Genomic DNA, 115,343 nt, shown 5'->3' on the forward strand with positions numbered 1-115,343 from the left:
ATACACGGTCGGGGACCACTTCGACCCGGGCTGGGCCGCCGACATCGTCGCGATGGTCTGGGATGGCATCGCACAGGACCCGGACGGCGACCGGCCGTGAACACCCACCGGCGGCCAGTCCTGCGGGACCCCTGGTTCAGCCGGACCTACCTCGGCCCCGTCGCCACCGTCCACAACGGGTCGGCCTCGTCGACCTCGTGGTGTCCGCCACCGAGTTGATGCTGCCCAAACCGATCACCGAGGGCCGGGCCGACGAGTGGCGGCGCATGATCGACACCAACCTCATGCGGACGCTGAACGGTCGACGCGGTCAGCAAAGACCTGATCGCCGCGGCGGAGGACGGCCGCACCGCCGACCACGCGGAGCGGGTGGCCGCAATCTTCGATGCCATGCAGCCGCCGTAGCCGTCCGAGTTCGCCGACGCCAGCAGGCCGCGCCAGGTCAACCTGCGCCAGGTGATCCCTGTCCGGACCCGCCGGGCGACGCACCGGCACCACCATCCCCCCTTACAGGCACCCCGGCCTGGATCACAAGATCGCGGCTTTGGTGAGCAGCTCTTCCCACCCGGCTTCGCCTTGGACGACCAGGTCATCCCGCCCCGTGCCGTACTCGGCGTAGCGGGCGGCGGCACGCTTCCCGAGCCGCAGGTAGCAGACGGCCCCAGTAGAGACGCCTGTCGGCAGCAGCTCCAGCCCGGCGATCCCCAGCATCGCGGCCCGCTTGTGCCCTCCGATGATCGACCCGGATTGAAACAGCACGGTGTACGACGTCTTCCCTGCTGAACAGGACAGGAGCGGTACCGGCCATGACTGGAAAGGGCTCGTTTATCACGGCATGTCACGCGTTTCGGCCGAGCGTGGGCCGGGGCCGTGCTGGAGCATCGGACAGTTCGACCGTTCCGCGGAGCATGGCATCCCAGATGCGCACCAGCGCCTGGCAACGCCTAGGTGCTGCGTTCCTCAAAGATGGTAAATAAACCGGCGTCGCAGTCGTCTGGGTTTTGGTGCCGGACGTCTGAGCTTGCCCCCGCAGTCCGGACACCTGATCTGAGGTGGCTATCGGGGACGGTCTGGAGAGCGCTCTGCTGGCATGTCACAAGAGCTTGTCCAGGGTGATCGGCCGTTCCCGGATGCGCTTGCCCGTGGCGTGGAACACCGCGTTGGCGATCGCCGAGCCGACGCCGACGAGAGTGATCTCGCCCAGGCCCTTCGCCCCGAGCGGGTCCGCGACGGTGTCACGTTCACCAGCACCAGGTACTCGGCGAGGCTTGCGTTGGCGAGCCGGCCATCTCGCGGGTCGGTGGTGGTGTTCTCCAGCAGTGCCATGCCGAGGCCGCCGATCCCTTGGCTGTGGGCCATTTGGGGCTCACCACTTCGCCGGCGTCGTAAACCCCAGCAGCCGCCGCACTCGTACGAACAGGGAGTAGCGGTCGTTGGTGTTTCCCGGTTCCCGCCCGTTGGGGTAACAAGGGGACGCGGACGCACGGTAATCGTCGTCGCCTGTTTTTCCGCTGCGTAGTGGACCGTCACGAGCGAGGCGCCGTACGGGGACGCTTGCACCGTCTCCGCAATCACCAGGGCGACCGGCTGTCCGAAGAAGCGCACCTGGTCGTCTTGGAGGACGTGCAGGCGTTCACCCACCGGCGGATCAATCGGGGTTTGGTGCGGCAGGTAGGGCACAGCTTGGGCGTGTTCAGATGCGTGAGCACGCGCACAACACCGGGTGCGCGAGCGCGGGGCCAGTGTCGATTCCGGTAATCCGGCCCTTGCCCACTGGCGCGGTGACCTGGACCGCGTACATCAGGCCACTCAGTGGAAAGTCTGCGGCGTAGTGGACGCCGCCAGTGGCCTTGAGTGGACCGTCCACCCGGGACCGGGCGATACCGACCTCGGTCATCGCCGTCCTCCGCTCGTCTCCAGCTGCCGGGTGATCGTGCGCTTCAGCAGCTCCACTTTGAACGCGTTGAACTCCAGCGCAGCCGCTCCGTCGGCGGCGTGGGCCGCAGCGGACCGCCAGGTCTGCGGAGGTCGACGCAACGAACGGCGGTTGTGTCCACAACCTCCATACAGTTGGTGCGGCTACCCGCCGACCACACACTGGATCTTCTGGACCCGACGCAAGCCGGTTGCTGTTTCAGGCGCGGACCCGACGTTCGACAGCCTCGACATGATCGATCACCGTCCGGGTCACGATGTCGGGCCGTTCGAGCGGGAGCAGGTGCGCGGCACCGGGAACGACCGAACCGGCCGCGTGGGGCAAGGTCGTCACCAATTTCTCCAGCATGGCTGGGGTCGCGCCGCCGTCGTCGGCGCCGGTAATGGCGGTCACCGGCGCTTCGATGGCGCCCAGCCACGGCCAGATCTCCAGGTCTGCGCGGCAAAACAGGTCATAGCATGCCAGGTATGAGCCTCTGTCCTGCCGTCGCAGGAGCGTCGCGAGCTCATCAGCGAGCGGGGCGTCTCGTTCGCGCCACTCGGTACGGAACCACCTCCCGATCATCTCGTCCACACCGTCGTCGTGGTTTCGTTGCGCGGCGGCGAACCGCTGCCGTATCCGCATCCGTTCGGTAGCCGTGCGCAATCCGATGGTGCTGACCACGACCATCGACCGCACCAACCCCGGACAATCCAGCGCCAGCCTGAGCGCCACGAGCCCGCCGAGGGAGAACCCGACCACGTGTGTGCCCGCTGCGAGGTCCACGGCGCCGGCGAGGTCGCGCAGGGACAGTCCCATCGGCGCGGCCGACCGGTCGCCGTGCCCGAGCAGGTCCACCGTTCTCACCTCGAACCGTCGGTTGAGCTCCGGTGCGCATCGTCGCCACATACCGCGGTCGAGGCCGAGGCCATGGATCAAGGCAACCTGGGGCCGGGCTTGTGCCATCAGAACGGGTACTCGCGCGGCCGGTGCTGCACCGAAATCCAGTGCTCGGTGGTGAACTCCCGGATGACGGCCTCGCTGCCGAACCGGCCGAGACCGGAGTTCTTCTCCCCTCCGAACGGCATGTTGGCGAGATCGACCACGGGCATGTCGTTGATGTGGGTCATCCCGGCCTCGACTCGGTGGGCGAAGGCAAGGCCGCGTTCTGGGTCACCGGTGAACACGGCACTGGACAATCCGTACTCCGTGTCGTTGGCGAGCCTCAACGCCTGCTCTTCTCCGTCGACGGCGAGGATCGGAACGACCGGACCGAAGATCTCGTCCACCCCGATGGCCATGTCCGGGGTGACGCCCGTGAACACGTGGGGCGGCAGCAGCTGTCCGGAGACCGGTCCGCCGAGCACCTCGCGCGCGCCCTCGGCGCGTGCCTGGTCGATCAGCTTGACGAGGCGGGCCAATTGGCGAGGCGTGATGATTGGCCCGATCACGGTGTCCTCGTCGTTTGGGTCACCTGTCTTGAGCGCGCTGACACGCTCGACGTACCGCTCGACGAATTCGTCGTGGATCTTGGCGTCGACGATGATGCGGTTGGTGGTGATGCAGAGCTGTCCCTGGTGGATGAACTTCCCCGCGACCGCGGCCGGCACCGCGAGGTCGAGATCCGCGTCGTCGAGCACGACGAAGGGGTTGTTGCCACCGAGCTCGAGCGTGACGGCCTTGAGCATCGGCCCGGTCGCCGCCAGCTCGGCGACCCGTCGCCCGACGGCCGTTGATCCCGTGAAGGACAGGATCCGGGGTACCGGATGGCTCAGGAAGTGATCCCCGATCACCGCCGACGGCCCGGCCACCACGCTGAGCGCTCCGGCGGGCAGGCCGGCTTCCTCGAACACCTTGGCCAGAAGCAGACCACCGGTCACCGGCGTCTCCCCGGCCGGTTTGATCACGACGGTGTTGCCGAGCGCCAAAGCTGGCGCAAGTGCCCGAACGGTCAGGTGCAGTGGAAAGTTCCACGGCGAGATGAGTCCAACAACGCCGACGGGTTTGCGGTAGGCGCGGTGTTCCTTGCCCGGGATGTCACCGGGTATGAGCCGCCCCTCGGCGCGGTAGGGCAGGCCGGCCGCATCGATGAGCATCGCGAGCACGGCGTTGAGCTCCATGTTCGCCTTGAGCCTGGTGCTGCCGGCCTCCCGGATAAGCCAGCCGACCGTCTCCTCCCGCCTCGCGGTGAAGACTTCTACTGCGCGGCGCAACACCGCGGCGCGTTCTCCAGGAAGGGCTGCGGCCCACTTCGGCTGCCGCTCGGCCGCGGACCGGAACGCATCGTCGACGTCGTCCCGCGTGGCCTCGGCGAGCTGAGCCAGCGAGCGTCCTGTGTAGGGATCGGAGACCGTGAGCGTGGACGCGGAACGACCAGGACGCCAGTCGCCGCCGATGAAGAGGTTCTCGAAGTGGTAAGCGGAAGGTGTCATAGTGCTGTCCGTTCTCATCGCAGGATCGTGTGGCCCGCCACCGGGTGCGGGGTGTACGGCGCTTCGAGCGACGACAGCTCGTCGTCGTCGAGTTCGAGTTCGAGTGCGGCAACGGCGTCTTCGAGGTGGCCCACCTTGCTCGCTCCCGCGATGGGAGCGGTGACGGGCGACCGCCGGCTCAGCCAAGCCAGGGCCACCTGGGCCGGTGGCACGTCATGGACTTTCGCGAGCTCGAGGACACGGTCAACGATGGCTTTGTCCCCGGAGACATCGTCGTAGAGGGCACGGCCGAAGTTGTCGGTGTCCGACCGCCGGGTCGCTTCTCCCCAGGGCCGGGTGAGCCTGCCGCGGGCGAGCGGGCTCCACGGCAGTACCCCGATGCTCTGGTCTGCGCAGAACGGCAGCATCTCCCGTTCTTCCTCCCGGTACAGGAGGTTGTAGTGGTTTTGCATAGACACGAATCGAGTCCAGCCGTGCAGTTCGGCCGTGTACTGGGCTTTCGCGAACTGCCAGGTGTACATCGAGCTCGCACCGAGGTAACGCACCTTTCCGGCGCGAACCACGTCGTGCAGCGCTTCCATGGTCTCCTCGATCGGCACCGCGGGGTCCCAGCGGTGGATCTGATACAGGTCGACGTGATCGGTCCCCAAGCGGCGCAGGCTTGCGTCCAGCTCGGCGAAGATCGCTCGCCGGGACAGGCCGCCACCATTGGGTCCCGGTCGCATCCGCCCGTGCACCTTGGTGGCGAGGACGACCTCGTCGAGCACGCCGAAGTCCCGCAGGGCCTGTCCGACGATCTCTTCGCTCGAGCCAGCCGAGTACACGTTGGCGGTGTCGAAGAAGGTGATACCGAGGTCAAGGGCCCGCTGGATGATCACGCGGCTTTCGTCCTCCGGCAGCGTCCACGGATGCCCCCCGCGCCCGGGTTCCCCGAAGCTCATGCAGCCCAGCGCGAGCGCTGAGACTTCCAATCCCGAACTGCCGAGTCGCACGTACCGCATCGCTTCGTCTCCTCCGAGTTGAACACGTTTCCCACACCTCGCCGTCGCTCGGCCCTTGCCAGCGAACTCGGCAGATTTTATATTACATCGCTGTGACGTAATACAAGAGAGGTTCTCATGCCCATCAGCCTCGCCACCGAAGGCCGCGTCGCGCGGCTGCTGCTGGACCGGCCGGAGCGGCTCAACGCGGCGGACGACGAGATGCTCGACGAAATGCTCGTCCATCTGGAAAAACTGACGGTTGCCAACGGTGTTGACGTGCTGGTGCTCACGGGTGCGGGGCGCGCGTTCTCTGCCGGCGGCGACCTGCGTCGGCCCGCGCCATCGGGCACCCGCGCCGAGCAAGTCGCGCGATTGCGTCAGCACGCCCGCTCGGTGGAACTTCTGCGCGGGCTGCCCCAGGTGACCGTCGCGGCGGTGAACGGCGCGTGCGCGGGCCTCGGCGTCGGCTGGGCCGCGGCGTGCTCGCTGCGGGTGTTGGCAACCTCGGCGGTGGTCAACACCGCCTACCTCGCGGCGGGGCTATCGGGCGACTTCGGGGTCGCGTGGTTGCTCACCCGCCTGGTGGGTGCCGGAACGGCGGCCGACTGGCTGCTGCGCCCCCGCAAGATTCCGGCGGCCGAGGCACGAGGGTTCGCGTCGGTGCTCGCTCCCGCCGACGCCTTCGACGACACCGTCGCTGCCGTTGTCGAAGGGATCTGTTCCCTGCGGCCCGAAGCGGTCTCGGGCGCGCTGGTCAACCTGCGGGAGGCCGAGTTCCTCCCGCTGCCGGAATACCTCGACCGCGAGTCCGGCAGGCACGTCGATGTCCGCATGTCCCGGTGAAGCACATGGCCCAAAGGTGTAGCCCATGAGCACGGCTCCCCCGGAAACGCTAGCCACCCGGCCGACGGCCGGCCGGCGATCCGTCCACAAAGTCATGATCGCCGGTGCGCTCGGCACGATGATCGAGTACTACGACTCCAGCGTCTACGGTTTCCTGGCCACCACGATCGCGCAGGTGTTCTTCCCCGCATCGTCGGCCACCGCAGGACTCCTGTACATGCTCGCGGTGTTCGGTGCCACGTTCGTCCTGCGTGTTCGCCTACCTGCTCGTCCTCCTGATGGGCAGCGGCTCTGTGACCGCCGCGGTGGCCGCTCAGATCGTGCTCGGCCAGTTCGAAGCCGCCTACATGGCCGTGATCCTCGCGACAATCGTGGAGGCCTTCCCCGCCCGGGTGCGCGCCAGTGGCGTCGGCTTGGGCGACAACCTCGCGTCGATCCTCGTCGGCGGCAGCGCCCCTACATCGCCACCTGGCTGATCGCGATCGCTGGCGACGCGAAAGCTTCCACCTGGCTGCTGCTCGTCACCGCTGTGCTCTCGCTGATCACGGCCCTCTCTCTTCGTGAAACCGCGGGCAGGCCGCTACGCGTCGCCTGACCCTCCGGAAAGGATCACCATGACCAGCTGCTACCCCAACCCACTGCTCTACCTCAACGGGTCCTGGCACGACGGCGCCGGCCCCGGCTCCGAACCGGTGCTGAACCCCGCCACCGGCGAAGCGATCGGCGTGCTGCGGCACGCCTCCCCCAAACAGCTCGACCAAGCGCTCGACGCGGCTGCCGACGCTGCCCGGGGCTGGCGGAACACCGCCCCGATCGTCCGCGGGCGAATCTTGCGCGACGCGGCCGGCCTCCTGCGCACCAGGCGGGACGAGACCGCGGTAAGCCTGGTGCTGGAACAGGGAAAGCCGCTCGCCGAAGCCTTCGCGGAGATCGACGCGAGTGCCGACATCCTGGAGTGGTACGCCGAGGAGGGACGGCGCGCCTACGGGAGAGTGATCCCTGGCGAAGCCGGGTCACGCCAGCTCGTCGTGCCCCAGCCGGTCGGCCCGGTAGTCGCGTTCACTCCGTGGAACTTTCCGGCGACCTCGACGGTCCGCAAGCTCGGCGGCGCGCTCGCTGCCGGCTGCACGATCGTCGTCAAGCCTTCGGAAGAGACCCCGGCAACCCCCATGGCGCTATTCGCAGCGCTCCACGACGCGGGGCTGCCAGCTGGAGTGGCCAACCTGGTGTTCGGTGTCCCGGCCGACGTGGCCAGCCATCTCCTCGCCGGTCCCGCCGTGCGCAAACTGTCGCTCACCGGGTCCGTTGCGGTGGGGCGGCACCTCTCCGCGCTGGCCGCGAGCCGCGACATCGTCACCACCATGGAGCTCGGCGGCAATGCGCCGGTGGTGGTCTTCGACGACGTGGACGTCCGCGCCGTCGCCGCGGAACTCGCCGCGGCGAAGTTCCGGAACGCGGGGCAGGTGTGCAACGTGCCCAGCCGGTTCTTCGTGCACGAAGCCATCGCAGGCCCCTTCATTCGAGAACTCGCCGATCTGGCCCGTGAGGTGAAGACGGGCGACGGGCTCGCCCCGGGCACGCGGATGGGACCGTTGGCGAACCAGCGCCGGCTGGACGCCGTCACCAAGCTGGTCGATGACGCTGTGACCGGCGGCGCCACCGTAGTCGCGGGCGGCCGGCGTGGTGCCGGGCCTGGCTACTTCTACCAACCCACCGTCCTTTCCGGATTCTCGGACGAGGCACCGGTGTTCGCCGAGGAGGTGTTCGGGCCGGTGATCCCGGTGACGACCTTCCGCGACACCGACGACGTCCTGCGCCGCGCGAACGCCAGCAGCTACGGCCTGGGCGGCTTCGTCTTCACCGCATCGCTCGACCGCGCAACCCGGGGGGCCGACGAGCTGGAGACCGGCATGGTCGGCGTGAACACGACGGTCCTTTCCCGAGCGGAGACCCCATTCGGCGGGATCAAAGCCTCCGGGCACGGCCAGGAAAGCGGTGTCGAAGGTCTGGACGCTTACCTCGTGCGCAAGACCATCCTGCAACATCCGGCGGTGACGGCATGAACACCGTGCTCGTGACCGGCGCGGCAGGCGGGGTGGGCACCGCAGTGGCCATCAGCCTGCACGAGAGGGGACAGCGCGTGGCGCTCCTCGACCGGGACGCCGAAGGAGCCGCCGCTCTGGCGAAGTCATTGGCCCCGTACGGAACGACGGCCCTTCCCATTGCCGCGGATGTCACCGAGCCTGACAGCGTCGACGGCGCGGTGAGGGCTGTCGTCGAGGCGTGGGGACCGCTCGACAGGATCGTCTGCTGCGCGGGCCTCGCCACGGCCGCGAAACCGTTCACCGACACCCCGCTCGCCACCTGGCACCAGGCACTGGACGTGAACCTAATGGGAGCGGTCCACACAGCTCGCGCGGCAATCCCGCAGCTACGCGATGGCGGCGCGATCGTGCTCGTCAGTTCGGTAGCCGGCGTCCGCTCCAGGGCGGGGCTCTCGGCCTACTGCGCGGCGAAAGCCGCAGTGAACTCGCTGACCCAGACCCTGGCCCTCGAGCTCGCCGACCGGCGGATCCGGGTCAACTGCGTCGCACCGGGCTCGCTCGACACCGGCATGTTCGCCCAGTTCGGCCGGCCGGGTGAGTCCACAGCGGACATGGTCGCCCGCTACGCCCCGGGAATCCCCCTAGGGAGGCTGGGCACACCGCAGGAAATCGCCACCGCTGTGCAGTTTCTGCTCGACCACAGCGCTTCATTCCTCACGGGACAGGTGCTGTCGGTGGACGGAGGCCGATCACTGTGACACGAAGTCGAGGTGCGCTCGCCGGGCTGACGGTGCTGGACCTCTCGCGGGTCCTGGCCGGTGGTCTGATGGCCGACGTGAATCTCGGTGATGCCGCGGAAAAGATGCTCGAGCGCGGTGTGACCGACCCCCAGGTCCGGCACTGCGAAATGGTCGTCACAGAAGGCGGGTACCGCATGCTCGGCATCCCTATGAAGCTGGACCGCACCCCGGGATCGGTGCGGACACCACCCGCGCGCCGCGGCACCGACACCACCGACGTGCTGCGCTCCGCCGGGTTCCGGGAGACCGAGATCCAGCGACTCATCCGGGACGGTGTCGTGTATCAGGCCGCCGCCGAACTCGTCAGCTGAGCCTGTGCGCTCCCCAGAGCACGAGATCGACGACCCGCTCATCCCACGTGTCGTCGATCGCCGCCCCCTGCGTGTAGGCACCGTAGAACGCGCCGATCAGGATGTGGCTGACCGTGTCGGCATCGACCGACGCGGGCAGCGCACCCTGCTCCACGGCGCGACGGACGATCCCGGCGACGCGTTCCCGGCGAGGCCCGACGACCTGACGCCGCCAAGCGGCGATCAACTCCGGATGCCGGTCTTCCTCGGCCATCAGCGTGCCAACCATCGCCATCGGCACCACGGTGCCATAGGTACGGCGGACGTCACGCAACTCGGAAAGCAGGTCTGTACGCAGGTCCCCGGTCGGCGCCGGGCGGTCGCGGTGGGTGCGAGCGATGGCCTCCGCGACGACCTCGGCCTTGCCCTCCCACCGCCGGTAGACCGCCGGGCGCGATACCCCCGCCCGCTTCGCGATGCCTTCGATGCTCATCCGCTGGAAACCCTCTTCGGCGAGCAACTCGAGTGCGGCGTCGAGAATCCTGGGATCGGAGTTGTCCCGTGGCCTGCCGGGACCGGGTCGTTCCTCGCCGTTACCGGCCATGCGCACTTCTTCCCCTTCTGCACGTATCGCTCCGAACTTACTAAACCCACGGAGGTGACGGTATGTCCCGCGTCGACCAGCGACGAGTAGCCAGCACGGCCGTGCTCACCATGACCAATCCGGCGAAGAGGAATGCCTTCGACGCGGAGATGCTCGCCCACTTGCGCGAGGGCATCGAGCAGGCCGACCTGGACCCCGGCGTGCGCGCCATCGTCGTCACGGGCGCGGGCGACGCCTTCTGCGCTGGCGGCGATGTCTCCGCCATGGCGCAATCGACCGAACCGCTCAAGCACCACGCCTACCTCACGAAGCAGGTCCACGCGGTGCCCCTAGCCCTGCGCGCATCCGGCACGCCCACGATCGCCATGATCAACGGCGCGGCCGTCGGGGCAGGCCTGGACATCGCGCTCGCGTGCGACTTCCGCTTCACGGCCGATACCGCAGTGCTGCTGGAGGGCTACGTCCACGCGGGACTCGCCGCGGGCGACGGCGGCGCCTGGCTGCTCCCCCGACTCGTCGGCGCCGGGCGGGCACTGGAGCTGCTGCTCACCGGCCGCCGCATCAGCGCTCAGGAAGCCGAAACCATCGGACTGGTCACCCGGGCGGTGCCCGCGAGTGAACTGGAGGAGGTCACGCTGACCTTTGCCGACGAGCTCGCACAGAAGCCGCCGCAGGCCCTCGCCCAGATGAAACACTTGGTTCAGGAGTGCCTGGAAGTCCCGTTCAGCACCGGTCTGCGCCTGTCCGCCAACGCGGTGGCGCTTCTGCAATCCGGGAGTGAACACGCGGCCGCCATCGCCGCGCTGAGGAGGAAGAAATGAAGATCCGCAGCGCGGTGCTGAGGCGGAGCGGGGCCGAGCAGCCCTACGCCGTGAGCTGTCCGCTCGAGGTGACCGAATTGGAACTCGCTCCGCCGGGCTCAAGCGAACTGATGGTGCGAATCCGGGCGGCCGAGGTGTGCCACTCAGACCTTTCCGTGGTCGACGGCAACCGGCCACGGCCGCTGCCCACGGCACTCGGCCACGAGGCCGCCGGCGAAGTGGTCGAGATCGGCCCCGGCGTCACCGACGTGGCGGTCGGCGACCACGTCGTGCTCACGTTCATGCCGAGCTGCGGCTCCTGCGCCCATTGCGAACGGGGACGCCCAGCACTACGCGAACGCGGCGCGGCGGCCAACGGTGCCGGAGACCTGCTGTGCGGCGGGCGACGGCTCCGCGAACCCGACGGCGCCCCGGTTACCCACCACCTCGGTGTGTCGGCCTTCAGCGATCACGCAGTCGTGGACCGCAGCTCGGCCGTCGTCGTGCCGTCTGCCATCCTCTTCCCCACCGCAGCACTCTTCGGCTGTGCGATGGTCACCGGCATGGGCGCTGTCCGCAATGCGGCCGATGTCGACCGCGGCGACGCAGTCTGCGTACTGGGGCTCGGCGGCGGCGGACTGGCCGCGGTGCTGGGCGCGGCGGTCGCCGGGGCCGGCACCATCGTGGTGGTCGACCCAGTGGCGGAGAAACGGAAGCTAGCGCTGGAGCTGGGTGCGACTCACGCCTGCGCACCGGAAGACGCGGAAGACGCGGTCGCCGCGACTTCGGGCGGCGTCCGGTGGGCGTTCGAAGCGGCCGGCGTCATCCCGGCCATGGAACAAGCGTTCGCGCTGCTCGGACGCGGTGGGACAGCAGTCTCAGCGGGACTACCCGCGCCGGGGCTAGCCATGACCTTGCCCGCCCTGCCGTTCGCGGGCGAGGGCAAGGGGTTCCTGGGCTCCTACATGGGATCCTCACAGCCTCAGGAGGACATCCCCACAATGGTGGCGCTGTGGGACCGGGGGCTGCTGCCAGTCGAGAAACTGCTCAGCGCGACGACTGAGCTGGGCCAGGTCAACGAGGCCTTCGATGCCCTGGCGGAAGGAACCGCCGTGCGTAAGGTGATCCTGCCGTGACCGAGTTCACCGTCTACCGCGAGATCGGCACCCGCTGGCATGACAACGATGAGTACGGGCACGTCAACAACGTCGAATATCTGTCCTTTTTCGACACTGCGGTCAACGGTTGGCTCCTGGAAGTCACCGAGACAGATATCCGGAAACTTCGTGCGATCGGTGTCGTCGCCGAAGTGTCGTGCCGATACCTGCGCGAAGTCCACTTCCCCGACCTTCTGGCCGTCGGCATAGGGCTCGAAAGGCTCGGCAGGCGCAGCGTCGTCTACCGGCTGGGGCTCTTCCTGTCGGCCGAGTTGCGTTCGGCTCGCGCGCCTGCGCCCGTGGCGACCGGACGGTTCGCCCACGTCTACGTCGACCGGGACACCCGTCGTCCGGTCGAAGTGCCCGAGAAGATCGTCACCGCCGTGCGATCTCTCACCCCACAAAACGTGAATTCGTCGGCGAACCGATGAGCCCGAAGATCGCTCAGTTTCCGGGGCTGTGCTGACCAGTGGATGTGCCTGGCGGCATCTGCCGCCCAGCTTCGGGGTGAAAGTTGCGACCACGCATCGGCGCTTCATGGAATGGACCGAAGCGGGTCTGTGGCGGCGACTGCACCAAGCTGTTCTCGACGAGCTCGGTAGCCGAGGAATGATCGACTGGTCCCGGGCGATGCTGGACGGAGCATCGCTTCGGGCGAAAAGGGGGACCGGTAACCGGCCCGAACCCGGTCGATCGAGACAAGCCCGGTTCCAAGATCCACGCCTGTCCGACCGCTCAGGCACCCCGCTCGCGGTCGGTATCTCCGCGGCCAACACCCACGACAACGCCGCACTCAAACCGCTCGTGCTGGCCATTCCCGCGATCCGTTCCCGGCGAGGCCCACGCCGGTTCCGGCCCACGAAACTCCACGCGGACAAGACATACGACGTCGCCGAACTCCGCGACTGGCTACGCAACCGAGGAATCGTCCCGCGACTGGCCCGCAAGGGCATCGAGTCCAGCACGAAACTCGGCCGTCACCGCTGGGTCATCGAACGCACCATCGCCTGGCTATCCGGATACCGCCGACTCACCATCCGCTACGAGCGCTACGGCACCCTGTTCCGCGGCTTCCTAACCCTCGCCGCCGCGCTCACTGCTACAAGAAACTCACCAAGTGAGACATCCTCTAATACTGCAACGACAGGTTGTAATCTGATGGGGTCGGCTTCTGGTAGTTGATCTTGGCGTGCTGGTGGACATGGTGTGGGAGTGGTCGGCGGGTTTCGAGGCGTTCTGCGGGCGGTTCGCCGCGCGGTTTCCTCGTGTGGAGTCCCGGCGGCAGATGCGGTTGTATGTGCGGGGTTTGCTCGGCGAGGTCGAGCGAAAGAACGGCTGGACCCTGGCCGAGTCCGCGGGTGATATCGGCCCGGAACGTATGCAGCGGTTGTTGAATTTCTACGCGTGGGACACCGACGGGGTGCGCGACGATGTTCGGGATGCTGTCGTCGAGGCGATCGGGGACGTCGAGCGGGGTGTGCTGATCGTTGACGAGACGGGCTTTCTGAAGAAGGGCGCCACATCGGCCGGTGTGGCGCGGCAGTACTCGGGAACGGCTGGACGGATCGAGAACTCCCAGATCGGAGTGTTTCTCGCCTATACCTCGGATCGAGGTCGGGCGTTGATCGATCGGGAACTGTACTTGCCGGAAGACTGGGCGGCCGACAGCGAGCGACGCCGTGCCGCGGGAATCGGCGATGACGTCACGTTCGCAACCAAACCGGTACTGGCGCGGCGCATGATCGAACGTGCTCTGGATGCCGGGATGCCGTTTGGGTGGGTGACCGGCGATGAAGCCTACGGGCAAGACACCAAGTTCCGGCTGTGGCTGGAATCCCGGGAGATCGCGCACGTCGTCGCCGTACCCAAGAACGCGATGGTGGTGTCCATGCAGCTGGCCAAGGTCCGCGCCAACCGGATCATCGAAGGACTCGACCACAGCGCCTGGCGCCGGTTGAGCTGCGGCGCCGGTGCCCACGGCCAACGGGTCTACGACTGGGCCGCTGTCGACATCCGGCCGCTGCGTGACCCTCGCTGCGGACACTGGTTGCTCGCCCGTCGTTCGACCAGCGACCCCACCGACATCGCCTACTACGTGTGTTTTGGCCCCGCCGACACTGACCTCGCCGAGCTGGTGCGGGTCGCCGGAAGCCGTTGGGCTATCGAAGAATCCGTCCAGACGGCCAAGAACGAAACCGGACTCGACCACTACCAGGTCCGTGGCTACACCGCCTGGTATCGGCATATCACTCTGTCCATGGCCGCCGCCGCGTTCCTGCTCATCCTCCGACAGGACGCGAAAAAGGGGGATCATCTTCCTGCGATCAGCACCTGATTCCGTTGACACTGAACGAAATCCGCCGACTTTTCAACCGCATCACCCGCCCCATCCAGCATGCCCTCGACCACATCCTGCACTGGTCACGATGGCGAAGGACCACTCAAGCACGAGCCCGAGCCAGCCACTACCAACGACGTGAGCATCACAACCTGTCGTTGCAGTACTAAGGAGATGAACGATCTGGCGCGGCGGGACGCCGCAGCCCGCGCATCCTCCTCCGGGACCGATCCGACGATCCCGGAGTCTGCGCGCATCAGACCGAATCCGGCGCTGGGACAGGCCAATCAGCCAGATGCCCATGGCGACGGCGATCAGCACCGTCGTATCGACCGGATCGAAACGCAGCTCCGGTTCCTCGGGCAGCCCGAGCCATTCTCCGACCAGAGCGGGTACCAAGGTCGCCAGCGTGAAACCGGGAACCACTGCCGCGCTCCACGGCGTTCGCTGCCTGACCTCACTCTGCCCGGAGACCGAACTCGGGCGTGTACAGCCGGCGGTCCTCGACACCGTAGGCCCACAAGTCGCCCGAACGTCACCGCGAAGCCCCGCCGAGTTGCGGTGGGCAGGGTGCGACCAGGTCTGCCGAGGCCGTCGGCGAAACGCTCCACCGCCGTGTTCTGTTGACACAACGTTCTGTTGTCCGCACCGGTCGGCGTCAAGTGCCCGCCGACCTCAGTTGGTCCGTCCTGTTCGGACAGTCAGTGGACCTTCATGCGGACAGCCGCCCAGTCGGCACCAACCCGCTGAGCAGTCCCAGCCAAGTCCGGTGGCCGATGCTGTTCGCGGCACGGAGCAGCGGGAAGGGGTCACCGCCATGGCATCCGCTGGACGCCAGGTCACCATGACACGGTGCTCGACGCGGAACGGGTCCACTCGCGCGCCGAGGTACTGCGAGACGTGGTCGGTTGGTCCAGTACCAGGCGGGACGACCGCACGGGTGGCACTGACATGACGAACGAATTCACCGCCACCAACGAAGCCGCACCGCTCGACCCGGACGAGCACATCGCCATAGTGGGGATGGCGGGCCGCTTTCCAGGAGCAGCTGACATCGCCGAGTTCTGGCGGCTCTGCGTGGACGGCGCCGACCGCGTGTCGACCTGGCACGTGCCACCCGATTCCGGCCGAGTCGGCGCCAGCGGCCTACTCGCCGACATCGACCGGTTCGACCCGGCGCCGTTCGACATGACACCCACCGAAGCCACCACCATGGACCCGCAGCACCGGATCTTCCTGGAGCTGTGCTGGCACGCGCTGGAGTCCGCGGCGGTAATTCCAGGGGACGACGAGTTGATCGTGTCGGTGTACGCGTCGGCTGCGCCCAGCACGTATCGGCTGGCGGAGTCCGCCGATCCCGGCGTCGACGAACGCTACCTCCGCATGCTGGCCTCCGGTGCCGACTTTCTCGCCACCAGGGTCAGCCACCTGCTCGACCTGCGCGGTGAAGCCGTCTCGGTGCAGACGGCGTGCTCTTCCTCCCTGGTCGCGGTGCACCTTGCCGCGCAGCAAGTGCGCGCCGGTCTCAGCGACGTGGCCATCGCGGGCGGGATCTCCGTGGACGTCGACCAAGACCTCGGGTACCCGCGCCACGACTGGATGATCACTTCGCCGGACGGTCGCTGCAGGCCGTTCGACACCTCGGCCAACGGCACCGTGCACGGCAACGGCGGCGGCGTGGTGGTGCTACAACGTCTCGGCGACGCGCTCGCCCAGGGACGTCGGGTGCACGCGGTGCTGCGGGCGACCGCGACCAACAACGATGGTCGGACCAAGGCGAGCTTCATGGCGCCGAGCGTGCGTGGCCAGTCCGAGGTCATCGCCAAGGCCCTGGCCGCAGTCCCGGCGGAGTCGATCGGTTACTTCGAGGCGCATGGCACCGGCACGCGCACCGACGACCACATCGAAATCGACGCGGCGCGGCGTGCCTACGCCAGGCACACGCAGGCGACCGGTTTCTGCGCGTTGGGCTCGTTGAAGTCGAATTACGGCCATCTCGGCCGGGCGGCGGGCATCGCTGGACTGATCAAGGCGATCTGCGCGGTACGCGACGGCATCCGCCCGCCGCTGTCGGGCTTCCGCGAACCGAATCCGGACATCGACCTCGTGCGGTCGCCGTTCCGGATTCCGCTCGCCGCCGAGCCGTGGCCGGACTCGCCTCGACGTGCCGCGGTCAGTTCGTTCGGGGTGGGCGGCACCAACGCGCATGCGATCGTCGAGCAGTACGTCCAGGACCCGGCGCGGCCAGCGGACAGCCCGGCGGTGTTGCCGATGTCCGCCGCCGACGCCCCAGCACTGCGGCGCACCGCGGACGCGCTCGCCGAGCGCCTCGACCGCGACTCCGGTTTGGCACTCGCCGAGGTCGCGCACACTCTGGCGGCGGGACGGTACGCGCACTCCGGTGCCCGGTCGGCCGTCGCGGTGCCCTGCCGCGCGCAGGCCGCCGCAGCGTTGCGAGGGATGACAGCGATGGCGCCAGCCGCAGCGGGCGGCCTGGTGTTCGTCTTCCCGGGCCAGACCGGCGGCGACGACGACTTCACCGGCATCTACCGCGCCATTCGGGTGTTCCGGGCAGAAATCGACGCGTGCGCCGCTGCGCTGGACATCGATCCGGCGTTGCTGCTCAGCCGGGCCGTCGACGCCATGCCGCCGTACCAACCGGCACTGGTGGCCGTTGAAATCGCGTGTGCGAAAGTGTTGATCGCCGCCGGCATCCAGGCCCACGCACTGCTCGGCAGCAGCCTCGGCGAGTATGCTGCGGCGCATCTCGCTGGCGTGTTCGAGCGCGAGCCACTCATGTGGTTGCTCGACACCCGGGACAGACTCATGCGCCGCTGCGAACCGGGAGCGCTGCTGTCCGTCGCCGCCGGTGCGGATGCCGTCGCAGACCTGCTCGGCCCGAATCTCGTGTTGGCGGTGAACGCTGCCGAGGACCGCATCGTGCTCTCCGGCCGCCCCGAATCGATGGAGAACGCGCACCGCGAACTCGGCGAACGCGGAATCCGGTCCCGACTCCTGCCCGGCGACATCGCGTTCCACTCACCGCTGGTGGCCACCGCCGCGGCCGAGTACGAGAAGGCGGTGCGATCGGCCCGACCAGCGCCCGCGACGGCCCCGATTGCCTCCACGCTGACCGGAGCCGTGCCGGACGCGGACGCGTGGTCCGACGCGGAGTACTGGTCGCGTCAACTCGCCGAGCCGGTCCGCTTCGCCGATGCGCTGCGGGCCACGACCGCGCGAGGGAACCGGCGGTTCGTCGAGCTGGGCCCCGGCACGGCGCTCGCCGCGCTCATCCTTCGCGGCTCGCAGGGAGAACCGGTGAGCGCGGTCTCGATCGGTGGCCATGCTGACGGTCCCTTCGCCGGGATGGCCACCGCGCTCGGCCGGATCTGGGCCGAGGGCACGCCGGTCGACTGGGACGCGGTCAACTGCACCGGCGATCAGCGCTTCGCCGAGCTGGTCGGATACCCCTTCGCCAACGATCGGTTCTGGGGCCACGTCCCGGAGGCCGGCGGCTCCGGACTGGCCGAGCCGGTCTGATTTCCGGGACCCTGCCCCGGGCTGGGAAGGCCAACTACCGGGCCAGAACAACGCCCCCGACGAAAGGGCCGGGGGCATGTGCTGCTGCTGGTGCGAGACGGCACCGGCCAAGCGCTCCTCGTTGTCAGAGCAGCGCCTGGCCGGGCTGATAGGTGCCGTCGGCGGGCTGCTGGACGATGACGTTCATGCGGTTGAAGGCGTTGATGATGGCGATGGTGGACACCAGTGCGGCCAGCTGGGTCTCGTCGTAATGCTTGGCCGCGTTCGCCCATGCCTCGTCCGTGACACCACCGGCCGCGTCGGCGGTGCGGGTGCCCTGCTCCGCCAGCTCCAGAGCAGCGCGTTCGGCTTCGGTGAAGACCGTGGCCTCTCGCCAGGCCGCGACCAGGTTGAGGCGCACCGCGGTCTCCCCGGCGTGCGCGGCCTCTTTGGTGTGCATGTCGGTGCAGAACCCGCAGCCGTTGATCTGACTGGCGCGGAGCCTCACCAGTTCCTGCGTCGTGGCTGGCAGCGTCGAGGCCGCGACGGTGTTGTGCGCCGAGGTGAGGTACTTCAGGACCTTGGTTGCGACCTGGTTGCCGAAAAGGTTCAAGCGGGCATCCACGGTGAGCTCCTATGCCGTTACTGATGATCGAAGATCCCTGACTGGCTTACACATCTCCGACGAAGTAGCCCGGAAAGATGTGAGCCAGCGGAATGTGATCGAACAGTCCTGGATATTGGCCGACTCGGTCAGAAGCGGTACATGGCTTCGGCGATGTCCTTGAGGAACTTCCGTTCATCGCCGGTCGGGAGCATGATCACGACGCGATCGACACCGGCCGCCTGGTAGTCGTCGAGCCGGTCGAGGCGACCGAGGAAGACGGTGACCTCCATCCGCCCACGACCCGCTGCCGCGGCACGCTCCTGCAGCTCGGAGATCCGCGCCTGGAAGAAGCCCATGTCGTCGTGGTGACCGGGCATCCACCCGTCGCCGAAGGCCAGCACCCGGTCCAGAACGGTGGGGCCGTCGCCCCCGACGAGAACCGGCGGCCGCGGGCTCTGAAGCGGTTTCGGCCAGGAGTAGATGGGGTCGAACTCAACGAACTTGCCGTGGTATTCCGCTTTTTCGTTCGCCCAGATCTGCTGCATCGCCGCCATCCGCTCAGCCATCAGCGTCATCCGGGTGCGGTAATCGGTGCTGTGGTTGCTTATCTCCTCGCGATTCCACGGCGAGCCGACCCCGACCCCGAACAGCAGCCGCCCACGCGACAGCTGGTCGAGGGTGGCGATCTGCTTGGCCAGCCAGATGGGATCCCGTTGCACCACAAGGCAGATCCCGGTGCCGATCCGCAGGGTCGAGGTGACGGCGGCCATCCCGGCCAGCGTCACGAACTGCTCGCGGTTGCGGTAGAAGTCGCGGGGCATATCGCCCCCCGCTTCCTCGAATCCCGCGCTCAGGTCCTTGCGTTCCGCGATGTTGGCGGTCTTCTCGTTCCCGGCGCCGAAGGGGACCCGGCGGGTCACGGGCACGTGGCTGTGGTCTTGCACGAAGATCGACTCGATGCCGAGCCCCTCGGTTTCGCGGGCGAGCTCGAGCGGGTCCAGGCCCTCGTCCGAGTTCATGGAGAACACACCGAACTTCATTCTTCTTCACCTCTACCTCTCCGGCCGGACGTCGAGTCCGGCCGGTTCAGGTCATGTTCTGGATCACGGATGCCGAATGTGGCGGGCGATCGGGACCTGATGGCCGCGTTCGACCACCGCAGGACACGAGGTTCGGCACCGCACGGGTGAGATCCCGCGCCGGGTAGCTGCCTTTCGAACCTGGTCGGATGAAACTCCGGGCAAGTCCCACCCTCCCAGGTCGGAAAGCGTCTACCAGCTATGGCGCTACCTCGCATCGCTTTTCATCGGTAGATCCAGGCTGAACTCGACTGGTCATGCGGTCTTAGTCGCGCACAGGATGGCCTGCACGGGGATGACGTCCGGTGGGATGTCGGCAGCGTCCTTGGTAATCGCCTTCGTGACCTCGAACCCGCACTCTTCCAGCCAACTCTGGTACGTCGACAGCTTCTGCGGCCCGCCCTGACCCATGGTGCAGCCGAGGAAGAAGGCCGGGAAGAAGTCGACGTTGTAGTTGTCGGAGTCCTTGATGTTTTCGGGGTACACCGGCACCAGGATGTTGACCTGCCCACCGACCTCAAGCGACCTGTTGACGCCTTGGAGGATCTTGAACACGTCGCTCTTGTCGAACATGTCCAAGAAGTGCTTGATCAGCACGACGTCGAAGCCCTCGGGGACGCCTTCGAAGACGTCACCGCCGATGAAGGAGCAGTGCTCGGCCACGCCTTGAGCCCGGAAGTTGGCCAGGCATTCCGCTTCCTTTTCGGGCAGGTCGAACGTGGTCACCCGAAGCCCCGGCGACGCCTTCAGCTGGTAGGTGTGAATCGCCCCGAGACCGGTGTTTCCGGCGAGGTCGAGAACCCGTGCGCCGGATGGGATGTCGACGTTGCCGAAGAACCACGGATCCATGCGGGCGGTGACGGTGTCCATCAACGTTGCCCAGGACTCGCGCAGGTCCTGGTGTTCAGCCACCGCACCGTACAGGGTTCCGTCAAATCCGTAGAGCTCTTTCAGGCCGACGACCGTGCCGGTCCGCACGCTGTCGGTGAGGTAGAACAACTGCCGGAGCGCGACGACCTTGATCATGTTCATGTAGGTGACAGCTCGCTGGAGGTCGGCCTCGGCGACGTCCGCGAGCTCATCGAGGGAGTAGCCGCCGGACCCCGCGTCGTAGGCGAGGAAACGCTCCTTGACCAGCAGCTGCAGCAGCTGCTCCACGTGGTCCGGTTTGGCGCCGATGGCGTCACCGAGCTTGGCCGCGGTCATGCCGGGGTTTTCCCGAAGCTTGTCGATGATGCCGAGTTCGAAGGCGGACAGCAGGTTCATGAATAGCCCGGGCCCCACCATGTATTCGCGGAGTCGTGCGAGCGTGGCTTCAGGTGTCATTCGAATATCCCTTTGCGACTGCCGTGGGGTCAGCTGATCATGCGGTTTTCGTCGCGCACAGGACGGCCTGCAGGGGGAACGCGTCCGGCGGTATGTCGGCGGGGTCCTCAACGGTCACCTTGGTCATCTCGAAACCGCACTCTTCCAACCAGCTCTGGTACGTCGACAGCTTCTGCGGACCGCCCTGACCCATGGCGCAGCCGAGGAAGAACACCGGGTAGAAGTCGACCGAACGGGAGTCGAAATCCCTGACGTTGTCCTGGTACACCGGAACCAGGACGTTGACCTGCCCGCCGACGTCCAGGGACTTGTTGACGTTGGCGAGGATCTTGCACGCATCGCTCTTGTCGAACAAGGTCACGAAGTGCTTGATCAGCACGACGTCGAAACCCTTGGGGACCTCCTGGAAAACGTCACCGCCGATGAAGGAGCAGTGCTCCTCCACCCCATGAGCCCGGAAGTTCGCCAGGCATTCCGTTTCCTTTTCGGGCATGTCGAACGTGGTCACCCGAAGCCCCTGCGACGCCTTCAGCTGGTAGGTGTTGATCGCCCCGAGACCGGTGTTTCCGGCGAGGTCGAGAACCCGTGCGCCGGATGGGATGTCGACGTTCTCGAAGAACCACGGATCAACGCGCGCGGTGCCCAAGTCCATGCTCGTAGCCCAGGTCTCACGCAGGTCCTGGTGCTCAGCCACGGCGTCGAACAGGGTTCCCTCGAATCCGTAGAGCTCTTTCAGGCCGACGACCGTGCCGGTCCGCACGCTGTCCGAAAGGTAGAACAACTGCCTGAGCATGGTGACCTTTACCAGGTCCATGAAGGTGAGCACTCGGTCGAGATCGGCCTTCGCAACACCTGCGAGCGCGTCGAGGGAGTAGCCGCCGGACCCTGCGTCGTAGGAGACGAAGCTCTCCTTGACCAGCAGATGCAGAAGCTGCTCCACGGCATCCGGTTTGGCACCGACGGCGTCACCGAGCTCGACCGCGCTCATGCCGGGGTTTTCCCGAAGCTGGTCGATGATGCCGAGTTCGAAAGCGGACATCAGGTTCATGAATCGCGCGGGCCCCACCATATATTCACGAAATCGCGCGAGTGTAGCTTCTGCGGTCATGCACTAGTCCCTTCGGGTTGGTCGTTTCGACTACCGCGGCGCACCAGATGAAGCCGATGCCCACCTCGATGAGGAACACTCGGTCGCCAGTTCCGGTGTGGCCAACATGGCTACCGCGAGGCCAGGTTGAGCGTTGCGGGGAATTCGCCGCTGCTCCATGCGTCGAGCAGCATCGGGCACCGGACTTGGCTGGGACTGTTTGGTGGGTTGGTGCGGGGTTGGTGGTTTGCGGTTGTGCGGTGGGGATGCTGTCGCGGGTTTGTTGGCAGGTGGGTGCCAAGTCGGTGGCAAGTGGGGTGGGTGAGGCTGAGCGTGGCTGGGTTGGCCTGTTGGGGAGTTGGCGGAGTTTCTACAGAAGGCAGATGCTGGTTATGGCTACGTTGTGCAAGCCGTCGGTGAGTGTGCCGGAATATGTTGTGACGATGGACGAGACGTTGGAGTTCGCCAAGCGGTTGCATGCGGGTAAGTCGCAGCTTCCGTTGGCGCTTCGGTTGATTCGCAACACCGGGGTGCGGAAGCGGCATATTGTGCAGCCTATTGAGGAGACTTTGCGCCATCCGGGCTTTGAGGAGCGCAACCGCGTCTACGAGGTGGAGTCGAAGAAGCGGTGTCCCGAGGTGGTGGAACAGGCCCTGGGGAATGCCTGTGTGGTGGCGCGGGATATTGACGCGATTATTTATGTGTCGTGCACCGGTTTTCTGATGCCGTCGCTGACGGCGTGGTTGATCAACAACATGGGGTTTCGGTCGGATGTGGTGCAGATGCCGATCGCCCAGTTGGGTTGCGCGGCTGGGGGTGCGGCGATCAATCGCGCCCATGATTTTTGCACGGCCTACCCCGAGGGCAACGTGTTGATCGTGTCCTGCGAGCTGTGCTCGCTGTGCTACCAACCGGACGACGACGGGGTGGGTTCGCTGCTGTCGGACGGGTTGTTCGGGGACGCGGTGGCGGCTGCGGTGGTGCGGGGCCGCGGTGGCACGGGCATGGTGTTGGAGCGCAACGCCTCGTATCTCATTCCCCACACCGAGGAATGGATCTCCTACGCGGTGCGGGCCACCGGCTTCCACTTCCAGTTGGACCGGCGGGTGCCGGGCACGATGGAACCGCTGGCGCCGGTGCTGCGTGAGCTGGCCACTGAGCACGGCTGGGACATCGCCAACCTCGGCTTCTACATCATCCACGCCGGTGGCCCACGGATCTTGGACGACTTGAGCAAGTTCCTCGGTGTCGACGAGCACGCCTTCCGGCACAGCCGAGCGACCCTGACCGAATACGGAAACATCGCCAGCGCAGTCGTGCTCGAAGCACTCCGCGCACTCTTCGACGAAGACACCACCACGCCCGGCGCCCCCGGCGTCATCGCCGGTTTCGGCCCCGGCATCACCGCCGAAATGGCAGTCGGCAGCTGGACCGTGGACACGACACGCACCACCGACGACAGGACCGCGGCAGGAATCGCTGTGCCGTGAACAAGAGTGTCACGGCGTGGCCGTGAACGAGAACGTCCTACCGACGCGCAAGGAGACCATCGTATGGACGGCGTGGTCGTCCCACCCGGCCAGGGCCGGAAACTGATCACCAAAGCACAGGAAGTCACCTTCAAAGTCACCGGAGCACAAGGTGGTTTCGCCTCCTGCTTCGAAGTCGTCGTGCCCCCCGGTTTCGACGTGGGAGCCCACGTCCACCAACACTCCCAAGAATTCTTCTACGTCCTCGACGGCGAACTCGACCTCTTCGCCTTCGAGCCCACCACGCAAACTCCCCCGCGGTGGCAAGACTGGCAATCCCCCAACGGAGACCGACCGCTGCGCGCGGGCCCCGGCAGCTGCATGTTCGTCCCGCCCGGATGTCCCCACGCCTTCACCAACCCCACCACCACACCCACCCGCATGCTCTTCCAGAGCTACCCACCACCTGACCACGAACACTACTTCGAAGAAATCGTCGAAATCTTCTCAACCGGCAACACCATCGACCCCCACGCCATCCAACAACTCCGCGACCGCTACGACATAAACCAACTCACACCACTGCACCACACACCACCCAATCCCCTGAATTCCCATCGAGAAGTGGAACGTGGAGCGTAGCGGGAGGTGACCACAATGGACACGATTCCCCTGGTTCACGCGAGTTTGGGGGAGCAGGAACTGGCAGCCGTCGCGGAGGTGTTCGCTTCAGGCTGGCCAGCCGGTCAGGGCCCGAGGGGACCGGCGCTGGAGATGGAGCTGGCCGAACGTTATGGGGTTGGTGGCGCGGTCGCGTTGAGCAACTGCGGCGCCGCGCTGCACCTGGCCATGCTCGCGCTCGGCGTCGAGCCAGGCGACGAAGTGATCGTCGCCGACTACACCTTCCCGGCTCCTGCCCACGCGGCGCGCTACGTCGACGCGGTCCCCGTCTTCGCTGACGTGCGTGCCGATACCGGCACCGTGGACCCGCAGGCGGTAGCGGACTTGGTCGGTCCGCGGACCGTGGGTGTGATCGCGGTGGACACGGTCGGTCTGCCCGCCGACTACGCGGAGCTGAAGTCGATCACGGATCGCTACGGACTGTTTCTCGTCGAGGACGCCGCATGCGCGGTTGGCGCGACGTACCAGGGGCGCCAGGCGGGTGCGCTGGCACCGGTAGCCTGCTTGTCCTTCCACGGGCGCAAGGGAATCACCAGCGGTGAGGGCGGGGCTTTGCTCACCGCCGATCCGGCGCTCGCGGTGGATGCGCGGCTGCGGTCGTCCTTCGGTATCGAAGCAATCTTCGGTCAGGCGAAGGTCATCGGCCTGCCGATCCCGGAGTTCACCGAAATCGGCTACAACTTCAAGCTGTCCGACATCGCCGCCGCGATCCTGCAGGTGCAGTTGGGCCGGATCGACGAGCTGCTGGACCGTCGGAACGCGTGCGCGGCGCGCTACCGCGAATTGCTCGCCGACGAAGAACTCATCACGCTGCCGCACGTGCCGCAGGACCGGACCCACGCGTGGCAGTCCTACCAGGTGACGTTGGATCCGAGCGTCGACCGCGCGGGGGTCGCCGCCGACCTCCGTGCTCAGGGCATCGGCTGCGGGCACGGTACGTGGGCGTGCCACCTGCAGCCGGTGTACGAGACCAAGCAGTCGTGCCCGGTCTCGGCGGACCTCTTCCAGCGCACTCTCGCCATCCCCATGCACGCCGAGCTCAGCATGAACCAGGTCGAACGGGTCGCGGAAACCCTGCGCAACACGCTCCGGACCCACGCGCGTCCACAGCGGACCTAGGAAGGGCAGCATGCAAAACAGCCAACCGACGCCGGATCGGATTCTGCGGCTCATCAACGGCTACTGGGCCACCGGCATCCTCGGCGCAGCGGCGAGCCACTCGCTGTTCAATCACCTCGACGCTGGCGCGGACACTGCCGACCAACTGGCCGCCCGAGCCGGGATCTCCGAGCGGGGCGCTCAAACCCTCCTCGATGGCCTCGTCAGTATGGGCTTGGTCGAGCTGCGGGACGGCAGTTACCGCAATACCGCCGAAGCAGCCGCCTTCCTGGTCGAAGGCCAGCCGGCCTGCTTGAGCAACTTCGCCAAGCTCAAGCTGGGCCAGATGGGCGGCTTGGCGGACCTGCCCGAGGTAGTCCGCACCGGGGGGCCGGTGACGGACGCAACGGTGGAGGTGGCCGACAACCCCCATTGGGAGAAGGTGGTCCAGGCCATCGCCGCGCAGTCCGTTCCGGTGGCGACGATCGCCGCCGACCTGCTGCGACTGGCAGAGGCCGGAGAGATCTCGATCCTCGACGTGGGCGGCGGCTCGGGCATCTACTCGGCCAGCTGGCTAGAGCTCAACCCGGCCGCCCGCGCGACTCAGCTCGACTGGGGACCGATCAACGCGATCGCCCGACGGCTGGTGGCCGAGCGAGGCGTGGCTGACCGATTTTCCCGCATCGACGGTGATTTCCACACCGTCGACTTCGGCGTCGGCGCTTACGACATCGCGGTGTACTCCCACATCGCCCACCAGGAGGGGCCGGAGGACAACGTAGCGATCTTCACGAAGCTCCGGGAAGCCCTCAAGCCCGGCGGCACGTTGGTCATCAACGACTACATCGTCGACGACGACCGAAGCGGCCCACCCTTGGCACTGCTCTTCGCCTCGGAGATGTTGCTCAAGAGCAAGCAGGGCGGAACCTGGCGGCGAGCCGATTACCACGCCTGGCTCACCAAGGCCGGTTTCGAAGACATCTCGTTCCACCCGACGCTGACGCCAGCCACCTTGGTCTTCGCCAGGTAGCAAACTCCCCGCACGGATGGGAAATGGCGGCCCCGGCGCACATGCCGGGGCCGCCGCTGCGACAGACCCTAGGCGGCGCGGCCAGCCTTGAGCGCCGCTGCGGTGCCGACGGCGCGTCGGGCCTGGTAACCGGCTGCTTCCAAGGCCACGTCGCTGGGCTCGCCTTCGCCGGTCACGTGGGACGTGCCGTACGGATTGCCCGACTTGAACTGGACGGGGTCGGTGTAGCCGGGAGGCACGATGATGCCGCCCCAGTGGTAGAAGGTGTTCGCCAGCGCCAGCAGGGTGGACTCCTGTCCGCCATGGGCGGTGTTGCTGGCGGTGAAAGCCGAGTACACCTTGTCAGCGAGCTTGCCCGCGAACCACAGGGGGCCGGTGGTGTCGATGAACGCCCTGAGCTGGCTGGTCGGGTTGCCGAAGCGGGTGGGGGTGCCGAACAGCACCGCGTCGGCCCATTCCAGGTCGTCGTGGCTGACCTGGACGACATCGGCGGTCTCCTCGATGTGCTGGCCCCAAGCGGGGTTGGCGCTGATCGCCTCCGGCGGGGCCGTTTCGGCGACCTTGCGCAGTCGCACCTGCGCGCCAGCCTTCGCCGCGCCCTCTGCGGCGGCTTGCGCCAGGGCGTGCACGGTGCCGGTAGCGCTGTAGTAGATGATCGCGACATTCACGGAATCCATGATCAGTTTTCTTCCTTCGCGGTGCCGGAGGGTACGGTCGGACGAGTGGGCCGGGCAGCGCCAGCGCGGCGGTTGCGGCCATGGCGATTCGCATCCCGACCAGGGGCGAAGCGGATCTCCACCAGTACGACGACGCAATCCCCCGCTTTGTGAGGTGACGCGCCGACCTCACAGTTCGCTGCGTTGTCTCGTCGAACTGTGAGGCAGGCGTGACCAAGAGCCCGCGCAGATTGGAAGCGGTTGTGTGCAGTGGTGAGATTGGCGTCAGGCAAGCGGCGAAGCCGCTTCCAGGCACCCTCGCAACTTGCACCGCCGCGGGTTCACGGTGCCCACCCCTCCGGGGTTCTCCCCGCGAGGACAGCCCCGACGCCGCGTATTGGGACATACGTAAGTCGGGGATCCCGGAGTCGAGACGGCCGCTGAGGTTCCGCTACCCGCACCGCCACGCAAGCCGGTTTGCGCACTCTCCAAGGGGGTTGGCGACACCATGAGCACGCGACGCGAGCCAGGCGACGGTCGGCTCGATCCGGGCCTGACCGCGATCATGAGCGAGCGGCGTCACCTGATCAATCTCGCGTACCGGCTCCTCGGCTCCCTGGCCGATGCTGAGGATGTCGTGCAGGAGACCTACGCCCGCTGGTACGCCCTGACCCCGCAGCAGCAGGACGCCATCGACTCCCCCGGCGGCTGGCTGACGACGGTCGCCAGCCGCATCTGCCTCGACCTGCTCGGCTCGGCAAGGGCCCGGCGGGAGAGGTACGTGGGTGAATGGATCCCGGAGCCGCTGCCCGACCGCACGGAGTGGATCACCGGGCGGTCGGGCGGCGTCGACCCGGTCGACCGGGTCACCCTCGACGAGTCGATCAACATGGCTTTCCTCGTCGTGCTCGAATCGATGACCCCGGCCGAGCGCGTGGCGTTCATCCTGCACGATGTCTTTCGCTACTCCTTCGCCGACATCGCCGAGATCGTTGGCCGTACGCCAGCGGCATGTCGCCAGCTCGCCTCGTCGGCCCGCCGCCGCATTCGTGCGCCGCAGGTTCCCGCGACTCCGGCAGTCCAGCGCACCAACCTCGTCCGGGACTTCAAGCAGGCATGGGAGGCCAAGGACATCCACGCCCTCATCGGCCTCCTCGACCCGGAGGTCACGACGATCGCTGACGGCGGCGGCCTCGCCAGCGCCGAGCTCCGCCCCGTCGAAGGCAGCGGGCAGGTCGCGCGCGCCTTCGTCGAAATCGCGGGCAGGACACCGGACCTGACAATCCTGGAGCGCACGGTCAACGGTCAGCCTGGTCTGGTGGCGCAGCAAGCGGGCGTCACCGTGACGGTGCTGGCGTTCGACGTGGCAGGCGACCGGATCAAGCGCATCTGGGCAGTGCGGAACCCCGAGAAGCTCCGGCCTTGGACATGAACCGCCGAACAGTGCCAGTCGAGTCCTGCGGGGTCACACGCCAGCGCGGGCCAGCGTGAACTGCTCGGACGACCGGGCGAACTCGCCGCGCAGGTACACCGCCCAGGTAGTCACACCGCAGACCAGGTAGAACGCGAGGAAGGCGTAGACCGCCACATCCCCGGAGCCGAAGCTCTGGAAGGAAGCGCGGAACGCCAGGTTGATGAACAACCCGCCGAGCGCGCCGACCGCACCGGCGACGCCGATCAGCGCACCTGACAGCCGCCGCGCCTTCAGCACTTCCGGTTGTTCCGGCGCCCCTTCGGCGACGGCCAGCGCCGCCTTGGTGCGGAAGATCGCCGGGATCATCTTGTAAGTGGAGCCGTTGCCGATCCCGGACAGCACGAACAACACGACGAAACCGGCAGTGTAGAGCGAAAGCGACTGCATGCTCGACGCGACGAGAGTCAGCCCGGCGCCAGCGGCCATCAGCAGGAAGGTCACCAGGGTGACCTTCGCCCCGCCGATCGTGTCGGCGAGCTTCCCGCCGAGCGGCCGGGACAGCGAACCGAGCAACGGCCCGAGGAAGGTCACCGCGGCGGCCTGCACCGGGGTGCGGTGGAACTGGTTCTGCAACACCAGGGCGAAGGCGAAGCTGTACCCGATGAACGAGCCGAACGTTCCGATGTAGAGGAACGACATCACCCATGCCTGCCGTTGCATGACCACCTCGCGCATCGCGCCGCGGTCGTTGCGCACGCTGGAGATGTTGTCCATGTACCGCACGGCGCCGAGGCAGGCCAGCACGATCAGCGGGATGTAGACCCACAGCACCAGCTGCGGCGCCGCCGCGCCCGCGGTGCTCAGCATCAGCAACCCGACGAGCTGGATGACCGCGACGCCGAGGTTGCCACCACCGGCGTTGAGCCCGAGTGCCCAGCCCTTGCGACGTTGCGGGTAGAAGGTGTTGATGTTGGTCATGGAGGACGCGAAATTCCCGCCCCCGACGCCGCCGACCGCGGCCACCAGCAAGAAGACCCAGAGCGGGACGCCGGGCCGCATCACGATCGCGGCCAGGATGGTCGGCACCAGCAGCAGTCCAGCGCTGATGATCGTCCAGTCGCGGCCACCGAACCTCGCCACGGCCAGCGTGTAGGGCAGCCGGAGTATCGAACCCACCAGCGTCGGCGTGGATACCAGCAGGAACTTGTCGGCGGCCGAGAACCCGTAGTCCGGGCCCATGAACAGCACCAGGACTGACCACAGCGTCCATACCGAGAACCCGATGTGCTCGGCGAAGATCGAGAACCACAGGTTCCGGTTCGCGATCTTCTTCCCGGTGTGCTCCCAGAAATCCTCGTCCTCGGGTTCCCAGTGGTCGATCCATTTCTTCTTGCCTGGCTCTTCGGTACTCGGGTTCGTGGCCATCTCGAATCCTCTCCGGGTGCTGTCACGCCGTGCTTGCGAGCCAGTCGGCGATCCCTCGAACGGCGTCGGTACATCCGCCGCAGCCGGTGGTGGCTCTGGTCGCGGTGGCCAGTTCGGACACCGTCGTCGCGCCATTGCGGAACGCTTCGATCAGACGGCCCTTGGTCACCGAGTTGCACTGGCAGACCTTGGCCGACGCGGGCTGCTCGGCTGGGCTGCCCGCGGCGCCGCTGGGCATGGTCCTGCCGAGCAGCAGGCTGAGCCGGTCTTCGGGGACCGGGATCCGGCGGTCGTAGAGCTGGGTTATGGTCGCGGCGGCGTCCGGGCAGCCAAGCAGGATCGCCCCGGTGACGCGGTCGTCGCGGATCACCAACTTCGCGTAGCGCCCGCGCTTGGGGTCGCTGAGGCTGAGCACCTCGGCGGTGTCGTCGGTGACCTCGGTGAGCGCCTCGCCGAGGGATGCGAGGTCGATCTCCTTGGTCTTCAACCGGGTCAGCACCGGGGTTCCTCGGTACCGCGCCGCGGCTCTGGTCCCGGTCAGCAGATCGGCGAGGACGTCGGCTTGCTCCCAAGCCGACTGCACCAGGCCGGACACCGTGCCGGGGTGCTGCGCGCAGTCGCCGATGGCGTGCACCCGGCCGTCGCTGGTGCGCAGGGCGTCGTCCACGAGCACGCCGCGGTCGACCTCGAGCCCGGCCGCCGCGGCCAGGGCGGTCCGGGCCCGCACCCCGGCGGTGACGACCACGAGATCGGCCTCCACGTGGCTGTCGTCGGCCAGCTTCAGCCCGTCGCCGGGCAGGTAGCGCGCCGCGGTCGAACCGAGGCGGAACTCGACGCCCAGCTCGCCGAGCGCGCGGGCGAGCACCCGGCCGCCCTCGGGGTCGAGCTGGCGCTCCATCAGGTGCCCGACCTGGTGCACGACGGTGACCAAGTTCCCCCTGCGCGCGAGCCCGTGGGCCGCCTCGAGCCCGAGCAGCCCGCCCCCGATCACCGCCACCGGAGCGCCGATCCGGGCCATGCCGAGGATGCGTTCGCAGTCGTCCAGGCTGCGGAACGCCACCACACCGTCGGCGAGAAGCCCGTCCTCGCCGAGCAGCCCCTCGATCGGTGGCAGGATCGGCTTGCTGCCGGTGGCCAGCACCAGCGAGTCGTAACCGACCGTCGAACCGTCCGCGAGCTTGACCCGGCGCGCCGCCCGGTCGATGCGCGTGGCGGCGACGCCGAGCCGCAGGGTGACGCCGTGCTCCCCGGCCCAGTCCTCGTCGTGCAGTCGGACGTCGTCCGGGCGCATGGTTCCGGCCAGCAGTGCGGAGAGCAGGACGCGGTTGTAGGCGTGGTGCGGTTCTTCGCCGATCACCGTCAGCGCGACCCGCGCACCGTCCGGGTCCCGGCGGCGGATCTCCTCCGCGAGCCGGGCACCCGCCATCCCGTACCCGAGCACCACCACATGCCGGGGAGGCATCACGCACCATCCACTATGGACAGCTTGACCGCGCAGACCTTGAACTCGGGCATCCGGCTGGTCGGGTCCAGTGCCGGGTTGGTGAACAGGTTCGCCCGCTGCGCGCCGGGAAAGTGGAACGGCAGGAAGACCAGATCAATCCCCATCGACGGCACGCACCGCACCCGCGCGACGGTCTCGCCGCGGCGCGACGCGATCCGCGCCCAGTCGCCGTCGGCGAGCCCGGCTCGAGCCGCGGTGTCCGGATGGACCTCCACGAATGCCTCCGGCACGGCCTCGGTCAGCTCATCCACCAGCCGGGTCTGCGCACCTGACTGGTAATGCTGCAGCACGCGTCCGGTGGTTGCTTGCAAGGGAAACTCGGTGTCCGGGGGCTCGGCGGGACCGCTGTGCTCGACCGGCACGAACCGGGCTTTGCCGTCCGGGTGCGCGAAGCGGTCGAGGAACATCCTCGGCGTGCCGGGATGGGTGGCCTCGGGCACCGGCCAGTAGAGCGCTTCACCGGCGCGCAGCCGGTCGTAGCTGATCCCCGAGTAGTCCGCGAGGCCGCCCTTCGACGCGGCGCGCAGCTCGTCGAACACGGTCTCCGCGTCGGTCGGGAAGCGCTCCGCGGGCTGGCCGAGCCGGGTGGCCAGCCCGGCCAGCACATCGAGGTCGGTGCGCACGCCGGGCGGCGGGTCGAGGGCGCGCTTGCGCAGCAGGACCCGGCCTTCCAGGTTGGTCATCGTGCCGTCCTCTTCCGCCCACTGGGTCACCGGTAGCACCACGTCGGCGAGTGCCGAGGTCTCGGACAGCACGAGATCCGCACACCCCAGGAACTCTACTGTGGACAGCCGGTCCGCGATGTGCGCGGAGTGGGGCGCAGAGACCACCGGATTGCTGCCGAACACCAGGAGTGCGCGCGGGCCGTCCGCGGTGCCCAGCGCGTCCAGCAGTTCGTACGCGGACCGGCCGGGACCGGGAATCTCAGCGGGATCGACACCCCAGACCCGAGCCACGTGCTCGCGGGCGGCCGGGTCGTCGATCTTGCGGTAACCGGGGAGCTGGTCGGCTTTCTGGCCGTGCTCGCGGCCGCCCTGGCCGTTGCCCTGCCCGGTCAGGCAGCCGAACCCGGAGCCAGGCTTTCCGGGAAGTCCCAGCGCCAGCGCCAGGTTGATCCACGCGCTGACCGTATCCGCGCCGGTGGCGTGCTGCTCGGCGCCGCGCGCGGTGAGAATGTAGGCGTTGCGGGCGTTCGCCAGCTTCGCGGCCACCGTGCGCTGGTCGGCGGCGGACACGCCGGTCACCCGCTCCGCTCGCTCCGGCCACCACCTGGACGCGATCCGCCACACCGCGGAGAATCCGCGCGTCCGCTCATCCATGTAGGGCTGGTCGACACCGCTCTCGGCGACCAGGGCGTGCAGGATTCCCAGTGCCAGCGCGAGATCCTTGCCTGGGGACGGCGTGAGGTGCAGGTTGGCCTGCTCGGCGGTCGGGGTGCGTCGTGGATCGGCAACGATCAGGCCACCAAGGCTCTTGGCCCGCTCAAGGTGTTTGACCAACGGCGGCATCGTCTCCGCGGGGTTCGCGCCGACCAGCAGCACGACGTCCGCGTCGGCGAGATCGGTGAGCGGGAACGGCAGCCCGCGGTCGAGGCCGAACGCCCGGTTTCCCGCCGCGGCGGCCGAGGACATGCAGAACCGACCGTTGTAGTCCACCTGCGACGTGCCGAGCGCGACCCGCGCGAACTTGCCCAGCAGATAGGACTTCTCGTTGGTCAAGCCACCACCGCCGAACACCGCGACGGCGTCCTTGCCGTGCCTGGCCTGGATTTCGGCGAGCTTGCCCGCGATGAGGCCGAGCGCGGCGTCCCAGCTCGCCGGGCGCAGTTCGCCGTCAAGGCGGATAAGCGGCGTGGTCAGGCGTGCTGGCGAGGTGAGCAGCGAGCCCGAGGTCCAGCCCTTCTGGCACAGGCCACCTGCGTTGGTCGGGAACTGCCGCGGCGCGACCTCCACCTCCGCTCCCTCTCCAGCGGTGAGGCTCATGCCGCATTGCAGTGCGCAATATGGACAGTGGGTGGCCACTGCCGTCCGTGGCTCTGGCTCGGTCAGCGTCACGAGCACCTCCCTGATGTCGGCGTGGACCGACGGTAGGGAGGGCCTGTTACCGCAAGCTCCATCTCCAGTGCCGGTCCCCTCGGACCCTGACCGGGTGGCCAGCGTGGTCACCGCAGGGTTGCGATTTGTCCCGTGAGTGCGGTCTCGGTGATGTGACGCAGCGTTTCCTCGATCGGCCGCACAATATGCCGCTTCGCCAGCCCGGTATTCCGAATCAACCGAAGCGCCAACGGAAGCTGCGATCTACCCGCATGCGACCGCCGCGCGAAATCCAACGTCACAACATATTCCGGCACAGTCACCGACGGCCCGCACAACGTCGCCATAACCACCATCAACGCCACCCCCGCACACACCCCACTCCGCCCCACTTGCCATCCACTTGCCACCCACTTGGCATCCACCCACACCAAAAACCCACCAAGCCAACACCAACCCGCCCAACAGCCCCGACCAAGCCGACCAGCCAACACTGGACGCACAACAGCGGCAAAGGAACACCACCATGCCCGATCCGGATCGGCGTCGAAGCAACCGCTGCGCTGGTCGATTCTGAACCGGCAGAAATCACCTCGCCGCACCTTGAGCATGTCCTCGCGCGCCGCCGAGCCAGCGACGGCACAAATTCCGTCGAACAACGGAGAAGGAGCTTGTCTCGATGAACGGCCTCGCGGTCAACAATTGGATGCGGAAGCGCGGTCTTTATCTCGGCGTCGTGCCGGAAACGGCCGCGGAAAAGAACGGTTCGATGCCGCTCACCCTTGATCACGATCTGGACGTCCTCCCCGAGGCGGGACGGCGCCTGACGGTGGCCGAGCTCGCCGGACACGTGGACGACCTGGCTGGCCGACTGTGGGCGGCTGGGGTTCGGCCCGGAGAACGCATCGCGATCCACAAAGTCGCAAATTTCGATGTGTGGGTGCTCGCTACCGCGGCGGCGCGCATCGGAGCAGTTCCCGCGATGCTGTCGCCCGCCTTGGATCCCACGACCGTCGGTGCCCTGCTCGGTCGGCTGGAGCAGCCACACCTGCTGACCGACGTGCACAAGCTCGACGCACTGGCCGACGTGCCGCTGGCGGACCTCACCAATCAGGTGATCATCGTTGCTGGCAGCAGGCCAGGTGCGGCATCGCTCACCGAGTTCGCCGGGTCTCCGCGGGTTCAGCCGGTGTTCCAGGGGTTGGACGAGCCCGCGATCATCACCCACACGTCCGGCACCACCGGGCTGCCCAAGCTCGTCGTGCACACGCCGCGGACCCAGCGCGCCCGGCTGCGGCCACAACTGTTCCTCCTGTCCTTGATGAGGAAACGGGAGACCGTCGCGATCCACATCCCGTTCGTGCATTCTCGCCTGTACGCGGCGATGGCTTTGTGCCTGTTGACGGGAATGCCGGTGCTGCCCATGAGGGAGTCCGCTCCGGACGAGGTCGCCACGTTCTTCCTGGAGAACCGGCCAGGACTCATCGAGGTCCTGCCCAACTCGTTGATGGAATGGGAGGGGCTCACCGACGATCAGCGAAAGCCGTTCGCGTCGGTAAAGTACTTCAGCAGCACGTTCGACGCGATTCATCCGGGAACGATGAGTCGGCTGCTCAACTCCTCCGAGCGGCGCGCACCGCTGTTCTTCCAGATCTACGGGCAGAGCGAGGTCGGTCCGGCAGTCGGCCGACCTTACTTCCGCAAATCCGCCCACCGAACGGACGGGCGCTGCGTTGGTTACGCACTGCCGGGCAGCGCGAGGGTTCGGGTGGTCAGCCGAGGCGGTAAGCGGCCGTCCAAGAACAATCCGGGCTTCATCGAGGTCCGGTGGCCGGGTATCGCGAAAGCCTATTTCGGCGAGCAGGAGCGCTACGACGCCAACCTGAACGGCGGCTGGTGGCGCACCGGGGACGTCGGTTACTTCACCTGGCGTGGCTGCCTGCACATGCTCGACCGGGAGGTGGACGTCATCCCCGGAGTGACCAGCACCCTTGAGATCGAGGATCTGGTGTTGGGCAGGCTGCGAGAGCTGAGCGAGCTCGCCGTGGTGTCGGGTCCGAATTCCGAGCCGGTCCCGGTGATCTGCACCCACGAGGACAAACCGCTGGACCGAGACCGTTGGCGCGCGGCCGTCGCCGAATTCCCGCAGCTGGCCGACCCGGTCCAGATTCCGTTCGCCGAGCTACCTCGGACCGGCACGCTGAAGGTGCGGCGGACCGAGCTGTCCCGCAAACTCCGCGAGAACCTGGCGGACCCGGCGTAAACCGTGGTCAGCCGAACACAGCGGGTTCGGCGCGGCGCCGACATTCGACCAGTGCGTCCAGCGTCCCCGCGAAACGCCGCCGGGGCAGCAACATCCGGACTGCTACCGCTGCGAACGACTCGGGTATGGCGGCCAGGGTGCCGCCGTCGACTTTGTGAGGCTCGATTCGGTGTTTGGTCGTGTCGCGATAGTCAACCGTGGAGAGCCCGCGATGCGGCTTCTCCACGCTGTCGGTGAGCTCAACGCTGAAGGTGGGCCGCGGATCGAAACGGTGGCTTTGTACACCGACGTGGATGCCACGGCCAAGTTCGTGCGGGAGGCGGATGTTGTCTACTGCCTCGGTCCCGCCTCGGCGCGGCCCTATCTCGATCTGGCCGTGTTGGAGCGGGCCTTGGTCGAGACCGGTGCCGATGCCGCGTGGGTCGGCTGGGGCTTCGTGGCCGAGAACCCGGCGTTCGCCGAGTTGTGCGCGAAGTTGGGTGTGCGGTTCATCGGGCCGGATGCGGCGGCGATGCGCAGGCTGGGCAACAAGATCGGTGCCAAGTTGCTCGCTGAGCAGGTCGGTGTGCCGGTCGCGCCGTGGAGTCGCGGCCCCATGTCGGACCTCGACGCGGCGCTGCGGGCGGCCGAGCGGATTGGCTATCCGTTGATGCTCAAAGCGAGCGCGGGCGGGGGTGGTCGCGGCATCCGGGTTGTCACCAGCGCGGCGGAGCTCGCCGAGGCCCACGCGCGGACGGTCCTGGAGGCCGAACGCGCGTTTGGCAGCGATGAGGTGTTCCTGGAGCGCTTGGTGACCGGTGCCCGGCATGTGGAGGTGCAGGTGATCGCCGACGGCCGGGGCACGGCATGGGCGCTGGGGGTGCGGGATTGCTCGGTGCAGCGGCGCAACCAGAAGATCATCGAGGAGTCGCGCTCGCCGGTGCTGTCGGCGGAGCAGGCCGCGGAGCTGAAGGCGTCGGCGCAGCGGCTGGTGGTAGCCGTTGGTTACTGCGGCGCGGCGACGGTGGAGTTCCTGTACCAGCCCGAGGACGAGCTGTTCGCCTTCCTCGAGGTGAACACCCGGTTGCAGGTCGAGCATCCCGTCACCGAGGTCACTACCGGCATGGACCTGGTCAAGGCCCAGTTGCAGGTCGCCGCCGGTGGCAGTTTGCCGGGTGCGCAGCCCGGCGAGTTCGGCCATGCCGTCGAGGCGCGGCTGAACGCGGAGGATCCGGACCGGGGCTTCGCGCCCGCGCCCGGACGGATCGCGCTGCTCGAATTGCCCGCTGGTCCCGGCATTCGGGTTGACACCGGCGTTGGCGAGGGCGACTGCATCCCCGCGGAGTTCGACTCGATGATCGCCAAGATCATCGCCTACGGCCGCGACCGTGGTGAGGCGTTGGCCCGGCTGCGCCGCGCGATCCGCGAGACCACAGTGCTGATCGAGGGCGGAACCACCAACAAGAGCTTCCTGCTGGATCTGCTGGAGCAGCCGGAGGTGATCGAGGGCAGCGCCGACACCGGCTGGATCGATCGGGTTCGAGCCGATGGTCGCCTGGTCTCCCAAGCCCACAGCGGTATCGCGCTGGCCGCCGCGGCCATCGAGGCGTACCAGGATGCGAAGCTGGTCGAGGTGCAGCGGCTGCTGTCCACTGCACACGGCGGGCGGCCGCAGGTGCGGCACGAGGGCGGCCGTCCCAGCAAGCTCACGCTGCGCGGCGTGAGCTACCGGCTCGCCGTCGCCGAGACCGGTCCGGGCCGCTACCGCGTCGGATTCGGCCTCGGCACCGGTGGGGAGGTGGCCAACGTTGCGGCGGTGCTGGAGCGCTCCGGCGCCCACACCGGGCAGATCCGGCTCAACGGCCGCCGTTTCCGGCTGGTGACCGGCATGCACGGCCCGATCCACCTGGTCGAGGTTGACGGGGTGACCCACCGGATCGGCCGCGACGAGGGCGGGGTCGTGCGGGCGCCCGCCCCGGCTTTGGTGGTGGCGACCCCGTTGGCGGTCGGCGACGAGGTCGAGGCCGACGCCCCGGTGCTGGTGTTGGAGAGCATGAAGATGGAGACCGTCCTGCGGGCGCCGTGGCCAGCGCGGCTGACCGAGTCGCTGGTCTCGGTCGGCAGCCAGGTCGAGACCGGCGCGCCGCTGCTGCGTTTGGAACCGCTGGGCGACGCCGACGAGGTCGAGGAGGTCGCGACGGGCGGTGTCGAGCTGGACCTGCCCGCCGAGCCGGATGCGCGTGGCGCGCAGCACCGCGCCGAACGTGGCCTGGCAGAGCTGCGCGGCACGCTGTTGGGCTTCGACGTCGACCCGCGCGATGACGGCCGCACGCTGGCCGACTACCTCACCGCCCGCGCCGAGCTGCCGCAGCGGCCGCTGGCGGCCGAGGTCGGGCTGCTGGAGGTTTTCGCCGACCTGTGCGAGCTCAGCCGGAACAAGCCGGAGGGTGCGGAGACCAAGGCCGAAACGCGGGTGCACAGCCCGCGCGAGCACTTCCACTCCTATCTGCGGAGCCTCGATGTTGAGCGCGCCGGGTTGTCGGAGACCTTTCGGGGGCGCCTGGTCCGCGCGCTGAGCCACTACGAGGTCGAGGGGCTGGAGCGCACGCCCGCACTGGAGGAGGCGGTCTTCCGGATCTTTCTGGCCCAGCAGCGCGCCGGTTCCGACGTCGCCGTGATCATCGCGCTGTTGCGGCAATGGCTGTCCGAGGCACCGCCGCGCGGTGGCTTGCGCCAGACCGTTGGCCGGGCGCTGGAGCATTTGATCCGCGCCACGCAGCTGCGTTTTCCGGTCGTTGGTGACCTCGCGCGAAGTCTGGTGTTCCGCTGGTTCACCCAGCCGTTGCTGCGCCGGGCTCGCGCCGAGGTCTACACGCGGGTGCGCGGCCACCTGCGCTACCTCGACCGCCATCCGGACGCGGCCGACCGCGACGAGCGGATCGCCGACGTGGTCGCCAGCCCCGAGCCGCTGGTGCGGCTGCTGGGCCAGCGCATCGACCGTTCCGGCGCCGACGCGGGCCCGCTGCTCGAAGTCCTCAGCCGCCGCTACTACCGCGAGCACGCGCTCTCCGGCGTGCGCTGCGCGTCCATCGGGCGGCGACCGGTGGTCACCTGCGGCTACGAGATCGACGGCCAGCCCCAGCGGCTGCTGGCAACCGTCGCCGACTTCGGCGATCTGTCCGCGGCGCTGACGACGGTCGCGCAAGTCGCTGCGGCGCAAGGGGATTCGACCGTGTTGGTCGCCGACATCTACCTCACCTGGGCGGACCAGCCCGCCGACGCCGAGGAGATGGCCGCCGAACTGCATGCGGCGCTGTCGGCCACCGAGCTGCCCCGCGGGCTGCGTCGGGTCACCACGACGGTCGCCGGGCGCAGCGGCGCGGCCATGCACCACCACTTCACGTTCCGGCCGTCCTCGACCGGCCTGACCGAGCACCGGCTGATCCGCGGCCTGCACCCGCTGATCGCACAGCGGCTGCAACTGCAGCGGCTGCAGCACTTCGAGCTCACCCGGCTGCCCTCTGCCGACGAGGACGTCTACCTGTTGCGGTGTGTCGCGCCGACGAATCCCTCCGACGAGCGGCTTGTCGCGATGACGCAGGTGCGCGACCTCACCCCGCTGCGCGATGACGAGGGCCGCATCCTCGCGCTGCCCGCGGCCGAAGGCGCGCTCGACGCGTGCCTGGTCGCCATCCGCAACGTGCAGGCTCAACGTCCGGCGGCCAAGCGGCTCGACACCAACCGGATCGTCATCTACGTTTGGCCGCCCAGCGACCTCACACCGCAGGAACTGCACACCGTCGTCCAGCGGGTGGCACCCACCACCGCTGGCGCCGGGGTCGAGGAGGTTCTGTTCCTCGGCCGCCAACGCGACCGGGACACCGGCGCGCTGGACCCGGTGGCCGTGCGGGCGTCCTACGACGCCGCGACCGGGGTCCGGCTGACCGTCACCGACCCGCCAACCGATCTGATCCACCCGCTGGACGACTACGGCCAGAAGGTGCTGCGGGCGCGACGCCGCGGCGCGGTCTACCCCTACGAGCTCACCGACGTCATCGCCGGATCGGACGGGTCGTTCACCGAGTACGACCTCGACGACGCGGGCGCGCTGGCACCGGTCGACCGGCCGAAGGGACGCAACACGGCCGGAATCGTGGCCGGGGTCGCGACCACACCGACCCAGCGGTATCCGGAGGGCATGACCCGCGTGGTTCTGCTGGGCGACCCGACCAAATCGCTCGGCGCACTGTCCGAACCGGAATGTGCCCGGATCATCGCGGCGCTGGACCTCGCGCAACGGCTGCGGGTGCCGGTGGAGTGGTACGCGCTGTCGGCGGGTGCTCGCATCGCGATGGACTCCGGCACCGAGAACATGGACTGGATCGCAGCCGCCCTGCGCCGCATCGTGCACTTCACCCAGGACGGCGGCGAGATCAACATCGTGGTGGCCGGGATCAACGTCGGCGCCCAGCCGTACTGGAACGCCGAAGCGACGATGCTCATGCACACCAAGGGAATCCTGGTGATGACGCCGGACTCGGCGATGGTGCTCACCGGCAAGCAGTCGCTGGACTTCTCCGGCGGTGTCTCGGCCGAGGACAACTTCGGCATCGGCGGCTACGACCGCGTGATGGGCCCGAACGGCCAGGCGCAGTACTGGGCGCCGGACCTGCAGGCCGCGCACGGCGTGCTCCTGTCGCACTACGACCACAGCTACGTTCTGCCCGGCGAGCACGCACCGCGCCAGGTCGGCACCACCGACCCCGTCGACCGGGACATCTCCGACTACCCGCACACCGTCACCGGCAGCGAGTTCACCACCGTCGGACAGATCTTCTCCCGCGAGTCCAATCCAGACCGCAAGAAACCCTTCGACATCCGCACCGTGCTGCGCGCACTGTCCGATCAGGACCACCCGATCCTGGAACGGTGGGCGGGCATGGCCGAAGCGGACACCGCCGTGGTACAAGACGTGCACCTCGGTGGGCGGCCGGTGAGCCTGCTCGGCATCGAGTCGCAATCAGTGCCGCGGCGCGGGTTCCCGCCCACCGACGGCCCGGACACCCACACCGCGGGCACGCTTTACCCGCGCTCGTCGAAAAAAGTCGCCCGCGCCATCAACGCCGCCAGCGGCAACCGGCCGCTGGTGGTACTGGCGAACCTGTCCGGGTTCGACGGCTCACCGGAGTCGATGCGCAAGCTCCAACTGGAATACGGCGCCGAGATCGGCCGAGCCATCGTCAACTTCCGCGGCCCCATCGTGTTCTGCGTCATCTCGCGCTACCACGGCGGCGCGTTCGTCGTGTTCTCCAAGGCGCTCAACCCGAACATGACGGTGCTCGCCATCGACGGCTCGTACGCCTCCGTGCTCGGCGGTGCGCCCGCCGCAGCGGTGGTTTTCGCCGCCGAGGTCAACGCACGCACCGCCACTGACCCCCGAGTGGAAAAACTGGAAACTCGCATCGCCGCCGCACACTCCGAGCGAGCCGACCTCGCCGCCCAACTGGCTGACGTGCGAGCATCGGTGCGCGCCGAGAAGCTCGGCGAGGTCGCCGCCGAGTTCGACAGCGTGCATTCCATCCAACGAGCCCAGCGAGTTGGCTCCGTCGACGCGATCATCCGACCGGAACAGCTGCGACCCCAGATCATCGGCGCCATCGAGCGCGGTCTGGCCCAGGAATAAAGGGGAATGACCCGCATCGGTGGCCCACCCCTTCCAACGTCGGCTTGTGGACGCGGGCGGGGTGTGGACCCACCGATGTATGCGGGTTTCGCACGGTGCGATCAGGTTGCGCCGTCGCCGTGGCGCCATTGCCCGGCTCGGCGTGCAGCGATCGAGGTGGACTGCGATGTTGCCGAAGTTTGCGATGCGGCTCTGTGCCAGGTGCCGTGTCGACGACTCGGCAAGATCATCGTCGCAGGGCGCCGCCGTCCTCGACTGGCCACCGCAACGGACCAGTCGTGCCGAACTGCGTCGCGGCCGTGGGTCTGTCAAGCACCGGCATAGTCGGGGAAGCTGGGGTTGGATCCATCTCCAGCGCCGGATCCTGATTCAGAATCTTTCGCTCCAGGTGCTGCAACGCGGGCCTGGGGTCGATTCCCAGCTCCTCCGCCAGCCGCATCTTGATGGTCCGCAACACCGCTAGTGCGTCGGCCTGTCGCCCGGCCCGGTACAACCCCAGGCTCAACAGCTCCCAACTGTATTCGCGCAGTGGATGGGCCTGTACGAAAGCCTCCAATTCGGCCACTGCGACCTGATGAGCACGCATGGCCAAAAGCGCCGCGCAGCGCCCCTCAACAACCGATAGCCGCATCTCCTCCAGTCGCGCTACATCCGGCACCACACTGCTTGCATTGGCCACATCCGCATACGCTGGCCCCCGCCACAATGCCAACCCCGCATCGAACTCGGTCAACGCCTGCCGCGGATCACCTCGATCCCACGCCTGCCACCCCGCCGTAGCGCGCTCGCCGAACCGCCGGACATCGACGTCGACGACGCGGCTGTCCAGCAGATAACCGGAGGGGTGAGTGCGCAATACGGTAGGCGGTGTCCGTGGCGCCCGCTCCGGTTCCAACACTCGCCGCAATTTGGCCACCAGCGCCTGCAACGAGGTCATCGCCGACGGCGGCGGCGGGCCGGTCCACAACTCTTCTCGTATCACATCCACCGCCACCGGCTGACCTACCCGACTCACCAACAACGCGAGCAACGCACGCTGCTTGGGCGCTCCTAGATCTGCCTGGTGACCAGCGACGACGGCCTCTAACGGCCCCAACGCCCGGAACTCCACCATGATCCGTGGATCTCCCCGGGGCTCCGCCGGTTGTACATCGGTCCGTCGGGGAGAGTTCGACGGTTTGCGACGTGAGGTCGCACCGACTTCTGCGTCATTCTTGTTCATAGTGCTAGTCCTTCCGACTCCAACAGCAGGAAGATGTAGCGACACGCGATACCGATGCTGGAAGACGCGCGACCACACCGAGGCGGCACGGCCGCTGCGAGTCCCGAATTTGCGCTGTAGTGAAACAGCACATAGCCGAGTCGCTGCTCGCCACCCTGGAAATGCCCGTTCCGGTGCCAGCGGGTTGGAGGGATGTCCCTGGCGTCACCGCCGACAGAGCAGCGGGCAGCACGATGATGTCGGTGAAAATGTGCCCGAAAAGGCACACTCGCGATGCAACATCGACATGCCCTCGCCAGTGGCCGGTGAATAAGCGGTGAAGCTACGGAGGGCCAGCTCCAGTATCGCCTCGCATCGGATGCGGTCGCGCGCAAAAAACTGCGATCCACAGGTTCGACAACGATCGCTCCCCCTCATTTGGCGAGGTCTTGGCGGCGTTGAGCGCGGACGTTGCATCTCCGATCATATGAGGCTGGCTGGGCTGTCGTCACTGACTCGGGTGGATCTTTGCGTCGAATTAGCTCAATTAGTAGCACTGCATTCCCCAAAGTCTCTCCAGAGTTTTCCTCTCGTTTGTCGCACCGCTGCGGCACCAGGTCCGTGCGGACCCGCGTATCGAGCACGTGCTTCGCCGGGGGCCGATCGTGCGGATACCCGCCAGCGCCACAGCAGCCGCTGGCGAGCCGGATACGGCGATAGCCTCCTCCCGGAGGTGGTCCGACACGATGCGCTTCACCGCAGGACTCGTGCTGTGGCCACAGAATCGCTACCACCTCGGCAGCAGACGCCGCGGGCGTGGAGGACACCACGATCCCGGGACACTGATCACGCGACGGCGCCACCACACAGGCTCTTACAGCCCCCGCGATCGGCGCCGGGCGTGCCTCGGCGAGCCCGCGGTAATGCAGGTTTCACTCCGTGGGGTGACGAATGCGACTCGATCTCGCGGCTGGTCGGCGGTGTGTCGACGATGGTGCCGCTGCCACTTGTACCGGGGCCAGTGACTTCAGCGAAGCCGAGAGCACAGATCGGGGGGTTTGCGCTTTGCGGTCGGGCCGGAACCGGTGGCGGCGAACGGGTGTTTCGCAGTCGTGCTCCAGTTGGGGGGATGGAGTCGTCATGGACGATGTTGTTCCGGACCGGCCGGATTTCGGGTCCCAATTCCGGGGCTTCAACCGGACGCAGGTCGTCGAGTACATCGAGCAACTCGAATCGAAACTCCGCTGCATCGAGGCGGAATTGGCGTCCGCTGACGGCGACGAGCGCACCGTTGCCGAGGACGAGAATGGGGATTTCGCCGAGCATCGCGCGGCGGTCATCATCGAACAGGCCGAGGCCCAGGCGGCAGAGCTGATCAGGGATGCGGAACGCGTCGCGGAGCGGATTCGCGCCGATTGCACCGCACTGGCAGGCGAACTGTATTCCCAACGTGGCCAGGTGCATCGCGAACAGGCGAGGAACGCGAGGGAGTTGCACGAACGCGAGCATCGCCTCCGGCGGAACGTGCAACGGGAGTACAAACGGATTACCGCCATCGGTGAGCGGGACGCCGCGGAACTCCTCGAACGGACGCGCCAACGTTGCGTGCAACGGGATGCGGAAAGCGAAGAATTGCGTCGCCGTGTCCTAGACGAGATAGATCAGCGGCACACCGAGACGCAACGGCGGCAGCAGGAGGTCTGCGCGGCCATCGACGTGGTGTTGGCGAATATCGGCCGGTATTCGACCGAGTTGTGCGGACTGATCACACCGGCCGGAGACACTGATGGGGTTGAGGTCCGCGTCGAGACCAACGGCAACAAATCATCGACCGTCTAATGTGAACAGTGCTGGCTGAGAACCGCAACGAGCGGCGGTGCGGCGACATCACCCGTCGGCTACGCCGTTGGCGCCCGGAGCAGCACCGTGCTCGGAACGGGGGTAAACCGACTTGAACGGACCCGCGCCGACCTGCGGAAGTCCTATTTCCGCAGGTCAGCGCGGGATGTTGGTGGGGCGGTTCTTGGGTGGGCTTTTTAGTGGTTTTCGTCGGTTTTTTGCAGAGCTTTTTCTACTAGTTCGACCAGTGCCTTTTTTGCGGCGGTTCGCTCTCTGGCGTCGCCCTGCAGGATTGGTACTTCTTCTTCCAGGTTCAGGGCGTCTCGGAGTTCTTCGCTTCGGTAGCGGGGTGCTTCTTCGAAGTGGTTCACCAGGATCACGAACGGGATTCGGCGCGATTCGAAGAAATCCACCGCCGCGAAGCTCGTCTGCATCCGGCGGGTGTCCACCATGACCACCGCGCCGACCGCGCCCGCCGCCAGCTCGTTCCACATGAACCAGAAGCGCTCCTGGCCCGGCGTGCCGAACAGGTACAGCACCAGCTGGTCGTTGATCGTGATGCGGCCGAAGTCCAGCGCCACCGTCGTCGTGCGCTTGTGCTCCAAGCCCGTGGTGTCGTCCACGCCGACGCCCGCCACGGTCAGCAATTCCTCGGTGTTCAGCGGCGGGATCTCGCTGACCGAGGCCACCAGGGTGGTCTTGCCTGTGCCGAACCCGCCAGCTACCAGGATCTTCGCGGTGTTCGGCGGACGCGGCAACGGATCAGAGCCTACGGACACCTTCGAGCACCGCCTGGAGTAGTTTGCGATCGGGTCGTACCGGCGTGCGGGGCATCGGACCAGCGACGAGCACACCGCGGTCGATCAGGTCGCTGATCAGCACCTTGGCCACCATGATCGGCGTGTCCAGGTAGGCCGCCACCTCCGCGACCGACAGCGGGCGCACGCACAACTGGAGGATCTCCAGGTGTTCCACGGAAAGGCTGCTCCGGTCGGGTCCCTGCCAGGACGTCAGCAGCTGCGTGACCACATCCAGCTCCGGGCGACCCGGCCGGGTACGACCTCGCGTCATCGCGTATGGCCGGACAAGCGGCCCGGACGCCTCGTCCAGCCACAGCTCCTCGTCCTTCGGCGTCATGGGCGGGCCCTCACCCGCCGTGGAACGGTGCTGTCACCTCGGAGCGCGGCGCGGAGCTGAGGTAGTCGCCGACCCGCACGACTAGCAGGTTCATCTCGTAGGCGATCATGCCGATGTCGGCGTCCTCCTCGCCCAACACCGCCAGGCACGCACCCGTCCCCGCGGCGGTGACGAACAGGAAGAGCTCGTCCAGCTCGATGACGGTCTGCCGGACCTGACCACCGCCGAAGTGCCTGCCGGTCTCCCGCGCCAGGCTCTGGAACGCCGAAGCGAGCGCGGCGAGGTGCTCGGAATCCGCCGGGGACAAGCCAGCGGACTTGGCCAGCAGCAGTCCGTCAGCGGAGAGCACGACCCCGTCACGTGCCCCGACGACCCGGCCTACCAGGTCGTCCAACAGCCAGTTCAGCTCACCGTCGCTCATGCCCACACCGCTCCTCGTATTCGCTGCGCCGGGAATCATTCGCCGCCCTCGGCCCACCGCGCTTCGCGCGTCCCGCGTTGGAACGCGGCCATGTTGCCACGCGTGCGTTCCGGCGAATGCCCGGCCTGCCCGGCAATGTCCGAATCCCCGGCCGACGACTCCGCACGCAGCTGCGGAACGAGGTTCTGCTGGCGCTCGCGGCGCGGCAGCACCGGACGCTGATCGGGATCGGTCGACGGGAACTGCGGCGGCTCGGTGGTCGGCACCGGCCGCTGGACGGTCAGGTCGTGCGCCGGAGGTGGTGTCAGGTCGCGTTCGGGCTGTCGCGACCGGGCCAACCGCGGCTCGAACCTCGACTCGTTCGCCACGATGTCGTTCGGCAGCAGGACGAACGCCACCGTGCCGCCCTCGGCGGCATCGCGCAGGTCCACCTCGATGCGGCGGCGGGCCGCCAACCGGGCCACCACGAACAGCCCCAGCCGGGAATCGCCGCGCAGCGTGATGTCCTCGAACTTCGGTGGAGTGGACAGCAGCACGTTGGCGTCGTCCCGGTCGGCCGGGCGCATGCCCAGCCCTTCGTCCTCGATCTGCAGCAGCACCCCGCGTGGCGTGTCGCTGCTGTAGACCTGGACCTGCGAGCGCGGCGAGGAGTACGAGGTGGCGTTGTCCATCAACTCGGCCAGCAGGTGGATCACGTCGCCCACCGCCGCACCGACCAACGAGACGTCCGGCGTCGGATGCACCCGGATCCGGTAGTAGTGCTCGGTTTCGGCCACCGCGGAGCGCACGATGTCCACCAGCCGCACCGGTTTGCGCCACTGCCGACCCGGCTGTTCACCGGCCAGGATGATCAGGTTCTCGGCGTTGCGCCGGGCTCGGGTGGCGAGGTGGTCGAGTTGGAACAGCCCGTCCAGCCGTTCCGGGTGCTCTTCGCTGCGCTCCATCTTGTCGAGCACCTTGAGCTGGCGGTGCACCAGTCCCTGGTTGCGGTGCGCGATGCCGAGGAAGACCTTGTTCGCGCCTTCCTTGGCCTGGTTCTCCTGCACGGCCGCGACGACTGCGGTGTGGTGGGCGGTGTTGAAGGCGTCCGCCACCTGGCCGATCTCGTCGGTGCCGTAATCCAGTGGGGCGAGTTCCGCTTCGACGTCGACCGGCTCGCCGCGCTTGAGGTGGGACATGACCGCGGGCAGCCGCTCGCTGGCCAGTTGCAGCGTGTCGTCGCGCAGCTTCGCCAACCGGTTCACCAGGGTCCGGTCGACCAGCCGCCGCGCATTGCGCGACGCCAGCACGATGCCAGCCAGCACGGCCACCAACGTGGCCAGGCTGCCGAGCAGCACCTGGATGAACTGCGAGTTGCCGTTCTGCATGCCGAGTTCGGCGCCAGCGTTGGCCTGTTCGACCGCGACCGCGACCAGGTCCTCGGAGACCTCGTGGGTGACCTGCCGCCAGTCGGCCTCGTTCACCGCGAAGTTCCCGTTGCGCTGCGGCGGATGCTCGACCAGCGCGTTCTCGAACTCGATCAGCCGCCGCCAGTCGACGCTTGAGGTGAGCTGCCGGTGCAGCTCGACGGCGCGCGGCTGCGCGGCTGGCATGTCGGTGTCCAACTTGGCGTGGTAGGCGCCGACCAGGTACACGAACGCCAAGTGGTCCTCAGTGCTGAACTCGCCGCTGACCAGCGCCGCACTGCCCAACGACGCGGCCCGCGACATCTGGTCGGCGGCCCGGAAGACCTCGGTGGCCACCAGCCCGGCATGGCTGCTCTGCAGGTCCGGCACGACCCGCGCCTGGGTGTCGAACAGGTTGACCCCCGCGTCGAGCAACCGGTTGTAGTAGTCGAAGGTCTCCGGCCGGGATGCCTGGCCGCGGTCGAGCCGGGCGCGCATCTGCGGCAGCTGGGCCAGCAGCGCCTCCAGGTCCCGGACCCGGACCGCGATCGGTTGCGGCGCATCGGCCACCAGGTTCCGCAGGTTGGCCCGCATCTCGCCGACGGCCTTGTCTGTCTGGGTGCGCTGCGAGGTCAGCGCAGCCGGGTCGACATCCGGGCGGCTGAGCCGTTCGACCGCCAGCCGACGTTCGTTCTGCAACGCCACCAGGCTGTTCACCGCCGGGATCGAGGCGTTCTTCACCCCGGTGGCGACCACTCGGGAGTAGTACCCGTCGTACACCGTCAGCGACGAGTATCCGAGCCAGATGGTCAGCAGGATGATGCTGGGAACCACGCCGACACGCGTCAGGCGGGCCCGGATCGTCTTGTACTCGCTACCGGAACTGCTTGTCCGCGCCACAGTGCTCCGCAACTGTCGAGCCAGCCCGCGATCTGCCCTGTTCCCACCGATACGGGTGATCGCGCTTCACACCAGCAGGATTCCGCCGCCGGGTTTCGGCGCGGAACGCGACACCAGCGCGTTCGCGGCGGGACTGCGGCGACCATCGGCGTGGTCGTGTACCCGCGTCCTCGTCACGTGGCCACACCAGTGCCACTGTCATGGGCGCGCTCCCCGAAGCCACCCAGCAGGATGAACGAACCATAGCACAGGGTGATCATGAAGCCACGAGAACTGTTTTTCGTTATCCATCACGCCAAAAACCACGCTGGTCAGCCACCGCGAGCGCTTCGGAGCGTTACCACGTCGCAACTTTCGTTGCGGGCATGCACCACTCGAAACGTCGAAGCCTGTTGCTCGGCAGCGGGCCTGCGGCGCATGGCTGCGGGGCGATTCGCGGGCAGTCAGGCGTCGAAATGCGGCACGGTGCCGAGCAAGAACGTGAGATCCTCGCCCGGCTTCAGTTCGCGGGGATCAGCGCCGCGGGTGAACAGCCGAGCACCGGTGCCGCCACCGAGCTCGGCGTGCTCGCCGCGGACCCGCAGCCAGGAACCTTCTCTGATGCCCAGCACCGGAACATCGTTGTCCTCCAGGAATTCCACGATCCGCTGCTCGCGGGTCTCGCCCATGTGCTTGCTGCCCGGATCGGGGTCCTGGTAGTGCGGGTTGATCTGGAACGGCACCAGCCCGATCGCGGCGAACGACTCGGGTTCCACGATCGGCATGTCATTGCTGGTCCGCAGGCTGGGGCAGGCCATGTTGGTGCCCGCGCTGGCGCCCAAGTACGGGGTGCCACCGAGCACCGCCGCGCGCAGCGCGGTGAGCAGGTCGAGCCGGTGCAGCGCGGACAGCAGGCGAAAGGTGTTCCCACCGCCGATGAACACCGCTTCAGCCGAGCCGACCGCCGCTACCGGGTCGTCGGCGCGGTGGATGCCGTCGACGGTGATGCCGAGCGGTTCGACCGCAGCCTGCACGGTCGCGACGTATCCGTCGTGGTCGCTCTTGGCGAACGGGACGAACAGCAGCCGCTTGCGGTCGGCCAGCAATTCGGCCACCGCGGGCATGGCGTGTTCGAGGAAACCCGTGCCGTGCTTCATCGAACTGGACAGCAGCAGCAGTTCCACGTTGGCGTTCCTTCCCGTTCCGGCGCTCCGCGCCCCAGGCTATCGCCATCACGGCGAAGCGCTCGCCGACGCCGCTATTCGGTCCAGGCGTTGAACACCAGGCTGGTAGCCGCAGCGGGCGCCTCCGGCGATCGGACGGATCGCCCCACCAACCATGAACCAGCAGGACGTCGCCAGGCCAGCAGCATGCGATCGGGTTCGTCCACTGTGGTCACCGCTGGGCCACCTCGGCGGCCAATCGCGCCACCAGGGATCGCGCCAGTACCACCGGGATTCCGGCCGCTCGCACGGCCGCGCTGCGCATGCTCGCCGAATAGCCCATGCAGTCCAGCACCACGATCTCCGCTCCGCGGTCGGCCAGCCGCGCGGCGGCGTCCGCGACGGGCTGGTCCGGTTCGGCGCGGTACGGGGTCGCCGCTTCGACCAGCGGGGTGCCGGTGTGCGGGAGCCACTTCTCCACCGACATCGCCGCCTGGTCGGGTTCGGGGCAGACGACACCGACCCGCAGGCCGCCGGTGATCGCCTGGGCGCCGTGCACCAGCAGTCGTTCCGCGGGCAGCAACGGCCGCTGGCGCGGGAAGTCCGCGAAGGTTCCGGTGCAGACCAGCAGGGTCGCGTCGACGCCGTCGGCTTCGGCGCGGAGCACCGCCTGCCGCAGGTGCGGTTCGAGCCGCGCGTGCGACAGCCGCACCGCGCTGCCGTCCCGCAGGCGGCTGACGAGCAATTCCGCACCGGGTTCCGGCGCCAGATCGGCTATCTCGGACGCGCTCAGCAGGTCCAGCGCGCCGTGCTCGACGACGTCGACCGCACCGAGCAGCGGACGGATTTCGGGGACCATGTCCGTTCTCGGCGCCTGTCCGATCGTGACCACGCCCAACCGCGCTGGCACTGTCAACCTCCCTGGCACGAGCTACGCAGGGAAGGCAACCACAACCGGACGAACAAAACCACGTGCACTGTGCTGCCGAGCATGCCGAGCACTGGTCACGTTGCACAGAACGTCGTGAGCGCCAATGGTCGCTCCAGCGACCAAACCCACTCACGACCCGCACCAGCAAGCCCGAGGTCAGACCGCGTGCACGGTGACCATGCTCGCCAATCCCTTGAAGTCATCGACGTTTCGCGTGAAGAGTGGAAGACCGCGCGAAGACGCGATGGCGGCGATCATCAGATCCATTCTTCGCGGCCGGGGATTGCGGTTCGCGACCAACGCCAACGAGACCAGCGTCCCGTAACGTGCTGATGCCTCGCCATCGAAGGGCAGCGGGTCGAACTCGACGATCGCAGCGCCCAGTTTTTCCATTCGCGCCGCCCTGACCGTCGGATCCTTCGCCATCGCGACGCCTTGATGCAATTCCGCCATCGAGACCGCGGTGATCTCCGACTGCACCGGCAAGGCGGCACGATCAAGCAGTTCGAGATCGATGTAAGCACAGGTGTCCAACACACCCAGTTGAGGGCGATCAGCCACGGCTGCGCTCCCAGGGATCATCGTCGCCAATCCGATCCGCGCCGCCGAAGAACTCATCGGCCTCCTGCCGCATGCGCGCATAGCTGACGCGGGGCAGCTTCCGGTGCCGCTCGATCAGTTCATCAGTGGAAAAACGCCGTCGCGGTCGAAGCGGACGAAGCTCGGCAACCTCCACGCCATTGCGGGTGACGTGATAGGTCTCGCCCGCCTCCACGGCGTCCATCACCGCAGCAGAGTTGTTGCGGAACTCCCGCTGGGAAATGATCCTCATGATCCCATTGTAGCCTTCCGTAGCACATGGGGCTACATTGTGGCACGGATGGCTCGACCAATCCGAAGAACAGCATTTGACCTGCGCAGATGTCCACGACACGCGGCCAGTCGTTCGAACAGGTGTGGCAGGTCCGAGGCTTCCGGACCACCGGGGGCGGTTCGCATCAAGCCAGGGTTCGCGAACTTGATCGGTGCCCTTGGAATCGGCGTGTTCGGGCTATCAGGATGGCAGGCATGACAGGGACCAATGACGTGACGATCATCGGCGGCGGGATCGTGGGCCTGGCGACCGCCCACGCCCTCAGCCAGGAGGATCCGAGTCGCCGGATCACCGTGCTCGACAAGGAACACCACTGGGGGGCGCACCAGACCGGGCACAACTCCGGCGTCATCCACAGTGGACTGTACTATTCGCCGGGCAGTGCCAAGGCGCGGTTCGCCCGCGCCGGTGGCGAGGCGATGTACCGGTTCTGCGCCGAGCACGGCATTCCCGTCCAGCGAACCGGGAAAGTCGTGGTCGCGACCTCCGACGCGCAGCTGCCCAAGCTCGCCGAACTCGCCCGACGCGGCACCGCCAACGGCGTTCGGGTCAGCGAGCTGGACCGGGCCCAGCTGCGGGAACGCGAACCGAACGTCCGCGGCCGCAAGGCATTGCTGGTGCCCGACGCCGGGATCACCGATTTCCCAGCGGTGTGCCGGAAACTCGCCGAGCTGCTCGCCGAGCGCGGTACCGACCTGCGCACCGGCACCGAACTGGTCGGCGTGCGCCGCGATGGCGCGGAGTTGGTGTTGACCACGACCGGCGGCGAGATCCGCACCCGGCGCGCGGTGAACTGCGCGGGTCTGCACAGCGATGCCGTCGCCGAACTGGCCGGGGCCACCCCACCAGCGCGAATCCTGCCGTTCCGCGGCGAGTACTACGAGACCACGTCCTTCCGCCGCGACCTGGTGCATGCCCTGGTGTACCCGGTGCCGGACCCGGCCTTCCCGTTCCTCGGCGTGCACATGACGCGGATGGTCGACGGCAGCCTGCACATCGGTCCGAACGCGGTGCCCGCGCTGGCCCGCGAAGGCTACGACTGGTCGACCTGGTCCAGCGAACACCTGCGCCGCCTGGTGCGCGACCCCGGATTGCGGGTGCTCGCCAAGAAGTACTGGCGCACCGGCGCGGCCGAGATCGCCCGCTCGGCGATCAAACCGCTGTTCGTCCGCGCCGCCCAGCAGCTGCTGCCCGATCTGCGCGGCCGCGACCTGCTGCGAGCCGAAGCCGGGGTGCGCGCCCAGGCCGTCACCCCGGACGGCACGCTGGTCGACGACTTCCTGGTCGTCGAGGACGAGCACTGGGTCCACGTGCTCAACGCCCCCTCCCCGGCGGCTACCGCATCGCTGCTGATCGGCGAGGACATCGCGGACCGAATCAAAGCCCGCGACCGGTGATCCGCAGCGTAAGGGGCTGCTTTATAAGCGGCGTAGCCGCTTGCGGTGTGGGAATCAGCTTGCACCGCCGCGGGTTCTCAGACGTCGCCTCGCGAGGACAGCCCCGACAGCGCAGTGAAACTGCGAATTGGAAGTACATGATGTCGGGGATCCCGGAGTCGAGGCGGCGTCTGAGGTTCCGCCACCCGCACCGCAACGCAGACCGCTGCTGGAACACCCCCTACCGGGGTAGTGGCTGGGTTCGCTCGCTGAGTCCGGTCCAGAGGTCCTCGACGTACTCCTGCAGGGCTTTGCCGAGCAAGTAGGCGCTCGCCGGTGCCACCATGGTGAACGTGTCGTCCGGGGATTCCGGGATCACCGCGACTCGCCCGGACGGCGCGTGGTGCACCTCGATGGCGAACGCTCCGGTGCGCATCGCGCCAGCCGCCTCGCGCAGGCCGACGGTCAGCCGAGCGGTCATCCCGTCCGCTCGCCGCAGCAGGTCGCTCACCGCCTGCGCGTCCTCCGGGGGCACCCGGCGGCGCTTGAGCTCGTAGGCCAGCCAGTCGACCTGCTGGTCCGCACGCTGCTCGGCCTCGGCGCGCGCTTCGGACAGCAGCTCGGTGGGCACCGTGACCTCGCAGCCATCGGCCGGTTCGCGATCCGGGAGGCAGCCCACTAGCGCTGGCCACGGCGCATCGGGGCGCACCCGCTCCGCGGTCACCGACTCGCCCCGCACCAGCATCCGCGCCGCTTGACCGCTGCCGACTGCCACGACGGCCCGCAATTCGGCTTCATCGGTGTCGTTGACCTGCGCGAATCCGAACACCGACGCACGTGCGAGGGTCGTGACCAGATCCGCCCACTGCTCGTCCGGCGGCCCGGCCGCGTCAGCCTGCGGCGCGGTGATCAGGAACGACGTGAGCTCCGCGCCGACCGCTCGATCGCGCAGCAGGCCGTCGAACTCCCGCAGGCTGCATCGCATCGTCGGCTCCGTGGTTCACCAGCATTCCCCGTGGACGTACTTGATCAACAGGATATCCGGTGCACGGCGTTTCAGCGGCCGAAACGGCTGGAAAACCGGGGTGCCCGGCCCGCGAAATCACCCACTTGCCGCTGGGCCGCCCGGACGTCAGCGGTCCGCCACCTGCGTGCGGGTGCGCCGCACGATCCCAGCCAGCGCGCTGCTGACGATCGTGACGATCAACGCGCCCCAGAACGCCGACCAGAACCCGTCGACGTGGAACGGCAGTTGCAGCTGCCCGGCCAGGTAGCTGGTCAGCCAGAACAGCAGGGCGTTGACCACCAAGCCGAACAGTCCGAGGGTGAGCACGTAGAGCAGGCAGCCCAACGTCTTCGCGATCGGCTTGAGCACCACGTTGACGATGCCGAAGATGACCGACACGGCCAGCAGCGTGAGGATCTTCGCCGGGGTGTCCTCGCCTGCCAGGGTGATCCCCGGCAGCGCGGTGGTGATCCACACCGCGACCATGGTGATCAGGATGTGCAGCAGCAGTGCCACGACGCGCCTCCCCGCCGGTTTTCGCCACGAACATCATCGACGCTACCGGCGATCGGGTGCGCGCCGCCTCCGCAGGGGGTGTGATCTCCCGGCCGGGAGGCGGCGGTCAGTTGAACAGGGTGGCCATGAGCTGGAAGGCGTCCCCGCCGTTGGCGCCGTGGGCTTCGGCGAACCGGAAGACCAGACCTTCGCGCAGTCCCCAGGGGCAGATCTCCAGTTCGTCCACGCCGATGGTGCGCAGGATCAGTTCAGCGACGATCGCCCCGGCCAGGATGCGGCGGGCGCGGTTGCGCGACACGCCGGGCAGCGCGGCCCGCTGCGCCTGGTCCAGCTCGGCCAGCCGCGGGATCCAGGGCCGCAGCTTGGCGCGGGAGAGCCGGTCGGGGTGGCGGGCCACCTTCCCCGGCGAACTCTCGGTGAGGACGGCCAACTGCCGCAGCACCTTCGACAGGGCGACCGGATGTCCCAGGTCGACGTCGGCGAAGTTGCCCAGCGAGCGCGGGATGGTGCCGCGGACGGCCGCGAGGAGTTCCGCGACGTGCCGTGGCCGCGGCGGGTCGTCCGGCAGGTACTGCCGGGTCAGCCGGGCCGCACCGAAGGGCAGCGAGACCACGTCGGTGGGCCGCACGCCGGTGCCGGTGGCCACGTCGATGGTGCCGCCTCCGATGTCCACAGTGGTCAGTCGCGGACCGCATCGGCCGTGCCAGCGGCGGGCGGCGTGGTAGGTGACGGCGGCTTCGTCGTGCGGGCTGAGCACGCCGATCCGCACTCCGGCGGCGTCGCTCAACCGCTGCCGCAACGCCGCGCCGTTGGCCGCATCGCGGACCGCCGAAGTGCCGAAGGCGACCAGCGCGTCCGGGCGCTTGTCCGCCACCGCGCGCACGCAGTGCCGCACCGCGCGCACTGCCTGTTCGACACCCAGTTCGGTGACCGAACCGTCCGGCCCGGTGTGTTCGGCGAGCCGGGTCCGGGCCTTCACGCTCCAGTCCGCGCGCGGCATCCGGGACCGGTCGAGATCAACGATCTCCAGGCGCGCAGCGGTCGACCCGATGTCCAGCAAAGCCAATCTCATGCGGCGTCCATCGGCGCACCACGCAGCTCGCGCGGTGTCGCGGCGCAGGAGATGGACGACATATCCCCATTGTCGGGGTCAGCGCGACCGAAAATCCAATCGGACTGACGTTTTCTTGAGATGTGTGTCACGTTCCGCAGGTCAGGTGGCGACTGCCGATGTTGCCGTACTCGGCGGTAACCTCTGGGCAACCTCGGCGGCGTGGCCGACGCTCCGGCATCGCCGCTGCCGCAGACCGGAAGGAACGTCCGATGCGCATCGGGATGCCGCTGAACTACAGCGGAGGCTTCAAGGAGACCGTCGACGACCTGGCCAGCTACGAGAAGGCCGGGCTGGACATCGTGTTCGTGCCGGAGGCTTACTCCTTCGACGCGGTCAGCCAACTGGGCTTCATCGCCGCCCGCACCGAACGCCTGGAGATCGCCTCCGGCATCCTGCAGATCTACACCCGCACACCGACCCTGACCGCGATGACCGCCGCTGGGCTGGACTTCGTCTCCGACGGGCGGTTCACCCTCGGCATCGGCGCCTCCGGTCCGCAGGTCATCGAGGGCTTCCACGGCGTGCCCTACCAGGCGCCGCTGGGTCGCACCCGAGAGATCGTCGAAATCTGCCGCCAGGTCTGGCGCCGCGAGAAGGTCGAGCACTCCGGCAAGCACTACAACATCCCGCTGCCCGCCGAGCAGGGCACCGGGCTGGGCAAGCCGCTGAAGCTCATCAACCACCCGGTGCGCGACCGGATCCCGATCATGATCGCCGCGATCGGACCGAAGAACGTCGAACTGGTCGCCGAGATCGCCGAGTCGTGGCAGCCGATCTTCTACGTGCCGGAGAAGGCGGGCGCGGCGTGGGGCGAGGCGCTGGCGGCGGGCAAGGCCAAGCGCGACGCCGCGCTGCCGCCGCTGGACGTGGTCGCCCAGGCACCGCTGGCCATCGGCGAGGGGCTCGACGACCTGTTGGACTTGGGTCGGCCCGCTGTGGCACTCTACGTCGGCGGCATGGGCGCCAGGGGCAAGAACTTCTACAACAACCTGGCGCGCCGCTACGGCTTCGAAGCCGAGGCGGAGCTGATCCAGGACCTCTACCTCAGCGGCAAGAAGGACGAAGCCGCTGCCGCAGTGCCGCGCGAACTGCTGGAGAAGACCTCGCTCATCGGACCGGAAGGCCACGTCCGGGAGCGGCTGGCGGCGCTGCGGGATTCCGGCGTCACGACGCTCAACGTCACGCCGCTGGCCAGCGACGCGGCCGGTCGCGCCAAGCTCATCGAACAGATCAAGCAACTCGCGACCGACATCTGAGCGCCAGGCGGTGCCCGCGCTCGGGCTCGGTCTGGGCGGAGGAAGTGCCGGGACCGGTTCAGGCTTCGGCGACCGCTTCGCGGGGTCGGGCCGTCGCGGTGCGGGCCGGGCTGGTTTCGCGCAGCAGCAGCGTCGAGGCCAGCGTGCACAGGCCCATCAGCAGCAGGTACGCCGACACCGATGCCGACGTGCCGGTCGCCGCCAGCAGCGCGGTCATGATGAACGGGGTTCCGCCGCTGACCAGGATCGCCGCCAACTGGTAGGCCAGCGACGCACCCGAGTAGCGGACCCGCGGCGCGAACAGTTCGCTGAGGTAGGCCGCCACCGGCCCGTAGGTCAGGCTCGACCCGATGCTGCCCACCGTCGCCGCGATCGCCACCCCGGCTATCGAAGCGGTGTCCACCAGCCAGAAGAACGGGAATGCCCACACCGCCAGCAATCCCGCGCCGACCAGGATCAGCGGACGCCGACCCCAGCGGTCCGACAGCACCCCGGCGAAGTAGATCACGAACACCCCGACCACGGAGGACACCAACGTCACCGCCAGCAGCGACTGGCGCGGCATGCCCAGCTCGCGGGTTCCGTAGTCCAGCAGGCCCGAGATGCTGATGTAGAACACCGAGTTGGTGGCGAACAGCAGGCCCGCGCCCAGCAGCACGGTCCGCTTGCTGCTGCGCAGCACCTGCATCAGCGGCGCCCGGACGACCTGCGCGTCCTGCTCCTCCTTGCGCTGTTGGAGTTCGCGGAACACCGGGGTGTCCTCGATCTTCAGCTGGATGAACAGCACCACCGGCGCCAGGGCCGCGCTGGCCAGGAACGGGATCCGCCAACCCCATGCCTGGAACGCTTCCGGGCTCAGCACCGCGCCAGCCACCAGGAACGCGACGTTGCCGAGGATCACGCCCAGCGGCACGCCCATCTGCCCGAAGGTGCCAGCCATCCCGCGACGGCCGCCGCCAGCGTTCTCGGTCAGCAGCAGGACGATCCCGCCCCACTGACCGCCGACCGCGATGCCCTGCAGGAACCGCAATGTCACCAGCAGGATCGGGGCGAGCACACCGATCGAGCTGGCGCCGGGCAGCACGCCGATCAGGAACGTCGCCGAACCCATCATGATCAGGCAGATCACCACGGCGGGTTTGCGGCCGATCTTGTCGCCGAGGTGACCGAAGACCAGGCCGCCGATCGGCCGGGCGATGAAGCCCGCCCAGAACGTGGCGAACGACAACAGCACGCCGATCAGCGGACTGGCATCGGGGAAGAACAGGTGACCGAAGACCAGGGCCGCGGCCGTGGCGTAGATGAAGAAGTCGTACCACTCGATGGAGCTGGCGATCAGCGCCGCGACCAGCAGTTTCTTCGGGGTTCTTGGGACTTGCGCCGTCTGGTCGCTCACCGTCATCGACAGACTCCCTTGGCTTGGTGACCGGAGAACAAGATCATTCACAGACCGACTGGTTGGTATGACTGTGATGTGCGTCTCTGCCGACGTCAAGACCGAAATCTGATCTAGAGCAAAGCCGTCTCAGTGCCCCCGTTTCGTGATCAACCGGTAACGCAGCGGCGGCATCACTCGGCGTTGAGCACCCGGATGGGCGACCCGTCCAGATAGGCGCGGATGTCCTCGACGGTCTCCGGGTAGAAGCTCCGGTAGGTGCCATCGGTGACGTAACCGAGGTGCGGCGTCAGCACTGTGCGCGGCGTGGTGCGCCAAGGGTCGTCGACGGGCAGCGGCTCGCGGCCGAACACGTCGATCCCGGCCCCGGCGAGCCGTCCCTCGCGAAGTGCCTCCTGCAACGCGGCCTCATCGACGATCGGCCCCCGCGAGGTGTTGATCAGGTACGCGGTCGGCCGCATCAGCGCCAATTCCGCCGCGCCGACCACGCCGCGAGTGCGCTCGCTGAGCACGGTGTGGATCGTCAGCACGTCCGCGGCCCGGAACAGTTCGTCCTTGTCCACTCGACGCACGCCGGCCGCCGCTGCGGCCTCGTCGGTGAGGTTCTGGCTCCACGCGATCACGTCCATGCTGAACGCCTGGCCGACCTTGGCGACCTGCGTGCCCAGCCGCCCGAGCCCGAGCACGCCGAGCGTCCGGCCCGCCACCTCGTGCCCGACGGTGCGCTGCCAGCCGCCCTCCCGGACCGTCCGGTCCTCCTGCGGGATGTGGCGCAGCAGCGCGAGGATCAGGCCCCAGGTCAGCTCGGCGGTCGCCGCCCACGAAGGGCCGCTGCCGTGGCCGGTACCCGAGACGACGATCCCCAGCTCCCGCGCCGCGGCCAGGTCGATCGAGGCGTTGCGCATGCCGGTGGTGACCAGCAGCTTGAGGTTGGGCAGCGCTTGGAGCACCTGCCGGGGGAACGGGGTGCGCTCCCGCATCGCGGCGATCACCTCGAACGGCTCCAGCCGCCGCACCAGCTCCGCCGGATCGGTCAGGTGCTCGTGGAACACCTCGACCTGCGCGGGCAGTGCGTCCCAGTCGGCGTAGTCCCGCGCGACGTCCTGGTAGTCGTCCAGCACCGCGACCCGAACCGTCATGGAATCCTCCTCGCCACACGTGGAAAAACCGCTTCGGATCCTATGTGCCTGATCGCGCCGACCGGGGTGGGCGGGAGAGACTGTCGGGCGTGACTGGATCTCACCTGCTGCACCTGCTGCCGCTGAGCACCTTCCACGCCGACCGAGCCGCCCCCATCCGCGCCGCCAGCCTCGACGGCGAGGGGTTCGTGCACTGCTCGCCGGACGTACGCACCACGCTCGCGGTGGCCAACACCCTGTACCGCGAAGCGGCCGAGCCGATGGTGGCGCTGGAACTGGACCCGGCGAAGCTCTCGGCGCCGGTGCGCTGGGAAGCCGCGAATCCGGCGCCACCGGACGGCGTGCCCGTGGACGTGCTGTTCCCGCACGTCTACGGGCCGCTGGAGCGCGACGCGGTGATCGGCGTCCGGTACGCGCGGCGCGATGCGGCGGGCCGTTTCCTGGCCTTGGAGACGCGCAGCCGCACCGCCGAGGAATTCGATCTGCTCCCCCACCCGGAAGGCGGCTGGTACCGCCGAACCTGGACCAGCCCGGTCGAGGTCGAGCGGCCCGGCGGCACCCGGCCGACCGCGACGGCGATCTACTTCCTGCTCCCGCCCGGTCAGCGTTCCACCTGGCACACGGTGGCTTCCGACGAGCTGTGGCTGTGGCACCGGGGCGGGCCGCTGACCCTCTCGCTGGGCGGCGACGGCCCGCGCCCGGTCGCCGAGCCCGAGCAGTTCGTGCTCGGCGCGGGTGCCGGGCAGGTGCCCCAAGCAGTGATCCCGGCTGGCACCTGGCAGTGCGCGAGCGCGGCGGCGACGGTCGAGACGCTGGTCAGCTGCGTGGTTTCGCCCGGTTTCGACTTCGCCGACTTCCGCGTCCTGTAGGCCGGTCGAACAGGTGCCGGGGTCCGGGGCGGCGCATCGCGCCAGGGCCGCCGACCGATACCGGGCGACGGCTGCGGACCACTTCGGACGGCGTCCGCATCGACCCGTAACCGACCGAGAACACGGCGAGCACCACGGCGACCACCGAGAAGACGGCCGACAGGGCGTTGCGGTGGGTTCGCGTCGGGGCGTTCAAACTGGCGCGCTGGTGTCGGTATTCGGCGACGAACCTGCTGGTTTCGCGAGGTCTGCTGCGGGCCGGTTCGCGGCGCGGCGCGCCGGAACCGAGCATCCTCCGCTCCACCCAGGACATCACGACCAGCATTCCGATGATCGAGCCGATGCCGACTGCGGCCGCCATTGCGAACCCAGCCAGTGAATTGATCACCGGCACCACCCCCCAAGGTGTAGCCGACCACCCACTTCTCAGCGACAGTCGCATCCAGCGGCGAACCAGCACCGCACTACTGCCGGTTCTGCTGTGGCCCTTGGGTTTCACCGTAGGTCGGGGCGGTCCTGGCCGCTGGGCGCGAACCACCCCCCTCGCCCGAACAGGTGAAAAACGATCAGGTTCGTAATGCTCGCGTTCGTGATCGGACGAACCCGCTGTCGACCACGCAAACCGTCCGACTCGGGAGCTACCATCGAGTTCGGGTCCGGCCGATCCCGATGCACCGCGACGTGATCTGGCGCATGTCCGGGCAACCGGCCGCGGTCGGCGCGCGTGTTCTCCCGGCGCGCCGATTTCCACCGGCACCGTCGACGATCGCGATTCAGGGGAGGTAATCGGGTCGTGAGGGGCTACACCGTCCACTTGCTGTTCCACCTGTTGGCGATGGCGGCCGGTGCCGCTTGCGGGGTCGCGGGTGGGCTGTGGTGGTTCGGCGGCGACCCGACCGGCCTGTGGTTGGCGATCGGCGCGCTGGTGGTCGGGATCATCGTGCTGATCCTGGAAAACCTCTACATCTCGGCTAGCCAGCCGCCCCCGTACCCGCCACCGCCAGCGGTTTCCCACCCCCGGATACCGATGCCGCCGCAGCGCCCGCGGGAACGCACCCGACCGGATCTCGAACCCGCGGCACCGCCTCCGGAGACCCTGCTGCAACCGTCGATGGACGTCAGCAAGGCGGTGGACCAGGAGACCAAGACCGCAGCCGCCGAAGCGCTCGACGAGCAGTGGACCAGCAACCCGACGACCAAGCAGAGCTGATCACCAGCCGGAGTTCAGGCCCCGGTCCAGCGTGGTGGGCGCCGCTCGGCGAATGCTCGGGGCCCTTCCCTGGCGTCTTCGGAGACGAGCATCGCCTGGTAGTTCGGCAGGTCTCCGGAGCGCAGCAGGCGGTAGCCGGATTCGACGTCCAGGGCTGCCGTTCGCCGGGTGATCTCCTTGACCGCGGCGATCGCCAACGGGGCCGCCGAGCAGATCCGCTGGGCCAACTCGATCGCCACGTCGAACAGCTCGGCGGCCGGGACGACGCGGTTTACCAGGCCCCACTGCCGCGCTTCGGCTGCCGCCATGCGGCGGCCGGTCAGCAGCAACTCGCTCGCCACCACCGGCGGGAGGCGCTTGGGCAACCGGAGCACGCCGCCGGAGTCCGCGACCATGCCGAGGGTCACCTCGGTGAGCGCGAACTCGGCGTGCTCGGCGGCGACGATCAGGTCCGCGGCCAACGCGAGTTCGAACCCGCCGCCCAGGGCCAGTCCGTTGACCGCGGCGATCACCGGTTTGTCCAGGTCGAAGAACTCGGTCAGCCCGGCGAAGCCGCCCGGCCCGTGGTCGGCGTCGATGGCCTCGCCGCCAGCGGCGGCCTTGAGGTCCCAGCCCGCCGAGAAGAACCGGTCGCCCGCGCCGGTCAGCACCGCGACCCGCAGCGAGTCGTCGCGCCGCAGGCGGTCGAACGCCGCGTGCAGCGCGTGGCTGGTGGCCACGTCGATGGCGTTGGCCTTCGGCCGGTCCAGGGTCACGGTGAGCACCCCGCCGTCGACGTCCAACCGCACCTGATCAGTCATCGCCACTCCTCGCCTGTCGAACCAGCACGTCCACCGCCACCGCGCCCCGCGACAGCGCCAGCAGCGGGTTCACGTCCAATTCCACGAGCCGGTCGTTGTCGCGCGCGTGTTCGACGATCGCGGCGATCGCGTCCACCACGGCGGCCACATCGGCGCCCGGTCCTCGGAACCCGGCCAGCAGCGGCCAGATCCGCAGTTCGCGCAGGGCGTCCCGGATCTGCTCGCGGGTCACCGGGAGCAGCAGGGTGACGGAATCCCGCACCAGTTCCACCAGGACACCGCCAGCGCCGACGGTCAGGGCCAGGCCGAACTGCGGGTCGCGGTGCACGCCCACGATCAGCTCGGCTACCACGCCGTCGATCATGCGCTCGACCAGGAAGGTGTCGGTCAGCGCGGCCATGTCGGCGACCGCGTCCCGCACCTGCTGCTCGCTGGTCAGGCCCAGCCGCACGCCCCCGACTTCGCTCTTGTGCGCCAGATCAGCAGAAACCGCTTTGACCACAACGGGGAAGCCGATCCGCACGGCCGCTGCCGGCGCATCATCGGAGCTGGTCACGACGCCTGGCGGGACGGCGAGACCGGCCGTGGCCAATGCGCGCTTGGCTGCCCACTCGTCGAGTTGGTACCGCTCACCGGTGACCGCGGCCGGGCCCTCCAGCGGGGCTGTCGCGTCGGCTTTCCGCTGCGCGGCACCGATTCCGGCCGCTGCGGCGATGGCCGCGAGGCAGTCCGCGACGCCTTGCATCGGGGCCACGCCCTGGCTCAGCAGCCGCTGCCCGATCGACTCCGGGAGTCCTTCCGGCAGGGAGCTGACCACGCAACCCGGCGTGCCCACCGCTTGGTGCGCGGCCAGGAAGGCGTCCGCCGTCGTCGCCCAGGGACCGTCGGCGCAGCGGTCTTCGCGGGGGAAGTCGACCAGCAGCAGGTGGCAGTCGAAGTCAGCACCGAGCAGTTCCGTGAAGCACGCCGTTTGCGCTGGTAGATCGCCCCAGATGTAGGTGTGGTAGTCGAGCGGGTTCGCCACCGCGACACGCTCGCCGAGCAGCCGCCGCAGCCGCCGCTCGGTGTCTGCCGGGAACGACGGCAGTTCCAGCCCGTGCCGTTCGGCGAGGTCGGCGACCAGTGCCGCCTCGCCGCCGGAACAGCTGGCGGAGGTGATCCGGGTGCCGGTCAGCGCGCCGTGCACGTGGAGGAACTTCAGCGTCTCCACGAACGCCTCCACGTGGTGCACCCGAGCCATGCCCAGCCGCCGGAACAGCGCGTCGCAGAGCACGTCGGAACCGGCCAGCGAGCTGGTGTGGCTGAGGTTGGTCCGCGCGCCGAGCTCCGAGCTGCCCGATTTCAGCACGACGATCGGAATCCCCTTGCGCAGCGCCAACAAGCCGACTCGGGACAGGCCCGCGACGTCGTCGATGCCTTCCAGGTGCAGGCCGATCGCGGTGATTCGGGGATCCGCCAGCATGGCCTCGACGAGGTCCGCGACCCCGGTCACCGCGCCGTTGCCGAGGGTGATCAGCTGGGCCAGCGGCAGCGATCGCCGCTGCATGGTGAGGTTCTGGCCGATGTTGCCGCTCTGGGTGAGCACCGCGACGCCGCGCGCCACCCGGTTTCCGCCGTGCTGGTCCGGCCACAGCGCGGCGCCATCGAGGTAGTTGAGGGTGCCGATGCAGTTCGGGCCGATCAGCGCCATGTCCGCGGCGGCGGCTACCAGCTCTTGTTGCAGAGCTGCGCCGTCGGTGCCGCGTTCGGCGAATCCGGAGGCATGGCACACCACTCCCCCGGCGCCGCGCACCGCGAGATCGGCGACCACGTCGACCGTGGCTTCCCTTGGCACTGCGACGAAAGCCGCGTCCGGCGCGGCGGGCAGTTCCGCCGCGCTTCGGTAGCAGGGCAGGTCTTCGATGCTGGTGCGACGCGGGTGCACCGGCCAGATCGGCCCGGCGAAACCGACCCGGCGGCACTGCCGGATCGCCTCAGCAGCAGCGTCCCCGCCGAACACCGCGATGTGCCGAGGCGCCAGCATCCGGCGCAGATTTTCTTTTCGCGACGGGGAAGCAGGCACCGCGTCAACCCTCGTAGCGCGCACTGGTCACGCACCCAGCGGGCGCAGCAGGGAGCGGGCGATGATGTGGCGCTGGATTTCGCTGGTGCCGTCCCAGATCCGCTCGACCCTGGCGTCCCGCCAGAACCGCTCGACGGGCAGTTCGGCCATCAGGCCCATGCCGCCGAAGATCTGCAGCGCTCGGTCGGTGATCCGGCCAAGCGCCTCGGAGGCGAACAGCTTCGCCATCGCCGCGTCCCGGTCGGTCATGCCGCCGCTGTCCAGCTTCGCCGCCGCCCGCAGCGTGAGCAGCTCTGCCGCGTGCAGCTCGGTGGCCATGTCGGCGAGCTGGAAGCCGACGCCCTGGAACTTTCCGATCGGCTGGCCGAACTGCTGGCGCTCGGCGGCCCACCGGGTGGCCATCTCCAGCACCCGCCGTCCCCGGCCGACGCTGGTCGCCGCCACGCTGAGCCGACTGGCGCCAAGCCACTCGCCCATCAGCTCGAAGCCCCTGCCTTCCTCGCCGAGGCGCTGCGCGACCGGCACCCGGCAGTCGGCGAAGGCGAGTTCGCACTGGTGGTAGCCGCGGTGCGACACGCACGCCGAGCCCCGCCGCACGGTCAATCCGGGGGTGTCGAGGTCCACCAGGAACGCCGTGATCAGGTTCTTCGGTCCGCGCGAGGTCTGCTCGGTGCCGGTGGCGGCGAACAGCACGACGAAGTCGGCGGTGTCGGCGTGGCTGATGAAGTGCTTGGTCCCGTTGAGCACGTAGTCGGCGCCGTCGCGCACCGCGCGGGTGGTCATGGACCGCACGTCCGAGCCGGCGCCCGGCTCGGTCATGGCCAGGCAGTCGTGCCGTTCTCCCCGGATCGCGGGCAGCAGGTAGCGCTCGCGCTGCTCGCCTTCGCACGCCTGCAGGATGTTGCTGGGCCGGGCGACCAGCATCTGCAGCGCGTAGCTGGTGCGGCCGAGTTCGCGTTCGGCCAGCGTGATGCCGGTGGCGTCCAAGCCTCCGCCGCCGAGTTCGGCGGGCATGTTGGCGGCGTAGAGACCGGCTTCGACGGCCTTGTCCCGGATCTGCTCCGCCAGTTCGGTCGGCACCTCGTCGAGGCGCTCCACCTCGTCCTCGTGCGGTTCCAGCTCGGTGGTCACGAACTTGCGCACGGTGTCGACGATCATCCGCTGCTCGTCGGTCAGCTCGAAATCCACGGTGTGCTCCTCCGAGACGGTTTCCAGGCTCGTTGCGGGTAGCGGGACCTCAGCGGCGGATGCCCATGGGGCGGCCGATCACGTCGGGGACCGGCAGGGCCGCGTGCGCCTGGTGGATGGCGGCCAGTCGTCGCCGCAGGTGGGGTGGCAGTTCGCTGGCCCCGCCCCGGCGCGTGTCGACGTGCACCAGCAGTTGTTCGGCGGTGGCCAGCAGGACTTCGGTGTCGCCGTGGTGCATCTCGTGGAAGATGTGCACCCGCTTCGCATCGTGGTCGAGCACCCGCAGGCTCAGCGCCAGCGGTTCGCCCTCGGCGACCTCGCGCCGGTGGTGGATGTGGGTCTCCACTGTGTACAGCGAGTGCCCGTCTTCCCGGTACTGCTCGTCGATGCCGAGGTAGCGGAAGAACGCGTCCGAGTTGTCGCCGAACACCAGCAGGTAGCAGGACTCGCTCAGGTGGCCGTTGTAGTCCACCCACCGCGGGCTGACCGTGGTCCGGTGCAGCCGCAGCGGCGCCGGGATCTGCGCCGCGTCGTCCCACCGACGGTGCCCGCTGCCTTCGTAGGGGGTAACCACTCGCTCCATGTAATCTCACATTGTGCGTCGATGGTTCGTAATATGCGACGCTACGAGAGTGGCCAGCAACCGTCAAGAAGCCCCAGCCGGACGGACTAGGGTGGCGTCATGAGCGTGGAAACGGTCCACAACCAGGACGAATCCCGCGGTCGCGTGCAGTCCTTGGACCGCGCCGTCGCACTGCTCAACGCGGTCTCGGCGAGCGCCCCGGACGGGCTGCCGGTGGCGGACCTCGCGGTCGAATGCGAACTGAACCGGGCCACCGCGTGGCGGCTGCTGGCCACCCTGGAGCACCACGGACTGGTCGAACGGGACCCGGTGACCAACCGCTATTCGATCGGCTTCGCACTCACCCGGATGGCCGCGACGGCGGGGGTGGACGGCTTGGTGCGCCGCGCGCACGACGTCCTGGAACGGCTCAGCCGCGAGACCGGCGAGACCGCGAACCTGGCCGTGGCGCAGCGGCTCGGTTTGACCTATGTGGACGAAGTGGTTCCGCCGGTGGTGCTCAGCGCTCGGTGGCTCGGGCGGCAGGTGCCGATCCACGCGACGTCCGCGGGCAAGGCGTTTCTCGCCTGGCTGCCGGAAGAAGAGGTCGAATCGATGCTCGCCGTCCCGCTGGCGGAGTACACCGCGACGACCCGAACAGACCAGGGCGCGCTGCGCGCCGAGCTGGCCGAAATCCGCGAGCAGGGCTACAGCGTGAGCGTCGGCGAGCTGGAATCCCAGGTCTACGGCGTCGCGGCAGCCGTGCTGGACGCCCGCCGCCGTCCCTTCGCCATCGTCAGCGTCTGGGGCCCCCGAGACCGGGTACCGCAGTCCCGCTTCGCAGAACTCGGCGCGCTCGTCCGCAAAGCCGCCGCGGAAGTCGCCACCGCACTGCCCTGACGCCGAATTCGCCACCAGCCAGCGAATCCTGTCGCCAGCCGTTCGGGTCCGGTTCACGTCGAGGCATCTTCGGACTTGGGCGGGCAAACCTAGGGTCGGGGCATGACCACCACGCAACGGAATCCGATCGATCACCTGGCCGAACTGTTCGACGGCGCGGGCGGCAAGGAGTACCTGGGCGAGCGGGTCACCACGGCCACCCACATGTTGCAGGCCGGTGCCCGCGCCGAGGCGGCGGGCGCCCCGGACCACCTGGTCGCCGCCGCGTTGCTGCACGACATCGGGCACTTCCCCGGCTTGGTCTCCGACACCGATCCGACGGCGGACACCGACGACCACCACGACGACCACGGCGCGGATTGGCTCGCGCGCTGGTTCGAAGAATCGGTCAGCGAGCCGGTGCGGATGCACGTCGCGGCCAAGCGCTACCTCTGCGCGGTCGAGCCGGGCTACTTCGACAAGCTCTCCGAAACGTCGGTGCACACCCTGCGGCTGCAGGGCGGCCCGATGAGCGAGCAGGAAGTGCGCGACTTCGAGGCGTCCCCGCACGCGCGGGCGGCCGTCGAGCTGCGCCGCTGGGACGAGGCGGCGAAGGACCCGCACGCCCCGACCCCGGACTTCGAACACTTCCGGCCGCTGCTGGAGTCGCTGGTCAACGCGTGATCGCCGCGACGCTGCTCACTGGATCGGCAGCAGGACGCCTCGCTCCGATTCCGGGCGCGGGCCGAGGATCCGGCGCTCGGCCTCGGTGATCGGGACGTCGTTGATGCTGGCCTCGCGCCGCCGCATCAGCCCGTCCTCGGTGAACTCCCACAGCTCGTTGCCGTAGCTGCGCCAGTACTGCCCGTCGGCGTCGTGGCACTCGTACTGGAAGCGCACCGCGATGCGGTTGCCGTGGAAGCTCCACAGCTCCTTGCGCAGCGCGTAATCCAGCTCGCGCGACCACTTCTCGCCCAAGAACGCCACGATCGCGTCGCGGCCGGTGACGAACCGGTCGCGATTGCGCCACACGGAGTCCGTTGTGTACGCCAACGCGACCCGCTCGGGATCGCAGGTGTTCCAGGCGTCCTCTGCCGCCTGCACCTTCTGGGCGGCGGTCTGCTCGTCGAACGGCGGGAGTGGCGGACGGGACATGGTTGGACTCCTCACTACGGAGAACGGTCGTTCTCGGCACTGTCCGATAAGGTAGAGAACAAGCGTTCTCCTGACAACCGTGGGAGTTTTCGTGCAGCGCCACGAGGCCGAGTCGAAGCTGCTGGACACCGCTGAAGCCCTGTTCTACGAACGCGGCATCCAGGCCGTCGGCATGGCCGAACTGCGCACCGCCTCCGGGGTGTCGCTCAAACGCCTCTACCAGTGCTTCGCCTCCAAGGATGAACTGGTGGAGGCATATCTGCGCCGCCGCGACGGGCGCTGGCGCGCCAGACTGTCCACATACGTCACGCGGCACAGCAACCGCCCCGACCAGGCCGTGCTGGCGGTCTTCGACTGGCTGCACGACTGGTTCGGCGAGCCCGGCTTCCGCGGCTGCGCCTTCCTCAACTCCTTCGGCGAGCTGGGCAGCAGTTCGCCGGGAGTGGCCCGAGCGGTTCGGGACCACAAGGACGAAGTGCGCCACTACCTGCGGAAACTGGTGGACGACCTGGCTGTCCCGAACCCCGACGAGCTGGCCGAGCAACTGCTGATCCTGGTCGACGGCGCGACCGCCACCGCCGCGGTCAACGGCGACCCCGGTCCGGCCCGCACCGCCCGCGTCGCCGCGGCGGCGTTGATCACGGGTGCCTCACGATGCACTTGTCCGTCTTGCCCCAAGTGATTCAACGCACAATCCTGTCCTCAGATGCGTCGGCGCGGCGCGAGCGGGCCACAACCCGACCTGCTGGGGCACCAGGGTGAGGAGGCCACCCAATGACAATCATGCGTGTCAAGTCCGTCGAACAGTCCATTAGAGATGCCGAGGCCCCGGAATTCCGGCTGCGCCGCGTGTTGCGCGCAGTGGACCTGCTGGGGATCGGCATCGGCGCGATCATCGGTACCGGCATCTTCGTGCTCACCGGGGTGGCCGCGGCCACCGACGCCGGGCCGGGCATCTCCATCTCCTTCGTCATCTCCGGGATCGCCTGCGGCCTGGCAGCGCTGTGCTACGCCGAGTTCGCCTCGGTGGTACCGGTCGCCGGGTCCGCGTACACGTTCTCGTACGCGTCGATGGGCGAGTTCCTGGCCTGGATCATCGGCTGGGACCTGATGCTGGAGTTCATCATCGGCGCCTCGACGGTGTCGGTGGGCTGGTCGCAGTACCTCGTCGAAGCGTTCGACGCCATCGGCATCACGGTGCCCGACGCACTGTCCGCCGCGCCCGGTGCGGGTGGCGTGATGAACCTGCCCGCCGCGGTCATCGCGCTGATCCTGACCGGGGTGCTGGTGGTCGGCATCCGGCTCAGCGCCGCGGTGACCAACGTCATCGTGGCGATCAAGCTGCTCGTGGTGCTGTTCTTCATCATCTTCGGCGCGTTCTTCATCAAAGCCGCCAACTGGAGCCCGTTCATCCCGCCGCACCAGCCCGCCGAGCCGGGGACGGGCGGCTCAGTGCTGAACGAGCCGCTGGTGAACGCCATCTTCGGCAACGTCGGATCGTTCGGGCTCAGCGGCCTGGTGGCCGGTGCCGCGCTGGTGTTCTTCGCCTACATCGGCTTCGACATCGTCGCCAGCGGCGCGGAGGAGACCCGCAAACCGCAGCGCGACATGCCGATCGGCATCCTCGGTTCGCTGGCCATCTGCTCGGTGCTCTACGTGCTGGTGTCGCTGGTGATGACCGGCATCGTCAAGTACGACCAGCTGGACACCGCGGCGCCGATGGCCACCGCGTTCCAGGCGATCGGCGCGCCGTGGGCGGTCGGCCTGGTCTCGCTGGGCGCCATCGCCGGTCTGACCACGGTGATCCTCATCCTGATGCTGGGCCAGGCGCGGGTCGGCTTCGCGATGAGCCGGGACGGCCTGCTGCCGCTGTGGTTCGCCAAGGTGCACCCGAAGTACCGCACGCCGTACCGGATCACGCTGATCACCGGGGTCGTGGTGGCGATCATCGCCTCGCTCACCCCGATCGACGTGCTCGCCGAGATGACCAACATCGGCACCCTGTTCGCCTTCGTGCTGGTGTCCATCGGTGTCCTGGTGCTGCGCCGGACCCGGCCGGACCTGCCGCGGGCCTTCCGGGTGCCGTGGGTGCCGGTGATCCCGATCCTGGCGGCGGTCGCCTGCTTCTACCTGATGCTCAACCTGGAGGGCTGGACCTGGATCCGGTTCGGCATCTGGATGTTGCTCGGCCTGGTCGTCTACTTCGTCTACAGCCAGCGCAACAGCAGGCTGGGCAAGGGCGAAACCATCGAAGAAGCCGCCGAAGAGATCTGACCCGGCTGGCCGAAAACTCCCCGGCACCCACCACGGGCGCCGGGGAGTTTTCACGACGTCTGAGGTTCCGCTACCCGCACCGCCACGCGGAACGGGCCTTCAGTGGACTCTGCCGAGCTGTTCGTCTACGTAGCACCAGGTCCAGGACTCGCCCGGTTCGAAGGAGCGGATCACCGGGTGGGCGGTCTGGTGGAAGTGCGCGGTGGCGTGCCGCTTCGGGCTGGAGTCGCAGCACCCCACGTGCCCGCACTGCGTGCACATCCGCAGGTGCGCCCACACGTGCAGGCCCGCGGCGAGGCAGTCCTCGCAGCCGTCCTCGCTGCTGGGTGTCGGCTCGCGGTCGGCCGCCGCGAGCAGGTGCGCACAGCTACTGGACATCGGACCCTCCTGGTGGCGAGCGCGCTACGTGCGACTCTAACGAGAATGTCATGTCGAACGTAGCCACTGGTCGCGGCCTTCGCAGCGACGCCCAGTACTCGGAGAGCGCACCATGCACGACTTACCCGCACTGATGGCCCTGCTCGCCGGGGCTCTCGCCATCACCGCCATCGCCCGCCGCGTCGGGCTTTCCGAGCCGTTGGCGCTCGTCGTGGTGGGGTTGGCCGTGTCGGCCCTTCCCGGTGTGCCGGACTACGCGATCGATCCGAACGTGGTGCTGCTGCTGATCCTGCCGCCGCTGCTGTACTCCGCGGCGTTGAACAGCTCCACCATCGGCATCCGCGCCAACCTGCGACCGATCGGGTTGCTCGCCTTCGGGCTGGTGCTGTTCAGCACGGTGATCGCCGGGGTCATCGCGTGGTGGCTGGTGCCGGACATGCCGCTGGGTGTGGCGCTGGTGCTCGGTGCGGTGATCGCGCCGCCGGACGCGGTCGCGGCGACCTCGATCGGCCGACGGCTGGGGCTGCCGCGCAAGATCATGACGGTGCTCAGCGGCGAGAGCCTGGTCAACGACGCTGCCGCGCTGACCGCCTTCCGGGTGGCGGTGGCCGCCGTGATCGGCACCGGCTACTCGCTGCTGTCCGGGGTGGGCATGTTCGTGCTGGCGACAGTGGGCGGCGTGGTGATCGGCTACGCGCTCGGCTGGATCGTGCACCGGGTTCGGCGGCTGCTGCGCGACGACATGCTGGAAAGCGCCGTCGGGCTGATCGTGCCGTTCGTGGCCTACCTGGTCGCCGAGGAAGCGCACGCCTCCGGGGTGTTGGCCGTCGTGGTCGCCGGGCTCTACCTGGGACACCGCGCTCCGTCGGGCAGCGCGGCGACGCGGCTGCAGGACCGGGCGGTGTGGAACGCGGCCGACACCCTGCTGGAAGCTGTCGTGTTCGCGTTGATCGGCCTGCAGTTGAGCAGCGTCGCGGAGAGCGTGTCGACCGACTTCGGACCGCTGCTGATCGCCGGAGCCGCGCTGACCGCGGGGCTGGTGCTGGCGCGCGGCGCGTGGGTCTTCCTGGTGATGTACCTGCCGGAACTCCTCCGGCGCCGCAGTCCCAGCTGGGAGCACAAGGTGATCGTGTCGTGGGCGGGGATGCGGGGTGTGGTGTCGCTGGCCGCCGCATCGGCGATCCCGACCGCCACGCTGACCGGCGCGCCGTTCCCGCACCGCGACGAGGTGCTGTTCCTGACGTTCTTCGTGACGCTGGCGACGCTGCTGCTGCACGGCACCACGCTGCCCTGGCTCATCGGCGTCCTGGGTGTCCGGGGCAGCGAGGACTACACCGATGCGCTCGCCGAAGCCGAGGCACAGCACAACGCGGCCCGCGCCGCGCGGGAACGGCTCGACGAGCTCACCGCGGAATCCGAGCCGCCCGGCGATGTCGCGCAGCGGCTACGCCGGTCGGCGGAGCAGCGCAGCAACCGGGCCTGGGAACGGCTCGGCCGGTCGGCGGACGAACTCGGCGAGAGCCCGACCGCGGCCTACCGCCGTCTGCGAGCCGAGATGCTGGCCGCCGAGCGCGCGGTCTTCGTCCAGTTCCGCGACAACCGCCGCATCGACGACGAGGTGCTGCGCCGCGTCATGCACCAACTCGACCTGGAAGAACTCTGGCTCTCCCGCGACTGACCCGCCGCTGCGCACCCCGTTCGGGTGAAGAGTGAGGGGCACCCTTTACCAACTTACTTGGTAAAGGGTGCCCCTCACCTCGTCGTTGTCGTTGCGCACCACCTAGGCTAGGAAGCCGAGTTGGGACGAGAGTTCCTTGGCGGCCACCCGCATCGCGCCGACCACGTCGCGCATCCGCTTGCGCGAGAAGCGGTACGACGGGCCGGAGGCGCTCAGCGCGGCGATCACGTCACCCTCGTGGTTGTGCACCGCGACGGCCGCCGCGTTGAGCCCGAGCTCGAGTTCCTCGTAGCTGGTCGCGTATCCATCGCGGACGATCAGCTCGAAATCCTTGCGCAACTCGCTCGCATTGGTGACAGTGCGAGTCGTGTACCGCTCCAGCGGCCGTACCAACAACTCGTCCTGGTCATCCCGCGGCGCGTGCGCCAGCAGCACCTTGCCGCTGGATGTCGCGTGCAGCGGGGTGCGCTGCCCGACCCAGTTGTGCGCCGTGACGGCCGCGGTGCCGCGAGCCTGGCTGATGTTGATGGCGACGTCGTTGTCGCGGATCGCGATGTTGACCGTTTCGCCGAGGTCCGAGGCCAGCTGCTCGCAGAACGGCCGACCCAGCCGAGGCAGGTCCATCCGCTCGGTCGCCGCCCCGGCGAGCCGCACGATGCCGAAGCCGATCGCGTACTTGCCGCGTTCTCCGAGCTGCTCCACCAGACCTCGTGCTTCCAGCACGCTGACCAGCCGGGAGGCCGTCGACTTGTGTACTCCCAGCTCCCCGGCGATCTCGGTGATGCCGGCTTCTCCGTTGCGCGCCAGCAGTTCCAAGACAGTCACAGCCCGATCAACGGACTGCACCAGAGCGCCAGAACTCCTTCCGCGTGACTCAGCTGCGCTACCCACCGGTCAACCGTATCCGTTCGAGGTGCACATACCGGAACCATCCGTTGTCCCTCTTGACGTTGTCGCAACAAAAGGGTCAGATTTGTTGCACATACTACGCGCTGTTCCTCATTGTGCAACGGAGGTCGGCTTGTTGTCATTTACGGGGGCCGCCGCACCGGCCGTGATCGAAGCATGAACACGGTTGCCGTCGTCGGCTCCTCGGTGGCTGGCTGGCGAGCGGCGCAGGAACTGCGCGAGCAGGGCTTCGACGGGCGGTTGGTGATCATCGGCGCGGAAGCGCACCGGCCCTACGACCGGCCGCCGCTGTCCAAGGAGTTCCTGGCGGGGACGTTGCAGCCGGAGGATCTCACCCTGGCCAGCGAACAGGAAGAAGCCGATCTCGCCGCCGAGTGGCGGTTGGGCACCGCCGCGGTCCGGCTGGACACCCGGCGCGGCGCGGTCGCGCTGGCCGACGGCAGCGAGGTCCGCGCCGACGGCATCGTCCTGGCCACCGGTTCGACTCGGTTGGGCCTGCCGGGCACCGAGGACGCCCCCGGAAGCCATCGGCTGGGGACCATCGACGACGCGCTGGCACTGCGCGCCGAGATCCACGCCGGGGCGCGGGTGGTGGTCGTCGGCGGCGGGCTGATCGGTGCCGAGATCGCCTCCACCTGCCGGTCCCTCGGCGCCGAAGTGACGCTGGTCGACGCCCAGCACCTGCCGTTGGCGCGGACCCTGGGCATCGAGCTGGCACCGCTGTGCGTCGCGCAGCACGAGGACTACGGGGTGCGGGTGCGGTGCGGAACGCCCGCCGCGCGGGTGCTCTCCGACGACCGGGTCACCGGCGTGGAACTCGCGGACGGTCGGGTTGTCCCGGCCGACGCGGTGGTCGTCGAGGTCGGCGCGGAACCTGCCACGCGTTGGCTGCGCGGCTCCGGGTTGAAGCTGCGCGACGGCGTCGTCACCGACTCCGGGTGCGTCACGTCGCTGCCGAATGTGGTGGCAGTTGGCGACATCGCCCGGTACCAGCCGGTGCACCGGTCGCACACGGTGCGCAGCGACCACTGGTCAACCGCGATGAACCAGCCGCCGATCGCAGTGCGCAACCTGCTCGCCGGGCGGACCGTGGCCGCCTACACCGAGGTGCCGCATTTCTGGTCGCGGCAATACGGTTCGACGCTGCAGTTCGCCGGGTACGCGGGGCCGAAGGACCGGATCACCATCGTGGACGGCTCGCTGAAGTCCCGCCGGTTCGTCGCGACGTACCAGCGCGGCGGCCGAACGGTGGCGGTGTTCGCGATGAACAGCCCGAAGCAGTTCGCTGCCCACCGCCGCCGCCTCAGCACCACGCTGTCACCCCCAGCAACCCCGATCCCCTCCCGCTAGCGGGCGGCGCGGATGGATGAGGAGTGAAGGGCACCTTTGACCGACTATGCCGGTCAAAGGTGCCCTTCGGTCGTTCAACGAGTGGGTGGTTCGAACTCGTGCACGGCGTCTAGGAGGAGGTCCGCTAGGTAGTTCGCGAAGGAGTTGCGGACCAGGATTCGGTAGGTGGGTTCTGGGTTCAGTTGCCAGAGGATCGCTTGGGTTCTGCCGAGCATCGTTTGGGCGCAGTGGCCCGGCGTGAAGGCGCTGGGGTGCAGGTCCAGGGAGCAGATCTTCTCCAGGACTTCGCGGGCCATCGGGCCGGACAGGCGCATCGTGGTGCGGTTCGCGGAAACGTCCACTGTGGAACCGAGGGAGTCCGCGAGGGCATTGCGCGCCGATGCGACCAGCTGATCCGCGTGGCCGTCCGGGGCCACCAGCAGCCACTCGTCCGGGCCGAGCCACAGCGCCGCACCGTGCTCGTCGCCGGAGACCAGGTTCGGTTCGTGGTGCGGCAGCGCCAGGTCCAGCGCGTGCTCGATCCTCGCCACCGCCGGGCTGCCCGCGTGCACCCGCAGGTTCACCTGGGTCAAGAACGGCTCCTCGGCCATTCGCACACCACGCGGCCCGTCGGCGCCGTGCGCCGCGAGCTCCGCCGCGCGGCCTGCCAGCGGGCTGCGCCGCAGGGACAGGGTGCCGATCCTGGGACCGGCTGGACTAGCGACCGTCACGGCGGGCTCCTTCCTCGTCGTAGAACACCGGCTTGGTCACCTCGACCGGGATCGACCGGCCGTCGACCGGCACGTGCAGCACCTCGCCGATGCGCTGCTGACCGCCGCGGACCAGGGCCATCGCGAAGGTCCGGTCCAGGATCGCGCTGCGGTAGCTGGAGGTGATGTGCCCGAGCATCGGCACCGGTGGCTCCAGCGGCACGCCGGGCTCCACCAGGTGCGCGCCTTCCGGCAGCAGTTCCGCTGGATCCACCGGCAGCAGCCCGACCAGTTGCTTGCGGTCGCCGCGCGCGGTGTCGGGCCGGGTGAACGAACGCTTGCCGACGAAGTCCTTGCGCTTCGACACCACCCAGTCCATGCCCAGGTCGTGCGGCGTCACGGTCCCGTCGGTGTCCTGCCCGACGATCACGAACCCCTTCTCCGCCCGCAGCACGTGCATGGTCTCGGTGCCGTAGGGCGTGATGCCGAGGTCCTGGCCCGCCTCGTGCACCGCCTCCCACAGCGCCAAGCCGTACCAGGCGGCCACGTTGATCTCGAAGGCCAGCTCGCCGGAGAACGAGATCCGGCAGATCCGGGCCGCGATCCCGTTGCGCAGCACGGTTTCCCGGAACTCCATGAATCCGAATGCCGCGGCCGAGACGTCCAGGTCCGGCGCCAGCCGGGCCACCACCTCGCGGGAGTCCGGCCCGACCACCGCCACCGTGGCCCACTGCTCGGTCACCGAGGTGCAGTGCACCGCAAGGTGCGGCCACTCGGTCTGCAACCACTCCTCCAGCCACTCCAGCACCACCGCGGCATTGCCGGTCGTGGTGCTCATCAGGTAGCGGTCGTCGGCCAGCCGCATCGACACCCCGTCGTCCAAGACCATCCCGTCGGCAGTGCACATCACGCCGTAGCGAGCCTTGCCGACCGGCAGCTTGGCGAAGGCGTTGGTGTAGATCCGGTTCAGGAACTCCGGCGCGTCCGGCCCGACGATCTCGATCTTGCCGAGCGTCGTGGCGTCCTGCATCGCCACCCCGGTGCGCGCCGCCAGGCATTCCCGGCGCACCGCAGCCGCCATGTCCTCGCCGGGGCGCGGGTAGTACCAGGGCCGCTTCCACTGTCCGACGTTCTCGAACTCAGCGCCGTGCGCCACGTGCCAGGAGTGCATCGGGGTGGTGCGCACCGGGTCGTGCAACGGGCCCCGATCACGTCCCGCCAGCAGCGCGAACGACACCGGCGTGTAGGGCGGTCGGAACGTCGTGGTGCCGACGTCGCCCGGCGATTCGGCCAGCAGTGCGTCGGCGATGATGCCGATGGCGTTCACCGCGGCGGTCTTGCCCTGGTCGCTGCCGGTGCCGATGGTGGTGTAACGCTTGACGTGCTCGACCGAGCGCATCCCAGCGCCAACCGCGCGCCAGACGTCGGCGACCGTGGAATCCCTTTGCAAGTCGACGAAATGGTCCGTCCACTGTGCTGGGTCACCAGACTCCGCTGGTACCAGCCACAGCGGACGCGGCTGGGCGAGGGGCCGGTCCCCGGTCACCGGCGGAACCGGTGGCGCGGCGATCCGGAAGCCGCTGGCGGTCGCTGCCTCGGCTCCGGCCGACAGGCCCTGGGCGAGGCAACCGGCGAGGTCGTAGGTACCCCGCGCGGCCCCGATCACCTTGGGCAGCCCGGCTTTCTGCTCCGGCACGAACCCGGCCACCAACTGGTCCCAGCGCAGCGTGCCGCCAGCCTGGCTGAACAGGTGCACGGCGGGGCTCCAACCGCCGCAGACCGCCAGGAGATCGCAACTGACGTCCACCGGTGTCCCGGTGAGCAGTCCGTCGCTGTCGATCGCGGCGACCCGTGCGGCCGAGATCCGCCGGTCCCCGGTCGTGCCGACGACGGCTGAGCCGGTGAACACCCGCGCACCCAGCGAACGAGCCTGCTCGACCAACCGCCTCGGCGGTTCCGGCCGGGTGTCGACGACCGCACGGACCCGCCCGCCCGCAGCGGCCAAGTCGAAGGCCGTCAGGTAGGCGCTGTCGGACGTGGTCACCACGACGGCGTCCTGGCCTGGCAGCACGGCGAACCGCTTGAGGTAGCTGCGCACCGCCGAGGCGAGCATGATGCCCGGTCGATCGTTGTCGGCGAAGACCATCGGGCGCTCGTGCGCGCCGGTGGCCAGCACGACGCGCCGGGCCCGCACGTGCCACAACCGCTGGCGGTTGTGGCGGCGCTCGGCGATATGGACGTAGTTGTGGTCGTAGTGGCCCACCGCAGTGGCGCGGGTGAGCACCCGCACCTCCGGGAGGTCGACGAATTCCCGGACCGCGCGGGAGATCCACTCGTCAGCCGACCGGCCGTCGATGCGCTCGCCGCCGTCCAGCAGCGACCCGCCGAGCTCGCGGCCCTGTTCGACCAGCAGCACCCGCGCGCCGCTGCGCCCGGCCGCCAGCGCTGCGGCGATCCCGGCGGGCCCGGCGCCGACCACGACGACGTCGGCGTGCACGTATTTCTTGTCGAAGACCGTGGGATCAGGGGCGTTGCTGAGCCACCCGATGCCGGACAGGCCCGCCACCTGCAACCCGTTGTGGAGCTCCAGCTGGGTCGCGGGCACCAGCGGCTCCGGGCCGCCGCCCAGCACCTGCACCAGCGCGTTCGGCTCGGTGCAGTCGGCGGTGACGATGCCGCGCGGACGGTCGCGGTAGATCGACGGCCCGACCTCGATCCGGCCATTCGCCAGCAGCGCCGAGGCGAGCGTGTCGCCGGGGTGTCCGGTGAGCTCGATGCCGTCGAAGGTGAACCACAGGGTGCGGGTGCGGTCGATGCGACCACCCGTGCCGAGGCGTCTCATGACTCGACCGCCTCTCCGCAATTTTCAGTGGTGGTTGCGTTCAGCCGAATCTCCCGTTTCGAGGTTTCTCGTGGCTGGTTTGCGTCACGGTCCCCTGAGGTGCGGTTGCGGAGGACTGAGGTTGGCTCAGGAGGTGTCATGGCGCCACCCTTCCGGCTGTTTCCGGGTACATCTCGTTGGTCGCGGTGTCGCGGACGACGTTGAACCAGCGGCGGCAACCCGCAGTGTGCGTCCAGCGCTCGTGGAACAACCCGCGCGGGTTGTCGCGCACGAACAGGTACTCCGACCAAGCGGCGTCGTCGATGTCGGCGGGGTTGTCGGGGTAGTCGACGTGGGCCTGACCGCCGTAGTGGAACTCGGTCTCGTCCCGATCCCCGCACCAGGGGCAATGGATCAACAGCATCGGAGGCTCCGTTCTCCCGCCGAGTTCTTTTTGAAAGCGGCGACAGCCGCTTGCGGTGTGGGACTCACCTCGCACCGCCGCGGGTTCTCAGACGTCTCCTCGGGAGGACAGCCCCAGCGCTGTGTATTGGACATACATGAGTCGGGGATCCCGGACCGAGGGGACGTCTGAGGTTCCGCTACTCGCACCGCTACGCAAGCCATTTTCAGAACAGTCCTTCAGTGGGCCACGGCGGCGGCGCCGTGTTCGTCGATGAGCGCGCCGGTGGTGAACCGGTCGAGTCCGTAGGGCTCGTTGAGCGGATGCGGCCGACCGGTGGCGATGGTGTGCGCGTAGACCCAGCCCACTCCGGGGGTGGCCTTGAAACCGCCGGTTCCCCAGCCGCAGTTGAGGAACAGGTTCTCCACCGGCGTGGGCCCGATGATCGGCGAAGCGTCCGGCGTGACGTCCACGGTGCCCGCCCAGGTCCGGATCACGTGCGCCAACGCGAAGATCGGGAACAGCTCCAGCGCCGCGGCCATCTGGCGTTCGATGACGTGCACCGAGCCGCGCTGGCCGTAGCCGTTGTAGGAGTCGATGCCCGCGCCGAGCACCAGTTCGCCCTTGTGCGCCTGGCTGCAGTAGACGTGCACGTGGTTGGACATGACCACGCAAGGGTGGATCGGTTCGAGCAATTCGGACACCAGGGCCTGCAACGGGTGGCTCTGCAACGGCAGCCGCAGCCCGAGGGTGTCGGTCAGCAGCGTCGTCCGCCCGGCTGCCGCGAGCGCGACCCGGCCCGCGCCGATCGGGCCGCGCGACGTCTGCACCCCGGTCACCCGGTCGCCGTCGGTCTGGAACCCGGTCACCTCGCAGCCCTGGACGAGGTCCACACCCATTTCGTCGGCCTTGCGGGCGAACGCCCACGCCACGTGGTCGTGCTTGGCGATTCCACCCCGGCGCTGCAATGTCGCACCCAGCACGGGATACCGGATGTCCTCGGAGAGGTTGAGGATCGGGCACAGTTCGGCGATCTCGGCGGGCCGCACCCACTCCGCGTCGACCCCGTTGAGCTGGTTGGCGAACACCCGACGCCGGGAGTCGCGGACCTCCTGCTCGGTGTGCGCGAGGTTGAGCACGCCGCGCTGGCTGAACAGGAAGTCGTACTCCAGCTCGGCGGGCAGCTGCTCCCACAGGTCCAGGGCGTGGTTGTACAGCGCCGCACTCTCGTCGAAGAGGTAGTTGGAGCGGATGATCGTGGTGTTGCGGGCCATGTTCCCACCGGCCAACCAACCGCGTTCGAGCACCGCGACGTCGCGGATGCCGTGGTTGCGCGCCAGGTAGTAGGCCGTCGCCAGACCGTGGCCGCCGGAGCCGACGATCACCACGTCGTAGTGCCGTTTCGGCTCGGGGTTGCGCCACAGCCGGGGCGGCGGCTCGGGCAGGACAGAACGTGTTGGAACCACCGCTGCCTCCAGGACGACCAGGGATTGACCAGAAGTAGAAGTTGAACGACAACTGATATATCAGTCTTTCGGGTAGGCTACGAGACGTGTCCGCAGCCGTCAATTCCCGTTCCGGCGACAACCTGTCGCAGGCCGAGCGCGCGTACCTGACGTTGCGCGACCTGATCCTGACCCTGCGGCTGCCGCCCGGTTCGCCGGTGCAGGAAGAGCCGCTGACCACCGAGCTCGGCATCGGGCGCACCCCGTTCCGGGAGGCCGTCAAGCGCTTGGAGGCCGAGTCGCTGGTGGCGATCTACCCGCGGCGCGGCAGCTTCGTCACCGAGGTCAACATCACCGACCACGCGCTGATCGCTGACGTGCGCCGCCGCCTGGAGGGCCACGCCGCGCGCCGGGCCGCCGAGCGGGCCACCGACGCCGAACGGTCCGAACTGGACGAACTGCGGGCGCTGGCCGACGACCTCGGCGGTGAGCAGTCGGTGATCATGGACGTCGACTCGCGGGTGCACCGCACGATCTACCGCTGCACCCACAACCGCTACCTCGAAGGCACCCTCGGCCAGTACTACAACCTGGCGCTGCGGATCTGGCACCTGTTCTTCGACCAGCTGCCGGACGTCTCGGAACACGTTGGCGAGCACGCCGAACTGCTCAAGGCGGTCATCGCCGCCGACGCCGACCGCGCGGACCGCATCGCGGTCGCCCACGTCGACCACTTCGAGCAAGCCATCCGTCAGCTGATCTGATCGCTCGTGAGTGCCCAACCGGGCTCTAGCCCGATTGGGCACTCACGAGCGCATTCCCTTAGCCCGTAACGGGATCCGTCTTGATCCGTTCGGGCAAACCGCCACCCGGACCGGCCGGTCCGCGGCCACGGTGCGTCGCCACCGGACGGCTCTGGTTCCCCGGTTGATCGACTCTCAAATTGACTCGCCCGTGTCCTTGACGAGGCCCTAGGTCAAAGCGCACTGTTGCGTTTAACGCAGGGAGTTGTCGTATACGCAACAGGGCAGCAGTGATGGATCCGAGCGCCGAAGTCCTCCTCATCGGAGCTGGCATCGTGGGGTGCAGCACCGCTTACCACCTCGCGCGCCGTGGAATCACCGACGTCCTCGTCGTCGAGCAGGGGCCGCTGTTCGCCACCGGCGGCTCCAGTTCCCATGCGCCGGGCCTGGTTTTCCAGACCAACCCGTCGGAGACGATGAGCCGCCTCGCCGCCTACACCGTGCAGTGCTACGACGAGTTGGAACTCGACGGCCGCCGCTGCTTCCACCAGGTCGGCGGGATCGAGGTCGCCGCGACGCCGCAGCGCTGGGCGGATCTCCAACGCAAGCTCGGATTGGCCACCGCATGGGGCATCCAGGCCGAGCTGCTGGACCCGCGGCAGGTGCACGACCGCATCCCGCAGATCGATCCGGCGCGCATCCACGGTGGCCTGCACGTGCCCACCGACGGGATCGCCAAGCCGGTCCGAGCAGCCGAAGCGATGGCCCGCGAAGCGAAACGGCTCGGCGTGCGTTTCGCCGGTAACACCGAGGTGATCGGGTTCGACGTGCAAGGTGGACGGATCCGCGCGGTGCGCACCACCGGTGGCGACGTGGCGGTGCGGACCGTGCTGTGCTGCGCGGGGATCTGGGGCCCGAAGATCGGTCGGCTGGCCGGGGTGTCCATCCCGGTGCAGCCGCTGGCGCACCAGTACGCGGTGACCAGCCCGGTGCCCGGCCTGCGACCGGGTGCCGATGAGGTGGACCAGCCGATCCTGCGGCACCAGGACAGCTCCATGTACTTCCGGCAGATCCACGACCGGTACGGCATCGGTTCCTACCAACACCGCGCGATTCCGGTGCACAGCAACGACGTGCATCCCACCGCCGCACCCGGCGCGGGCGCGGAAGCGCCGTCGGAGGGCGGCGGCTGGAAGGGCATGGCGTCGGTGCACCCGTTCACGCCGGAGGACTTCGCCAAGCCCTGGGACGACGCCCGCGAGTTGCTGCCGGTGTTGCGGCACACCGAGATCGCCGAAGGCATGAACGGCCTGTTCCTGTTCACCTCGGACGGCATGCCGGTGCTCGGGCCGTCCAACGAGGTCGAGAACTTCTGGGTCGCCGAGGCGGTGTGGATCACCCACGGCGCCGGGGTCGGCCGCGCGATGGCGCAATGGCTGACCGGCGAAGTGCCCGACATCGACCTGCGACAGGCCGATCTCCGCCGCTTCGAGGACTTCGCGCACAGTCCGTCCTATGTGGCCGAGCGCGGTGCGCAGAGCTTCCGCGAGGTCTACGACATCATCCACCCGCAGCAGCCGCCGGAGCACCCGCGCCCGCTGCGCACCAGCCCGTTCCACGACCGCCAGCGCGACCTGGGCGCGGTGTTCCTGGAGGCGAACGGTTGGGAGCGACCGCACTGGTACGAGAGCAATAAGCCCCTGGTCGACGGCCGGGACATCGTCGAGCCTGGGCACTGGGCAGGGCGCTACTGGTCCCCGATAGTTGGCGCCGAACACCAGGCCACCCGCGAGCGAGTTGCGATGTACGACATGACTTCCCTCCCCCGCGCGGAAGTCACCGGGCGCGGCGCGCTCGACCTGCTGCAACGCCTGACCACCAACCAGCTCGACCGCCCGCCCGGCTACGTCACCTACACGCTGATGCTGGAACCCACCGGCGGCATCCGGGCCGACATCACGGTGGCCCGGCTCGATCGGGACTCCTTCCAGGTCGGCTGCAACGGCCCGCGCGACATCGCCTGGTTGCGTCGGCACGCCGACGAGACCGCGCAGGTCCGCGACATCACCGGCGGCACCTGCTGCATCGGGCTGTGGGGTCCGCGCGCCCGCGACGTGCTCGCGTCGCTGGCCGACCGGGACGTCTCGCACGAAGCCTTCCGGTTCTTCCGGGCCAAGCGGCTGTTCGTCGGCGAGGTTCCGGTGCTCGCGCTGCGGCTGTCCTACGTGGGCGAGCTGGGCTGGGAGCTCTACACCTCCGCGGAGTTCGGCCGACGGCTGTGGGACCTGCTGGCCGCGGCCGGAGCCGAGCACGGCATCTTCCCCGGCGGCCGGGGTGCGTTCAACGGCCTGCGCCTGGAGAAGGGCTACCGCGCCTGGGGTGCGGACATGTGGAGCCCGCACGATCCCGACGAGGCGGGCCTCGCCTTCGCCGTCAAGGTGGACAAGGGCGAGTTCATCGGGCGAGACGCGCTGCTGCGGCGCCGGGAGCGGCCACCGCAGCGGCGGTTGTGCTGTCTGACGATCGACGACGGCACTGTGTTGATGGGATCCGAGCCGGTGTTCGCGGATGAATCCGGTGGTGGGGCAGTCGGTTTCACCACGAGCGCCGGTTACGGCCACAGCGTCGGAGCGAGCCTCGCCTACGCGTGGCTGTCGGCCGACCTGTCCGCTGCAGGCACCCCGGTGCAGGTGTCCTACTTCGACCAGCGACATCCGGCGACGGTCGTCGCTGACCCGGTCTTCGACCCCGAGATGACCCGAATGCGCTGCTGATCGGCGCATTCCCTACCAGATCTGCAAAACGCCCGGCCGTGGCGATCGGCCAGTGGTGTGGGTACCGCCTACCCACATCCCGCTACTCGGACCCATTAGGAGTTAAGCCATGAGCATCAACCCGAACCCCGGTGTCCTGCTCTACCCGCGCATTCGCAAGTCGCCGTTCTTCTACGCCTCGCGGCGGCACGGCGTCGGGCTCTACAGCGTCTACAACCACACCTACCACGCCCGCCACTACGGCGACCCGATCGGCGAGTACTGGGCGTTGCTGGAAGGCGTGACGCTGTGGGACGTCGGCGTCGAGCGGCAGGTGGAGATCACCGGACCCGACGCGTTCGAGTTCGCCAACATGCTCGTGCCCCGAGACCTGACCAAGTGCAAGGTCGGGCAGTGCAAGTACGTGTTCGTCACGGCCGAGGACGGCGGCATCATCAACGACCCGGTGCTGCTGCGGCTCGGCGAGAACCACTTCTGGCTGTCGCTGGCCGACAGCGACGTGCTGCTGTGGGCGAAGGGCTTGGCGCACAACCTCCGGATGAACGTGCAGATCCGCGAACCGGACGTCGGTCCGGTGCAGGTGCAGGGCCCGAAGTCGCGGGACGTGATGGTGGACCTCTTCGGTGAGTCCATCCTGGACGTTCCGTACTACTACGCCGTGGACCGGGAGCTGGACGGCATGCAGGTGGTGGTGTCGCGCACCGGCTACACCGCCGAGCTCGGCTACGAGATCTACCTGCACAACGCCAGCCGGGACGGCGTCAAGCTGTGGGACACCATCTGGGAGGCCGGGCGGCCGCACGACCTGACGGTGATCGGGCCGTGCCACATCCGGCGCATCGAGGCCGGAATCCTCTCGTGGGGTTGCGACATCACCTACGACACCAACCCGTTCGAGGTGGGTTACGGCTTCGAGAAGACCTGGATGGTCGACCTGGACCAGGAGGCCGACTTCATCGGCAAGACCGCGCTGCGCCGGATCAAGAGCGAGGGCATCTCCCGGAAGCTGGTCGGAGTGGAGATCGGCGGCCCGAGCGTGGGTTCGTTCAACGACGGCGCGATGATCGACGTCTTCGACGTGCACGACCCGCACGGGCTGCGCATCGGCGAGGTCACCTCGGCCTGCTACTCGCCGCGGCTGGAGCGCAACATCGGCTACGCGATGGTGCCGATCGCCTACCACGAACTCGGCACCGAACTGGTGGTGCACACCCAGCACGGCCCGCAGGAAGCGGTCGTCGTCGAGAAGCCGTTCCTGGACCCGACCAAGGACATCCCCAAGCGCCTCGTCCGCGCGACGGCGTGAGAGGAGAGGAGTTTCGAATGGCCTGCGTAGCGGTGCGGGTGGCGGAACCTCAGAAGCCTTCTCGGTCCGGGATCCCCGACATCATGTATGCCAATACACCACGTCGAGGCTGTCCTCCCGACACGACGCCTGAGAACCCGCGGCGGTGCGAGCTGAGTCCCACACCGCAAGCCGCTACCGCCGCTTGCAACAGAGCAAGGTAAACGGAGCAACGGGAGGCGGTGAGTACGATGGATGCCAACGTCGAGCAGTTGGAGCAGTCCCTGCTGAATGCTCGGTTCGAGGTACTGCCGCTGCGCGGAGTCGTGGAGCAGGCCGAGCTGCTGCCCGCGGGGACGACCGTGACCGTCACCGCGTCGCCGACCAAGGGCACCGAGGCGACCCTGGACGTCGCCGCCCAGCTGCTGGGCCGGGGTCTGCACGTGGTGCCGCACCTGGCCGCCCGGCTGGTCGCCGACACCGCGCACCTGACCGCGCTGCTGGACCGCGTGGAAGGGATGGGGTTGTCCGAGGTCTTCGTGGTGGCCGGTGATTCGCCCGAGCCGCTCGGCGAATTCCCGGACGCGTTGGCGCTGTTGCGCAAAATGGACGAATTGGGGCGCAAGCCAGCGCGGGTGGGCATCACCGGTTACCCCGAACGCCACGCGTTCATCTCCGACGCCTCGACCATCCGGGCCATGACCGAGAAGTCCCGTTACGCCGATTACATCGTTTCGCAGATCTGCTACGACCCGCACGCGGTAGCGTCTTGGGTGAAGGACGTGCGCACCCGCGGCCTGCTGCTACCGATCTACGTCGGGGTGCCGGGAGTGGTGGATCTGCACAGGTTGCTGCGGATCTCCCTGAAGATCGGGTTGGGCGAATCGATGCGGTTCCTGCGCAAGCAACACGGCGTAGTGTCGAAACTGCTCACCCGTTACACGCCGGAGGAGCTGTTCGACGAGTTGGCCCCCTACCTCGTCGACCCCACCTCCGGCATCGCGGGCTGGCACTTCTTCACCTTCAACGAAATAGCGAAGACGGTGCAATGGCGGCACGACATGGCCGCCAGACTCCGGGAGGTTCCCGCATGAGCATTCCGTCCGACCTGGACATCTCCCGCGCCACCGCGCTCCGGCCGCTGGAAGACATCGCAGCGCAGCTGGGCATCGGTGCGCACCTGCTCGAACCATACGGGCGCAGCGTCGCGAAGATCTCACTGGACGCGCTTGAGGAGCTGTCCGATCGGCCGACGGCCCGCTACATCGTGGTCTCGGCGATCACGCCCACCCCGCTGGGCGAAGGCAAGACCACCACGACGGTGGGGCTCGGCCAGGCGTTGCGCCACCTCGGCAAGCGGTCCGCGGTGGCGATCCGGCAGCCATCGATGGGCCCGACCTTCGGCATCAAAGGCGGTGCCGCGGGCGGTGGGTACAGCCAGGTGGTGCCGATGGAGGCGCTGAACCTGCACCTCACCGGGGACATGCACGCGGTCACCGCGGCGCACAACCTGCTGGCCGCGATGCTGGACAACCACCTGCACAAGGGGAATTCGCTGGACATCGACCCGCACCGGATCACCTGGCGGCGGGTGCTGGACATCAACGACCGGGATCTGCGCAACATCGTCACCGGCCTCGGCGGTCGGCTCGACGGCACACCCCGGCAGACCGGCTTCGACATCACCGCGGCCAGCGAGGTGATGGCGGTGCTGGCGCTTTCCACGTCGCTGCAGGACCTGCGGCAGCGGCTGGGCCGGATCGTGGTCGGCTACACCACCGGCGGCGAACCGGTCAGCGCCGAGCAGCTGCGCGCGGCCGGGGCGATGGCGGTGATCATGCGGGAGGCGATCAAGCCGAACCTGATGCAGACCACCGAGAACACGCCGGTGCTGGTGCACGCCGGACCGTTCGGCAACATCGCGCACGGCAACTCGTCGGTGGTGGCCGACCGGATCGCCAGCCGGTGCGCGGACTACCTGGTCACCGAGGCCGGGTTCGGCGCGGACATGGGCGCCGAACGGTTCTTCAACATCAAGTGCCGCACCTCGGGCCTGCGCCCGGACGCGGCGGTGCTGGTGGCGACGGTGCGCGCGCTGAAGGCGCATTCGGGCCGGTACAAGGTGGTCGCGGGCAAACCGCTACCGGCGGCGATGCTCGCGGAGAACCCGGACGACGTGCTGGCCGGGGCGGCGAACCTGCGCAAGCAGATCGACAACATCCGGTTGCACGGGGTGTCGCCGGTGGTGGCGATCAACGCGTTCCCCACCGACTACCACAGCGAGCACGAGGCGATCCGGCAGGTCGCCGAGGCCGAAGGGGCCCGGGTGGCGGTCAGCAGCCACTTCCTGGAAGGCGGCAAGGGCGCGTTGGAACTGGCCGAAGCGGTGGTGGCGGCGGCCGAGGAGCCCAACGGCTTCCAGTTGCTGTACCCGGATTCGGCGGATCTGCGAACCAAGATCGAAACGATCGCGACGAAGGTCTACGGAGCGGACGGGGTGTCCTACCTCCCGGCGGCGGCCCGCGCGCTGGACGGCTACGAGGCCAACGGCTTCGGCAACCTCCCGGTGTGCATTGCTAAAACCCACCTGTCGCTGAGCTCGGACCCGACCCTGCTAGGCGCCCCCACGGGCTGGACCCTCCCGGTCCGCGAGGTCCGAGCTTCGGTGGGAGCGGGCTTCGTGTACCCGATCTGCGGAGAAATGCGAACCATGCCGGGCCTCGGCTCCCACCCGGCGGCGGAAGACATCGACATCGACGAACACGGCGAGATCATCGGCCTCAGCTGAGTGATCTTTTCGAGGTGAGGGGCACCTGTGACCCAGTTACTTGGTCACAGGTGCCCCTCACTCATCACCTGAACGGGGTTTCTAGCGGGCGGGGGTGCCGGGTCAGCCGCCCAGGTAGGCATTGACGATTTCGTTGTCCTTGGCCAGGTCTGCCGCGGCGCCGTGGAGCTTGAGGGCGCCGGATTCGAGGACGTAGGCCCGGTCCGCGACCGCGAGGGCGGCCAGGGCGTTCTGCTCGACCAGCAGGACCGTGGTGCCCTGCTCCCGGATTCGGGAGATGGTGTCGAAGATGAGCTCCACCAGGACCGGCGCGAGGCCCATCGATGGTTCGTCGAGCAGGAGCAGGCGGGGTCGGGCCATCAGGGCTCGGCCGACCGCGAGCATCTGCTGTTCGCCGCCCGACATCGTGCCCGCCTGCTGCCGGATGCGTTCCCGCAGCCGTGGGAACAGTTCCAGGACGTTGTCCAGGTCCTCGGCGATCGCCGTCTTGTCCTTGCGGGCGAACGCGCCGAGTTCCAGGTTCTCGGCGACCGTCATGAGCGGGAAGATCCGCCTGCCCTCCGGGGAATGCGCGATGCCGCGGCGCACGATGTCGTGCTCCGCCACCCCGTTCAACCGCCTCCCCTGGAAGGTGATCGTGCCACGGCGCGGGCGCAGCAATCCGGAGATCGTGCGCAACGTGGTCGACTTGCCCGCTCCGTTGGAGCCGATGAGCGTCACGATCTCGCCGGTCCGCACGTGCAGCGAAAGTCCTTGCACCGCAGCGATGTTGCCGTAGTGGACGTGCACGTCGTCGAGGTCGAGCAGGGGTTCGGTGACGAGTCCGTTGTTGCTGGTCATGACTCCTGCTCCACGACTTCTGCGGGTTCCTGCGCGGCTTTGCCGAGGTATGCCTCGATGACCCGCGGGTCGGTGCGGATCTCCGCTGGGTCGCCCTCGGCGATCTGCTTGCCGCGGTCGAGCACCGTGACGCGGTCGGAGACCCGCATCACCACGCTCATGTCGTGCTCGATGAGCAGCACCGACAGGTCCTTCTCGTCGCGGACGCGGCGGACGAAGTCGGTGAACCGAGCGGATTCCTGCGGGTTCATCCCGGCGGTCGGCTCGTCCAGCAGCAGGATCGCGGGGTTGAGCGCCAGGGCCCGCGCGACCTCCAGCCGCCGCTGGTCGCCGTAGGAGAGGCTGCGCGCGTATTCCCCAACGGCGTGCGGAATTCCCACGTACTCCAGCAACTCCACCGCGGTCTCGGTGGCCTGCCGCTCCTCCCGGCGCTGCCGGGGCGTCCGCAGGATCGTGCTGATCGGTCCGGAACGCAGGCGCGAGTGCATCGCCACCTTGATGTTCTCCTCGGCGGTCATCAGCCCGAACAGCCGGATGTTCTGGAACGTCCGCGCCATGCCGAGCGCCGCGATCCGGTGCGGCGAGAGCGCCGTGATGTCGCGTTTCCCGAACACGACCCGGCCGCTGGAGACCCGGTAGAGCCCGGTCAGCACGTTGAACAGGGTGGTCTTGCCCGCGCCGTTCGGGCCGATCAGGCTGACGATCGCACCCCGCGGAATGGTGAACGTGACGTCGTCGACGGCCACTAGGCCGCCGAAGCGCACCGTGATGCGCTCGGCCAGCAGCGCCGGAGTGTGCATGGTCATCGCCCTTCACCGGCCCGGTCCAGCCGACGTTCGCCGAGCACCTCGTCCAACTCGGGTGCGGCCTGCTCCAGGTCCGCGCCCTGCGACTCCAGGTCCGTGCGGCTGGGTTCGCGCAGGATGAGCCGGGTGCGCGACTCCGGCAGGATGCCTTCGCGCCGGTAGAGCATCATCAGCACCAGAATTCCGCCGAACAGCAGGAAGTTGTACGACGGGAAGTTGATGTCGGTGCCGAACTGGGCGTTGAAGGCGTTGCCGAACTGCGGCAGTCCGGTCGAGTTCACCCAGGCCAGCAGCAACGCGCTCAACGTCACGCCCCACACGTTGCCCATCCCGCCGAGCACCACCATCGCCAGCAGCGTGATCGAGATCGAGAAGTTGAACCGGTCCGGCAGCACCGCGGACAGGTGGGTGGCGAACGCGACACCGGCCAAACCACCCGCGACCGCGCCGACGGCGTAGGCGGCGAGCTTGGTGCGCATGATCGGCACGCCCATCATGTTCGCCGCCAGTTCGTCCTCCCGGATGGCCAGCCACGCCCGGCCCAGCCGCCCGTCCCGCAGCCGCAGCGACATGAAGATGACCAGCGCCGCGATCAGCGCGAAGATCACGTACTTCCACACCAGGTCGAACGGGCCGAGCCGGACCGGGCCGATGTTGATCGGGTCGACCGGTGCGATGCCCTTGGTGCCGTTGGAGAGGTTGAAGCCGAAGATGTTCTCCCCGTTGGTGAAGACCTGCGGGATGATCTCACCGAAGCCGAGCGTCACCAACGCCAGGTAGTCGCCCTTGAGCCGCAGCGTCGGCGCACCGATGATCACGCCCCACAGCGCGCAGAACGCCCCGCCGATGATGAGCACCGGCCAGAAGCTGAGGTGGATACCGGGCAGCGCCGCCGGGGTGCCGTCCAGGAAGTGCACGTTGACCTGGTGGAAGAAGCCGGACATCAGCCAGCCCGCGGTGTAGCCGCCGAGCGCCCAGAAAGCCACGAATCCCAGGTCCAGCAGCCCGGCGTAGCCGACCACGATGTTCAGGCCCAGCGCGCAGATCACCCACACCAGCGCCTCGTTGACCGAGGTCAGCGGCAGCCAGGTGCGGAAGAACCCCTGTGCGCCGGACGGCAGGTTGGGGATCAGGTAGTAGTACGCGAGGAACACCAGCACGGCCACGACCACGGCGCCGACCGGCCAGCGCAGGTGGGCCGGAACCACCAGGCGTCGCTTGGAGTTCGCCATGGCTACACCTTCTCCGCGGTCGGTCGACCGAGCAGGCCCTCGGGTTTGAACACCATGAGCAGGATGAGGATGGTGAACACCACGCTCTGCGACCACTGCTGGCCCAGTCCGAAGGGCAGGCCGTCGTTGAACGCCTGGATCAGTCCGATGAGGACACCGCCGAGCACGGCGCCGGTGATGTTGCCGATGCCGCCGAGCACCGCGGCGGTGAACGCGATCAGCCCCATCTGATAGCCGAGGTTGTACGCCGTGGTGCCGACGACCTGCTGGTACATCAGCCCGGCGGCCCCGGCCAGCGCCCCGCCCAGCGCGAAGGTGAACGCGATGGTGCGGTTGACGTTGATGCCCATCAGCCGCGCGGCGTCCTTGTCCTGGGCGGTGGCCCGCATCGCCCGGCCCTGCCTGGTGTTGCCGACGATCCAGCGCATCAGCAGCAGCAACGGGACGGTCGCCGCGACGACCACCAGGACGCTGTAGGTGATCCGCACCCCGCCGAGTTCGAAGGCCCCGTCGGGCAGCACATTCGGCCACTGCTTGGGCGTGGAGCCGTTCCACTTCAACCCGATGAACTGCAGGACGAAGCTCATCCCGACGGCGGCCACGAGTTGGGCGAGCTTGGGCGCCATCCGCAGCCGCCGGTACGCGATCAGTTCGATCAGCACGTTGATCGCGGCGCAGAAGGCCATCGCCGCCACCAGCGTGACCAGGAACAGCAGCCAGCCCACCGGGCCGGAGCTGGTCTGGTCGAACACCGTGGTCAGTAGGAACGCGCTGAACAGCGTGCCGAGCATGAACAGGTCGCCGTGCGCGAAGTTGATCAGGTCGATGATGCCGTAGACGAGGGTGTAGCCGAGCGCGATCAGCGCGTACAGCAATCCGATGTTCAGGCCGTCGGCGGCGACGGAGAAGAACTGGGCGGGGGCGTGGATCAGGTTGATCAACAACCAGGCGCCTACCCCGACAAGGATGAGGGTGGCTGCCGACCGCTCCACGACGCGCCGGATGGCCAGCGGCCGGGCGATGGGGCGGCTGATGGCGGTGTCTGCCATGGGTTTCCTAGTGGAGAAGGGACGTGCTGGGCACCGCGGCGGGTGCCCAGCACGGGACGGATCACAGCGGCCAGGGTTTGACGAAGGTCTCCTTGCTGTCCTTGATCTGCATCACCGAGATGTCCCGGACGCTCGCGTCCCCGGTCTGCGGGTCGATCTTGACCTCCTTGCCGACCACGGACTGCTCCGCCGGGATCGTCACACCGGCGAACACCTGGTCCCGCACGCCCTTGCGGGTCCCGTCGGATTTCGCGATGCCCTCCAGGATCACCTGCAACGCCTCGACGCCGTAGAGCGCGTAGCTGGAGGCCGGGTCCGCGCCGTACTTCGCCTTGTAGGCGTCCAGCAGGTTCGCGCCCGCGCCGCCGTTCTGGCGCAGGGTTTCCGCGGTCAGGCCGGAGAACGTCAGGTACGCGCCCTGGGATTCGGCCAGGTTGTTGAACTCCGGGTAACCGCTGAAGCCGTCCGGCACCATGAGCTTCACCGCGTTGTTGTCGCCGAGCACCCGGACCTTGTCCCGGACCAGTTGGCCACCGTTGTTGTCGAAGACCCCGGAGAGGTAGATGCAGTCCGGGTTCAGCGCCTTGATGCTGGTGAACAGGGCGACGTAGTTGGGCTGCTTGAGGTCCCACGGCTCGCTGCCGACGACGGTGACGCCCTGCTTGGGCGCTTCCTCGGCGAAGACCTTGGCCACGCCCTGCCCGTAGGTCTGGTTGTCGTTGAGCACGTAGCAGCGCTTGACCCCGAGGTCCTGGGCGGCGAACCGGGCCGCCGCGACGCCCTGGTAGTCGTCGGTGCCGATGACGCGGGCGAAGTTGCGCACCCCGTTGGGGTAGAACTTCTCCGGTTCGCCCGGATCCCACGCCTTGGTCAGGCCGGGGTTGGTGGACGCGTGCGAAACCATCAGCATCGGGCCGCTGGGATCCGAGTTCAGCACCGGCACCTCGATCTTGGCGCAGCCGGAGTTGAACGTGCCCATGACCGCGACCTCACCGGGGTTCGCCACGTGGTCCTGCGCGTTCTTGGCGCAGGTGGCGTCGTCCCAGGCGCCCTTGGCGGCGGTGGAATTGTCGTAGACCTTCAATTCCACGTCGTAGTTGCCAGCTTTGTGCCCGACCTGCTCCAGGTAGAGCTGCATCGCGTTGACCGTGGCTTCGGAGGCGTCCTTGGACGCGCCCTGCAACGGGAGGTCGACCCCGATGATCAGTTTCGAGCCGCCACCACCGCCGACCGTGCCGCCGGAGGAATTGCCACCACAGGCGCTGACCGCGATGGCCAACAATGCCGATACCGCCGATACCGCAAGGAATCTTCGTGACCTGATCATCGTGCTCCTTGTTCACCCGCTTTAGCGGCAGAAATCTAGGAGCGGCTTATTACGTGCGAAGAACGGACGAGTTACCTACCGCGACTCAACGTACGTAATTCGATTGCGCCGTTCGGGGTATGGCATCGTCAGTCGGAGAGCCCGAGCCGCAGGTGCTCGATGTGGTAGACGGCCTCGTCGAGCAACTGGGCGACGTGGTTGTCGTAAAGCGAGTAGACGACGCTGCGGCCGGAGCGGTTGCCGATGACGAGGCCGAGGGAGCGCAGCAGCCGCAACTGGTGCGAGACCGCGGACTGCTCCATGCCGACGGCCTCGGCGAGTTCGCCGACCGCCATCGCCCGCTGGCGCAGTTCGCTGAGGATCAGCAGCCGGGACGGGGTGGCGAGCGCCTGGAGGGTCGCGGCGACCGAGGCCGCCGACCCCGCGTCCAGTCGCGCAGCAGGTGTGACCTCGCGCTTGACCCCATGACCCATGCCCGGCATTCTAGCCATCCAGATATATGAACAGCTGATCAGACATTCATGTATTGTGCTCGGTTGTCCGTCCCCACGCCGGAAGGGCGCTTGCGATGACCGCAGTCACCGACCGCACCACGACCCGAACAGCCGATCTGTCGAGCACTCGGCGGCGCAGTCTGTTCGCGCTGCCGGAGGCGCGCTGGGCCGCTGCGGCGCTGGTGGCGTTCCTGCTCGGCCTACTCGTGCAACTCGCCAACGGCCCGGCCGGGCTCTACTGGGCGTTGTACCTGGTCTGCTACGCAACCGGCGGCTGGGAACCCGGCCTGGCGGGATTGCGGGCGCTGCGCGAGAAAACCCTGGACGTCGATCTGCTGATGATCGTCGCGGCGCTCGGCGCCGCCGCGATCGGGCAGGTCATGGACGGAGCCCTGCTGATCGTCATCTTCGCGACCTCGGGCGCTCTGGAAGCCTTCGCCACCGCGCGGACCGAGGACTCCGTGCGCAGCCTGCTCGACCTCGCCCCGGAGACCGCGACGCGGGTGCGCGATGGTGTCGAGCAGACCATCGACACGGCGAACTTGCGGGTGGGCGACGTGATCGTGGTGCGCCCCGGCGAGCGGATCGGCGCGGACGGCGAAGTGCTCGACGGCGCCAGCGACGTCGACCAGGCGACCATCACCGGCGAACCCCTGCCGGTGCCGAAGCAGGTTGGCGACGAGGTGTTCGCAGGCACCCTCAACGGCAGCGGTGCGTTGCGGGTGCGGGTCGTCAAGGACCCAGCTGAATCGGTGATCGCCCGCATCGTGGCGCTGGTCTCCGAGGCCGCCGCGACCAAGGCACCGACCCAGCTGTTCATCGAGAAGGTCGAGCAGCGGTACTCGATCGGCGTCGTGGTGGCGACCATCGCCGTCTTCACGATTCCCCTGTTGTTCGGCGACGATCTGGAAAGCGCCCTGCTGCGCGCGATGACCTTCATGATCGTCGCATCGCCGTGCGCCGTCGTGCTGGCCACGATGCCACCGCTGCTGTCCGCGATCGCCAACGCCGGACGGCACGGCGTGCTGGTCAAATCGGCGGTGGTGATGGAACGCCTCGGCGAGACCGAGCGGGTCGCGCTGGACAAGACCGGCACGCTCACCGAAGGCACGCCGCGCGTGGTGCGGGTCGATCCGGCGCCGGGTCACGACGCCGACGAGGTCCTGGCGCTGGCAGCCGGTGCCGAGCACCTCAGCGAACACCCGTTGGCGCGGGCGATCGTGGCGGCGGCGCGCGGCAACGGGCTCGTCGTGCCGAGCGTCGAGGACTTCCTGGCGACCCCTGGCCACGGAGTTTCGGCCACGGTCGAGGGTCGGAAAGTGGCCGTCACCAGCCCCCGCGACGCGGAATCCGCTGCCGAACTGGAAGCGGCCGGGCACACGGTCGTGGTCGTCACCGTGGACGGCGCGGTTGCTGGCGTGCTCGGCATCTCCGACCGGCTGCGGCCGGATGCCGCCGAAGCGGTGCGGGCACTGCGGGACCTGACCAGCAGCGAACCGGCGCTGATCACCGGCGACAACTCGCGCGCCGCCGCACAAGTGGCGGCCGAAGTGGGCATTACCGACGTGCGCGCGGGGCTGCTGCCACCGGACAAGGTCGTCGCGGTTCGGGAGGCGGGGCGGCCGACGATGGTGATCGGCGACGGCGTCAACGACGCTCCCGCGCTCGCTGCCGCGCACTGCGGTGTCGCGATGGGGCGTGCTGGGTCCGACCTGACCTTGCAGACCGCGGATGTGGTGATCGTCCGCGACGAACTCACCGCGGTGCCGAAGGTCATCGACCTGTCCCGCCGCGCCCGCCGACTGGTCAAGCAGAACCTCGTGATCGCGGGGACGTTCATCACCGTGCTGGTGGTGTGGGACCTCGTCGGCCACCTGCCGCTGCCGCTGGGCGTGGCCGGGCACGAAGGCTCGACGATCATCGTCGGGCTCAACGGGCTGCGGCTGCTCGGCGAGCGCGCCTGGCGCCGCGGCTGACCGGGCACGGTTATCGTGGCTGGATGGCGACTTCCTGGGACGACGACGAGCGCGACCGCGTGCGGGCCCGGCTGGTGGAGCTGATCACGACGTTCCCCGGCGTGCGGATCGAAGATTCCCACGGCCACACCGGATTCCTGCTGCGCGACAAGCGGTTCGCCTGGCTGCTCGTCGACCACCACGGCGACGGACGGCTGGCGCTGTGGGTCAAGGCCCCGCCCGGTGAGCAGGAAGGCCTGGTCGCCGACGACGCGCGTTATTTCGTGCCCGCCTACCTGGGGCCGAAGGGCTGGGTCGGGGCGAACCTGGACGCGGCGTCGAACCCGGATTGGAGCGAGATCGCCGCACTGCTCGAACAAGCGTGGCGGATGAGCGCGACCAAACGCGCCATCGCCGAGTACGACCGAGGCCGGGAGTCGTGAGTGGTAATGGTCGCCACAACGACCATTACCACTCACCACCCGGCACTGTCCGGACCCGCAGGCGCGTCCTGGTCATCGTGGACAACGTCACGGCGATGACGCGGTTGCTCGACGTGGTCGACCTCTTCGAAGGCGACTTCCGCGTCGAGCTCGACTTCGTGTGGAACAGGGCCGATCCGCATCCGAACGGGCTTGCCGAGCTGTTCGCGGCCAAAGGCGTCTTCCCGCTGCGGCCCGACTCCGGGCGCGAGTACCACCTCGCCATCACTGCGGGCCACAGTGGACTGTTGGGCGTGGACACACCGATTTTGTCCTTACCACACGGGATTCGGTACACTAAAGTGATCCCGGAAGCCCGGAAGCCCGGAAGCCCGGAAGCCCGGAAGCCCGGAAGCCCGGAAGCCCGGAAGCCCGGAGCCTTCGGCCTGTCGCCTGACTTGGTGCTCCACGAAGGCCGTCCGATCCCGTCGACGATCGCGCTGTCGCACCACGAACAACTGGAACGGCTGCGCGCCTCGACCCCGGAGGCCGCCGACGTAGCGGTCATCACCGGCGATCCCTGCTACGACCGGCTGCGCGCCAGCTCGACATGGCGGCTCCGCTATCGCCGGTCGCTCGGCGCTGATGACGATCAGACGGTGCTCGCCGTCAGCTCGACGTGGCGGCCGGATTCCCTGTTCGGCGAGGTTTCCGAGCTGTTCGAGCAGTTGCTCGCCGAACTGCCGGTCGACGATTTCCGCGTGGTGGCGATCCTGCACCCGCACATCTGGTACGAGCACGGTCCGGACCAGGTGCACCGATGGCTGGCCCCGCAGCAGCGCTCCGGTCTGATCGTCGTGCCGCCGGAACACGGCTGGCGCGCCGCCTTGGTAGCCGCCGACCAGCTGATCGGCGACCACGGCTCGGTCACCGCGTATGGCGCTGCGATCGGATTGCCCACCTCGTTGGCGGTCTTCCCGGAGTCCGAAGTCGCGCCGGGCTCCGCAGTGGCACTGCTCGGTTCGCTGGCCCCTCGACTGGACCTGACCCAGCCGCTGCTGCCGCAGTTGCGGAAAACGGCCGCCGAGCACACCCCGGCGAAATCCGCCGCCGTGCACGAAATGATCACCTCACACCCCGATGAGGCGGCGGAACGCCTGCGCGGCCTGTGCTATTCGATGCTGGACCTGGACGAACCGCGAACCGAACCCAGCGCGCCGCCGGACACCACTGCCGGACTTCCCACCGCGGGCTGGACCTGGCGTCCCACCGCGATGCACGCGATCGGAAAGGTCCACAGTGGGCAGAGCATCACGCTCGACCGATATCCAGCGGAAATGCTTCGCCCGGAGCGGATTCCACCGGGAAGTCACCTGGTGGTGGCCGCCGACCACCCTGGTCGGCGGATGCTCGCGGTGGCCGACGTCGTCGTGCTGACGGAAGCAGAACAATGGGGCCAGCACTCCGAAACATGGCTGCAGGACGCCCTTTCCACACGTCGCGGACTGCAACTCGCCGCCGCGGTCCAAGGCGACAGCTGCGTCATTCGGACACGCGAAGGGACGCAGGTCCGCCTCACCGGCCGCGACGACCCGATGCTCTACGCGTCGGCGGTGTTCGAGTGGCTGGCCACCGGTCGCGAACTCGCCGACCTCTCCCCCGAGCTGACCGTCAACGGCCGTCCCGTCGCGGTGTCATGACTCGCGCCCCAACAGGGCCTGCGCCCGCCGATCTCCCAGCACTGCGAAGATTTCCCCCGCTTCCCGGCGCTGGGCCGCTGCCGCCTGCTCGTCCCCTTTCCGGGCGCTGATTTCCGAGAGCAGTTCCAATGCCGCAGCCTGATCGGCGGGCATCCGCGCCGACCGGCAGAGTTCCAGGGCTTCGCGGCCCCAGCGCGCGGCCGCCGCGAGGTCTTGGCTGCGCAACTCGGCTTCGGCCAGCGAAAGGGCCACTTTCGCGCTGTTCGCCAATTCCCCGAGTCCGGTGAAGAACTCGAACGCCTCGACCAAGCGCGGCAACGCCTCCGCTGCCCGCCCGGCGTGAGTCAGCACTCGGCCCGAATGCATGCGGTACAGCGCCAACGGCCGGGGCCGTCGCTCGGGCTCGAAACGGGTCTGCACGACCTCGCGGGACCGCTCGAAGCACTCCAACGCCGCATCGAGCTTTCCGCGCCGCTCATCGACCAAGCCGCGCCATTCGATCGCGCTCTGCTGCCCCCAAGCGTCGTCGTACTGCTCGGCGATGTCGTAGCAGCGCTCGAACTGCCGCATCGCACCGTCGTATTCGCCCACCGCGTAGAACGCCGAACCGTACTGCGAGTGCATGCGCACCAGGGCTTTGTGATCGCCCAGCTCTTCGGCCGCCCTGATCCCGATCTGGTGGATTTCGATCAGGTCCGCGAAGTAACTGCGGTCGTTGAAGTACGGGAACAGGCTCTCGCACAACTGCCAGGCGCGATCGAACAACTCGACCTCGGCCGCGATGCCCACCAATGCCGACAGGGTCTCGCGCTCCGCCTCCAATTCGACCAGCGCCCGATCCGCCGCGCCCTCGCCCCGATGTGCCGGAACCACCGCCTCGTACCGCGAGCTGAGCCGACGCCGCTTCGACAGCACGACATCCCGCGCCATCACGAAGTCGTGGTAGTACTCGACCATGCGGCACCGCGCCGCCCACGCATCGTCCGCGGCGGTCAGCTTCGCCCGCGCGTGCTGGCGCAGCAGAGCATGGATGCGGTACCGCTCGTCGCCGACCGGGACCAGCAGACTGGCCTGGGACAGCGCCCTGAGCAGGTCCTCGGCGTCGGCAGCTGGCCGGTCGAGCAGGGCCGCGGCCGCGAACAACGAGAAATCCGTCGCCGGATGACAGCTCAGCAGCCGGTAGGCGAGCTGCTGATCGCGGGACAGCGCCAGATAGCCGAATTCGAAGGGGCCTTCCAGCGGATTCTCCCCATCGGCTTCCAGGCGCCGCAGCAGATCTGGCGTAATGCGGTCCACATAGGACGATATGGCGGATCGGCCGCGCAACTGGGCGGCGGCGACCTGCAACGCCATCGGATGCCGCCCGCAAGCCTCGCTCAGCTTCCGGAGCGCGGCTACTTCGGCCACCCCGTCGCCCAGCGAACCGGCCAGCAACTCGATCGCCGAATCCTCCTCGAACGGCGCCACCCGCATGGCCCGAATTCCACCGGTGAGGAAGGTGAGCTCGCGGCGGCTCGTGACCAGCACCGCGCTGGTCGGCGACGACGGCAGCAGCGCCCGCACCTGCCCGGCGGTCCCCGCGTCGTCGAGGACCATCAGGATTCGACGCTGCGCGGTGATCTCGCGGAAGGCCGCGCCGCGCTCCTCCTCCGTCGGCGGCAGCGCCGCGCCGGTCAGTCCGAGCCGTCCGAGGAACAGGCCTAGCACCTCAGCCGGGGTGCGCGCCCCGGCGGGATCGGATCCGCGCAGGTCACCGACGAAGATCCCGCCGGGAAATGCCGCGCGCATCTGGTGCGCCCAGCGCAGCGCGGTCAGCGACTTGCCGATGCCCGGCATGCCGCTGAGCACCACGACCAGCGGGCTACCGGCGAGCTCCGCGTCCCGCCACAACCGATCCAATTCGGCGAGCTCCGCGATCCGGTTGGCGAACCCGAAGTGTTCGGGGTTGAACGTCAGCATGTCCGGCTTCGGCGGCTCGGTGTGGCCGCCGAGGTTCATCACGACCTGATCAGCGCGCCCAACCTGGAGCAGGTTGCCCGCGATGTCCGCGTTGTTGGTGTTCTGCCACGAGTCCAATCCGACCCCCATCGGCGCTGATGATCTCCTCCCGCGGACCCTACCGGTCGCGACGGCGGAGTGTGACGGCTTGGACACCCGCCGCCAGGGGCACTCTCTGGCAGAGTTCCGAGGGGAAGCCGTGAGCATCGAGGAAGGAGACGTCGTGTCGAGCGAGCAGTGGGACATCTCGTCCGGGGTCGGCATCACCGCTTTGATGGTCGCCGCCGCCCGCGCCCTGGAGAGCGCACGAGAGAACCGGCTGATCGACGACCCGTACGCGGCGGCGCTGGCGACGGCCGCCGGACCCGCGGTGCCCACCGCCGAGTCCGACATCAGCGCCGGGTTGCCGGACGCGGTCGACTACATCGGCGTCCGCTCCCGGTTCTTCGACAACTGGTTCGAGAAGGTCTGCGCCGACGGCGTACGACAGGCGGTCATCCTGGCATCCGGGCTGGACACTCGCGCGTTCCGGCTGCCGTGGCCCGATGAACTGCGGCTGTTCGAGATCGACCAACCGAAGGTACTGGCGTACAAGGACGAAGTCCTCGACCAGCAGGGTGCCCGGCTCCGGTGCGTTCGCCAACTGGTCGCGGTCGATCTCCGCGACGACTGGGCCACTGCACTCCGGCAGGCCGGTTTCGACCCGACCCGGCCCACCGCTTGGCTGGCGGAAGGGCTGCTGTACTACCTGTCCGCGACGGCCGAACAGCAGCTGCTGCGGACGATCCACGACCTGTCGGCGGCTGGCAGCCGGATCGCGATCGAAAACCTCCACACGAAGCGGTCCACGCTGCTCAACCCCGACATGTCGGAGTCCTCCCAGCGGTGGGGTGTCGATCTCGACGAACTGCTCAGCGCCGAAGACCGAACCAACGCCGCGGATCTGCTCACCGAGAGCGGCTGGCTGGTGCACCGGGAAACCGCGATCGATGCGGCCGGTCGGTTCGGCCGCGAGCTCGGCGGTGCGGCGCGGGGTCTTTCCCAGTTCGGCGACCTGCTGACCGCCGAACTACCGCATTAGGTCTGCTTGGTAAGCGGCGGTAGCCGCTTGCGGTGTGGGACTCAGCTCGCACCGCCGCGGGTTCCGCTACCCGCACCGCCACGCAAGTCTCTTTCAAAACGGTCCCTAGTCGGAAAACGACAGTTCGGCGAAGCGGATCGGAAAGCCCGCGCCCTCCGGCGATGCGCACATCGGCCCGGCCTCGGCCGGGACGTCCGGCGGGAAGTACGCCACCCGCAACAGGGTCTTCGGTTCGCCGCCCTCGGCGGCGTAGCGGATCGTCACGGCGTCGTCGACGCGCCGCATCTCGATGGTGATCGACTCGACCTCGCCGCACACCGCCGCCAGCGGCACCACGTTCCAGTCCGAGACCTCGCGGGTGACCACCGCGCTGAGCAGCTGTTCGCCGTCGACGTACTCGATGCCGGTCTTGATCCAGTTGCGCTCGTCCAGCCGCAGCAGCAGCCCGGCCTGGTCGTACTGCTCCCGGTAGTCGCCGAAGAACCGGGTCGTCAGGCTGAAGCGCGGACCCACCTCGCGCAACAGCGCGTGCCCGCTGTCCCGCACGAAACCGTAGTGGGTCGTGCGCCAGAAGTCGGTGCTGGCGTCGGAGGTGACCGTCAAACCCGCGTAGGACAACCAGTTCACCGGTTCGTTGAGCCACCGCCATCCGCTCAGCCCGAACAGCGTGATGTCCTCGGCTTGCTGCATGCCCACCCATCTCCACTTGTCCGGCTCTGGTCGTCCGCGGTGCGCTGGGCCGGGCCCAGCCGCTTCAGCGGACGACGACCACCGGGCAGGCCGCGTGGTGCACGAGCTTCAGGGCCACCGAGCCGACCAGCATGCCGGTGAAGGCGCCGTGCCCCTTGTTGCCCACCACCAGCAGATCGGCCTGTTTGGACAGCTCGACGATCTCGTCCACCACGTGCCCGCGGATGAGCCGGGGCCGCACGTCCACGTCCGGGAAATCGGCCTTGACCGCTTTCACGGCAGTGTCCAGCGCGTTGCGCGCCCGCTGCTCCAGCTCGCTGTCCGGGGTCGGCAGACGATAGCCGAATTGCACCGGCTGGTGCCAGACCATGATCGCGTGGGCGATGCCGCCGACCTCGCGGATCTGGTTGGCGGCCCAGCGCAACGCCCGCACCGATTCGTCCGATCCGTCCACGCCGACTACGACGGTCTGCGGCATTTCCGACCCCTCCCCGCGAAGTTTGGGCGATCTTGTCCGGATCGTATGGCACCCCGTCACCCGTGGCAAAGCACGACACTACGCACCGCAACCGCAAAACGGTGCCCGCAGTGCTCCACACATCGAGACACCACAGGATGACGGGAGGGAGTGAGGGGCACCTGTGACCCACTTACTTGGTCGCAGGTGCCCCTCACCTCTCACCTGGTTGGAGTCAGAGCTGGTTGACGGCGGTGATGCGCAGGACCGCCGTAGCGGCTTCGTCGGATTCGGCGAGGTCGACCTCGGCGCTGATGCCCCAGTCGTGGTCTCCGGCCGGGTCGGCGAAGATCTGCCGCACCAGCCAGCGCTCCGGCTCCTCGGTGATCATCAGCAGCGCCGGGCCGCGCGCGTCCGGGCCGGTGCCGATCTCGTCGTGCTGCTCGAAGTACTCCTCCAGCGCGTCGGCCCACGCGTCGGCGTCCCAGCCGCCTTCGGTGTCCAGCGCACCGAGTTCGTCGTAGCGCCGCCGGGCCGCGAGCTCGACGCGGCGGAACAGCGCGTTGCGCACCTGCACCCGGAATGCGCGCTTGTTGGCCGTGACCCGCTCCGGGCCCTCGTCCACCGCGACCGCGGTCGGCTCCGCGCCCGGATGGCGCAGCTTCTCCCACTCGTCGAGCAGGCTGGAGTCGACCTGGCGGACCAGTTCGCCGAGCCATTCGATGATGTCGGTGAGCTCCTCGGTCTTGGCGTCATCGGGCACCGTGTGCCGCAACGCCTTGTAGACGTCGGCCAGGTAGCGCAGCACCAGGCCCTCCGAGCGGGCCAGCCCGTAGTGGTTGATGAACTCGACGAAGTTCATCGCCCGCTCGTACATGTCGCGGGCCACCGACTTCGGCGACAACTCGTGCTCGCCGACCCACGGGTGTCCCTTGCGGTAGGTCTCGTAGGCGGCTTCCAGCAGTTCGGCCAGCGGCCGGGGATGGGTGATCTCCTCCAGCAGCTCCATCCGCTCGTCGTAGTCGATGCCGTCGGCCTTCATCTGCGCGACGGCCTCGCCGCGGGCCTTGAACTGCTGCTGGGACAGCACCTGCCGGGGATCGTCCAGAGTGGACTCGATCACGGACAGCACGTCCAGCGGGTAGTTCGGCGAATCGGCGTCGAGCAGTTCGATGGCGGCCAGCGCGAACGGCGACAGGGGTTGGTTGAGCGCGAAGTCGAACTGCAGGTCCACGGTCAGGCGCACCCGGCGGCCCTGTTCGTCGGGCTCGTCGAGGCGCTCCACCACCCCGGCGGCCAGCAGCGCGCGGTAGATCGCGATGGCGCGCAGGATGTGGCGGCGCTGCGTCGGCCGGTCCTCGTGGTTGTCGGTGAGCAGGTGCTTCATCGCGGCGAATGCATCGCTGGGCCGGTTGATCACGTTCAGCAGCATCGCGTGGTTGACCGCGAAGCTGGACCGCAGCGGCTCCGGCTCGGCCGCCTCCAGCTTCTCGAAGGTCTTCTCGCTCCAGGACACGAAGCCCTCGGGCGCCTTCTTGCGCACCACCTTGCGCTTCTTCTTCGGATCGGCCGCGGCTTTGGCCAGCGCCCGCTCGTTCTCGATCTCGTGTTCCGGCGCCTGCACCACCACGTATCCGGCGGTGTCGTAACCGGCCCGCCCGGCGCGACCGGCGATCTGGTGGAACTCCCGCGCCTTCAGGTGCCGGGTGCGCACCCCGTCGTACTTGGTCAGGCCGGTGATCAGCACGGTGCGGATCGGCACGTTGATGCCCACCCCGAGGGTGTCGGTGCCGCAGATGACCTTGAGCAGCCCGGCCTGCGCGAGCTGCTCGACCAGCCGCCGGTACTTGGGCAGCATCCCGGCGTGGTGCACCCCGATGCCGTGTCGCACCAGCCGGGACAGGGTCTTGCCGAACCCGGCGGTGAACCGGAAGTCGCCGATCGCCTCGGCGATCTCGTCGCGCTGCTCGCGGCTGGCGACCTTGACGCTCATCAACGCCTGCGCCTGCTCCAGCGCGGACGCCTGGTTGAAGTACACGACGTACACCGGGGCCTGCTGTCCGGCCAGCAGTTCCTCGATGGTCTCGTGCAGCGGCGTCTTGGCGTAGCGGAAGGTCAGCGGGATCGGCCGCTGCGCCGAGGTGACCACCGCGGTCTCCCGGCCGGTGCGGCGGGTCAGGTCCTCCTGGAAGAAGCTGACATCGCCCAACGTCGCCGACATCAGCACGAACTGGGTGCGCGGCAGCTCCAGCAACGGCACCTGCCACGCCCAGCCGCGGTCGGGCTCGGCGTAGAAGTGGAACTCGTCCATCACGACCTGGTCCACGTCGGCGCGGGCACCGTCGCGCAGCGCGATGTTGGCCAGGATCTCCGCGGTGCAGCAGATGATCGGGGCGTCGGCGTTGACGCTGCTGTCGCCGGTCATCATGCCGACGTTGTCCGCGCCGAAGATGTCGACCAGGGAGAAGAACTTCTCCGACACCAGCGCCTTGATCGGCGCGGTGTAGAAGCTGCGCTTACCGGCGGCCAACGCGGCGAAGTGCGCGCCGACGGCCACCAGGCTCTTGCCGGAGCCGGTCGGGGTGCTCAGGATCACGTTCGCCCCGGTGACGACCTCCATCAGCGCTTCTTCCTGCGCCGGGTAGAGCTCGATGCCCTGGTCGGTGGTCCAGGACACGAACGCGTCTAGCAACGCATCCGGGTCCGGCGAGTCGGTCGGGCTGGCTGGGAGCTGGTCGGTGAGCTTCATCGTGACTCCCATCGTCCCTGCTCAACTCCCACCAAGACGACCCGGGGTAGCCCAGCCCCCGCAGCGGTCAAGGCTGGTCCGGGTGGGTGGGGGCGAACATCCGCAGCTTTTGGGGGAGCACCACGACGCTCGGGCCTGGGGTGTGCAGTGCGTTCGCCAGGTCCCGGCGGAGGGCGTCCGCCGTGGTTTTGACCGCCGGGACGCCGAAGGCCGCCGCCAGGGCCACGAAGTCCGGTCGGGCCAGTTCGGTGGCGGTCGACTCACCGAACGCGTCGGTCAGGTATTCGCGGAGGATTCCGTAGCCGCCGTCGTCGATGATCAGCCAGGTCACGTCGAGCCGGTGCTGTACCGCGGTCGCGAGTTCGGCGATGCCGTACATCGCTCCGCCGTCCCCGGACACCGCCAGCACTGGGCCCGCGGTGGCGGCTGCTGCGCCGAGCGCGGCGGGCAGGGCGAAGCCGAGACCGCCCGCGCCCTGCGCGCTGTGCAGCGGCGCGCCGTCGGCGTTCCACGCCGACCAAGCCCAGTAGCCGAGGATCGTCATGTCCCAGAAGCTCGGCGTGCCTTCCGGCAGCGCGGCGCGGACCTCGGCGAGCACCCGCTGCTCCAGGTCCAGGTCCTGTTCCCGCAAACGGGCCCGGATCTTCTCGCGCAGGTCGGCCACCGCGTGCTCAGCGCGTCCGTCGGGTGTCCGGCGCGGCACCTTCGCCAGCAGCGCGGACAGTGCGAGTCCCGCGTCGGCGTGCAGGCCCAGCGCCGGGTAGTTCGATTCGAGCTTGCCCGCGTCGGCTTCGACTTGGATGATCCGGCCGCGCGGCGCGAACCGGTGGTAGTTGCTCGACAGCTCACCGAGCCCGGAACCGAGCACCAGCAGCACATCGGCGGCGGCGAGCAACTCGGTGCTGTGCCAGTCCTCCAACCACGACTGCCCGGACAGCGGGTGCTCCCACGGGAAAACACCCTTGGCACCGAAGGTGCTCACCACCGGGGCGCGCAGGGCTTCGGCCAGTTCGAGCAGTTGCCCGGCCGCTGCGGCGCGGGCCACCCCGCCCCCGGCCAGGATCACCGGCGACTCGGCGCCCGCGAGCAGCCGGGCGGCCTCGTCGACCAGCTCCGGCAGCGGCGCGAGGGACGCCGGAGCGGCGTTGATCGCGGTGATCGGTGGCAGTTCGGCGGGGGCGAGCAGAACGTCCTGCGGGATCTCCACCCACACCGGCCCGTACGGCGGGGTCGCGGCGGACTCCCAGGCCACGCGCAGCGCACCGGGGATCTGGCTCGCCGTCCGCACCACGTGCACCGACTTCACCACGTCCCGGAAGCTGGCCTGCTGGTCGGGGAGTTCGTGCAGGTAGCCGTGCCGACCGCCGCCCAGACCAGCCACCGGGACCTGGCTGGAAATGCCCAGCACCGGCACCGCTGCCGCGCGGGACTCCTGCAGCGACGACAGCGTCAGCAGCGCTCCCGGACCGGTCGAGACGATCATCGGCGTGACCGGGACCGGGCCGGTTGGATCGGCGGCCATCCGGGCGCGGGCGTGGCCGTCGGCGGCGAAGGCGAGGTTGTTCTCCACTCGGGAACTGATCACCCGCAGGTCCGGTGTCCGCCGCAGCGCGTCGAACAACCCCAGCGCGTGCTGGCCGGGCAGTCCGAAGACCGTGTCCGCGCCGAGCGCGCGCAGCGTCTCGACCACCAGGTCCCCGCCGATCCGACCACCGCCCATGCTGTCCTCCGTCCGAGTCTCGGTCGTGAGTGCGCAACCGGGCTCCAGCCCGGTTGGGCACTCACGAGGCTTCGGCGAGCTCCGGTTCGGAGCCGTTCAGGCGGCGGTTCCACGCCGCCAGCACCGCGTCCTCGGTGCGCGGGGTCAGCAGGCTGACCACGACGTAGCAGAGCAGGCTCGCGCCGAGGCCGTAGTAGATCGGTTCGTTGGCCAGCAGGCCGTGCACCGCCATCGAGATGATCACCACCACCGATCCGACGACCATCGAGACCAGCGCTCCGGCGCGGGTGCCGCGTTTCCAGACCAGGCCGCCGAGGATGGCCACCAGCAGCCCGCCGACCAGGATGTTGTAGGCCACCGTGAGCGCGGCGACCACGTCGTCCACCACCGCCGCGATGCCGATCGCCAGCACCCCGAGCACCAGGGTGGTGATCCGGTTCGCGGTGACCTCGGATCCGCTCGGCGCGCGACGCAGCTTGGCCATGATGTCCGTGGTGGTCACCGTGGCGCAGGCGATCAGCGCGCCGCTGGAGGTCGACATCAGCGCGGAGAGCGCGGCGGCCAGCACCAGACCGCGGACCCCGGTCGGCAGCAGGTGCTCGACGATGGTCGCGAACGCGTCGTCGGCGTCGCCGAGGTTCGGGTACAGCGCCTTGGCCGCCGTGCCGATCAGCGCCCCGGCGAAGCCGTAGACCAGGCAGTACACCCCGGACACCAGACCGCCTCCGGTCGCCACCCGCGGGCTGCGCGCGGTGAACACCCGCTGCCAGATGTCCTGGCCGATGAGCAGCCCGAACCCGTAGGTCAGCACGTAGGTGATGATCGTCGCGCCGCCGATGCTGGTCGGGTCCAGGAAATCGGCCGGTACCCGCTGCGCCAGCCCGTCGGCGCCGCCCACCGCGACCAGCGCCACCGGCAGCAGGACCAGCAGGATGCCGATGGTCTTGATGACGAACTGCGCGATGTCGGTGAGCGTGATCGACCACATGCCGCCGAGCACCGAGTAGAGCACCACGATGGATCCGCCGATGGCGACGCCCACGACGCTGGGGATGTCGAAGAGCACGTGGAAGATGGTGGCGAAGGACAGCATCGAGGTCACCGTGAGCATCAGCGTGTAGCCCCACATCACCACCCCGGCGAGCACCGTCGACGAGCCGCCGTAGCGGAGGTCGAGCATCTCCGAAACGGTGTAGACGCGCAGCTTCACCAATCGCCGCGCGAAGAACGCGTGCAGCGCCAGGATTCCGAGCCCGATCGTCAGCACCAGCCAGGCGCCGGAGATGCCGTGCGTGTAGCCCAGGCCGACGCCGCCGATGGTGGACGCGCCGCCGAGGACGATCGCCGACATGGTGCCGGAGTACATGAGCCAGCCGAGTCGCCGACCTGCGACGAGGTAGTCGCTCTTGGTGCGGGCCAGGCGCATGCCGATCCAGCCGATGCCGACCATTCCAGCGACGTAGAGCGCGATCACCGCGTAGTCACCGACCACGGCGGCCTCCTTGGCGGATGTGGATCCCGAGCGGGAAATCGAGCACTGGGGCGGGTGTCGGCGAGTGAGCCGGACCACCGTCGTTCCGGAAACCGTAGGCCCGGAGGACCGCCGACGACATGGGACGATCCGTCCTGGTTCGGCGTAGCCTGTGGCCGCTATGACCAAGGACGTCGTTTCCGCCGCCATCCCGCTGCGGGCGGTCGTCGACGATCCCGCGCTCGCCGTCGACGTCGTCGCCGACAGCGTCCGCCCTGGCAGCTTCGACTTGCCGGTGCGCTGGGCGCACGTCAGCGAGCTGCGCGATCCGGCCCCGTATCTGCTGGGCGGCGAGCTGCTGCTGACCGCGGGCGTGAACCTCGCCGCCGAGTGGGAGGAGGTCGACCGCTACGTCCTCGGTCTGCTAGACGCCGGGGTCACCGCGCTCGGTTTCGGCCTGACACCACCGATGCACGAGGTGCTGCCGGAATCCCTTCGCGCCGCCTGCGTGCGGCACGGTTTGCCGCTGCTGGTGGTTCCACAGCGGACACCGTTCCTCGCGATCAGCCGGGCCGTCGCGGTCGCGCTCGCCGAGGTGGCACAGCGCGAACAGCGGCGGGAGGCCGTCGCGCGGGAGGCGTTGACCAAGGCGGCCGTCGACGGACTGGTCCCGTTGATCCGGGAACTCGCGCAGCGGCTGGGCGGCTGGGCCGCATTGGTCGGGGCACATGACGAACTGGTCGCCGAGCACCGCGCACCGGCGTCGTGGCCGCCCGCAGAGCTGCCGGAGCTGCTGGCGCGGCTGCGCACCGGTCGTGGCATCCGCACCGCCACCACCGAGCTGCCCGATGGGACTTCCCTGCTGGCGCAACCCGTTTCGCCGCAGGCGACGGCCTCGCACCTGCTCGTCGTCGGCCGTCGCAGCCGATTCGACGGCACCGAGCGAGCGATCATCGCGGGTGGCGCCGGGCTGCTCGGCTTGGCGGGGCGGGCCGGGACGGGAACCGCCGCGCTCAGCGGGGCCACCACCGCGCTGCTGCTGCACAGCGCATCGCCCGCTGACGTGCTCTCCAGCATGCTGCCCGCGGATCGTTACCACGTGGTCGCAGGCGCCCCGCTGCGACGGCGGTCGAAGGACAGCGCAGCCGACCACGACTGGCTGAGCGCCCGCCTGCGGACGCCGCTGGTGCGGCTCGCCGAGGACGGCGGTTTCACCGCGATCGTCGACACCGCGCCCAGCCCGGAAGTCGTTGCCCGGATTCGCGAACAGGGCTGGCTGGTGGTGGTCGGTCGGGCGCATGGTGCGGCAGCGCTGCGGCAGGCGATGCCGGAGGTCGAGAACCTGCTGCACCGCGCGCGGGCCCTCGACCGCCCGCTCCTGGCCGACGGCACCGGGCTCGGACTGTCCACAGTGGTCTCACCGGAGTCGGCTGCGGCCTTCGCCGCCGAGGCGCTGAGTCCGCTGCACCAGCTCGATCCGGATCAGCGGACCGGCGGCCTGTTCGACACGCTGCGCGTCTGGCTCGCCCACCACGGCAACTGGGAGCGCACCGCGACCGCGCTCGGCGTGCACCGCAACAGCGTGCGGCACCGCATCGGGCAGGTCGAACGGGCGCTGGCCGTGGATCTCGCCGACCCGGAGATCCGGATGGAGCTGTGGTTCGCGTTGCGCTGGTGTCGCGCCCCCGCGATCGGGGACGATTGACCTAGGACACGCGTGCGGGAGGAGGGTGTCATGGCGAGCCGGAACGTGCGTTTCGTCGGGGGACCGTTGGACGGTCGAGTCCAGGACCTCCGCGATTCGGAAGCAGTCGCGGGCCGCCTCCTGCGCCACATCCACCTGCACGACGGCCCGAAGATCGAAACCCACTACGAGCTGCACTACACGCCGGAGGCGGGCTGGGTCTACCACCTCTGCGGCCGCCAGCCGTAAGCCCCACACCAGAACTCGTCCCGCCGTTCTCCGTTCGGGTGACAGGTGAAGGGCACCTTCGACCGACTATGCCGGTCAAAGGTGCCCTTCACTCATGCGCCAATCGGGTGGTTCACCTCGTGAATCCGCGGGGTGCGCAATTGTGGGTGGTCCACAAAACGACTTGCGACGCGTGTCACAGATCTGATCAGGTTCCGTTCGGGGGCGCCGGCCTACCATCTGAGCCATGGTGGCGCACTCGACGTCGAGCGGCGGCAGTCCGCAGCCCGCCCACACCGTGGAGCCGGGGCGCGGATCATCCCCGCACGAGCACGGTCCGGAACCGACCCGCGAGCAGTGGCGTGCCCAGGTCGAGAAGGTGCTGCGACGTTCCGGCCTAGTCGGCGAGCAGGCACCGGGCGGGCCGGTCGAGGACGTGCTGGCCTCGTCGACCTACGACGGCATCGCGGTGCAGCCGCTGTACACCGAGAGCTCGGTGGAGCCCGGTGCGCCGGGGTTGGCTCCGTTCGTGCGCGGTAGTCGCCCGCAGGGCAGCGTCGCCGAAGGCTGGGACGTGCGGCAGCGGCACGAGAACCCCGACCCGGCCGAAACCAATCGTGAAATCTTGGCGGATCTCTACAACGGGGTGTCGTCGCTGTGGCTGCGGCTGGGGCCCGGTGGGCTGGCCGTCGACGACCTGCCGGACGCGCTTGTCGGTGTCCACCTCGACCTGATCGGCGTGACCCTGGACGCCGGTGCCGAATTCGGGGCCGCGACCGAAGCCTTCCTGGTGCTGGCGACCGAGCAGGGGCTGCGCGGTAGCGGACTGCGCGGGAACCTCGGTGCCGACCCGCTGGGCGTGCAGGCCCGCACCGGCCAGCCCGGTGACCGCGACGCCGCGGTCGCGCTGGCCCGCCGTTGCGCGGCGGAGTTCCCGGAGCTGAAAGCGCTGGTCGTGGACGGTTTGCCGTACCACGACGCGGGCGGTTCGGATGCCCAGGAGTTGGGTTGCGCGCTGGCCGCCGCCACGACCTACCTGCGGTGGCTGACCGAGGCCGGGCTGGACATCGACACCGCCGCCGGGCTGCTGGAGTTCCGCTTCGCCGCCACCGCCGACCAGTTCCTCACCATCGCCAAGCTGCGCGCCGCCCGGCGGCTCTGGGAGCAGGTGACCCGCTCCTGCGGCGCGTCGGAGTCGGCGCGTGCGCAATCGCAACACGCGGTGACTTCGGCGGCGATGCTGACCCGGCGCGATCCGTGGGTGAACATGCTGCGCGCCACGATCGCGACCTTCGCGGCCGGGGTGGGTGGCGCGCAGGCGGTGACCACGCTGCCGTTCGACGCCGCGGTCGGCCTGCCGGACGGCTTCGCCCGGCGGATCGCCCGCAACACTCAGTCGTTGCTGCTGGCGGAGTCGCACCTCGCGCAGGTGATCGACCCGGCAGGCGGGTCTTGGTACGTCGAATCGCTGACCGACGAGCTGGCACGGGCCGCGTGGCGGTGGTTCCAGCAGGTCGAGGCGGCCGGTGGGCTGCCCGCCGCGCTGGAGTCCGGTCTGATCGCCGACCGGTTGGCGGCGATCTGGGCCGAGCGCCGCGCCGCGATCGCGCGCCGCGCGGACGCGATCACCGGGATCAGCGAGTTCCCGAACCTGGACGAGCCGCCGCTGGACCGCCCGCCCGCCCCCGTTCAGCCGTCGGGCGGGCTGCCGGTGCACCGCTACGCCGAAGATTTCGAGCGGCTGCGCGACGCCGCCGACGAGCACCTGGCCGCCACCGGCAGCCGGCCCTCGGTGTTCCTGGCGACGCTCGGCTCGCTCGCCGAGCACAACGCCCGCGCGTCGTTCGCGCGGAACCTCTTCGCCGCAGGCGGAATCGAGACCGCCGACGCCGGAGCAACGTCGTCCACAGTGGACGTACTCGCCGCCTATCCGGGCACCCCGGTGGTGTGCCTGTGCTCCAGCAACGAGGTTTACGCCGAACGCGCCGTGGACACCGCACGAGCTCTGCGGGACGCTGGCGCGAAGCACGTGCTGCTGGCCGGAAAACCGAGTGATCTGGAGGGCATCGACGGGTTCGTCCGCACCGGATGCGATGCGCTGGCCGTCCTGACCGACGTCCAGACCAGGTTGGGAGTGGGGCAATGACGCAGATCCCGAACTTCGCCGATATCCCGTTGGACACTCCGACCGCCCCCGCCGACCCGGCGCGGTGGCAGCAGGAGTTGCTGACCGCCACCGGCAAGGACGCCGACGCGCTGATGTGGGAAGCCCCGGAGGGCATCGGGATCAAACCGCTGTACACCGCGGACGACGTCGCGGGATTGGACTTCCCGCGCACCTATCCGGGTCTGGCGCCGTTCCTGCGCGGACCGTACCCGACGATGTACGTCAACCAGCCCTGGACGATCCGGCAGTACGCGGGGTTCTCCACCGCCGAGGAGTCCAACGTCTTCTACCGCCGCAACCTGGCCGCCGGGCAGAAGGGCCTGTCGGTGGCCTTCGACCTGGCCACCCACCGCGGCTACGACTCCGACCACCCGCGCGTCGCCGGTGACGTCGGCATGGCCGGGGTGGCCATCGACTCGATCTACGACATGCGGCAGCTCTTCGACGGCATTCCGCTGGATCGGATGAGCGTGTCGATGACCATGAACGGTGCCGTGCTGCCGGTGATGGCGCTCTACATCGTCGCCGCCGAGGAACAGGGCGTCGCACCGGAGCAGCTGGCCGGGACCATCCAGAACGACATCCTCAAGGAGTTCATGGTCCGCAACACCTACATCTACCCGCCGCAGCCGTCGATGCGGATCATCTCCGACATCTTCGCCTACACCTCGCAGCGGATGCCGAAGTTCAACTCCATCTCGATCTCCGGCTACCACATCCAGGAGGCCGGGGCGACCGCCGACCTGGAGCTGGCCTACACCCTCGCGGACGGCGTCGAGTACCTGCGCGCCGGACGCCAGGCCGGGCTGGACATCGACTCCTTCGCACCCCGGCTGTCGTTCTTCTGGGGCATCGGGATGAACTTCGCGATGGAGGTCGCCAAGCTCCGCGCCGCCCGGCTGCTGTGGTCGAAGCTGGTGGGCACCTTCGAGCCGCGCAACCCGAAATCGCTGTCGCTGCGCACCCACTCGCAGACCTCCGGCTGGTCGCTGACCGCCCAGGACGTCTACAACAACGTGGTGCGCACCTGCGTCGAGGCGATGGCCGCCACCCAGGGCCACACCCAGTCGCTGCACACCAACGCGCTCGACGAAGCCCTTGCGCTCCCAACGGATTTCTCCGCGCGCATCGCCCGCAACACCCAACTGGTGCTGCAACAGGAATCGGGCACGACGCGGGTGATCGACCCGTGGGGCGGCAGCTACTACCTGGAGCGGCTGACCGCCGACCTCGCCGAACGCGCCTGGGCGCACATCGCCGAGGTCGAGGACGCCGGGGGCATGGCGCAGGCCATCGACGCCGGGATCCCCAAGCTGCGCATCGAGGAGGCAGCGGCGCGCACCCAGGCCCGCATCGACTCCGGACGCCAACCGCTGATCGGCGTCAACAAGTACCGCTACGACGGCGACGAGCAGGTCGACGTGCTCAAAGTGGACAATGCCGGAGTTCGCGCGCAGCAGTTGGAGAAGCTTCGGCGGCTGCGCGAAGAACGCGACAGCGCGGCCTGCGAGGACGCGCTGCGCCGCCTCACCGCCGCGGCCGAGGCAGCGCTGTCCGACCAGCGGCCCGACGACCTGCCGCACAACCTGCTCGCGCTCGCCGTCGACGCGGCGCGGGCGAAGGCCACCGTCGGCGAGATCTCCGATGCGATGGAGCAGGTCTTCGGCCGCCATTCCGGCCAGATCCGTACCATCACCGGCGTGTACCGGGAAGAGTCCGGCCCCTCGGAACGGTTGGAGACCGCCCGCCAGCAGGTGGCCGACTTCGCCGAGGCCGAAGGCCGTCGGCCGCGCATCCTGGTCGCCAAGATGGGCCAGGACGGCCACGACCGCGGGCAGAAGGTGATCGCCACCGCGTTCGCCGACCTCGGCTTCGACGTCGACGTGGGCCCGCTGTTCCAGACCCCGACCGAGGTGGCCCGCCAAGCCGCCGAGTCCGACGTGCACATCGTCGGCGTCTCCAGCCTCGCCGCCGGGCACCTCACCCTGGTACCCGCGCTGCGCGACGAGCTGCGCGAACTGGGCCGCGACGACATCATGATCGTCGTCGGCGGGGTCATCCCACCGGCCGATTTCGACGCCCTCCGCCAAGCCGGGGCCAGCGCGATCTTCCCGCCCGGCACGGTGATCGCGGACGCCGCGCTCGGCCTGCTCGACGAACTCCGCACCCGACTCGACCACTGACCATGCCCCGAACCATCGACGTCCAGGACTACGCCAAGGGCGTGCTCGCCGGTTCCCGCACCAAACTGGCGCAGGCGATCACGCTGGTGGAATCCACCCGCGCGGATCACCGCGCGCTGGCCCAGGAACTGCTCGTCGAACTGCTGCCGCACAGCGGCGGGGCGCACCGGGTCGGCATCACCGGGGTGCCCGGCGTGGGCAAGTCGACGTTCATCGAGTCGCTGGGCTCGATGCTCACCGCAGCGGGACATCGCGTCGCGGTCCTCGCGGTCGACCCCTCCTCGACCCGCAGCGGCGGCAGCATCCTGGGCGACAAGACCCGGATGGGGCGGCTGGCATCCGATCCGGCCGCGTTCGTCCGGCCGTCACCGTCGGCGGGCACGCTCGGCGGCGTCGCGCGCGCGACGCGGGAGACGATCGTGCTGCTGGAGGCCGCCGGTTTCGACGTCGTGCTGGTGGAAACCGTCGGCGTCGGCCAGTCCGAGGTGACCGTGGCGGGCATGGTCGACTGCTTCCTGCTGCTCACCCTCGCCCGCACCGGCGACCAGTTGCAGGGCATCAAGAAAGGCGTGCTGGAACTGGCGGACGTCATCGCGGTCAACAAGGCCGACGGCGACCACGCGGCCGAAGCCCGCAAGGCCGCGCGCGAACTGCGCAGCGCGCTGCGCCTGCTCACCCCGGTCAGCGCCACCTGGACGCCACCGGTGCTGACCGCCAGCGGTCTGCACGGACTCGGCCTGGACGCGGTGTGGGAGCGGATCGAACAGCACCGGGCAGCGCTGGCCGAAACCGGTGAGCTGGCCGAGAAGCGCAGCCGCCAGCAGGTCGACTGGACCTGGGCGCTGGTGCGCGACCAGCTGATGTCGGACCTGGCCAACCATCCGGGCGTGCGGGCGATCGTGGCCGAGGTGGAAACCCAGGTGCGGGCCGGAGAACTCACCGCCAGCCTCGCCGCCGAACGACTGCTGCACGCATTCCGCGAATCCTGAGCAACCTCCCGGTGCCCGGCGCGTCCCTTGATCGACAATTCCGATCGTGGGAAGGAAGCAAAGTGCGTCGCCACCAGGTTCTCCGGGCCGCCACCGTTCTCGCCGCGCTGGCCGCGACCGCCGGACTCGCCGCCTGTTCGCAGCCATCGGCGCCAACCTCGCAGGCTCCGGGCGCCGGAATCGCACCCGGTGAACCCGCGCCGCAGGAAATCGGGCAACCGGCCGAGCACCCAGGTGAAGGCACCGGTTTCGGCAAGTGCTCGGCGGACACGCTGTCGATGCGCGTCGAATACCACGGCGACGAGGACGTGGCCCGCAGCGCCGACCTGTTCATCGCCAACGTCGGCACGAAAGCCTGCAACCTGCCCGGCTACCCGGAGTTGGCGCTCTACGACGCGAACAACCAGCCGGTGAGCATCCCGGCCGAGCCGATGGACGGCAGCCAGCACCTGTTGGAGATCAAGCCCGGTGAGCGCTTCACCGCGCCGCTGGGCTGGTCGTCGAGCCCGGAATCCTCCCCCTGCGTCGAACCGAAGACCGTCGGTGTGACTCCCCCGCTCACCTCGGACGTGAAGCAGATCCCGTGGACCGGTGGCGTGGTGTGCCGCAACGGCATCTCGATCTCCCCGTACGAGCGCGCCTGACCCGCCGGGAGTCCACGTAGGACCGAGGTCGATACTGACCACGCCGCAAGCCTCGACCTGGGACGGTGAACATGCGGATCAGCGTTGACCACACCTCGGACGTGCCGCCCTTCGAGCAGGTGCGGTCGACGATCGCGGAGCAGATCAACAGCGGCGAACTGGCGGTGGGCACCAAGCTGCCGACGGTCCGCGCCCTGGCTGCCGAACTGGGGATCGCGGCGAACACCGCGGCCAGGGCCTACCGAGAACTGGAACACGCGGGCCTGCTGGAAACCCGAGGCCGCGCGGGAACGTTCGTCAGCGGAGCGGGCGATGACGCGGCAACCCGCGCCGCCGAAGCAGCGGCCAGCTATGCGCAGACCACCCGTGCCCTGGGTATCTCCCGCGAACAGGCCCTGGCCATCGTCCGAGCCGCGCTGCAGGCGTGATTTCTCCGGGGCGAGGACTTCGTCGACCGAGCAAGGGTGTGCGTGGCTCGGGGTGGGGGGGGGGGGGGGGGGGG

General features: G+C 68.6%; 101 protein-coding genes. 45 read left to right on the plus strand and 56 right to left on the minus strand.

What is annotated here, in order from left to right; all coding sequences use genetic code 11:
• Positions 1-146: 146 nt before the first annotated feature.
• From MOQ72_RS20925 to MOQ72_RS20960, 7 genes are all read right to left on the minus strand, one after another.
• Complete coding sequence (locus MOQ72_RS20925) at positions 147-446, minus strand: hypothetical protein (protein WP_242185683.1); 300 nt, start codon at positions 444-446, stop codon at positions 147-149.
• Between the two features lie 82 nt (positions 447-528).
• Positions 529-759, minus strand: coding sequence for a hypothetical protein (locus MOQ72_RS20930; protein ID WP_242185685.1), 231 nt, complete (start codon positions 757-759; stop codon positions 529-531).
• A 934-nt stretch (positions 760-1,693) separates the two neighbouring features.
• Positions 1,694-1,897, minus strand: a complete 204-nt coding sequence (locus MOQ72_RS20940) for a hypothetical protein (protein ID WP_242185687.1) — start codon at positions 1,895-1,897, stop codon at positions 1,694-1,696.
• Positions 1,894-2,037, minus strand: a complete 144-nt coding sequence (locus MOQ72_RS20945; protein WP_242185689.1) for a hypothetical protein — start codon at positions 2,035-2,037, stop codon at positions 1,894-1,896. The genes MOQ72_RS20940 and MOQ72_RS20945 overlap by 4 nt, the downstream gene beginning before the upstream one ends.
• Before the next feature lie 97 nt (positions 2,038-2,134).
• Positions 2,135-2,881: an alpha/beta fold hydrolase gene (locus MOQ72_RS20950; RefSeq protein ID WP_277954424.1), complete on the minus strand. Its 747-nt coding sequence runs from the start codon at positions 2,879-2,881 to the stop codon at positions 2,135-2,137.
• Complete coding sequence (locus tag MOQ72_RS20955; protein WP_242185691.1) at positions 2,881-4,347, minus strand: aldehyde dehydrogenase family protein; 1,467 nt, start codon at positions 4,345-4,347, stop codon at positions 2,881-2,883. Before MOQ72_RS20955 ends, MOQ72_RS20950 begins: the two co-directional genes overlap by 1 nt.
• Positions 4,348-4,361: 14 nt before the next feature.
• A complete protein-coding gene (locus MOQ72_RS20960; RefSeq protein WP_242185693.1) occupies positions 4,362-5,348 on the minus strand; it encodes an aldo/keto reductase in 987 nt (328 codons plus the stop codon).
• Between the two features lie 117 nt (positions 5,349-5,465).
• Here MOQ72_RS20960 and MOQ72_RS20965 point away from each other — a divergent pair, with 117 nt between their 5' ends.
• The 5 genes from MOQ72_RS20965 (at position 5,466) to MOQ72_RS20985 (ending at position 9,329) form a co-directional block, all read left to right on the plus strand.
• Entirely contained in the window at positions 5,466-6,173 is a 708-nt protein-coding gene (locus tag MOQ72_RS20965) for an enoyl-CoA hydratase/isomerase family protein (protein ID WP_242185695.1), read from the plus strand.
• A 251-nt stretch (positions 6,174-6,424) separates the two neighbouring features.
• A complete protein-coding gene (locus MOQ72_RS20970; protein ID WP_242185698.1) occupies positions 6,425-6,649 on the plus strand; it encodes a hypothetical protein in 225 nt (74 codons plus the stop codon).
• A 138-nt stretch (positions 6,650-6,787) separates the two neighbouring features.
• A complete protein-coding gene (locus MOQ72_RS20975) occupies positions 6,788-8,236 on the plus strand; it encodes an aldehyde dehydrogenase family protein (protein WP_242185700.1) in 1,449 nt (482 codons plus the stop codon).
• Positions 8,233-8,976 (plus strand): SDR family NAD(P)-dependent oxidoreductase, encoded by a 744-nt coding sequence (locus MOQ72_RS20980; protein WP_242185703.1) that lies wholly within the window; start codon positions 8,233-8,235, stop codon positions 8,974-8,976. Before MOQ72_RS20975 ends, MOQ72_RS20980 begins: the two co-directional genes overlap by 4 nt.
• Positions 8,973-9,329, plus strand: coding sequence for a hypothetical protein (locus MOQ72_RS20985; protein ID WP_242185705.1), 357 nt, complete (start codon positions 8,973-8,975; stop codon positions 9,327-9,329). The genes MOQ72_RS20980 and MOQ72_RS20985 overlap by 4 nt, the downstream gene beginning before the upstream one ends.
• On the opposite strand, the gene MOQ72_RS20990 is transcribed toward MOQ72_RS20985, so the two are convergent.
• Positions 9,322-9,912, minus strand: coding sequence for a TetR/AcrR family transcriptional regulator (locus MOQ72_RS20990; protein ID WP_242185707.1), 591 nt, complete (start codon positions 9,910-9,912; stop codon positions 9,322-9,324). The genes MOQ72_RS20985 and MOQ72_RS20990 overlap by 8 nt on opposite strands.
• A gap of 62 nt (positions 9,913-9,974) precedes the next feature.
• On the opposite strand from MOQ72_RS20990, the gene MOQ72_RS20995 reads away from it, so the two are divergent.
• The 6 genes from MOQ72_RS20995 (at position 9,975) to MOQ72_RS21020 (ending at position 17,747) form a co-directional block, all read left to right on the plus strand.
• Complete coding sequence (locus MOQ72_RS20995; RefSeq protein WP_242185709.1) at positions 9,975-10,733, plus strand: enoyl-CoA hydratase/isomerase family protein; 759 nt, start codon at positions 9,975-9,977, stop codon at positions 10,731-10,733.
• Entirely contained in the window at positions 10,730-11,848 is a 1,119-nt protein-coding gene (locus tag MOQ72_RS21000) for a zinc-binding dehydrogenase (protein WP_242185711.1), read from the plus strand. The genes MOQ72_RS20995 and MOQ72_RS21000 overlap by 4 nt, the downstream gene beginning before the upstream one ends.
• Positions 11,845-12,300, plus strand: coding sequence for an acyl-CoA thioesterase (locus MOQ72_RS21005; RefSeq protein WP_242185713.1), 456 nt, complete (start codon positions 11,845-11,847; stop codon positions 12,298-12,300). The genes MOQ72_RS21000 and MOQ72_RS21005 overlap by 4 nt, the downstream gene beginning before the upstream one ends.
• 76 nt (positions 12,301-12,376) lie before the next feature.
• On the plus strand, positions 12,377-13,051 hold the full coding sequence (locus MOQ72_RS21010) for an IS5 family transposase (RefSeq protein WP_242185977.1): 675 nt from the start codon (positions 12,377-12,379) through the stop codon (positions 13,049-13,051).
• Between the two features lie 19 nt (positions 13,052-13,070).
• On the plus strand, positions 13,071-14,204 hold the full coding sequence (locus MOQ72_RS21015) for an IS701 family transposase (RefSeq protein ID WP_372495498.1): 1,134 nt from the start codon (positions 13,071-13,073) through the stop codon (positions 14,202-14,204).
• Between the two features lie 954 nt (positions 14,205-15,158).
• Positions 15,159-17,747, plus strand: coding sequence for a type I polyketide synthase (locus MOQ72_RS21020; RefSeq protein ID WP_242185715.1), 2,589 nt, complete (start codon positions 15,159-15,161; stop codon positions 17,745-17,747).
• A 124-nt stretch (positions 17,748-17,871) separates the two neighbouring features.
• Here MOQ72_RS21020 and MOQ72_RS21025 read toward each other — a convergent pair whose 3' ends face one another.
• The 4 genes from MOQ72_RS21025 to MOQ72_RS21040 form a co-directional block, all read right to left on the minus strand.
• Entirely contained in the window at positions 17,872-18,351 is a 480-nt protein-coding gene (locus MOQ72_RS21025; protein WP_242185717.1) for a carboxymuconolactone decarboxylase family protein, read from the minus strand.
• 128 nt (positions 18,352-18,479) lie between these two features.
• Complete coding sequence (locus MOQ72_RS21030) at positions 18,480-19,373, minus strand: LLM class F420-dependent oxidoreductase (RefSeq protein ID WP_242185724.1); 894 nt, start codon at positions 19,371-19,373, stop codon at positions 18,480-18,482.
• A 294-nt stretch (positions 19,374-19,667) separates the two neighbouring features.
• Positions 19,668-20,738 (minus strand): methyltransferase, encoded by a 1,071-nt coding sequence (locus MOQ72_RS21035; protein ID WP_242185727.1) that lies wholly within the window; start codon positions 20,736-20,738, stop codon positions 19,668-19,670.
• Positions 20,739-20,775: 37 nt separating this feature from the next.
• Positions 20,776-21,846, minus strand: coding sequence for a methyltransferase (locus MOQ72_RS21040; protein WP_443706320.1), 1,071 nt, complete (start codon positions 21,844-21,846; stop codon positions 20,776-20,778).
• Positions 21,847-22,091: 245 nt separating this feature from the next.
• Between MOQ72_RS21040 and MOQ72_RS21045 the strand changes: the two genes are divergently transcribed.
• The 4 genes from MOQ72_RS21045 to MOQ72_RS21060 all read left to right on the plus strand — a co-directional run bounded on the left by MOQ72_RS21045 (position 22,092) and on the right by MOQ72_RS21060 (position 26,103).
• On the plus strand, positions 22,092-23,315 hold the full coding sequence (locus tag MOQ72_RS21045; protein WP_277954428.1) for a type III polyketide synthase: 1,224 nt from the start codon (positions 22,092-22,094) through the stop codon (positions 23,313-23,315).
• A gap of 63 nt (positions 23,316-23,378) precedes the next feature.
• Entirely contained in the window at positions 23,379-23,936 is a 558-nt protein-coding gene (locus tag MOQ72_RS21050) for a cupin domain-containing protein (RefSeq protein ID WP_242185730.1), read from the plus strand.
• Positions 23,937-23,951: 15 nt separating this feature from the next.
• Positions 23,952-25,094, plus strand: a complete 1,143-nt coding sequence (locus tag MOQ72_RS21055; protein ID WP_242185732.1) for a DegT/DnrJ/EryC1/StrS family aminotransferase — start codon at positions 23,952-23,954, stop codon at positions 25,092-25,094.
• Positions 25,095-25,104: 10 nt separating this feature from the next.
• Positions 25,105-26,103 (plus strand): methyltransferase, encoded by a 999-nt coding sequence (locus MOQ72_RS21060; RefSeq protein WP_242185734.1) that lies wholly within the window; start codon positions 25,105-25,107, stop codon positions 26,101-26,103.
• Positions 26,104-26,171: 68 nt separating this feature from the next.
• On the opposite strand, the gene wrbA is transcribed toward MOQ72_RS21060, so the two are convergent.
• On the minus strand, positions 26,172-26,780 hold the full coding sequence (gene wrbA, locus MOQ72_RS21065) for an NAD(P)H:quinone oxidoreductase (RefSeq protein WP_242185821.1): 609 nt from the start codon (positions 26,778-26,780) through the stop codon (positions 26,172-26,174).
• Between the two features lie 487 nt (positions 26,781-27,267).
• Between wrbA and sigJ the strand changes: the two genes are divergently transcribed.
• The gene (gene sigJ / locus MOQ72_RS21070; RefSeq protein ID WP_242185827.1) at positions 27,268-28,191 is read left to right on the plus strand and encodes an RNA polymerase sigma factor SigJ; all 924 of its coding nucleotides are present in this window, start codon (positions 27,268-27,270) and stop codon (positions 28,189-28,191) included.
• Between the two features lie 33 nt (positions 28,192-28,224).
• Here the strand turns inward: sigJ and MOQ72_RS21075 are convergent, their stop codons facing one another.
• The 4 genes from MOQ72_RS21075 to MOQ72_RS21090 form a co-directional block, all read right to left on the minus strand.
• Positions 28,225-29,598: a nitrate/nitrite transporter gene (locus MOQ72_RS21075; protein ID WP_242185829.1), complete on the minus strand. Its 1,374-nt coding sequence runs from the start codon at positions 29,596-29,598 to the stop codon at positions 28,225-28,227.
• Positions 29,599-29,620: 22 nt separating this feature from the next.
• Complete coding sequence (locus MOQ72_RS21080; protein WP_242185831.1) at positions 29,621-31,060, minus strand: FAD-dependent oxidoreductase; 1,440 nt, start codon at positions 31,058-31,060, stop codon at positions 29,621-29,623.
• Positions 31,060-33,156, minus strand: coding sequence for a molybdopterin oxidoreductase family protein (locus tag MOQ72_RS21085; RefSeq protein ID WP_308197923.1), 2,097 nt, complete (start codon positions 33,154-33,156; stop codon positions 31,060-31,062). The genes MOQ72_RS21080 and MOQ72_RS21085 overlap by 1 nt, the downstream gene beginning before the upstream one ends.
• A gap of 107 nt (positions 33,157-33,263) precedes the next feature.
• The gene (locus MOQ72_RS21090) at positions 33,264-33,500 is read right to left on the minus strand and encodes a hypothetical protein (protein ID WP_277954425.1); all 237 of its coding nucleotides are present in this window, start codon (positions 33,498-33,500) and stop codon (positions 33,264-33,266) included.
• 314 nt (positions 33,501-33,814) lie between these two features.
• Between MOQ72_RS21090 and MOQ72_RS21095 the strand changes: the two genes are divergently transcribed.
• Together MOQ72_RS21095 and MOQ72_RS21100 are read left to right on the plus strand one after the other, a co-directional pair.
• A complete protein-coding gene (locus MOQ72_RS21095; RefSeq protein WP_242185837.1) occupies positions 33,815-35,398 on the plus strand; it encodes a class I adenylate-forming enzyme family protein in 1,584 nt (527 codons plus the stop codon).
• A gap of 169 nt (positions 35,399-35,567) precedes the next feature.
• Positions 35,568-41,060: an ATP-binding protein gene (locus tag MOQ72_RS21100; RefSeq protein WP_242185839.1), complete on the plus strand. Its 5,493-nt coding sequence runs from the start codon at positions 35,568-35,570 to the stop codon at positions 41,058-41,060.
• A gap of 226 nt (positions 41,061-41,286) precedes the next feature.
• On the opposite strand, the gene MOQ72_RS21105 is transcribed toward MOQ72_RS21100, so the two are convergent.
• The gene (locus tag MOQ72_RS21105) at positions 41,287-42,174 is read right to left on the minus strand and encodes an AfsR/SARP family transcriptional regulator (RefSeq protein ID WP_242185841.1); all 888 of its coding nucleotides are present in this window, start codon (positions 42,172-42,174) and stop codon (positions 41,287-41,289) included.
• A 1,227-nt stretch (positions 42,175-43,401) separates the two neighbouring features.
• On the opposite strand from MOQ72_RS21105, the gene MOQ72_RS21110 reads away from it, so the two are divergent.
• Complete coding sequence (locus tag MOQ72_RS21110; RefSeq protein ID WP_242185843.1) at positions 43,402-44,100, plus strand: hypothetical protein; 699 nt, start codon at positions 43,402-43,404, stop codon at positions 44,098-44,100.
• Positions 44,101-44,297: 197 nt separating this feature from the next.
• On the opposite strand, the gene MOQ72_RS21115 is transcribed toward MOQ72_RS21110, so the two are convergent.
• From MOQ72_RS21115 to MOQ72_RS21155, 9 genes are all read right to left on the minus strand, one after another.
• Positions 44,298-44,858 (minus strand): GTP-binding protein, encoded by a 561-nt coding sequence (locus MOQ72_RS21115; protein WP_242185845.1) that lies wholly within the window; start codon positions 44,856-44,858, stop codon positions 44,298-44,300.
• Positions 44,859-44,862: 4 nt separating this feature from the next.
• Complete coding sequence (locus tag MOQ72_RS21120) at positions 44,863-45,237, minus strand: DUF742 domain-containing protein (protein ID WP_242185846.1); 375 nt, start codon at positions 45,235-45,237, stop codon at positions 44,863-44,865.
• Positions 45,238-45,247: 10 nt separating this feature from the next.
• Positions 45,248-45,658, minus strand: a complete 411-nt coding sequence (locus MOQ72_RS21125; RefSeq protein WP_242185848.1) for a roadblock/LC7 domain-containing protein — start codon at positions 45,656-45,658, stop codon at positions 45,248-45,250.
• A gap of 35 nt (positions 45,659-45,693) precedes the next feature.
• Positions 45,694-47,943 carry a sensor histidine kinase gene (locus tag MOQ72_RS21130; RefSeq protein ID WP_242185851.1) on the minus strand — a complete coding sequence of 750 codons (2,250 nt, stop codon included), beginning with the start codon at positions 47,941-47,943 and terminating at the stop codon, positions 45,694-45,696.
• A 443-nt stretch (positions 47,944-48,386) separates the two neighbouring features.
• Positions 48,387-49,106, minus strand: a complete 720-nt coding sequence (pepE, locus tag MOQ72_RS21135) for a dipeptidase PepE (RefSeq protein WP_242185853.1) — start codon at positions 49,104-49,106, stop codon at positions 48,387-48,389.
• A 74-nt stretch (positions 49,107-49,180) separates the two neighbouring features.
• Entirely contained in the window at positions 49,181-49,321 is a 141-nt protein-coding gene (locus MOQ72_RS21140; protein ID WP_242185855.1) for a hypothetical protein, read from the minus strand.
• The gene (locus tag MOQ72_RS21145; RefSeq protein ID WP_242185857.1) at positions 49,318-49,995 is read right to left on the minus strand and encodes an AroM family protein; all 678 of its coding nucleotides are present in this window, start codon (positions 49,993-49,995) and stop codon (positions 49,318-49,320) included. Before MOQ72_RS21145 ends, MOQ72_RS21140 begins: the two co-directional genes overlap by 4 nt.
• 177 nt (positions 49,996-50,172) lie before the next feature.
• The gene (locus tag MOQ72_RS21150) at positions 50,173-50,577 is read right to left on the minus strand and encodes a type II toxin-antitoxin system VapC family toxin (RefSeq protein ID WP_242185858.1); all 405 of its coding nucleotides are present in this window, start codon (positions 50,575-50,577) and stop codon (positions 50,173-50,175) included.
• Positions 50,570-50,848 (minus strand): type II toxin-antitoxin system Phd/YefM family antitoxin, encoded by a 279-nt coding sequence (locus MOQ72_RS21155; RefSeq protein ID WP_242185860.1) that lies wholly within the window; start codon positions 50,846-50,848, stop codon positions 50,570-50,572. Before MOQ72_RS21155 ends, MOQ72_RS21150 begins: the two co-directional genes overlap by 8 nt.
• A gap of 236 nt (positions 50,849-51,084) precedes the next feature.
• Here MOQ72_RS21155 and lhgD point away from each other — a divergent pair, with 236 nt between their 5' ends.
• Complete coding sequence (gene lhgD / locus MOQ72_RS21160) at positions 51,085-52,287, plus strand: L-2-hydroxyglutarate dehydrogenase (protein ID WP_242185862.1); 1,203 nt, start codon at positions 51,085-51,087, stop codon at positions 52,285-52,287.
• Positions 52,288-52,507: 220 nt separating this feature from the next.
• On the opposite strand, the gene MOQ72_RS21165 is transcribed toward lhgD, so the two are convergent.
• The 3 genes from MOQ72_RS21165 to MOQ72_RS21175 all read right to left on the minus strand — a co-directional run bounded on the left by MOQ72_RS21165 (position 52,508) and on the right by MOQ72_RS21175 (position 54,860).
• The gene (locus tag MOQ72_RS21165; RefSeq protein ID WP_242185863.1) at positions 52,508-53,251 is read right to left on the minus strand and encodes an ESX secretion-associated protein EspG; all 744 of its coding nucleotides are present in this window, start codon (positions 53,249-53,251) and stop codon (positions 52,508-52,510) included.
• A gap of 147 nt (positions 53,252-53,398) precedes the next feature.
• Positions 53,399-53,788: a phage holin family protein gene (locus MOQ72_RS21170; protein ID WP_242185865.1), complete on the minus strand. Its 390-nt coding sequence runs from the start codon at positions 53,786-53,788 to the stop codon at positions 53,399-53,401.
• A gap of 106 nt (positions 53,789-53,894) precedes the next feature.
• Positions 53,895-54,860, minus strand: a complete 966-nt coding sequence (locus MOQ72_RS21175) for a Ppx/GppA phosphatase family protein (RefSeq protein ID WP_242185868.1) — start codon at positions 54,858-54,860, stop codon at positions 53,895-53,897.
• Between the two features lie 251 nt (positions 54,861-55,111).
• Between MOQ72_RS21175 and MOQ72_RS21180 the strand changes: the two genes are divergently transcribed.
• Entirely contained in the window at positions 55,112-56,158 is a 1,047-nt protein-coding gene (locus tag MOQ72_RS21180) for an LLM class F420-dependent oxidoreductase (RefSeq protein WP_242185870.1), read from the plus strand.
• A gap of 58 nt (positions 56,159-56,216) precedes the next feature.
• On the opposite strand, the gene MOQ72_RS21185 is transcribed toward MOQ72_RS21180, so the two are convergent.
• The gene (locus MOQ72_RS21185; protein WP_242185871.1) at positions 56,217-57,560 is read right to left on the minus strand and encodes an MFS transporter; all 1,344 of its coding nucleotides are present in this window, start codon (positions 57,558-57,560) and stop codon (positions 56,217-56,219) included.
• A 167-nt stretch (positions 57,561-57,727) separates the two neighbouring features.
• Entirely contained in the window at positions 57,728-58,693 is a 966-nt protein-coding gene (locus MOQ72_RS21190) for a D-2-hydroxyacid dehydrogenase family protein (RefSeq protein WP_242185873.1), read from the minus strand.
• 89 nt (positions 58,694-58,782) lie between these two features.
• On the opposite strand from MOQ72_RS21190, the gene MOQ72_RS21195 reads away from it, so the two are divergent.
• Positions 58,783-59,562 (plus strand): cupin domain-containing protein, encoded by a 780-nt coding sequence (locus tag MOQ72_RS21195; RefSeq protein ID WP_242185875.1) that lies wholly within the window; start codon positions 58,783-58,785, stop codon positions 59,560-59,562.
• Here the strand turns inward: MOQ72_RS21195 and MOQ72_RS21200 are convergent.
• On the minus strand, positions 59,510-59,950 hold the full coding sequence (locus MOQ72_RS21200; protein WP_242185877.1) for a hypothetical protein: 441 nt from the start codon (positions 59,948-59,950) through the stop codon (positions 59,510-59,512). The two genes, MOQ72_RS21195 and MOQ72_RS21200, sit on opposite strands and share 53 nt — an antisense overlap.
• Positions 59,951-60,355: 405 nt before the next feature.
• Here MOQ72_RS21200 and MOQ72_RS21205 point away from each other — a divergent pair, with 405 nt between their 5' ends.
• Positions 60,356-60,772, plus strand: coding sequence for a hypothetical protein (locus tag MOQ72_RS21205; RefSeq protein ID WP_242185879.1), 417 nt, complete (start codon positions 60,356-60,358; stop codon positions 60,770-60,772).
• A gap of 14 nt (positions 60,773-60,786) precedes the next feature.
• Here MOQ72_RS21205 and MOQ72_RS21210 read toward each other — a convergent pair whose 3' ends face one another.
• From MOQ72_RS21210 to MOQ72_RS21225, 4 genes are all read right to left on the minus strand, one after another.
• Positions 60,787-61,572 (minus strand): carnitinyl-CoA dehydratase, encoded by a 786-nt coding sequence (locus tag MOQ72_RS21210; RefSeq protein WP_242185881.1) that lies wholly within the window; start codon positions 61,570-61,572, stop codon positions 60,787-60,789.
• Positions 61,565-63,595, minus strand: a complete 2,031-nt coding sequence (locus MOQ72_RS21215) for an acetate--CoA ligase family protein (RefSeq protein ID WP_242185882.1) — start codon at positions 63,593-63,595, stop codon at positions 61,565-61,567. Before MOQ72_RS21215 ends, MOQ72_RS21210 begins: the two co-directional genes overlap by 8 nt.
• A gap of 66 nt (positions 63,596-63,661) precedes the next feature.
• On the minus strand, positions 63,662-64,822 hold the full coding sequence (locus tag MOQ72_RS21220; RefSeq protein WP_242185885.1) for an acyl-CoA dehydrogenase family protein: 1,161 nt from the start codon (positions 64,820-64,822) through the stop codon (positions 63,662-63,664).
• Between the two features lie 49 nt (positions 64,823-64,871).
• The gene (locus tag MOQ72_RS21225; protein WP_242185886.1) at positions 64,872-65,405 is read right to left on the minus strand and encodes a thioesterase family protein; all 534 of its coding nucleotides are present in this window, start codon (positions 65,403-65,405) and stop codon (positions 64,872-64,874) included.
• Between the two features lie 99 nt (positions 65,406-65,504).
• Between MOQ72_RS21225 and MOQ72_RS21230 the strand changes: the two genes are divergently transcribed.
• Together MOQ72_RS21230 and MOQ72_RS21235 are read left to right on the plus strand one after the other, a co-directional pair.
• On the plus strand, positions 65,505-66,284 hold the full coding sequence (locus MOQ72_RS21230) for an IclR family transcriptional regulator (protein WP_242185888.1): 780 nt from the start codon (positions 65,505-65,507) through the stop codon (positions 66,282-66,284).
• Positions 66,285-66,386: 102 nt separating this feature from the next.
• A complete protein-coding gene (locus MOQ72_RS21235; protein ID WP_242185890.1) occupies positions 66,387-66,947 on the plus strand; it encodes a phosphonate degradation HD-domain oxygenase in 561 nt (186 codons plus the stop codon).
• A 15-nt stretch (positions 66,948-66,962) separates the two neighbouring features.
• Here MOQ72_RS21235 and MOQ72_RS21240 read toward each other — a convergent pair whose 3' ends face one another.
• Positions 66,963-67,418: a nuclear transport factor 2 family protein gene (locus tag MOQ72_RS21240; RefSeq protein ID WP_242185893.1), complete on the minus strand. Its 456-nt coding sequence runs from the start codon at positions 67,416-67,418 to the stop codon at positions 66,963-66,965.
• Positions 67,419-67,509: 91 nt separating this feature from the next.
• Between MOQ72_RS21240 and MOQ72_RS21245 the strand changes: the two genes are divergently transcribed.
• Entirely contained in the window at positions 67,510-68,100 is a 591-nt protein-coding gene (locus MOQ72_RS21245; RefSeq protein ID WP_242185895.1) for a TetR/AcrR family transcriptional regulator, read from the plus strand.
• A 92-nt stretch (positions 68,101-68,192) separates the two neighbouring features.
• The gene (locus MOQ72_RS21250; RefSeq protein WP_242185896.1) at positions 68,193-69,692 is read left to right on the plus strand and encodes an amino acid permease; all 1,500 of its coding nucleotides are present in this window, start codon (positions 68,193-68,195) and stop codon (positions 69,690-69,692) included.
• A 99-nt stretch (positions 69,693-69,791) separates the two neighbouring features.
• Here the strand turns inward: MOQ72_RS21250 and MOQ72_RS21255 are convergent, their stop codons facing one another.
• Positions 69,792-70,070, minus strand: a complete 279-nt coding sequence (locus MOQ72_RS21255; RefSeq protein ID WP_242185898.1) for a UBP-type zinc finger domain-containing protein — start codon at positions 70,068-70,070, stop codon at positions 69,792-69,794.
• 112 nt (positions 70,071-70,182) lie between these two features.
• Between MOQ72_RS21255 and MOQ72_RS21260 the strand changes: the two genes are divergently transcribed.
• Positions 70,183-71,748: a Na+/H+ antiporter gene (locus tag MOQ72_RS21260; protein WP_242185900.1), complete on the plus strand. Its 1,566-nt coding sequence runs from the start codon at positions 70,183-70,185 to the stop codon at positions 71,746-71,748.
• Positions 71,749-71,850: 102 nt separating this feature from the next.
• On the opposite strand, the gene MOQ72_RS21265 is transcribed toward MOQ72_RS21260, so the two are convergent.
• On the minus strand, positions 71,851-72,594 hold the full coding sequence (locus MOQ72_RS21265; protein ID WP_242185902.1) for an IclR family transcriptional regulator: 744 nt from the start codon (positions 72,592-72,594) through the stop codon (positions 71,851-71,853).
• A gap of 219 nt (positions 72,595-72,813) precedes the next feature.
• On the opposite strand from MOQ72_RS21265, the gene MOQ72_RS21270 reads away from it, so the two are divergent.
• On the plus strand, positions 72,814-74,007 hold the full coding sequence (locus MOQ72_RS21270; RefSeq protein ID WP_242185904.1) for an NAD(P)/FAD-dependent oxidoreductase: 1,194 nt from the start codon (positions 72,814-72,816) through the stop codon (positions 74,005-74,007).
• A gap of 74 nt (positions 74,008-74,081) precedes the next feature.
• Here MOQ72_RS21270 and MOQ72_RS21275 read toward each other — a convergent pair whose 3' ends face one another.
• The 4 genes from MOQ72_RS21275 to MOQ72_RS21290 all read right to left on the minus strand — a co-directional run bounded on the left by MOQ72_RS21275 (position 74,082) and on the right by MOQ72_RS21290 (position 79,386).
• Positions 74,082-74,717: a sarcosine oxidase subunit gamma gene (locus MOQ72_RS21275; RefSeq protein ID WP_242185906.1), complete on the minus strand. Its 636-nt coding sequence runs from the start codon at positions 74,715-74,717 to the stop codon at positions 74,082-74,084.
• The gene (locus MOQ72_RS21280; protein WP_242185915.1) at positions 74,704-77,538 is read right to left on the minus strand and encodes a glycine cleavage T C-terminal barrel domain-containing protein; all 2,835 of its coding nucleotides are present in this window, start codon (positions 77,536-77,538) and stop codon (positions 74,704-74,706) included. Before MOQ72_RS21280 ends, MOQ72_RS21275 begins: the two co-directional genes overlap by 14 nt.
• A gap of 136 nt (positions 77,539-77,674) precedes the next feature.
• Complete coding sequence (locus MOQ72_RS21285; RefSeq protein WP_242185918.1) at positions 77,675-77,941, minus strand: sarcosine oxidase subunit delta; 267 nt, start codon at positions 77,939-77,941, stop codon at positions 77,675-77,677.
• A 218-nt stretch (positions 77,942-78,159) separates the two neighbouring features.
• A complete protein-coding gene (locus MOQ72_RS21290; protein ID WP_242185919.1) occupies positions 78,160-79,386 on the minus strand; it encodes a sarcosine oxidase subunit beta family protein in 1,227 nt (408 codons plus the stop codon).
• Positions 79,387-79,472: 86 nt separating this feature from the next.
• Here MOQ72_RS21290 and MOQ72_RS21295 point away from each other — a divergent pair, with 86 nt between their 5' ends.
• The 5 genes from MOQ72_RS21295 (at position 79,473) to MOQ72_RS21315 (ending at position 86,955) form a co-directional block, all read left to right on the plus strand.
• Positions 79,473-80,129 (plus strand): GntR family transcriptional regulator, encoded by a 657-nt coding sequence (locus tag MOQ72_RS21295; protein ID WP_242185921.1) that lies wholly within the window; start codon positions 79,473-79,475, stop codon positions 80,127-80,129.
• 272 nt (positions 80,130-80,401) lie between these two features.
• The gene (locus tag MOQ72_RS21300) at positions 80,402-82,882 is read left to right on the plus strand and encodes a GcvT family protein (protein ID WP_242185923.1); all 2,481 of its coding nucleotides are present in this window, start codon (positions 80,402-80,404) and stop codon (positions 82,880-82,882) included.
• A 109-nt stretch (positions 82,883-82,991) separates the two neighbouring features.
• Positions 82,992-84,188 (plus strand): glycine cleavage T C-terminal barrel domain-containing protein, encoded by a 1,197-nt coding sequence (locus MOQ72_RS21305; RefSeq protein WP_242185925.1) that lies wholly within the window; start codon positions 82,992-82,994, stop codon positions 84,186-84,188.
• Positions 84,189-84,418: 230 nt separating this feature from the next.
• Positions 84,419-85,261, plus strand: a complete 843-nt coding sequence (locus tag MOQ72_RS21310) for a methylenetetrahydrofolate reductase (protein ID WP_242185984.1) — start codon at positions 84,419-84,421, stop codon at positions 85,259-85,261.
• Positions 85,258-86,955, plus strand: coding sequence for a formate--tetrahydrofolate ligase (locus tag MOQ72_RS21315; RefSeq protein ID WP_242185927.1), 1,698 nt, complete (start codon positions 85,258-85,260; stop codon positions 86,953-86,955). The genes MOQ72_RS21310 and MOQ72_RS21315 overlap by 4 nt, the downstream gene beginning before the upstream one ends.
• A 102-nt stretch (positions 86,956-87,057) precedes the next feature.
• Here the strand turns inward: MOQ72_RS21315 and MOQ72_RS21320 are convergent, their stop codons facing one another.
• From MOQ72_RS21320 to MOQ72_RS21345, 6 genes are all read right to left on the minus strand, one after another.
• On the minus strand, positions 87,058-87,795 hold the full coding sequence (locus MOQ72_RS21320) for an ABC transporter ATP-binding protein (protein ID WP_242185929.1): 738 nt from the start codon (positions 87,793-87,795) through the stop codon (positions 87,058-87,060).
• A complete protein-coding gene (locus tag MOQ72_RS21325; protein ID WP_242185930.1) occupies positions 87,792-88,601 on the minus strand; it encodes an ABC transporter ATP-binding protein in 810 nt (269 codons plus the stop codon). The genes MOQ72_RS21320 and MOQ72_RS21325 overlap by 4 nt, the downstream gene beginning before the upstream one ends.
• Positions 88,598-89,833 (minus strand): branched-chain amino acid ABC transporter permease, encoded by a 1,236-nt coding sequence (locus MOQ72_RS21330; protein ID WP_242185931.1) that lies wholly within the window; start codon positions 89,831-89,833, stop codon positions 88,598-88,600. The genes MOQ72_RS21325 and MOQ72_RS21330 overlap by 4 nt, the downstream gene beginning before the upstream one ends.
• 2 nt (positions 89,834-89,835) lie before the next feature.
• The gene (locus tag MOQ72_RS21335; protein ID WP_242185932.1) at positions 89,836-90,882 is read right to left on the minus strand and encodes a branched-chain amino acid ABC transporter permease; all 1,047 of its coding nucleotides are present in this window, start codon (positions 90,880-90,882) and stop codon (positions 89,836-89,838) included.
• Positions 90,883-90,943: 61 nt separating this feature from the next.
• Positions 90,944-92,209 (minus strand): branched-chain amino acid ABC transporter substrate-binding protein, encoded by a 1,266-nt coding sequence (locus MOQ72_RS21340; RefSeq protein ID WP_242185933.1) that lies wholly within the window; start codon positions 92,207-92,209, stop codon positions 90,944-90,946.
• Positions 92,210-92,337: 128 nt separating this feature from the next.
• Positions 92,338-92,682 (minus strand): ArsR/SmtB family transcription factor, encoded by a 345-nt coding sequence (locus MOQ72_RS21345; protein ID WP_242185934.1) that lies wholly within the window; start codon positions 92,680-92,682, stop codon positions 92,338-92,340.
• A 95-nt stretch (positions 92,683-92,777) separates the two neighbouring features.
• Between MOQ72_RS21345 and MOQ72_RS21350 the strand changes: the two genes are divergently transcribed.
• From MOQ72_RS21350 to MOQ72_RS21360, 3 genes are read left to right on the plus strand one after another with little or no spacing between them, the layout of a single operon-like run.
• Positions 92,778-94,679, plus strand: a complete 1,902-nt coding sequence (locus tag MOQ72_RS21350) for a heavy metal translocating P-type ATPase (protein WP_242185935.1) — start codon at positions 92,778-92,780, stop codon at positions 94,677-94,679.
• A gap of 23 nt (positions 94,680-94,702) precedes the next feature.
• A complete protein-coding gene (locus MOQ72_RS21355) occupies positions 94,703-95,101 on the plus strand; it encodes an MmcQ/YjbR family DNA-binding protein (RefSeq protein WP_242185936.1) in 399 nt (132 codons plus the stop codon).
• Positions 95,098-96,780, plus strand: coding sequence for a hypothetical protein (locus tag MOQ72_RS21360; protein WP_242185938.1), 1,683 nt, complete (start codon positions 95,098-95,100; stop codon positions 96,778-96,780). The genes MOQ72_RS21355 and MOQ72_RS21360 overlap by 4 nt, the downstream gene beginning before the upstream one ends.
• Here the strand turns inward: MOQ72_RS21360 and MOQ72_RS21365 are convergent.
• Entirely contained in the window at positions 96,775-98,868 is a 2,094-nt protein-coding gene (locus MOQ72_RS21365; protein ID WP_242185940.1) for an NB-ARC domain-containing protein, read from the minus strand. The genes MOQ72_RS21360 and MOQ72_RS21365 overlap by 6 nt on opposite strands.
• A 184-nt stretch (positions 98,869-99,052) precedes the next feature.
• On the opposite strand from MOQ72_RS21365, the gene MOQ72_RS21370 reads away from it, so the two are divergent.
• Positions 99,053-99,859 (plus strand): SAM-dependent methyltransferase, encoded by an 807-nt coding sequence (locus MOQ72_RS21370; RefSeq protein WP_277954443.1) that lies wholly within the window; start codon positions 99,053-99,055, stop codon positions 99,857-99,859.
• 105 nt (positions 99,860-99,964) lie between these two features.
• Here the strand turns inward: MOQ72_RS21370 and MOQ72_RS21375 are convergent, their stop codons facing one another.
• The 5 genes from MOQ72_RS21375 to MOQ72_RS21395 all read right to left on the minus strand — a co-directional run bounded on the left by MOQ72_RS21375 (position 99,965) and on the right by MOQ72_RS21395 (position 106,967).
• Entirely contained in the window at positions 99,965-100,549 is a 585-nt protein-coding gene (locus MOQ72_RS21375; protein ID WP_242185945.1) for a DUF1349 domain-containing protein, read from the minus strand.
• Between the two features lie 64 nt (positions 100,550-100,613).
• The gene (locus MOQ72_RS21380) at positions 100,614-101,027 is read right to left on the minus strand and encodes a universal stress protein (RefSeq protein ID WP_242185947.1); all 414 of its coding nucleotides are present in this window, start codon (positions 101,025-101,027) and stop codon (positions 100,614-100,616) included.
• A gap of 214 nt (positions 101,028-101,241) precedes the next feature.
• Complete coding sequence (locus MOQ72_RS21385) at positions 101,242-103,755, minus strand: DEAD/DEAH box helicase (protein ID WP_242185949.1); 2,514 nt, start codon at positions 103,753-103,755, stop codon at positions 101,242-101,244.
• A 67-nt stretch (positions 103,756-103,822) separates the two neighbouring features.
• The gene (locus MOQ72_RS21390) at positions 103,823-105,475 is read right to left on the minus strand and encodes a thiamine pyrophosphate-binding protein (protein WP_242185951.1); all 1,653 of its coding nucleotides are present in this window, start codon (positions 105,473-105,475) and stop codon (positions 103,823-103,825) included.
• A gap of 61 nt (positions 105,476-105,536) precedes the next feature.
• Positions 105,537-106,967, minus strand: a complete 1,431-nt coding sequence (locus MOQ72_RS21395; protein WP_242185953.1) for a sodium:solute symporter family protein — start codon at positions 106,965-106,967, stop codon at positions 105,537-105,539.
• A gap of 160 nt (positions 106,968-107,127) precedes the next feature.
• Here MOQ72_RS21395 and MOQ72_RS21400 point away from each other — a divergent pair, with 160 nt between their 5' ends.
• The 7 genes from MOQ72_RS21400 (at position 107,128) to MOQ72_RS21430 (ending at position 115,269) form a co-directional block, all read left to right on the plus strand.
• Positions 107,128-108,651 carry a PucR family transcriptional regulator gene (locus MOQ72_RS21400; RefSeq protein ID WP_242185954.1) on the plus strand — a complete coding sequence of 508 codons (1,524 nt, stop codon included), beginning with the start codon at positions 107,128-107,130 and terminating at the stop codon, positions 108,649-108,651.
• 30 nt (positions 108,652-108,681) lie between these two features.
• Positions 108,682-108,879: a DUF8847 domain-containing protein gene (locus tag MOQ72_RS21405; protein WP_242185956.1), complete on the plus strand. Its 198-nt coding sequence runs from the start codon at positions 108,682-108,684 to the stop codon at positions 108,877-108,879.
• Between the two features lie 226 nt (positions 108,880-109,105).
• A complete protein-coding gene (locus MOQ72_RS21410; protein WP_242185959.1) occupies positions 109,106-111,004 on the plus strand; it encodes a methylmalonyl-CoA mutase family protein in 1,899 nt (632 codons plus the stop codon).
• Positions 111,001-113,208 carry a methylmalonyl-CoA mutase gene (gene scpA / locus MOQ72_RS21415; protein ID WP_242185961.1) on the plus strand — a complete coding sequence of 736 codons (2,208 nt, stop codon included), beginning with the start codon at positions 111,001-111,003 and terminating at the stop codon, positions 113,206-113,208. Before MOQ72_RS21410 ends, scpA begins: the two co-directional genes overlap by 4 nt.
• A 2-nt stretch (positions 113,209-113,210) precedes the next feature.
• Positions 113,211-114,197 (plus strand): methylmalonyl Co-A mutase-associated GTPase MeaB, encoded by a 987-nt coding sequence (gene meaB, locus MOQ72_RS21420; protein WP_242185963.1) that lies wholly within the window; start codon positions 113,211-113,213, stop codon positions 114,195-114,197.
• Between the two features lie 62 nt (positions 114,198-114,259).
• The gene (locus tag MOQ72_RS21425) at positions 114,260-114,841 is read left to right on the plus strand and encodes a DUF4232 domain-containing protein (RefSeq protein ID WP_242185965.1); all 582 of its coding nucleotides are present in this window, start codon (positions 114,260-114,262) and stop codon (positions 114,839-114,841) included.
• 71 nt (positions 114,842-114,912) lie between these two features.
• Entirely contained in the window at positions 114,913-115,269 is a 357-nt protein-coding gene (locus MOQ72_RS21430) for a GntR family transcriptional regulator (RefSeq protein WP_242185971.1), read from the plus strand.
• The last annotated feature ends 74 nt before the right edge of the window (positions 115,270-115,343 follow it).

The sequence above is a fragment of the Saccharopolyspora soli genome (assembly GCF_022678645.1).
In the GTDB taxonomy this organism is placed as follows: Bacteria; Actinomycetota; Actinomycetes; order Mycobacteriales; family Pseudonocardiaceae; genus Saccharopolyspora; species Saccharopolyspora soli.

Coding starts and splice junctions, on each gene's coding strand:
- MOQ72_RS20940 (WP_242185687.1), bottom strand. CDS start 1,897: ATGACCGAGGTCGGTATCGCCCGGTCCCGGGTGGACGGTCCACTCAAG.
- MOQ72_RS20950 (WP_277954424.1), bottom strand. CDS start 2,881: ATGGCACAAGCCCGGCCCCAGGTTGCCTTGATCCATGGCCTCGGCCTC.
- MOQ72_RS20955 (WP_242185691.1), bottom strand. CDS start 4,347: ATGACACCTTCCGCTTACCACTTCGAGAACCTCTTCATCGGCGGCGAC.
- MOQ72_RS20960 (WP_242185693.1), bottom strand. CDS start 5,348: ATGCGGTACGTGCGACTCGGCAGTTCGGGATTGGAAGTCTCAGCGCTC.
- MOQ72_RS20965 (WP_242185695.1), top strand. CDS start 5,466: ATGCCCATCAGCCTCGCCACCGAAGGCCGCGTCGCGCGGCTGCTGCTG.
- MOQ72_RS20975 (WP_242185700.1), top strand. CDS start 6,788: ATGACCAGCTGCTACCCCAACCCACTGCTCTACCTCAACGGGTCCTGG.
- MOQ72_RS20980 (WP_242185703.1), top strand. CDS start 8,233: ATGAACACCGTGCTCGTGACCGGCGCGGCAGGCGGGGTGGGCACCGCA.
- MOQ72_RS20990 (WP_242185707.1), bottom strand. CDS start 9,912: ATGGCCGGTAACGGCGAGGAACGACCCGGTCCCGGCAGGCCACGGGAC.
- MOQ72_RS20995 (WP_242185709.1), top strand. CDS start 9,975: ATGTCCCGCGTCGACCAGCGACGAGTAGCCAGCACGGCCGTGCTCACC.
- MOQ72_RS21000 (WP_242185711.1), top strand. CDS start 10,730: ATGAAGATCCGCAGCGCGGTGCTGAGGCGGAGCGGGGCCGAGCAGCCC.
- MOQ72_RS21015 (WP_372495498.1), top strand. CDS start 13,071: ATGGTGTGGGAGTGGTCGGCGGGTTTCGAGGCGTTCTGCGGGCGGTTC.
- MOQ72_RS21020 (WP_242185715.1), top strand. CDS start 15,159: ATGACGAACGAATTCACCGCCACCAACGAAGCCGCACCGCTCGACCCG.
- MOQ72_RS21030 (WP_242185724.1), bottom strand. CDS start 19,373: ATGAAGTTCGGTGTGTTCTCCATGAACTCGGACGAGGGCCTGGACCCG.
- MOQ72_RS21035 (WP_242185727.1), bottom strand. CDS start 20,738: ATGACACCTGAAGCCACGCTCGCACGACTCCGCGAATACATGGTGGGG.
- MOQ72_RS21040 (WP_443706320.1), bottom strand. CDS start 21,846: ATGACCGCAGAAGCTACACTCGCGCGATTTCGTGAATATATGGTGGGG.
- MOQ72_RS21045 (WP_277954428.1), top strand. CDS start 22,092: ATGCTGTCGCGGGTTTGTTGGCAGGTGGGTGCCAAGTCGGTGGCAAGT.
- MOQ72_RS21050 (WP_242185730.1), top strand. CDS start 23,379: ATGGACGGCGTGGTCGTCCCACCCGGCCAGGGCCGGAAACTGATCACC.
- MOQ72_RS21055 (WP_242185732.1), top strand. CDS start 23,952: ATGGACACGATTCCCCTGGTTCACGCGAGTTTGGGGGAGCAGGAACTG.
- MOQ72_RS21060 (WP_242185734.1), top strand. CDS start 25,105: ATGCAAAACAGCCAACCGACGCCGGATCGGATTCTGCGGCTCATCAAC.
- wrbA (WP_242185821.1), bottom strand. CDS start 26,780: ATGGATTCCGTGAATGTCGCGATCATCTACTACAGCGCTACCGGCACC.
- sigJ (WP_242185827.1), top strand. CDS start 27,268: ATGAGCACGCGACGCGAGCCAGGCGACGGTCGGCTCGATCCGGGCCTG.
- MOQ72_RS21075 (WP_242185829.1), bottom strand. CDS start 29,598: ATGGCCACGAACCCGAGTACCGAAGAGCCAGGCAAGAAGAAATGGATC.
- MOQ72_RS21080 (WP_242185831.1), bottom strand. CDS start 31,060: ATGCCTCCCCGGCATGTGGTGGTGCTCGGGTACGGGATGGCGGGTGCC.
- MOQ72_RS21095 (WP_242185837.1), top strand. CDS start 33,815: ATGAACGGCCTCGCGGTCAACAATTGGATGCGGAAGCGCGGTCTTTAT.
- MOQ72_RS21105 (WP_242185841.1), bottom strand. CDS start 42,174: ATGGTGGAGTTCCGGGCGTTGGGGCCGTTAGAGGCCGTCGTCGCTGGT.
- MOQ72_RS21110 (WP_242185843.1), top strand. CDS start 43,402: ATGGACGATGTTGTTCCGGACCGGCCGGATTTCGGGTCCCAATTCCGG.
- MOQ72_RS21120 (WP_242185846.1), bottom strand. CDS start 45,237: ATGACGCCGAAGGACGAGGAGCTGTGGCTGGACGAGGCGTCCGGGCCG.
- MOQ72_RS21125 (WP_242185848.1), bottom strand. CDS start 45,658: ATGAGCGACGGTGAGCTGAACTGGCTGTTGGACGACCTGGTAGGCCGG.
- MOQ72_RS21155 (WP_242185860.1), bottom strand. CDS start 50,848: ATGAGGATCATTTCCCAGCGGGAGTTCCGCAACAACTCTGCTGCGGTG.
- lhgD (WP_242185862.1), top strand. CDS start 51,085: ATGACAGGGACCAATGACGTGACGATCATCGGCGGCGGGATCGTGGGC.
- MOQ72_RS21165 (WP_242185863.1), bottom strand. CDS start 53,251: ATGCGATGCAGCCTGCGGGAGTTCGACGGCCTGCTGCGCGATCGAGCG.
- MOQ72_RS21175 (WP_242185868.1), bottom strand. CDS start 54,860: ATGAGATTGGCTTTGCTGGACATCGGGTCGACCGCTGCGCGCCTGGAG.
- MOQ72_RS21180 (WP_242185870.1), top strand. CDS start 55,112: ATGCGCATCGGGATGCCGCTGAACTACAGCGGAGGCTTCAAGGAGACC.
- MOQ72_RS21185 (WP_242185871.1), bottom strand. CDS start 57,560: ATGACGGTGAGCGACCAGACGGCGCAAGTCCCAAGAACCCCGAAGAAA.
- MOQ72_RS21190 (WP_242185873.1), bottom strand. CDS start 58,693: ATGACGGTTCGGGTCGCGGTGCTGGACGACTACCAGGACGTCGCGCGG.
- MOQ72_RS21210 (WP_242185881.1), bottom strand. CDS start 61,572: ATGACTGATCAGGTGCGGTTGGACGTCGACGGCGGGGTGCTCACCGTG.
- MOQ72_RS21215 (WP_242185882.1), bottom strand. CDS start 63,595: ATGCTGGCGCCTCGGCACATCGCGGTGTTCGGCGGGGACGCTGCTGCT.
- MOQ72_RS21225 (WP_242185886.1), bottom strand. CDS start 65,405: ATGGAGCGAGTGGTTACCCCCTACGAAGGCAGCGGGCACCGTCGGTGG.
- MOQ72_RS21230 (WP_242185888.1), top strand. CDS start 65,505: ATGAGCGTGGAAACGGTCCACAACCAGGACGAATCCCGCGGTCGCGTG.
- MOQ72_RS21235 (WP_242185890.1), top strand. CDS start 66,387: ATGACCACCACGCAACGGAATCCGATCGATCACCTGGCCGAACTGTTC.
- MOQ72_RS21240 (WP_242185893.1), bottom strand. CDS start 67,418: ATGTCCCGTCCGCCACTCCCGCCGTTCGACGAGCAGACCGCCGCCCAG.
- MOQ72_RS21250 (WP_242185896.1), top strand. CDS start 68,193: ATGACAATCATGCGTGTCAAGTCCGTCGAACAGTCCATTAGAGATGCC.
- MOQ72_RS21255 (WP_242185898.1), bottom strand. CDS start 70,070: ATGTCCAGTAGCTGTGCGCACCTGCTCGCGGCGGCCGACCGCGAGCCG.
- MOQ72_RS21260 (WP_242185900.1), top strand. CDS start 70,183: ATGCACGACTTACCCGCACTGATGGCCCTGCTCGCCGGGGCTCTCGCC.
- MOQ72_RS21270 (WP_242185904.1), top strand. CDS start 72,814: ATGAACACGGTTGCCGTCGTCGGCTCCTCGGTGGCTGGCTGGCGAGCG.
- MOQ72_RS21280 (WP_242185915.1), bottom strand. CDS start 77,538: ATGAGACGCCTCGGCACGGGTGGTCGCATCGACCGCACCCGCACCCTG.
- MOQ72_RS21285 (WP_242185918.1), bottom strand. CDS start 77,941: ATGCTGTTGATCCATTGCCCCTGGTGCGGGGATCGGGACGAGACCGAG.
- MOQ72_RS21300 (WP_242185923.1), top strand. CDS start 80,402: ATGGATCCGAGCGCCGAAGTCCTCCTCATCGGAGCTGGCATCGTGGGG.
- MOQ72_RS21305 (WP_242185925.1), top strand. CDS start 82,992: ATGAGCATCAACCCGAACCCCGGTGTCCTGCTCTACCCGCGCATTCGC.
- MOQ72_RS21310 (WP_242185984.1), top strand. CDS start 84,419: ATGGATGCCAACGTCGAGCAGTTGGAGCAGTCCCTGCTGAATGCTCGG.
- MOQ72_RS21315 (WP_242185927.1), top strand. CDS start 85,258: ATGAGCATTCCGTCCGACCTGGACATCTCCCGCGCCACCGCGCTCCGG.
- MOQ72_RS21320 (WP_242185929.1), bottom strand. CDS start 87,795: ATGACCAGCAACAACGGACTCGTCACCGAACCCCTGCTCGACCTCGAC.
- MOQ72_RS21325 (WP_242185930.1), bottom strand. CDS start 88,601: ATGACCATGCACACTCCGGCGCTGCTGGCCGAGCGCATCACGGTGCGC.
- MOQ72_RS21330 (WP_242185931.1), bottom strand. CDS start 89,833: ATGGCGAACTCCAAGCGACGCCTGGTGGTTCCGGCCCACCTGCGCTGG.
- MOQ72_RS21335 (WP_242185932.1), bottom strand. CDS start 90,882: ATGGCAGACACCGCCATCAGCCGCCCCATCGCCCGGCCGCTGGCCATC.
- MOQ72_RS21340 (WP_242185933.1), bottom strand. CDS start 92,209: ATGATCAGGTCACGAAGATTCCTTGCGGTATCGGCGGTATCGGCATTG.
- MOQ72_RS21345 (WP_242185934.1), bottom strand. CDS start 92,682: ATGGGTCATGGGGTCAAGCGCGAGGTCACACCTGCTGCGCGACTGGAC.
- MOQ72_RS21350 (WP_242185935.1), top strand. CDS start 92,778: ATGACCGCAGTCACCGACCGCACCACGACCCGAACAGCCGATCTGTCG.
- MOQ72_RS21355 (WP_242185936.1), top strand. CDS start 94,703: ATGGCGACTTCCTGGGACGACGACGAGCGCGACCGCGTGCGGGCCCGG.
- MOQ72_RS21365 (WP_242185940.1), bottom strand. CDS start 98,868: ATGGGGGTCGGATTGGACTCGTGGCAGAACACCAACAACGCGGACATC.
- MOQ72_RS21370 (WP_277954443.1), top strand. CDS start 99,053: ATGGTCGCCGCCGCCCGCGCCCTGGAGAGCGCACGAGAGAACCGGCTG.
- MOQ72_RS21375 (WP_242185945.1), bottom strand. CDS start 100,549: ATGCAGCAAGCCGAGGACATCACGCTGTTCGGGCTGAGCGGATGGCGG.
- MOQ72_RS21380 (WP_242185947.1), bottom strand. CDS start 101,027: ATGCCGCAGACCGTCGTAGTCGGCGTGGACGGATCGGACGAATCGGTG.
- MOQ72_RS21385 (WP_242185949.1), bottom strand. CDS start 103,755: ATGAAGCTCACCGACCAGCTCCCAGCCAGCCCGACCGACTCGCCGGAC.
- MOQ72_RS21390 (WP_242185951.1), bottom strand. CDS start 105,475: ATGGGCGGTGGTCGGATCGGCGGGGACCTGGTGGTCGAGACGCTGCGC.
- MOQ72_RS21400 (WP_242185954.1), top strand. CDS start 107,128: ATGACCAAGGACGTCGTTTCCGCCGCCATCCCGCTGCGGGCGGTCGTC.
- MOQ72_RS21405 (WP_242185956.1), top strand. CDS start 108,682: ATGGCGAGCCGGAACGTGCGTTTCGTCGGGGGACCGTTGGACGGTCGA.
- MOQ72_RS21410 (WP_242185959.1), top strand. CDS start 109,106: ATGGTGGCGCACTCGACGTCGAGCGGCGGCAGTCCGCAGCCCGCCCAC.
- scpA (WP_242185961.1), top strand. CDS start 111,001: ATGACGCAGATCCCGAACTTCGCCGATATCCCGTTGGACACTCCGACC.
- meaB (WP_242185963.1), top strand. CDS start 113,211: ATGCCCCGAACCATCGACGTCCAGGACTACGCCAAGGGCGTGCTCGCC.
- MOQ72_RS21430 (WP_242185971.1), top strand. CDS start 114,913: ATGCGGATCAGCGTTGACCACACCTCGGACGTGCCGCCCTTCGAGCAG.